This window comes from Dermacoccus barathri (assembly GCF_015070805.1).
Taxonomy (GTDB): domain Bacteria; phylum Actinomycetota; class Actinomycetes; order Actinomycetales; family Dermatophilaceae; genus Dermacoccus; species Dermacoccus abyssi.
This window is the reverse complement of record NZ_JADCTK010000007.1, coordinates 1-113,838: the sequence shown is the minus strand read 5'-3', so window position 1 is coordinate 113,838 and position 113,838 is coordinate 1. Positions and strand designations below refer to the sequence as shown.

At 68.7% G+C, this 113,838-nt stretch carries 108 protein-coding genes and 2 tRNA genes (1 of these 110 only partly in view); 69 read left to right on the top strand and 41 right to left on the bottom strand.

What is annotated here, in order from left to right; all coding sequences use genetic code 11:
- Positions 1–865: the 5' portion of a 2,3,4,5-tetrahydropyridine-2,6-dicarboxylate N-succinyltransferase gene (gene dapD, locus IM689_RS13150; protein WP_129662556.1), read on the bottom strand. The gene continues 65 nt to the left of window position 1, outside the view; only the first 865 of its 930 coding nucleotides appear in the window; it begins with the start codon at positions 863–865; its stop codon lies beyond the left edge, outside the window.
- 71 nt (positions 866–936) lie between these two features.
- Here dapD and dapE point away from each other — a divergent pair, with 71 nt between their 5' ends.
- The 5 genes from dapE to IM689_RS13125 all read left to right on the top strand — a co-directional run bounded on the left by dapE (position 937) and on the right by IM689_RS13125 (position 4,632).
- On the top strand, positions 937–2,007 hold the full coding sequence (gene dapE / locus IM689_RS13145) for a succinyl-diaminopimelate desuccinylase (protein ID WP_193644326.1): 1,071 nt from the start codon (positions 937–939) through the stop codon (positions 2,005–2,007).
- 23 nt (positions 2,008–2,030) lie between these two features.
- Positions 2,031–2,414: a YidH family protein gene (locus IM689_RS13140; RefSeq protein WP_240730072.1), complete on the top strand. Its 384-nt coding sequence runs from the start codon at positions 2,031–2,033 to the stop codon at positions 2,412–2,414.
- On the top strand, positions 2,411–2,770 hold the full coding sequence (locus IM689_RS13135) for a DUF202 domain-containing protein (RefSeq protein ID WP_193644325.1): 360 nt from the start codon (positions 2,411–2,413) through the stop codon (positions 2,768–2,770). The genes IM689_RS13140 and IM689_RS13135 overlap by 4 nt, the downstream gene beginning before the upstream one ends.
- A 214-nt stretch (positions 2,771–2,984) precedes the next feature.
- On the top strand, positions 2,985–4,004 hold the full coding sequence (locus IM689_RS13130) for a glutathione S-transferase C-terminal domain-containing protein (protein WP_319803890.1): 1,020 nt from the start codon (positions 2,985–2,987) through the stop codon (positions 4,002–4,004).
- A 70-nt stretch (positions 4,005–4,074) separates the two neighbouring features.
- Positions 4,075–4,632 (top strand): cysteine hydrolase family protein, encoded by a 558-nt coding sequence (locus IM689_RS13125; RefSeq protein WP_193644324.1) that lies wholly within the window; start codon positions 4,075–4,077, stop codon positions 4,630–4,632.
- An 89-nt stretch (positions 4,633–4,721) separates the two neighbouring features.
- On the opposite strand, the gene IM689_RS13120 is transcribed toward IM689_RS13125, so the two are convergent.
- Positions 4,722–5,351, bottom strand: a complete 630-nt coding sequence (locus IM689_RS13120; RefSeq protein ID WP_193644323.1) for a TetR family transcriptional regulator — start codon at positions 5,349–5,351, stop codon at positions 4,722–4,724.
- 213 nt (positions 5,352–5,564) lie between these two features.
- Here IM689_RS13120 and IM689_RS13115 point away from each other — a divergent pair, with 213 nt between their 5' ends.
- From IM689_RS13115 to IM689_RS13105, 3 genes are read left to right on the top strand one after another with little or no spacing between them, the layout of a single operon-like run.
- Positions 5,565–6,359, top strand: a complete 795-nt coding sequence (locus tag IM689_RS13115) for an LOG family protein (RefSeq protein WP_240730073.1) — start codon at positions 5,565–5,567, stop codon at positions 6,357–6,359.
- Complete coding sequence (locus IM689_RS13110) at positions 6,356–6,760, top strand: DivIVA domain-containing protein (protein WP_193644322.1); 405 nt, start codon at positions 6,356–6,358, stop codon at positions 6,758–6,760. Before IM689_RS13115 ends, IM689_RS13110 begins: the two co-directional genes overlap by 4 nt.
- Complete coding sequence (locus tag IM689_RS13105; protein WP_193644321.1) at positions 6,747–7,328, top strand: DNA-3-methyladenine glycosylase I; 582 nt, start codon at positions 6,747–6,749, stop codon at positions 7,326–7,328. Before IM689_RS13110 ends, IM689_RS13105 begins: the two co-directional genes overlap by 14 nt.
- Before the next feature lie 81 nt (positions 7,329–7,409).
- Here IM689_RS13105 and IM689_RS13100 read toward each other — a convergent pair whose 3' ends face one another.
- Positions 7,410–8,207 carry an enoyl-CoA hydratase/isomerase family protein gene (locus tag IM689_RS13100; protein ID WP_047310308.1) on the bottom strand — a complete coding sequence of 266 codons (798 nt, stop codon included), beginning with the start codon at positions 8,205–8,207 and terminating at the stop codon, positions 7,410–7,412.
- A 231-nt stretch (positions 8,208–8,438) separates the two neighbouring features.
- On the opposite strand from IM689_RS13100, the gene IM689_RS13095 reads away from it, so the two are divergent.
- A complete protein-coding gene (locus tag IM689_RS13095; protein ID WP_082128596.1) occupies positions 8,439–8,606 on the top strand; it encodes a DUF3117 domain-containing protein in 168 nt (55 codons plus the stop codon).
- An 89-nt stretch (positions 8,607–8,695) separates the two neighbouring features.
- On the opposite strand, the gene IM689_RS13090 is transcribed toward IM689_RS13095, so the two are convergent.
- Positions 8,696–9,328 (bottom strand): O-methyltransferase, encoded by a 633-nt coding sequence (locus IM689_RS13090; RefSeq protein WP_187035772.1) that lies wholly within the window; start codon positions 9,326–9,328, stop codon positions 8,696–8,698.
- Positions 9,329–9,532: 204 nt separating this feature from the next.
- On the opposite strand from IM689_RS13090, the gene sigE reads away from it, so the two are divergent.
- Genes sigE through IM689_RS13075 form a run of 3 tightly spaced genes read left to right on the top strand, consistent with a single transcriptional unit; the run spans position 9,533 to position 11,332 of the window.
- On the top strand, positions 9,533–10,225 hold the full coding sequence (sigE, locus tag IM689_RS13085) for an RNA polymerase sigma factor SigE (protein ID WP_082128595.1): 693 nt from the start codon (positions 9,533–9,535) through the stop codon (positions 10,223–10,225).
- The gene (locus tag IM689_RS13080) at positions 10,222–10,806 is read left to right on the top strand and encodes an anti-sigma factor (protein ID WP_193644320.1); all 585 of its coding nucleotides are present in this window, start codon (positions 10,222–10,224) and stop codon (positions 10,804–10,806) included. The genes sigE and IM689_RS13080 overlap by 4 nt, the downstream gene beginning before the upstream one ends.
- A gap of 31 nt (positions 10,807–10,837) precedes the next feature.
- Complete coding sequence (locus tag IM689_RS13075; protein WP_193644319.1) at positions 10,838–11,332, top strand: Sec-independent protein translocase family protein; 495 nt, start codon at positions 10,838–10,840, stop codon at positions 11,330–11,332.
- Between the two features lie 228 nt (positions 11,333–11,560).
- Here IM689_RS13075 and IM689_RS13070 read toward each other — a convergent pair whose 3' ends face one another.
- The 4 genes from IM689_RS13070 to IM689_RS13055 all read right to left on the bottom strand — a co-directional run bounded on the left by IM689_RS13070 (position 11,561) and on the right by IM689_RS13055 (position 15,422).
- A complete protein-coding gene (locus tag IM689_RS13070) occupies positions 11,561–12,694 on the bottom strand; it encodes an Mrp/NBP35 family ATP-binding protein (protein ID WP_193644318.1) in 1,134 nt (377 codons plus the stop codon).
- Positions 12,695–12,793: 99 nt separating this feature from the next.
- Positions 12,794–13,396 carry a DUF1003 domain-containing protein gene (locus IM689_RS13065; RefSeq protein WP_047311046.1) on the bottom strand — a complete coding sequence of 201 codons (603 nt, stop codon included), beginning with the start codon at positions 13,394–13,396 and terminating at the stop codon, positions 12,794–12,796.
- A 77-nt stretch (positions 13,397–13,473) separates the two neighbouring features.
- Positions 13,474–14,781, bottom strand: a complete 1,308-nt coding sequence (locus tag IM689_RS13060; protein ID WP_047310304.1) for a magnesium transporter MgtE N-terminal domain-containing protein — start codon at positions 14,779–14,781, stop codon at positions 13,474–13,476.
- The gene (locus IM689_RS13055) at positions 14,778–15,422 is read right to left on the bottom strand and encodes a hypothetical protein (RefSeq protein ID WP_193644317.1); all 645 of its coding nucleotides are present in this window, start codon (positions 15,420–15,422) and stop codon (positions 14,778–14,780) included. Before IM689_RS13055 ends, IM689_RS13060 begins: the two co-directional genes overlap by 4 nt.
- 258 nt (positions 15,423–15,680) lie before the next feature.
- On the opposite strand from IM689_RS13055, the gene IM689_RS13050 reads away from it, so the two are divergent.
- On the top strand, positions 15,681–16,382 hold the full coding sequence (locus IM689_RS13050; RefSeq protein ID WP_052946711.1) for a L,D-transpeptidase family protein: 702 nt from the start codon (positions 15,681–15,683) through the stop codon (positions 16,380–16,382).
- A gap of 79 nt (positions 16,383–16,461) precedes the next feature.
- On the opposite strand, the gene IM689_RS13045 is transcribed toward IM689_RS13050, so the two are convergent.
- On the bottom strand, positions 16,462–17,964 hold the full coding sequence (locus IM689_RS13045) for an aminopeptidase P family protein (RefSeq protein WP_227484846.1): 1,503 nt from the start codon (positions 17,962–17,964) through the stop codon (positions 16,462–16,464).
- Between the two features lie 215 nt (positions 17,965–18,179).
- On the opposite strand from IM689_RS13045, the gene IM689_RS13040 reads away from it, so the two are divergent.
- Positions 18,180–19,538, top strand: coding sequence for a threonine/serine exporter family protein (locus IM689_RS13040; RefSeq protein ID WP_193644315.1), 1,359 nt, complete (start codon positions 18,180–18,182; stop codon positions 19,536–19,538).
- Positions 19,539–19,544: 6 nt separating this feature from the next.
- On the opposite strand, the gene IM689_RS13035 is transcribed toward IM689_RS13040, so the two are convergent.
- Positions 19,545–20,366: a DcrB/PsbP domain-containing protein gene (locus IM689_RS13035; RefSeq protein ID WP_193644314.1), complete on the bottom strand. Its 822-nt coding sequence runs from the start codon at positions 20,364–20,366 to the stop codon at positions 19,545–19,547.
- Between the two features lie 23 nt (positions 20,367–20,389).
- Entirely contained in the window at positions 20,390–20,896 is a 507-nt protein-coding gene (locus IM689_RS13030; RefSeq protein ID WP_193644313.1) for a hypothetical protein, read from the bottom strand.
- 24 nt (positions 20,897–20,920) lie between these two features.
- Between IM689_RS13030 and IM689_RS13025 the strand changes: the two genes are divergently transcribed.
- Positions 20,921–21,772, top strand: a complete 852-nt coding sequence (locus IM689_RS13025) for a PHP domain-containing protein (RefSeq protein ID WP_193644312.1) — start codon at positions 20,921–20,923, stop codon at positions 21,770–21,772.
- A 96-nt stretch (positions 21,773–21,868) separates the two neighbouring features.
- On the opposite strand, the gene IM689_RS13020 is transcribed toward IM689_RS13025, so the two are convergent.
- From IM689_RS13020 to IM689_RS13010, 3 genes are all read right to left on the bottom strand, one after another.
- Entirely contained in the window at positions 21,869–23,686 is a 1,818-nt protein-coding gene (locus IM689_RS13020; RefSeq protein ID WP_193644364.1) for a BCCT family transporter, read from the bottom strand.
- 332 nt (positions 23,687–24,018) lie between these two features.
- Positions 24,019–25,527 carry an AI-2E family transporter gene (locus tag IM689_RS13015; protein ID WP_193644311.1) on the bottom strand — a complete coding sequence of 503 codons (1,509 nt, stop codon included), beginning with the start codon at positions 25,525–25,527 and terminating at the stop codon, positions 24,019–24,021.
- A 136-nt stretch (positions 25,528–25,663) separates the two neighbouring features.
- Positions 25,664–27,319 carry a DEAD/DEAH box helicase gene (locus IM689_RS13010; RefSeq protein ID WP_193644363.1) on the bottom strand — a complete coding sequence of 552 codons (1,656 nt, stop codon included), beginning with the start codon at positions 27,317–27,319 and terminating at the stop codon, positions 25,664–25,666.
- 202 nt (positions 27,320–27,521) lie between these two features.
- On the opposite strand from IM689_RS13010, the gene IM689_RS13005 reads away from it, so the two are divergent.
- Positions 27,522–28,235 (top strand): ferritin-like fold-containing protein, encoded by a 714-nt coding sequence (locus tag IM689_RS13005; RefSeq protein WP_047310299.1) that lies wholly within the window; start codon positions 27,522–27,524, stop codon positions 28,233–28,235.
- Between the two features lie 67 nt (positions 28,236–28,302).
- Here the strand turns inward: IM689_RS13005 and IM689_RS13000 are convergent, their stop codons facing one another.
- The 3 genes from IM689_RS13000 to IM689_RS12990 all read right to left on the bottom strand — a co-directional run bounded on the left by IM689_RS13000 (position 28,303) and on the right by IM689_RS12990 (position 29,787).
- Positions 28,303–28,581, bottom strand: a complete 279-nt coding sequence (locus tag IM689_RS13000; RefSeq protein ID WP_047310298.1) for a GlsB/YeaQ/YmgE family stress response membrane protein — start codon at positions 28,579–28,581, stop codon at positions 28,303–28,305.
- 241 nt (positions 28,582–28,822) lie between these two features.
- Entirely contained in the window at positions 28,823–29,044 is a 222-nt protein-coding gene (locus IM689_RS12995) for a DUF3107 domain-containing protein (protein WP_047310297.1), read from the bottom strand.
- Between the two features lie 107 nt (positions 29,045–29,151).
- Positions 29,152–29,787 (bottom strand): TetR/AcrR family transcriptional regulator, encoded by a 636-nt coding sequence (locus IM689_RS12990; RefSeq protein WP_227484845.1) that lies wholly within the window; start codon positions 29,785–29,787, stop codon positions 29,152–29,154.
- A 93-nt stretch (positions 29,788–29,880) separates the two neighbouring features.
- On the opposite strand from IM689_RS12990, the gene IM689_RS12985 reads away from it, so the two are divergent.
- The 4 genes from IM689_RS12985 to IM689_RS12970 are packed head-to-tail and all read left to right on the top strand — an operon-like array spanning position 29,881 to position 38,119.
- Positions 29,881–31,065, top strand: a complete 1,185-nt coding sequence (locus IM689_RS12985; RefSeq protein ID WP_193644310.1) for a ThiF family adenylyltransferase — start codon at positions 29,881–29,883, stop codon at positions 31,063–31,065.
- On the top strand, positions 31,062–31,409 hold the full coding sequence (locus IM689_RS12980) for an MGMT family protein (protein ID WP_319803889.1): 348 nt from the start codon (positions 31,062–31,064) through the stop codon (positions 31,407–31,409). The genes IM689_RS12985 and IM689_RS12980 overlap by 4 nt, the downstream gene beginning before the upstream one ends.
- 45 nt (positions 31,410–31,454) lie before the next feature.
- Positions 31,455–34,652 carry an ATP-dependent helicase gene (locus IM689_RS12975; protein ID WP_227484844.1) on the top strand — a complete coding sequence of 1,066 codons (3,198 nt, stop codon included), beginning with the start codon at positions 31,455–31,457 and terminating at the stop codon, positions 34,650–34,652.
- On the top strand, positions 34,649–38,119 hold the full coding sequence (locus IM689_RS12970; RefSeq protein ID WP_319803888.1) for an ATP-dependent helicase: 3,471 nt from the start codon (positions 34,649–34,651) through the stop codon (positions 38,117–38,119). The genes IM689_RS12975 and IM689_RS12970 overlap by 4 nt, the downstream gene beginning before the upstream one ends.
- A gap of 16 nt (positions 38,120–38,135) precedes the next feature.
- Here the strand turns inward: IM689_RS12970 and IM689_RS12965 are convergent, their stop codons facing one another.
- Positions 38,136–39,290: a phosphotransferase gene (locus IM689_RS12965; RefSeq protein WP_193644308.1), complete on the bottom strand. Its 1,155-nt coding sequence runs from the start codon at positions 39,288–39,290 to the stop codon at positions 38,136–38,138.
- Positions 39,291–39,331: 41 nt separating this feature from the next.
- Between IM689_RS12965 and nudC the strand changes: the two genes are divergently transcribed.
- From nudC to IM689_RS12945, 4 genes are all read left to right on the top strand, one after another.
- Positions 39,332–40,273, top strand: coding sequence for an NAD(+) diphosphatase (nudC, locus tag IM689_RS12960; protein WP_193644307.1), 942 nt, complete (start codon positions 39,332–39,334; stop codon positions 40,271–40,273).
- A gap of 20 nt (positions 40,274–40,293) precedes the next feature.
- Positions 40,294–42,414, top strand: a complete 2,121-nt coding sequence (locus IM689_RS12955; RefSeq protein WP_193644359.1) for an ATP-dependent DNA helicase UvrD2 — start codon at positions 40,294–40,296, stop codon at positions 42,412–42,414.
- A 160-nt stretch (positions 42,415–42,574) separates the two neighbouring features.
- Positions 42,575–42,823, top strand: coding sequence for a hypothetical protein (locus tag IM689_RS12950; RefSeq protein ID WP_193644306.1), 249 nt, complete (start codon positions 42,575–42,577; stop codon positions 42,821–42,823).
- 152 nt (positions 42,824–42,975) lie between these two features.
- Positions 42,976–43,251 carry a WhiB family transcriptional regulator gene (locus IM689_RS12945; protein ID WP_047310292.1) on the top strand — a complete coding sequence of 92 codons (276 nt, stop codon included), beginning with the start codon at positions 42,976–42,978 and terminating at the stop codon, positions 43,249–43,251.
- A gap of 41 nt (positions 43,252–43,292) precedes the next feature.
- Here IM689_RS12945 and IM689_RS12940 read toward each other — a convergent pair whose 3' ends face one another.
- On the bottom strand, positions 43,293–43,955 hold the full coding sequence (locus IM689_RS12940) for a hypothetical protein (RefSeq protein ID WP_047310291.1): 663 nt from the start codon (positions 43,953–43,955) through the stop codon (positions 43,293–43,295).
- Positions 43,956–44,110: 155 nt separating this feature from the next.
- Between IM689_RS12940 and IM689_RS12935 the strand changes: the two genes are divergently transcribed.
- Positions 44,111–44,758: a M48 metallopeptidase family protein gene (locus tag IM689_RS12935; protein ID WP_227484843.1), complete on the top strand. Its 648-nt coding sequence runs from the start codon at positions 44,111–44,113 to the stop codon at positions 44,756–44,758.
- Between the two features lie 141 nt (positions 44,759–44,899).
- Positions 44,900–45,886, top strand: coding sequence for an NAD(P)H-dependent flavin oxidoreductase (locus tag IM689_RS12930; protein WP_193644305.1), 987 nt, complete (start codon positions 44,900–44,902; stop codon positions 45,884–45,886).
- 64 nt (positions 45,887–45,950) lie between these two features.
- Here IM689_RS12930 and IM689_RS12925 read toward each other — a convergent pair whose 3' ends face one another.
- Both IM689_RS12925 and IM689_RS12920 read right to left on the bottom strand, forming a co-directional pair.
- Complete coding sequence (locus IM689_RS12925) at positions 45,951–46,541, bottom strand: NUDIX hydrolase (RefSeq protein ID WP_319803887.1); 591 nt, start codon at positions 46,539–46,541, stop codon at positions 45,951–45,953.
- Positions 46,538–48,211, bottom strand: a complete 1,674-nt coding sequence (locus IM689_RS12920) for a zinc-dependent metalloprotease (RefSeq protein WP_193644304.1) — start codon at positions 48,209–48,211, stop codon at positions 46,538–46,540. The genes IM689_RS12925 and IM689_RS12920 overlap by 4 nt, the downstream gene beginning before the upstream one ends.
- Before the next feature lie 189 nt (positions 48,212–48,400).
- On the opposite strand from IM689_RS12920, the gene IM689_RS12915 reads away from it, so the two are divergent.
- Entirely contained in the window at positions 48,401–49,447 is a 1,047-nt protein-coding gene (locus IM689_RS12915) for a YlbL family protein (protein WP_193644303.1), read from the top strand.
- 15 nt (positions 49,448–49,462) lie between these two features.
- Here the strand turns inward: IM689_RS12915 and IM689_RS12910 are convergent, their stop codons facing one another.
- Complete coding sequence (locus IM689_RS12910; protein ID WP_227484842.1) at positions 49,463–49,990, bottom strand: PPA1309 family protein; 528 nt, start codon at positions 49,988–49,990, stop codon at positions 49,463–49,465.
- 139 nt (positions 49,991–50,129) lie between these two features.
- Here IM689_RS12910 and IM689_RS12905 point away from each other — a divergent pair, with 139 nt between their 5' ends.
- The 5 genes from IM689_RS12905 (at position 50,130) to IM689_RS12885 (ending at position 56,080) form a co-directional block, all read left to right on the top strand.
- On the top strand, positions 50,130–53,114 hold the full coding sequence (locus tag IM689_RS12905; RefSeq protein WP_319803886.1) for a UPF0182 family membrane protein: 2,985 nt from the start codon (positions 50,130–50,132) through the stop codon (positions 53,112–53,114).
- Positions 53,115–53,200: 86 nt separating this feature from the next.
- Positions 53,201–53,274: transfer RNA gene (locus tag IM689_RS12900), tRNA-Met, on the top strand.
- A 180-nt stretch (positions 53,275–53,454) separates the two neighbouring features.
- Positions 53,455–54,522, top strand: coding sequence for a hypothetical protein (locus IM689_RS12895; RefSeq protein WP_193644302.1), 1,068 nt, complete (start codon positions 53,455–53,457; stop codon positions 54,520–54,522).
- A gap of 134 nt (positions 54,523–54,656) precedes the next feature.
- Entirely contained in the window at positions 54,657–55,043 is a 387-nt protein-coding gene (locus IM689_RS12890; protein ID WP_129662659.1) for an RNA-binding S4 domain-containing protein, read from the top strand.
- Positions 55,044–55,120: 77 nt separating this feature from the next.
- Positions 55,121–56,080, top strand: a complete 960-nt coding sequence (locus tag IM689_RS12885) for an endonuclease/exonuclease/phosphatase family protein (protein ID WP_193644301.1) — start codon at positions 55,121–55,123, stop codon at positions 56,078–56,080.
- A 16-nt stretch (positions 56,081–56,096) separates the two neighbouring features.
- Here IM689_RS12885 and IM689_RS12880 read toward each other — a convergent pair whose 3' ends face one another.
- On the bottom strand, positions 56,097–58,721 hold the full coding sequence (locus IM689_RS12880; RefSeq protein ID WP_231579485.1) for an FHA domain-containing protein: 2,625 nt from the start codon (positions 58,719–58,721) through the stop codon (positions 56,097–56,099).
- A gap of 77 nt (positions 58,722–58,798) precedes the next feature.
- Positions 58,799–59,881 carry an FHA domain-containing protein gene (locus tag IM689_RS12875; protein WP_193644300.1) on the bottom strand — a complete coding sequence of 361 codons (1,083 nt, stop codon included), beginning with the start codon at positions 59,879–59,881 and terminating at the stop codon, positions 58,799–58,801.
- A gap of 223 nt (positions 59,882–60,104) precedes the next feature.
- On the opposite strand from IM689_RS12875, the gene IM689_RS12870 reads away from it, so the two are divergent.
- Positions 60,105–61,544 carry an NAD(P)/FAD-dependent oxidoreductase gene (locus IM689_RS12870; protein WP_193644299.1) on the top strand — a complete coding sequence of 480 codons (1,440 nt, stop codon included), beginning with the start codon at positions 60,105–60,107 and terminating at the stop codon, positions 61,542–61,544.
- 74 nt (positions 61,545–61,618) lie between these two features.
- Here IM689_RS12870 and hisN read toward each other — a convergent pair whose 3' ends face one another.
- Genes hisN through IM689_RS12845 form a run of 5 tightly spaced genes read right to left on the bottom strand, consistent with a single transcriptional unit; the run spans position 61,619 to position 66,282 of the window.
- Positions 61,619–62,446 (bottom strand): histidinol-phosphatase, encoded by an 828-nt coding sequence (gene hisN, locus IM689_RS12865; RefSeq protein WP_193644355.1) that lies wholly within the window; start codon positions 62,444–62,446, stop codon positions 61,619–61,621.
- 60 nt (positions 62,447–62,506) lie between these two features.
- The gene (locus tag IM689_RS12860) at positions 62,507–63,340 is read right to left on the bottom strand and encodes a phosphatase PAP2 family protein (protein WP_193644298.1); all 834 of its coding nucleotides are present in this window, start codon (positions 63,338–63,340) and stop codon (positions 62,507–62,509) included.
- A complete protein-coding gene (gene rsgA / locus IM689_RS12855) occupies positions 63,337–64,410 on the bottom strand; it encodes a ribosome small subunit-dependent GTPase A (protein ID WP_129662671.1) in 1,074 nt (357 codons plus the stop codon). The genes IM689_RS12860 and rsgA overlap by 4 nt, the downstream gene beginning before the upstream one ends.
- A gap of 1 nt (position 64,411) precedes the next feature.
- Entirely contained in the window at positions 64,412–65,758 is a 1,347-nt protein-coding gene (aroA, locus tag IM689_RS12850; RefSeq protein WP_129662673.1) for a 3-phosphoshikimate 1-carboxyvinyltransferase, read from the bottom strand.
- Positions 65,755–66,282 carry a DoxX family membrane protein gene (locus IM689_RS12845; protein WP_129662676.1) on the bottom strand — a complete coding sequence of 176 codons (528 nt, stop codon included), beginning with the start codon at positions 66,280–66,282 and terminating at the stop codon, positions 65,755–65,757. Before IM689_RS12845 ends, aroA begins: the two co-directional genes overlap by 4 nt.
- A gap of 110 nt (positions 66,283–66,392) precedes the next feature.
- Between IM689_RS12845 and IM689_RS12840 the strand changes: the two genes are divergently transcribed.
- The 4 genes from IM689_RS12840 (at position 66,393) to rsrA (ending at position 69,058) form a co-directional block, all read left to right on the top strand.
- Positions 66,393–67,232: an SOS response-associated peptidase gene (locus IM689_RS12840; RefSeq protein WP_129662678.1), complete on the top strand. Its 840-nt coding sequence runs from the start codon at positions 66,393–66,395 to the stop codon at positions 67,230–67,232.
- A gap of 2 nt (positions 67,233–67,234) precedes the next feature.
- Positions 67,235–67,897, top strand: a complete 663-nt coding sequence (locus tag IM689_RS12835) for an alpha/beta hydrolase family protein (protein ID WP_227484841.1) — start codon at positions 67,235–67,237, stop codon at positions 67,895–67,897.
- 256 nt (positions 67,898–68,153) lie between these two features.
- Positions 68,154–68,807: a sigma-70 family RNA polymerase sigma factor gene (locus IM689_RS12830; RefSeq protein ID WP_193644296.1), complete on the top strand. Its 654-nt coding sequence runs from the start codon at positions 68,154–68,156 to the stop codon at positions 68,805–68,807.
- Positions 68,804–69,058, top strand: coding sequence for a mycothiol system anti-sigma-R factor (gene rsrA, locus IM689_RS12825; protein WP_047310275.1), 255 nt, complete (start codon positions 68,804–68,806; stop codon positions 69,056–69,058). Before IM689_RS12830 ends, rsrA begins: the two co-directional genes overlap by 4 nt.
- A 73-nt stretch (positions 69,059–69,131) precedes the next feature.
- Here rsrA and IM689_RS15160 read toward each other — a convergent pair whose 3' ends face one another.
- The 6 genes from IM689_RS15160 to IM689_RS12800 all read right to left on the bottom strand — a co-directional run bounded on the left by IM689_RS15160 (position 69,132) and on the right by IM689_RS12800 (position 72,966).
- The gene (locus IM689_RS15160; protein WP_369798754.1) at positions 69,132–69,206 is read right to left on the bottom strand and encodes a 50S ribosomal protein bL37; all 75 of its coding nucleotides are present in this window, start codon (positions 69,204–69,206) and stop codon (positions 69,132–69,134) included.
- Between the two features lie 179 nt (positions 69,207–69,385).
- The gene (gene sodN / locus IM689_RS12820; RefSeq protein WP_193644295.1) at positions 69,386–69,787 is read right to left on the bottom strand and encodes a superoxide dismutase, Ni; all 402 of its coding nucleotides are present in this window, start codon (positions 69,785–69,787) and stop codon (positions 69,386–69,388) included.
- 56 nt (positions 69,788–69,843) lie between these two features.
- Entirely contained in the window at positions 69,844–70,209 is a 366-nt protein-coding gene (locus tag IM689_RS12815) for a S26 family signal peptidase (protein ID WP_193644294.1), read from the bottom strand.
- A 50-nt stretch (positions 70,210–70,259) separates the two neighbouring features.
- Positions 70,260–71,069 (bottom strand): amino acid ABC transporter ATP-binding protein, encoded by an 810-nt coding sequence (locus IM689_RS12810; protein ID WP_129662687.1) that lies wholly within the window; start codon positions 71,067–71,069, stop codon positions 70,260–70,262.
- Between the two features lie 22 nt (positions 71,070–71,091).
- Positions 71,092–72,033 (bottom strand): amino acid ABC transporter permease, encoded by a 942-nt coding sequence (locus IM689_RS12805; protein WP_129662689.1) that lies wholly within the window; start codon positions 72,031–72,033, stop codon positions 71,092–71,094.
- 9 nt (positions 72,034–72,042) lie between these two features.
- Positions 72,043–72,966 (bottom strand): ABC transporter substrate-binding protein, encoded by a 924-nt coding sequence (locus tag IM689_RS12800; RefSeq protein WP_129662691.1) that lies wholly within the window; start codon positions 72,964–72,966, stop codon positions 72,043–72,045.
- 290 nt (positions 72,967–73,256) lie between these two features.
- Between IM689_RS12800 and IM689_RS12795 the strand changes: the two genes are divergently transcribed.
- The gene (locus tag IM689_RS12795; RefSeq protein ID WP_165357824.1) at positions 73,257–74,720 is read left to right on the top strand and encodes a sugar transferase; all 1,464 of its coding nucleotides are present in this window, start codon (positions 73,257–73,259) and stop codon (positions 74,718–74,720) included.
- Between the two features lie 389 nt (positions 74,721–75,109).
- Here IM689_RS12795 and IM689_RS12790 read toward each other — a convergent pair whose 3' ends face one another.
- The 3 genes from IM689_RS12790 to IM689_RS12780 all read right to left on the bottom strand — a co-directional run bounded on the left by IM689_RS12790 (position 75,110) and on the right by IM689_RS12780 (position 79,969).
- Positions 75,110–75,766 (bottom strand): GDSL-type esterase/lipase family protein, encoded by a 657-nt coding sequence (locus IM689_RS12790; RefSeq protein WP_187038073.1) that lies wholly within the window; start codon positions 75,764–75,766, stop codon positions 75,110–75,112.
- 17 nt (positions 75,767–75,783) lie between these two features.
- Positions 75,784–75,963, bottom strand: a complete 180-nt coding sequence (locus tag IM689_RS12785; RefSeq protein WP_047310269.1) for a DUF6104 family protein — start codon at positions 75,961–75,963, stop codon at positions 75,784–75,786.
- 118 nt (positions 75,964–76,081) lie between these two features.
- Positions 76,082–79,969 (bottom strand): multifunctional oxoglutarate decarboxylase/oxoglutarate dehydrogenase thiamine pyrophosphate-binding subunit/dihydrolipoyllysine-residue succinyltransferase subunit, encoded by a 3,888-nt coding sequence (locus tag IM689_RS12780; RefSeq protein WP_193644293.1) that lies wholly within the window; start codon positions 79,967–79,969, stop codon positions 76,082–76,084.
- A 178-nt stretch (positions 79,970–80,147) separates the two neighbouring features.
- Here IM689_RS12780 and IM689_RS12775 point away from each other — a divergent pair, with 178 nt between their 5' ends.
- The 27 genes from IM689_RS12775 (at position 80,148) to IM689_RS12645 (ending at position 107,878) form a co-directional block, all read left to right on the top strand.
- A complete protein-coding gene (locus IM689_RS12775; protein ID WP_118912124.1) occupies positions 80,148–81,512 on the top strand; it encodes a hemolysin family protein in 1,365 nt (454 codons plus the stop codon).
- Positions 81,509–82,618 carry a hemolysin family protein gene (locus tag IM689_RS12770; protein ID WP_187035708.1) on the top strand — a complete coding sequence of 370 codons (1,110 nt, stop codon included), beginning with the start codon at positions 81,509–81,511 and terminating at the stop codon, positions 82,616–82,618. The genes IM689_RS12775 and IM689_RS12770 overlap by 4 nt, the downstream gene beginning before the upstream one ends.
- 50 nt (positions 82,619–82,668) lie before the next feature.
- A tRNA-Arg gene (locus tag IM689_RS12765) sits at positions 82,669–82,740 on the top strand.
- Between the two features lie 214 nt (positions 82,741–82,954).
- On the top strand, positions 82,955–83,773 hold the full coding sequence (locus IM689_RS12760) for a hypothetical protein (RefSeq protein ID WP_193644292.1): 819 nt from the start codon (positions 82,955–82,957) through the stop codon (positions 83,771–83,773).
- A 65-nt stretch (positions 83,774–83,838) separates the two neighbouring features.
- Positions 83,839–85,206, top strand: coding sequence for a diaminopimelate decarboxylase (lysA, locus tag IM689_RS12755; RefSeq protein WP_193644291.1), 1,368 nt, complete (start codon positions 83,839–83,841; stop codon positions 85,204–85,206).
- Positions 85,207–85,208: 2 nt separating this feature from the next.
- Positions 85,209–86,522, top strand: a complete 1,314-nt coding sequence (locus tag IM689_RS12750) for a homoserine dehydrogenase (RefSeq protein WP_047310263.1) — start codon at positions 85,209–85,211, stop codon at positions 86,520–86,522.
- Between the two features lies 1 nt (position 86,523).
- Complete coding sequence (gene thrC, locus IM689_RS12745) at positions 86,524–87,627, top strand: threonine synthase (protein WP_193644289.1); 1,104 nt, start codon at positions 86,524–86,526, stop codon at positions 87,625–87,627.
- Positions 87,628–87,629: 2 nt separating this feature from the next.
- Positions 87,630–88,592, top strand: coding sequence for a homoserine kinase (gene thrB / locus IM689_RS12740; protein ID WP_193644288.1), 963 nt, complete (start codon positions 87,630–87,632; stop codon positions 88,590–88,592).
- 340 nt (positions 88,593–88,932) lie between these two features.
- Entirely contained in the window at positions 88,933–91,014 is a 2,082-nt protein-coding gene (gene rho / locus IM689_RS12735) for a transcription termination factor Rho (protein WP_227484852.1), read from the top strand.
- Between the two features lie 543 nt (positions 91,015–91,557).
- The gene (gene rpmE / locus IM689_RS12730; protein WP_047310260.1) at positions 91,558–91,773 is read left to right on the top strand and encodes a 50S ribosomal protein L31; all 216 of its coding nucleotides are present in this window, start codon (positions 91,558–91,560) and stop codon (positions 91,771–91,773) included.
- Between the two features lie 81 nt (positions 91,774–91,854).
- Entirely contained in the window at positions 91,855–92,937 is a 1,083-nt protein-coding gene (gene prfA, locus IM689_RS12725) for a peptide chain release factor 1 (protein ID WP_193644286.1), read from the top strand.
- 4 nt (positions 92,938–92,941) lie between these two features.
- Positions 92,942–94,357, top strand: a complete 1,416-nt coding sequence (gene prmC, locus IM689_RS12720; protein ID WP_193644285.1) for a peptide chain release factor N(5)-glutamine methyltransferase — start codon at positions 92,942–92,944, stop codon at positions 94,355–94,357.
- Positions 94,354–94,737 (top strand): DUF1304 domain-containing protein, encoded by a 384-nt coding sequence (locus tag IM689_RS12715; RefSeq protein WP_047310258.1) that lies wholly within the window; start codon positions 94,354–94,356, stop codon positions 94,735–94,737. The genes prmC and IM689_RS12715 overlap by 4 nt, the downstream gene beginning before the upstream one ends.
- Positions 94,738–94,840: 103 nt before the next feature.
- Positions 94,841–95,830, top strand: a complete 990-nt coding sequence (locus IM689_RS15085) for an L-threonylcarbamoyladenylate synthase (RefSeq protein ID WP_193644284.1) — start codon at positions 94,841–94,843, stop codon at positions 95,828–95,830.
- Between the two features lie 10 nt (positions 95,831–95,840).
- Positions 95,841–97,112: a serine hydroxymethyltransferase gene (locus IM689_RS12705; RefSeq protein WP_193644283.1), complete on the top strand. Its 1,272-nt coding sequence runs from the start codon at positions 95,841–95,843 to the stop codon at positions 97,110–97,112.
- Between the two features lie 15 nt (positions 97,113–97,127).
- Entirely contained in the window at positions 97,128–98,231 is a 1,104-nt protein-coding gene (locus tag IM689_RS12700; protein WP_193644282.1) for an MraY family glycosyltransferase, read from the top strand.
- Between the two features lie 141 nt (positions 98,232–98,372).
- Positions 98,373–98,771: a hypothetical protein gene (locus IM689_RS12695; RefSeq protein ID WP_187035686.1), complete on the top strand. Its 399-nt coding sequence runs from the start codon at positions 98,373–98,375 to the stop codon at positions 98,769–98,771.
- A 145-nt stretch (positions 98,772–98,916) separates the two neighbouring features.
- The gene (gene atpB / locus IM689_RS12690; RefSeq protein WP_187035685.1) at positions 98,917–99,732 is read left to right on the top strand and encodes a F0F1 ATP synthase subunit A; all 816 of its coding nucleotides are present in this window, start codon (positions 98,917–98,919) and stop codon (positions 99,730–99,732) included.
- A 76-nt stretch (positions 99,733–99,808) separates the two neighbouring features.
- Positions 99,809–100,027: an ATP synthase F0 subunit C gene (atpE, locus tag IM689_RS12685; protein WP_193644281.1), complete on the top strand. Its 219-nt coding sequence runs from the start codon at positions 99,809–99,811 to the stop codon at positions 100,025–100,027.
- Positions 100,028–100,075: 48 nt separating this feature from the next.
- On the top strand, positions 100,076–100,648 hold the full coding sequence (locus IM689_RS12680; RefSeq protein ID WP_319803884.1) for a F0F1 ATP synthase subunit B: 573 nt from the start codon (positions 100,076–100,078) through the stop codon (positions 100,646–100,648).
- Positions 100,648–101,460 carry a F0F1 ATP synthase subunit delta gene (locus IM689_RS12675; RefSeq protein ID WP_187035682.1) on the top strand — a complete coding sequence of 271 codons (813 nt, stop codon included), beginning with the start codon at positions 100,648–100,650 and terminating at the stop codon, positions 101,458–101,460. The genes IM689_RS12680 and IM689_RS12675 overlap by 1 nt, the downstream gene beginning before the upstream one ends.
- Before the next feature lie 80 nt (positions 101,461–101,540).
- Positions 101,541–103,175 carry a F0F1 ATP synthase subunit alpha gene (atpA, locus tag IM689_RS12670; protein ID WP_047311024.1) on the top strand — a complete coding sequence of 545 codons (1,635 nt, stop codon included), beginning with the start codon at positions 101,541–101,543 and terminating at the stop codon, positions 103,173–103,175.
- A 96-nt stretch (positions 103,176–103,271) separates the two neighbouring features.
- Positions 103,272–104,177, top strand: a complete 906-nt coding sequence (locus tag IM689_RS12665; RefSeq protein WP_193644280.1) for a F0F1 ATP synthase subunit gamma — start codon at positions 103,272–103,274, stop codon at positions 104,175–104,177.
- 24 nt (positions 104,178–104,201) lie between these two features.
- Positions 104,202–105,662, top strand: a complete 1,461-nt coding sequence (gene atpD / locus IM689_RS12660; protein WP_047310248.1) for a F0F1 ATP synthase subunit beta — start codon at positions 104,202–104,204, stop codon at positions 105,660–105,662.
- A 116-nt stretch (positions 105,663–105,778) separates the two neighbouring features.
- Positions 105,779–107,092, top strand: a complete 1,314-nt coding sequence (locus tag IM689_RS12655) for a uracil-xanthine permease family protein (protein WP_193644279.1) — start codon at positions 105,779–105,781, stop codon at positions 107,090–107,092.
- A gap of 64 nt (positions 107,093–107,156) precedes the next feature.
- The gene (locus tag IM689_RS12650; RefSeq protein WP_047310246.1) at positions 107,157–107,426 is read left to right on the top strand and encodes a F0F1 ATP synthase subunit epsilon; all 270 of its coding nucleotides are present in this window, start codon (positions 107,157–107,159) and stop codon (positions 107,424–107,426) included.
- 14 nt (positions 107,427–107,440) lie between these two features.
- Positions 107,441–107,878, top strand: coding sequence for a DUF2550 family protein (locus IM689_RS12645; RefSeq protein WP_193644278.1), 438 nt, complete (start codon positions 107,441–107,443; stop codon positions 107,876–107,878).
- Positions 107,879–107,957: 79 nt separating this feature from the next.
- Here IM689_RS12645 and IM689_RS12640 read toward each other — a convergent pair whose 3' ends face one another.
- Positions 107,958–108,599, bottom strand: a complete 642-nt coding sequence (locus IM689_RS12640) for a cob(I)yrinic acid a,c-diamide adenosyltransferase (RefSeq protein ID WP_193644277.1) — start codon at positions 108,597–108,599, stop codon at positions 107,958–107,960.
- Between the two features lie 230 nt (positions 108,600–108,829).
- Here IM689_RS12640 and IM689_RS12635 point away from each other — a divergent pair, with 230 nt between their 5' ends.
- Complete coding sequence (locus tag IM689_RS12635) at positions 108,830–109,216, top strand: STAS domain-containing protein (RefSeq protein ID WP_129662728.1); 387 nt, start codon at positions 108,830–108,832, stop codon at positions 109,214–109,216.
- 10 nt (positions 109,217–109,226) lie between these two features.
- On the opposite strand, the gene nucS is transcribed toward IM689_RS12635, so the two are convergent.
- Both nucS and IM689_RS12625 read right to left on the bottom strand, forming a co-directional pair.
- Positions 109,227–109,922, bottom strand: coding sequence for an endonuclease NucS (gene nucS / locus IM689_RS12630; RefSeq protein WP_193644276.1), 696 nt, complete (start codon positions 109,920–109,922; stop codon positions 109,227–109,229).
- Between the two features lie 11 nt (positions 109,923–109,933).
- On the bottom strand, positions 109,934–110,749 hold the full coding sequence (locus IM689_RS12625) for a hypothetical protein (protein WP_193644275.1): 816 nt from the start codon (positions 110,747–110,749) through the stop codon (positions 109,934–109,936).
- A 77-nt stretch (positions 110,750–110,826) separates the two neighbouring features.
- On the opposite strand from IM689_RS12625, the gene IM689_RS12620 reads away from it, so the two are divergent.
- Genes IM689_RS12620 through IM689_RS12610 form a run of 3 tightly spaced genes read left to right on the top strand, consistent with a single transcriptional unit; the run spans position 110,827 to position 113,586 of the window.
- Positions 110,827–112,509, top strand: a complete 1,683-nt coding sequence (locus tag IM689_RS12620) for a 3-hydroxybutyryl-CoA dehydrogenase (RefSeq protein WP_193644274.1) — start codon at positions 110,827–110,829, stop codon at positions 112,507–112,509.
- Positions 112,509–112,808 (top strand): hypothetical protein, encoded by a 300-nt coding sequence (locus tag IM689_RS12615; RefSeq protein ID WP_047310241.1) that lies wholly within the window; start codon positions 112,509–112,511, stop codon positions 112,806–112,808. Before IM689_RS12620 ends, IM689_RS12615 begins: the two co-directional genes overlap by 1 nt.
- A 22-nt stretch (positions 112,809–112,830) precedes the next feature.
- Complete coding sequence (locus tag IM689_RS12610; RefSeq protein ID WP_193644273.1) at positions 112,831–113,586, top strand: alpha/beta hydrolase; 756 nt, start codon at positions 112,831–112,833, stop codon at positions 113,584–113,586.
- Positions 113,587–113,838 lie beyond the last annotated feature (252 nt).

Here is a 113,838-nt window from a genome sequence, read left to right as displayed (position 1 = left end):
CGCCCGTGGCGGAGTTGCGGATGAACAGCATGTTGTTGCCGCCGGAGAGTTCGACGGCCTTCTTCACGCTGCCGTCGGGCATCGTCACCTTCGTGCCTGCGGTGATGTAGAGGCCCGCCTCGACGACGCAGTCGTCACCGAGCGCGATGCCGAGGCCGGCCTCCGCGCCGAGGAGGCAGCGCTCGCCGAGCGACACGCGCTGCGTGCCGCCGCCGGAGAGAGTGCCCATGATCGATGCTCCGCCGCCGATGTCGGACCCGTTGCCGACGACGACGCCCTGGCTGATGCGCCCCTCGACCATCGAGTGCCCGAGCGTGCCGGCGTTGAAGTTGACGAAGCCCTCGTGCATGACGGTGGTGCCCTCGGCCAGGTGCGCGCCCAGGCGTGCGCGGTCGGCGTCGGCGATGCGCACGCCGCTCGGGGTGACGTAGTCGGTCATGCGGGGGAACTTGTCGATGCCGTAGACCGAGACCTGCCCGCGCTGGCGCAGTCGGGCGCGCGTCATCTCGAAGCCCTCGACGGCGCAGGGGCCGAAGTTCGTCCAGACGACGTTGGCGAGGGCGCCGAAGAGGCCGTCGAGGTTGATCGTGTTCGGCGCGACGAGGCGGTGGCTGAGCAGGTGCAGGCGCAGGTAGGCGTCCGAGGCGTCGCGCGGGGAGGCGTCGAGGTCGACGACGGTGCGCACGACACGCAGGGTCACGCCGCGGTCGGCGTCCTTGCCCTCGAGGACGAGGAGCTCCGCCGGGGCGCCGGCGTCCTCGTCGGGTTCGCCCAGCGCTGGGGCGGGGTACCACGTGTCGAGGGTGGTGTCGTCATCGGTCACGGTGGCGAGGCCGAAGCCCCAGGCGGTACGTGCGTCAGTCATGCGCCCGAGCCTAGCGACCGGCCCCCGCTGCGGGCAGGTCGTTTCGTGAGCCGAGCACTTAGGGTGGGCGCATGGCTTCTCTCGATCTCACGCAGGACGTCGTCACGCTCACCGAATCGCTGTGCAACATCGAGTCGGTCTCGTTGAACGAAGCGGCACTCGCCGACGCCATCGAGGCGGAGCTCGCGAAGCTCGATCACCTCGAGGTCGTGCGGGACGGCAACTCGCTCGTGGCACGCACGAACCTGGGCCGTGACGAGCGCATCGTTCTGGCGGGGCACATCGACACCGTGCCGCTCACGAGCGAGCCGGCGAACCTGCCCGTCAAGCGCGTGAACGGCAAGCTGTGGGGTCGGGGCACGACCGACATGAAGGGCGGGGTCGCCGTCCAGCTCAAGCTCGCGCACGACCTCGTCGCACCGAACCGCGACGTCACCTTCGTGTTCTACGAGGGTGAGGAGATCGAAGACCAGTACAACGGTCTCGGGCGCATCGCGCGCACCCGTCCCGACCTGCTCGAGGGCGCGGCCTTCGCCGTCCTGCTCGAACCGACGAACGGCGGCATCGAGGGCGGCTGCAAGGGCACGCTGCGCGTCCACGTGCGCACCAAGGGCCTCGCTGCGCACTCGGCGCGCCCGTGGAAGGGTGACAACGCCATCCACAAAGCGGCCGGCATCCTGAACCGCCTGCGCGAGTACGAACCGCAGACGGTGAACGTCGACGGCCTCGACTACCACGAGGGCCTCAACGCGGTGAACATCTCCGGTGGCATCGCGGGCAACGTCATCCCGGACGCCTGCACCGTGACGGTCAACTACCGCTTCGCCCCGGACAGGAGCGCCGACGAGGCGCTCGCCTACGTCACCGCCTTCTTCGACGGCTTCGACCTCGAGTGCGACGACCTCGCCGGGGGAGCGCGCCCCGGACTCGACCGCCCCGCCGCGAAGGCCTTCGTCGAGGCGCTCGATCTGCCCGTCGTGGCCAAGGAGGGGTGGACCGACGTGGCCCGCTTCTCGGCCGTCGGCGTGCCCGCGGTCAACTTCGGCCCCGGCGACCCGAACGTCGCCCACATGGACGACGAATGGTGCCCCGAGGACCAGATCGTCGACGCCCTCGAGGCGCTCACCGGCTGGCTCGCCTGAGCGATCGGGTGCGGGAGGACGCTGTGAGCGAACCCGACGGACGGTCACCACTGGCGCGTCGTCTCCTGCCGGACGGTGAGGAACCCGACCCGCGCTTCACCCTGGCCAACGAGCGCACCTTCCTCGCGTGGATGCGCACCGCGCTCGCCTTCGTCGCGGGCGGCGTGGCTGTCGAGGCCTTCACGAACGACTTCATGCCCGAGGTGTGGCGACGCGTCGTTGCTGTGCTGGTCGTCCTCACCGGCCTCGTCATCTCCGTCATGGCGGGCGCTCGATGGCTGAGCGTCGAACGAAGCATGCGAACCGGGCGGCCCCTGCCGGTGCCGTTGCTCGTTCCGCTCCTGTGCGGCACGGGCGCTGTGGCGTCGATCGTGACCGTGCTCATGATCGCGACGCTGAACCGGTGACCGATCTGCACCCCGCGAGGCGTCGTCCCGGGTCCGCCGAGCGGCGGCACGCCGATCCGGGGCTGCAGCCCGAGCGCACCACCCTCGCCTGGGGACGAACGTGCCTCGCCCTGTTCGTGGCGGGGCTCTTCCAACTGCGCTTCGTCCCCGACTACGGCGTGGCCGCGCTCGTTCTGACGAGCTCCTGCGCGGCTGCGGCGCTCGTCCTGTCCGCGACGGCACGCCTGCGTCATCGCAACGCCACCCGGCGGCTGTTGGGCGAGCGGCGCGAGCCCGCGCTCAAGAGCGTCATCGGGCTGAGCGCCGTCGTCGTCGTGCTCGGCCTCGGAGAGATCGTTCTCCTCCTGCGCGGCTGAGGGGACTCCGACTCGGCGCCTGCAAATTCGTGGTTTTGCGCGACTGGTTCCGCGTGGCTAAATGTCCAACTAAATCGTTGGAATCAAATCCAGGAGACTACCTCATGTCTCAGGTGAGCCTGCTTCTGCGGCTGCGCCGCCTCGCCCGAACCGGCGCCTACGACACCGACTCGGACTGACCCCGCACATCTCATCGCCCCAAGGGAGACGCCCCGTGGACGTCGAAGACAAGGACAAGTCGACCGCCTACATCCAGGACCGCATCCTCGATGACCCCGAGGCGCAGTGGCCGGTCGAGGCCGGCCGATACCGTCTCGTCGCCGCGCGAGCGTGCCCCTGGGCCAACCGCTCGGTTATCGTGCGCCGCCTGCTCGGGCTCGAGGACGCCATCTCGCTGGCCCTTCCCGGGCCGAACCACCTCGAGAACTCCTGGACCTTCGATCTCGACCCCGGCGGCGTCGACCCGGTGCTCGGTATCCCGCGCCTCAAGGACGCGTTCGAGAAGCGCCACCCCGGCTATCCGCGCGGCATCACCGTGCCGACGATCGTCGACGTGCCGAGCGGCGAGGTCGTGACGAACAACTTCCCGCAGATCACCGAGGACTTCTTCTTCCAGTGGAGGGCGCACCACCGTGAGGGTGCACCGAACCTCTGGCCGGACGAGGTGCGCGACGAGATGGAGGAGGTCATGGAACGCGTCTTCCGCGGCCTCAACTCGGGCGTCTACCGCGTCGGTTTCGCCACGGATCAGAGCCGTTACGAGGCTGCTTATGCGCAGCTGTTCGAGACGATGGACTGGCTCGAGGAGCGTCTCGCCACGCGTCGCGACCTCGTGGGCGAGCACATCACCGAGGCCGATGTGCGCCTCTTCACGACCCTCGCGCGTTTCGACGCCGTCTACCACGGCCACTTCAAGTGCAACCGCACCAAGCTGACCGAGATGCCGGTGCTGTGGGCGTACGCGCGGGACCTATTCCGCACGCCCGGCTTCGGCGACACGATCAATTTCACGCAGATCAAGGAGTACTACTACGTCGTTCACACCGACATCAACCCGACGCAGATCGTGCCCGGCGGCCCCTCCCTGGAGAACTGGGCGCAGCCGCACGGGCGTGAGGAACTCGGGGGAAGCCCGTTCGGCGACGCGAGAGCTCCCGGTGCTCCCAGCGCCGCCGAGCGCATCACGCCGGCCGACAACCCGCTGCTGCATGACGAGGGGCTCGTCCGTCGTTGATCTCGGCAGGACGCTCCGCCCAGCGTGAGCGTCGGCGCTCACTCATATCCGTACGGAAGGAAGAACACTCGTGCTACCTCTCGATTCCCGCACCGCCCTCGTCGTCGTCGACGTCCAGAAGGGCATCCTCGCGATGCCGCCCAAGGAGGTCGCCGATCAGCTCGTCGAGGCGAACGTAACGATCGCCGACGCCTTCCACGCGGCGGGGCTGCCCGTCGTCTGGGTGCACGCCACCGGCCTGCCGCCGGGGCGCGTCGAGCGCCCGATTCCCGAGGACGACGAACTGCCCGAGTGGTTCGCCGACCTCGATGGGCGGCTGCCTGCCCGCGAGGGTGACCTTCACATCGACAAGCCGCGCACCATCAGTGCCTTCTCCCGCACCGACCTCGCGGAGAAGCTGCGCGCCGAGGGCGTGACGCAGGTCGTGTTCAGCGGCATCGCCATGGGCGCGGGCGTCGAGGCGAGCGCGCGCAGCGCGTTCGACGAGGGCTTCACCGTCACGGTCGTCTCCGACGCCGTCGTCGACGGTGACCCCGAACGTCAGCGTGCCTCGCTCGACCACGACATCCCCTCGATCGGTGGCGTCGCGACCGTTGCCGAGGTGGTGGCGGACCTCGCGAAGCGCTGACCACGCGAGTGAGCTCACCCGAACGACGAAGGGCGAGGTCGAACCTTTGGCGGTTCGATCTCGCCCGTGCGCGTGTTCGACCGGCCGCGTCAGAAGCCGTGTGAGTCCACATCGCCGCGGGCGCCCGCGACGTCGCACTGACCGAGCAGGTTCTTGGCCGCCTCGATGACGTTGCGTCGGCGGGTGTCGAGGTCGACGCCGTCCGGGTCGGCGCTCATCATGTGCGCGATCTGCGGAACGGACGACCACCAGCCGGCCAACGACAGCAGGAGGAACGCGAGGACGTCGGCGTCGACGTTCGTGGCGATCTCACCGTTCTCCTGCCCGGAACGCACCGCCGAGACGCGCGCGGCGTAGTACGCGCGCCGGCGCGACTCGTCGAGGATGGTTCCGCTGTAGGTCAACCCCTCCCACAGGACGAGACGGTTGAGGTGCGGATGCTCGCGGTGATAGTCGAACAGGCCGCCGATGTAGGCGTCGATGTCGAGTCGCCCCGTGGCTGAGACGGGCACGGCCTCGGAGATCGTGCGCAGTTCCCCGTCGAGCACGACGCCGAACAGGGCCTGCTTGTTGCCGAAGTAGTGGTAGATCCGCTCCTTGTTCACGCCGGAGCGCCGGGCGACGTTGTCGATCGTCGTGCCGGCCGGACCCTTCTCGGAGAACTCGAGCAGGGCTGCTTCGAGGATGCGACTCTTCGTCTTTTCGGTGTCCCACGCCATGCTCGTGCCCTGTGCCTTCCCACCCCTGGGCGTCGCACGGTGGTGCGCCGCAACATTCTTCGCAGCAACGTAACAGTTGGACCTGCACTGCGGGTTGTGGCGAACGCGAGGCGACGACGTCGCCCCACCCTGTGGCGGGGGCGCGGCACGCCGTACGTCCTCGGTGAGGGGCAGGACGTGCCCGGCCCCATCGTTTCTGAGAAGCTGTCTTCCGTGAGCGCACCAGAGCGGCAGCAAGCCGACGTCGACCTGCTCGACGACAATCCCTACACGCGGGTGACGCGCGCCGATCGGGGACTCTTCGGTTGGCGCGAGCTCGTCGCCACGCGCTGGCGAGCCATGCGCATCCAGTCGGAGTTCATCCGCGGTTTCTCGGCGCTCGCCGAACTCGGCCCGGCCATCAGCGTCTTCGGTTCTGCGCGTGTGGCCACCGACGATCCCGCCTACCAGGTCGGAGTCGACGTGGGTCGCGCCCTCGTCGAGGAGGGCTTCGCCGTCGTCACGGGCGGCGGTCCGGGTGCGATGGAGGCGGCGAACAAGGGTGCCCGGGAGGCGGGCGGTGTCTCCGTCGGGCTCGGCATCGAGCTGCCGTTCGAGACCGGCCTCAACCCGTACGTCACGACCGGCATGAACTTCCGCTACTTCTTCGTGCGCAAGACGGTATTCGTCAAGTACACGCAGGGCGCGGTCGTGCTGCCCGGCGGCGTGGGCACGCTCGACGAGATGTTCGAGGCGCTCACCCTCGTGCAGACACAGAAGGTCAACCACTACCCGATCGTGCTCGTCGGCGCCGACTTCTGGGAGCCTCTGCGCGGCTGGATGCGCGAGACGCTTCTTTCGCGCGGCATGATCGCTGCTGCCGACGTCGAGCGTCTGCGCATCGTCGACAGGGCTGACGAGGCGCTCGCCTTCATCCGTGAAGCGCACGCAGCTGCTCTGGAAGCCGACCCGGAGGACGTCGCGAAGGTTCGCGCCCAGCAGTCGAACGACCAGGAGGCCACCTCATGATGATCTTGCTCATCGTCGTGCTCGTACTCGTCATCGGTGGCGTGGTCGCCGTCGTCGTCGGACGCGTGGGGGCCGACACCATGAGTTCGCCCACGGAGACGTCGGCATTCGACCTGCCGAAGGGCAAGCTCGGCTCGGCGGGAGTCGATGCCGTGCGCCTCGACCAGTCGCTGCGCGGCTACAACATGGCGCAGGTCGACGCCGTGCTCGACCGGCTCTTCGACGAGATCCACGACCTGGAGGCCCGGTTGGAGCGGAGCGAGCACGACGAACCGCGCAGCGAGAGGGGGCCGGTGTCGCGTTTCGGCGCCGGACGCGTCGAGCCGGAGCGCGCTGACCGCGCCGCGGACGTCGTGCAGTTCCGTCGCCGCCGCGGCGAAGGCGACGATGCTGACGCATGAGCCCGATGGCATCGCACGATGCGGTTGGGTGACGAGTGCGCCCGACTACCTGCGCTATCACGACAGCGAGTGGGGCCGACGGGTGCGCGGTGAGCGCGAGCTGTTCGAACGCCTCATGCTCGAGGCTTTCCAGTCCGGGCTGTCCTGGCTGACGATCCTTCGCAAGCGCGAGGCGTTCCGGGCGGCCTTTCGTGACTTCGACCCGGACACCGTTGCCGGCTTCGGTGACGCCGATGTCGCACGGCTCATGGGCGATGCCGCCATCGTCCGTAATCGGCGCAAGATCGATGCGACCCTGACGAACGCGCGTGCCGTCGTGCGGCTGCGTGACGCGGTTGGCCTCGAACGGCTCATCGAGGAACACGCGCCCGTCGAACACTCGCGTCCCGGCACGCCGGACGAGGTCGTGGGGTTCTCGAGCGAGTCCACCGCCCTGTCGAAAGCGCTCAAGCGTCACGGCTTCGCGCACGTGGGCCCGACGACCTGCTATTCGCTCTTCCAGGCCTGCGGGTTCGTCAACGACCACGCGGTCGGCTGTGCTGCGGGCGACGAGATCGCGGGGGAGTGAACGCCCTAGCCCTTCCGAGAGAGCCGGGGTGGTCAGGGCGTTCCTCGCCACCCCGGCTCGTCACCGTTCGGCGACGTTGCGTCATCGGCCCTCGAAGGTCGGCTTCTCCTTGGCCAGAAACGAGGTCACGGCGCGGCTGTGGTCCTCGGTGGCACCCGTCGCCATCATGCGCGGCTCCTCGAAGTCGAGCGACTCGTCGAGGGAGTGGGTCGAGGCGAACATGAGCGCTTCGCGCATCGCGGCGTAGGCCGCCGTCGGGCCTGCCGCGAGACGGGCGACGAGAGCATCAACCGTCGCGTCCAACTGGTCGTCGGCCACCACCGTGTTGACGAGGCCCAGCTCAAGGGCGCGATCGGCCTTGATGGGTGTTGCATCGAAGAGGAGCTCACGGGCGTGCGCAGGGCCGACGAGGCGTTGCAGGGACCAGCTCGCACCCGTGTCACAGCTCAACCCGATGCCGGCGAAGGCCGTGGTGAAAGTGGCTGATTCCACGGCGACGCGGAAGTCGGCCAGCATGGCGATCGACAGGCCGGCCCCAGCGGTGACGCCGTTGAGCCGGGCGACGACCGGCTTCGGCATCCGTGCGATCTCCCGCGCGATCGGGTTGTAGTGCTCGGCAACGGTCGACAGGGTGCTCCCGCTGCCCCCACTGGCGAGTTGTTCGGCGTGTTCGCGTAGATCCTGTCCGACGCAGAAGCCGCGCCCCTCGCCGGTGAGGACGACGACGCGCGCCGACTCGTCGGAGGCGGCTCGACGCAGCGCGTCGAGCAGTTCGACGCGCGCCTCCGTGGTGAGCGAATTCAGTGCCTTGGGGCGGTTCAGGGTGATGGTTGCGACCGAATTCGAGACGTCGTAGAGGACGGGAGCTTCAGAAGTCATGCCCCCAATTCAATCGCATCCACCCCGACGAATGGTGACGCGCGCCACTCCGCGATTTCGTCTGGCCGAAAAAGCGCGTCATACTAGTAGCAACAAGCCCCGTCGCGCACGCGCGACACGGCCCGTCACACCCGGTGGGCCCGTCGGTGATCCCTCGTGGAACACCCGGTGGACGGCGGAGCGCGATCGAGAACGGCACGCGCCCGCGCGTGCACCTGAAAGGGGTCATCCATGGCAGCCATGAAGCCTCGGACCGGCGACGGTCCGCTCGAGGTCACCAAGGAGGGTCGCAGCATCCTGCTGCGTATGCCTCTCGAGGGCGGCGGCCGTCTCGTCGTCGAAATGAACGCTGACGAGGCGAAGGCCCTCGGTGACGCGATCAAGGGCTGCGTCGGCTGACGCACGCTGATCGCGAACCACGAAGAAGGCGCTCACCCCGCGACGGGGCGAGCGCCTTCTTCGTGTGTTCGAGCTGAGTCGTCGGCTGATCAGCGCCTGACGCACACGAGGAGGCCGTCGCCCACAGGCAGCAGCGTCGTCATGAGGTCGTCGTCCTCACGGAGCGTCTTGGCCAGCGCGCGCAGGGTCATCGTCGTCTCGTCGCGTACCGCGGGGTCTGCCACGCGGTCGTGCCACAGCATGTTGTCGAGCACGACCACGCCCCCCGGGCGTACGAGGCGCAACGCCTGTTCGACGTAGGCCGGGTACTCGTCCTTCTCCCCGTCGACGAGCACGAGGTCGTACGCGCGATCGGCCAGACGTGGCAGCACCGTGAGCGCACTACCCGAGATGATGCGGGTGCGCTGCGGGGCGTGACCCGCGCGCTGGTAGGCCGCGCGGGCTGCGCGCTGGTGTTCGAGACTCACGTCGATCGTCGTGAGGACCCCGTCGCTCGGCATGCCTTCGAGCAGCCACAGCCCCGAGCAGCCGGCGCCCGTGCCCACCTCGACGACGGTGCGTGCGCCCGTCGTCGCAGCGAGCATGCGAAGGGCCGCTCCCGCGGCGGGGCTCACCGGCGTCGCGCCGAGGTGCTCGCCCTGTTGGCGCGCAGCCTCGATGTGGGCCGGTTCGTACGCGAAGTCCTCGGCATACGCCCAGCTGGCCGGTTTGAAGCTCGTCATGACGTTGATTCTATTTGGAAGCAAGTCTCGCCCGCGAACCGTCGGAGCACATCGATCGGCTGCGGAGGGAACGAACGGGTAGCCGTTCGCGTTGAAACCGTCGAAGAGGGGCCTGGGCGACGCTCAGGCCACGCACAGACGGCCCGGTCAGGATGAGTACAGAAACCATGCGGTGTCGACTCGTTCGACCGGGGAGGACATGAGATGAGAAGCCAGGTGCCGGACACGGTCAGCGACCCGGTTCACCCAGTCAACACCCGCTCGCGCGTCGTCGTGCCCGAACGGGCACCCGAAGGCTGGGCTCCGCCGACGTGGGAGGAGATCGTCACCGAGCACAGCCCGCGCGTCTACCGCCTGGCCTACCGCCTCACGGGCAATGTTCACGACGCCGAGGACCTCACGCACGACGTCTTCGTCCGCGTGTTCAACTCCCTGAGCTCCTACCGGCCGGGAACCTTCGAGGGCTGGCTGCACCGCATCACGACGAACCTCTTCCTCGACCGCATGCGTCGAAAGCAGCGCATCCGCTTCGACGCGCTCGCCGACGATGCCGACACGCGCCTGCCCTCCACGGCCCGAGGCCCCGAGCAGGTCGTACTCGACGCCGAGTTCGACGACGACGTGCAGCGCGCGCTCGACGCCCTCGCGCCCGACTTTCGTGCCGCTGTCGTCCTGTGCGACATCGAGGGGCTCTCCTACGAGGAGATCGCGGCCACCCTCGGACTCAAGCTCGGCACCGTGCGCTCCCGCATCCACCGCGGGCGCGCCGCACTGCGTGAATCGCTCGCGCACCGTTCGCCTGCGGCCCGCGAGGAGCGCCGACGCGCCGGAGATGTCGTCGTGCGCGCAGCCACCGACGGGCTCGGAGGGCCCCGCACAGCCCTGGGGATGTCGTGACGCGCCGCTACAGGGAGGGCCACCTCGGAGAGTTCGTCGACGCCTACGTCGACGGCCAACTCGATGAGACGAGCTCCCACCTCGCCGCACGGCACATCATCAGCTGCGAGAGCTGCCGCCAGAGCGTCGAAGCCGAACGTGCCATCGTCCTGCAGGTGCGCCGAGTGCCCCTCGACCCCGGACGTCACGCTCGCCTCGTCGCAGGGCTCGTTGCGCTCGACACACGTGATCCGTCGTACGACACACCTCGTGGCGAGGCCGCCGTGCATTCCCCGGCGAAAGAGGAGCGGGTCCACCTCCTCTCCCCGGACGCCCCCGCGCAGTACAACCGATCTTCCCGACGCCCGGTTCTCGGCATGGTCGCGCTCGCGGCAGCCTGCGGCGCCATCGTCATGAGCAGCGCCGCCCACCCGCGCAGCACGGCACCCGGCGCCCCCACCATGGCGTCCAACGCCCAGACCACCGACCACTTCGACGCGCCCGAGGTGCGCGGCGAAGGCCCACGATCGGTTGCCCGCAGCGCCTGGTCCGTCGTCCTGATTCAGGCGAACGACGAGCGATCAGGCAGAATGGCACCATGATCGAGATCGACTTCGCAGGGGTGACGCGCGCGTGAACATCCCGTTCATCGACATCAACTCCGGCGAGTTCATTCTCATCGTCATCATCGCTCTCGCGCTCATCGGCCCGAAGCGCCTGCCGGAATACATCGCGAAGTTGCGCACCTTTATCCGCACCGCACGCGACATGGCCGAAGGTGCCAAGACCCAACTCAAATCCGAGATGGGCCCCGAATACCAGGACATCGACTGGCGTCAGTACGACCCGCGTCAGTACGACCCGCGCCGCATCGTTCGCGAAGCCCTCTTCGACGACCCCGACGCCGATATCGCCGCCGAAGTCGGCCTCACCGAACGTCGAGCCAACGGCTCCACCGCGGCCGGCGCCGTCGGCCCCGACCACGCTGCGTCCGGCGTCGGCGCCGAAACCCACAGTGCAGGCGTCGGCGGCGAGGACACCCAAGCGATCCCCAGCGCCCCGCGCTCCCACATCACCGCCGAATACTACCCCGACCGCACCACGCCGTTCGACACCGACGCGACGTAGGCGCTCCCTTGCCCTATCTTCCGGTGATCTGACCTCGCAAGCTCGGTCAGATCCCACGGTGCGACAGGCCTTCGGGGCGAGTCGGCTCCCAGCGCGGTCCGGTTGGTCTGCGCTGCTCACCTTTCGCGGCACATCCTCACTCTTCAGCGGGCGACGTGCGTGCTTCCGCTACATGACGAAGCGCCTCGGCTGGACCTTTCGGTCCGGCCGAGGCGCTTCGTGTTCGCTTTACTTGCGGTTCGGGGTGAGGCCCAGGCTGCGGCCCGCCAGGCCGCGCGCACGCGTGCCGAGGCCCTTCGCGATACCGCGCAGCGCCACCGCGGCGGGGGAGTCGGGGTTGCCCACGACGACCGGCGTACCCGCGTCAGCGCCCTCACGCAACGTCGTGTCGAGCGGAATCTGGCCCAACAGCTCGACCTTCGCGCCGATGGCCTGCGTCAGCGAGTCGGCGACCGTCTGGCCGCCACCCGCACCGAAGATCTCCTGACGCGTGCCGTCCGGCAGCTCCAGCCACGACATGTTCTCGATGACGCCGGCCACGCGCTGCTTCGTCTGCAACGCGATCGCGCCGGCGCGCTCCGCGACCTCCGCGGCAGCCTGCTGCGGCGTCGTCACGACGAGGATCTCCGCCGTCGGGATGAGCTGCGCCACCGAGATGGCGATGTCACCCGTGCCGGGCGGCAGGTCGAGCAGGAGGACGTCGAGGTCGCCCCAGAACACGTCCGCGAGGAACTGCTGCAGCGCGCGGTGCAGCATCGGGCCTCGCCACACGACGGGCTGGTTACCGGGCACGAACATGCCGATGGAGATGACCTTCACGCCGTGGCTGTCCGGCGGCAGGATCATGTCGTCAACCTGCGTCGGGCGCTGCTCGACGCCGAGCATGCGCGGCACGGAGAAGCCGTAGATGTCAGCGTCCACGACACCGACCTTGAGGCCCTGCTCCGCCATCGCGGCAGCGAGGTTCGTCGTGACGGACGACTTGCCGACGCCACCCTTGCCGGAGGCGACGGCGTAGACGCGCGTCATCGAACCCGGCTGCGCGAAGGGCACCTCGCGCTCGGCCTGACCGCCACGCAGCTGCTCACGCAGATCCTTGCGCTGCTCGTCGGTCATGACATCGAGCGTCACGTTGACGCCGGTGACGCCCTCGACGCCCATGACGGCCTTCGTGGTGTCTTCGGTGAGCTTCGACTTCAGCGGGCAGCCCGCGATCGTCAGAAGGATCGTGACGGCGACGTGGCCGCTCTCGGAGACGTCGACCGAGTCGACCATGCCCAGTTCGGTGATGGGCTTCTTGATTTCAGGATCTTCGACCGTCGCGAGGGCAGCGCCGATGGCATCGAGAGTGGGAGTGGACATGCCATCCATCGTACGACCCAGTACGAAGTGCTCATGCCGGGGCGACGTGGTGTTGCACACGTCCGCCTTGCCGCCCGGAGACGGCGGGAAGGGCGCCGATCAGGCGCCGCTCGAGACGTCCTTGCGCCGCGGCTTGCGCTCGTTCTTCGAACGCTCCGCGCGACCGCCCGCCTCCTCCTCGTCGTCCTCCGGTGAGGCAAGCATGCCGCGCTCCTCCATCTCCTCCAGGAGCGAGCGCAGCTCGGAACGGACGAAGTCACGCGTCGCGGTCTCACGCATCGCGAGACGGAGCGAGGCCACCTCGCGGGTGAGGAACTCGGTGTCGGCGAGATTGCGCTCGTCGCGTGCCCGGTCCTGTTCGAGACCGACACGGTCACGGTCGTCCTGACGGTTCTGCGCGAGCAGGATGAGCGGCGCCGCGTAGCTGGCCTGCAGCGACAGGATGAGCGTGAGCAGCGTGTAGTTGAGCGCACGAGGGTCGAACTGGGCCGATTCGGGCATGAAGGTGTTCCACGCCAGCCAGATGGCGACGAACAGCGTCATCCAGATGAGGAACGTCGCCGTGCCCATGAAGCGCGCGAACTTCTCGCTCGCGACACCGAAGTTCTCGGAGTCCATCGAGAAGCGCGGCAGCACACTCGCGCGCTTCTCCTGGGGCTGATCGAGGCGCCCCGTGCTCTCGCCGCGTTCGTCGCCGCGCATCTCGCGGCGCGCTTCCTTGAGAGCGTCGCGGCGCATCTCCTCGCGGTTGTCGCGACGTTCGTCCTTGCCGCTACGGCTCATGCGTCCACCCCCGGCAGCTTGCGGTCGTGGTGAAGGTCGTGGCGCTCCTCACGCCAGTCCTCGGGAAGGATGTGGTCGAGCACGTCGTCGACCGTGACGGCGCCGAGCAGGCGCCCGTTGTCGTCGACGACGGGCAGCGAGACGAGGTTGTACTGCGCCAGCGTGCGCGTCACCTCACCGAGAGGAGCCTCGACGTTCAGCGGGTCGATGGTCGAGTCGACGACGTTGCCGACCGACGTGTGCGGCGGCTCGCGCAGCAGACGCTGCGTGTGCACCATCCCGAGGAAGCGTCCCGTGGGCACCTCGAGCGGCGGGCGCGCGATGAAGACGGCCGACGCGAGGGCCGGGTCGAGCTCCTCACGGCGCACGACGGCGAGTGCCTCCGCGATCGTGGCCTCCGGGCCGAGGATGGCGGGCTCGGTGGTCATGAGACCACCGGCGGTGTTCTCGTCGTAGGAGAGGAGGCGTCGCAGCGGCGCGGCGTCCTCGGGCTCCATCCGCTTGAGCAGGTCCTCGGCCGTCTCGGGCGGCAGGTCACCGAGGAGGTCGGCGGCGTCGTCCGGTTCCATGGCCTCGAGGACGTCGGCGGCACGGTCGGTGCCGAGCGCGGCGATGATCTCGACCTGGTCGTCCTCGGGGAGCTCCTCGAGGACATCGGCGAGCTTGCCGTCGTCGAGGGCCGCGGCCACCTCGGCGCGCCGCTTCGGTGTGAGGTCGTGGATGACCTCGGCGAGGTCCTCCACGCGCAGGTCGTCGTACGCCTCGAGGAGTCGCTCGGCCGACTGCTCCTGGTGCTCGCGGTGCAGACCGAAGACATCGCGGATGTCGTGCAGGCTCGTCTTGCCCGCGCGTCGACGCGCCAGCCGGTTCATAGCCCGCGACGCGCTCGAGGCGCTGCCCGACTCACGCACGAAGACCTTCGTGATGTTCCAGTCGCGGCGCTGGTTCTGCTCCATCGACATGTCTTCGACCGTGCCGACGAACTCCTCGGCCTCGGGGTCGCGCACGGTGACCTGGCGGTCGAAGAGCTCGGCGCACACGAGGGTCTCGTTGTGGCGCTGCTCGAAGCGGCGCATGTTGACGAGACCGGTGGTAATGACCTTGCCCGCGTCGATGGAGGTGACGCGCGTCAGCGGCAGGAACACGCGGCGGCGCTGGACGACCTCGACGACGAGGCCGATGACGCGCGGGCTCGGGTTCTTGCCGAAGACGACGACGACGTCACGAACTCGCCCCACACGGTCTCCGAGCGGATCGAAGACGGTGAGGCCGACGAGGCGGGCGACGAAGACGCGGGTACTCACGGGCTCACCTTAGCCGCGCCGCCGTCGTCACCCGACCCGGCTTCCGGCGAGGGAGGACCGCTTTCGTTCGTCGCCTGTTCGTCGGCGCGTTGCGCGGCACGGTTCGCGCGCTCGGCGGCGGCCCGTGCGGAGCGGGTGGGCCCGGATGCCGGACGCCGGCCGTCATCGGGACGGTCACCGGGCGTCTGCTGCGCCGGGGTGGGTGTGTCGGATGTCGAGCCACTCTCCGCGGCTGGCGGCGGCAGCTTCTGTCCGCGCAGCACGACCGTGGTGAGGTCGGGAACGAGCCGCAGAACCGTGGCCTCCTCACGCCACCGAGCCACGATGTCGCCTCCGGGAGCGTTGAGTCGCCCCGCCTTGAGAGCGCCCGTGGCGGCTTCCCAGTCGTCGTCCTCGGGCGAGACGACGGAGGCCTCCGCGTCGAACGCGACGAGGCGAGCGCGAGACTCCTTGGCCCGAGCGACGACGCTCGTACGCCCCACGTGGACGGGGCTGTACTGCTCACCCGGGCCCGTGACGACGTACGCGACACCATCGACGACCACGTGCCAACACGGTGCAGACCCGGCCGCGGAGGTGAGCCACAGCAACCCCGACTTCGCGAGGGCTTCGGCGACGAGACGGTCGGTGGGTGCACTCATGCACGCAGTATTTCATTGCGATTTCGTTGCAGGTGCTCGCTACACGGCTCCGGCGGCGGAGCCGCATCGGGTTTCTCTGGCATGATGGATGTTGGTTTGGATGGAACGACGTACGAGCACTGCGGGCGCGGTGTCGTCGACGGTTCGACGAACATCGACCTCTTGGGGAACCGGACGCCTCGCAGTTGCGTCATAGGTACGCGGGAGGGAAACCGCAGCGGCCGAGTGGTCGCCCGTTCCACGAGAAGGAGACGTGTCATGGAACACAACGAAATCAGCCGCCGCGGTGTCGTCGCGGGTGCTGCCGCCATGGGCGCACTGGCCGCCGTGGGTACCGGCGTGGCCACCAGCGCCTCCGCAGCCAACCCGGTTCTCAAGGCCGGTAGCCGCGGTTCGTCCGTCACCGCGCTTCAGAAGCGCCTCAACTCGCTCGGCTACTGGTGTGGCACGCCCGACGGTGTCTTCGGTGCGCTGACGGTGCAGGCCGTCCTCGCCATCCAGAAGGTCGCCGGTCTCGGCCGCGACGGGGTCGTGGGTGCCAAGACGTGGGGCGCCGTCAACCGCGGAACCCGCCCGGGCAGCCGTCGCGGTGGTAACCGCATGGAGGTCGACAAGCGTCGCCAGATCGTCATGGTCGTGCGCGGTGGTTCGGTGAAGTACATCTTCAACACCTCCACCGGCAACGGTGAGCTGTTCACCTACTACGGCCGCAAGATCCGCGCGACCACGCCGTCCGGCGAGTTCCGCATCAACCGTCGCGGATCGAACGGCTGGGACTACGGCGCACTCGGTGGCCTGTGGCGCCCGTTCTACTTCAACGGTGGCATCGCCTTCCACGGCTCCGCGTCCATCCCGGCCTACCCGGCCTCGCACGGTTGCTGCCGCCTGTCCGTGTCGGCGCAGAACTTCCTCATCGCGAACCGCCTGCTCTACATCGGCGAGCCGGTCAGCGTCTACTGATCGCGGACGCTCCCACGATCGAAGACGGCCCGTCACCTCCTCTCGGAAGTGACGGGCCGTCGCTCGTCCGGGCAGAACGTCAGCGGCTCCAGACGTCCTTGATCCAGGCCTCGACCTCGTCAGGCTCACGGGGAAGGGCCTTCGACAGGTTCTCGTTGCCGTCGGCCGTGATGAGCACGTCGTCCTCGATGCGCACACCGATGCCGCGGAAGCGCTCGGGGGCGAGCTCGTCGTCCGCCTTGAAGTACAGGCCCGGCTCAATCGTGATGATCATGCCCTCGCTGAGTTCGGCGTCCATGTACTCCTCCTTGCGGGCCAGGGCGCAGTCATGGACGTCGAGGCCGAGGTGGTGGCTCGTACCGTGCACCATCCAGCGACGGTGGTACTGGCCGTTCTCCGGGTCGAGCGTCGCCTCGACGTCGACACCCTCGGGAAGAAGGCCCCACCCGTGCAGGCGCTCGGCGATGACGCGGATGGCCGCGGCGTGGACGTCGGAGAACTTCGCACCGGGTTTCGCGGCCGCGAAACCGGCGTTCTGTGCGTCGAGGACGGCCTGGTAGATCTCGCGCTGGGCAGGGGAGAAGGTTCCCGAGACCGGCAGCGTACGCGTCACGTCGGCGGTGAACAGCGAGTCGACCTCGACTCCGGCATCGATGAGGAGGAGGTCGCCGGAGCGGATCTCGCCGGTGTTCTTGATCCAGTGCAGCGTGTTGGCGTGGTCGCCGCTCGCGCAGATGGAGTCGTAGCCGACGCCGTTGCCGGCGTGACGCGCGTGGAGTCCGAAGACGCCCTCGACCCAACGCTCACCGCGACCGCGGTGTACCGCTTCCGGAAGGTCGGCGACGACGGCCTCGAAGCCACGTGCCGTGGCGTCGCAGGCCTCGCGCATCTGGCCAACCTCCCACGCGTCCTTCGTCAGGCGCGCGGTGGACAGGAAGCGTGCCAGCTCGGCGTCCTTGGCCTGGACGGCCTCGGTGGCCGCCTCGTCGAGGTGGGAACGCACCTGCTCGATCTGGGCGGTGACGTCGGCGTCGGCGTCGCGCACGACGAGGACGTCGACGGCGCCGGCGTCCTTCGCGACGGCGTCACCGAACTCGTCGATGTGGCGGGCCGTCACGCCCAGCTCGTTCGACATGTCATCGAGTGTGGGCCGGGCGCCGACCCAGAACTCTCCGTAGCGGCTGTCACCGAAGAACTCCTCGGTGTCGCGGCCTGCGAGGGGCTTGAAGAACATCTGGGCTTCGTGGCCACCCTCGGGGCGCGGCTCGAGGACGAAGACGGCGTCCGGTTCACGATCGGCGCCCAGGCCCGTCACCCAGGCAAAGGCCGAGTGGGGACGGAACTGGTAGTCGCAGTCGTTGCTGCGGACCTTGAGTCCGCCTGCGGGGATGACGAGCCGTGCTTCGGGAAACTCCCGCGAGAGGGCCTCGCGGCGGGCCGGCGTGAAGTCCGCGACGGCCGCACGGGCCGTCGGCGTCGTGTCGCGCGGCGCCCAGCCGGAGGCCACGAACTCGCGGAACTGCGCGCCGCCGGGGCGGCTTCGGTGCTCTGCTTGCTGCTGCTTCTCACTCACACCTCCCATTGTGCCTCCTCGCGCCGACACTGCGCCGGGTGGGCGGCTTGCCGACCCAGTGTGGGTATGCCGCACAATGACGGGTGGCTGATGGTGGATGCGACAAGGTGGTGAAAATGCCCGAGGGCAACATGCGTGGACGGCCCCAACGATCGACGCCGGGCGGTTCGACACGCGTGCGAGGACGAGCTCGATCGGTGCTGCGTCCGAGCGGTCCTCCGACGATGCCCATCGCGGTTCGGGGCGGGAGTGACTACGTCTCGGAGTGGCACACCCGCGCCGTCATCGACTTCTGCCTGCGTCTGGGTGAGGCCATGCTCGTGACCGGGGCCTCCGTCGCCGACACGACAGCTGCCCTGTTGCGGGTCTGCCGCGCCTACGGCCTCTCGAGCGTCCACGTCGACATCACCTACACCTCCGTGACGCTCAGCATGCACCGCGGCGTGCACCGCGACCCCATCACCGTCATGCGCATCGTCAGTTCGATGGGTACGGACTACTCGCGCCTCGAGGCACTCCACTCCCTCGTGCGCGAGATCGGTGCCAGCGGCGGCGAGCCCGTCGACATCGAGGACAACCTCGGTGAGCTCGAACGCATCCTCGAGATGCCGCACTCCTACCGTCGCGGCGTCGTGACGGCAGCGTGGGGTCTCATGGGTGCCGGTGTTGCCATGCTTCTCGGTGGCGGTCTCATGATGATCCTCATCTCCGGGATCGCCACCGCGCTCATCGACTACGTCCAGGTGCGGTTCGCGCGGATGGGGCTGTCGACCTTCTTCGGACAGGTCATCGGGGCGACCATCGCAGCCGGCATCGCGGTGGCATTGATCGTCATCCGCGATCACACCGGCGGCATCTGGTGGCTCGCACAAGTGCGCCCGAGCATCGTCGTGGCCTCGAGCATCGTGGTGCTGCTGGCCGGTATGTCCGTCGTCACCGCTGCGCAGGACACCCTGGACGGCTTCTACCTCACCGCCGGTGCGCGCACGTACGAGGTCATGCTGCTGACCGGCGGCGTCGTGGCCGGGGTTCTGCTCGTGCTGAGTCTCGCGCGTCGCATCGGGGTGAACCTGTACGTCATTCCCTCGGACGGGTTGGCGCAGAACGTCGTCGTCCAGATCCTCGCCGGAGCGCTGCTCGGCGGCGCCTTCGCCGTCTCGGCCTACTGCGCGCCCCGGGCGGTCCTCGTCTCGATCGTCACGGGTGGGGTCTCGTGGCTCCTCTTTGCCACGTTCAACATCCTGGGGGGCACCTCGCAGCCCGTTGCCTCCGGAATCGCGACCTTCCTCATCGGGTGTGCGGCACCGACGGTGGCGCGGCGACTGCACGTGCCGAGCATCGCAGTGACCGCCGCGAGCATTGTTCCCTTGCTGCCCGGTCTCGCGGTCTACAAGGGCATCATGTACTTCGTCACGGACAACGAGGACAACAACTGGGTCGACTCGTTCCTGCTGGCGATGCTCGTGGGGCTTGCGCTGTCGGTCGGCGTCTCCCTCGGGACGCTGCTCGGCCGTCAGATTTCCGCAGGCGCGGACTCACTCACCTCGAAGGTGTTGCGTCGCACCGTCCAGCAGACCGACTGACGCGCGTCACTTCGACGTCGACGACGCCGTGGGCTTCGTGGACGTGCTGCTCGAGGGTTTCGCCGAGCCGGTTGCCTTGCCGGACGAGGAGGGCGCCTTCGAGGACGAACTCGACGAGGAAGCTGTGCTCGAGGAACTGGAGCTCGGCTTCGGCGGGTTGGACGTCGAGGTGGGAACGGGGGCCGGTGTCGTGCCGCTGGCGATCGAACCCTTGTCGCCCTTCTTCGTCCACGTCAGGCCGGCGAGGAACGACGTGAGGGTGGCCTCGTCACGCTTCGCGTCGGCCTGGGCACTCGTCAGCGTGATGACGTAGAGGGCTTTGTCGTGCGCCACCATCGTGTAGGTCCGCTGCAGTTCGACGTTCTTCTCCGTCGACTTGGCCGTGAAGGCCACCGACTTCTCACCCCCGACGGTGCGCTCGGGAAGCCGCTCCACGCTCGCGCCGTCCTGGCGAGCCTGCATCATCGCCATCTGGACGGTCTGGTCGAGAGCCGGCGCGGGGGAGACCTTCGAGCGGGTGATCGCGATCGTGGGGGCGACGTTGTGAGCGACGGTGGCCGAGGAGAGGTAGGCGACGGCCTGGGCCTTCTTCGACAGGTTCCATCCGCTGGGCACCACGAAGTTGAAGACCTTGTCGGAACTCACGACGGCGCCGGGGCTCGGCGACGTCACCGGGTTCGGGTTGGGCGCAGCCGTCGTCGGCGACTGGGCACCGTTCGTGAACGTCGACGACGTCGGTGTGACGTCCTTCGGGTCGGCGCCCGAACTACAGGCCGTCAACGAGACGAGGGCTGCAGCGGTGAGGGCGGCGACGACGTGGCGAGGCATGAAATCCAGCCTATCGACGTGGCTCACGCGCCCTGGGAGCGACGCGCGGCGCACCGCGCGAGCCACGGCGTGACCGGCCTGCGCCACAGCAGATAGACGGCCGAGACACCGACGACGACGGTGACGAGACCCAGAAACGCTCCCGGGCCGAAGGAACGCACCGCGGAGAAGGCGAACGTGAAGGTGTAGACGGTGGCGAAGAGCGTCGCGAGAGGCCGTCCGCTGGTGCGACCGATGGCGCACAGCCGAGCGACCACGAGCCAGAGCGCCACGAACGTCACGCCGGTGCCGACACCGAACCAGTACGCCTGATCGGTGGCTCGCTCGAGCGCCTTGCCGTCGAGGGAGCGGTCGAACTCGTCGGCGAGGCGGGCCGTCTGGGCGCGGATACCCTCCCGATCGAGTGCCGTCGTGAGGGTCGACAACGCCTGGACGAGCGCGCCCGCAAGCATGAGCCACACCGCGTACCGCACGGGTTGGGGCACGGCCTCGCCGGTGGTCGTGTCGTCGTCGGAGCGGAAGGATTCCACGACGAGCAAGGCTAACGTGTGAACGTGCGTATCGACCTTCACACCCACTCCACCTGTAGCGACGGCACGAGGACGCCGGCTGAGGTGGTCGCAGAAGCGGCTCGCTCCGGCCTCGACGTCGTCGCCCTCACCGATCACGACACGACGCGTGGTTGGGACGAGGCAGCGGCTGCCGCCCGTGAGCACGGCATCGACCTCGTGCCCGGCATCGAGGTCTCGTGCAAGCATGAGGGGATCAGCATCCATCTGCTTGCCTACCTCCCGCCCACGGACGGCGAACTGTTCGCCGAGCTCGAGAAGGCCCGCTCGTCGCGCCTCACGCGAGCGCAGCGCATGGTGGAGCGCTTGGGTGAGGACGTCGAGATCACGTACGAGCAGGTGCTCTCCGTCGCCGGTGCCGATGCGACCATCGGGCGGCCGCACATGGCGGACGCTCTCGTCGCGAACGGCGTCGTCGCGAATCGCTCCGAAGCGTTCGAGCGCTACCTCTACAACGGCAGCCCGTACCACGTCGGCCATTACGCGCTCGATCCCGTGCGCGCCGTGGAGTTGGTGCGCGCGGGCGGTGGAGTGCCTGTCATGGCGCACCCCTTCGCCGAATCGCGCGGGCGCATTGTCGACGAGGACGTCGTGCGTGCCATGGCTGACGCCGGCCTCGTCGGCATCGAGGCGCACCACCGCGACCACGATGCCTCACAGGTCGAGCGGTCGCTCGCGATCGCCCGGGAGCGTGACCTCGTCGTCACGGGCTCCAGCGACTTCCACGGAGCCGGCAAGCCCAACCTATTGGGGGAGAACACGACTGCTCCCGACCAGTACGAACGGCTGCTCGCCGCGGCTTCCGGCGGTACCGAGGTCGTGCGGGCCCGCCACTGAGCCGTGTGATCGCGTCGTGAAGTGAAGCACGAACGCCGTCGGCCCGGGAACCACGTGGTTCCCGGGCCGACGGCGTTGCTCGAGTCTCGAGGCCGATCAGACGTCGTGACGCGGCGGCTGCCCCTTCGGGCGAACACGCGGACGTCGGGGCGTCTCACCGGGCGCACGCGTGGCAGCGCTGTCACCCGTGGCGACCTCGGTGGCGAGCGTCGAAACCCTCTCGGCGTGCTCGGACGGCACGGCGACGAGGCTGATGTCGTCACCGCCGTGCGTCTTGACGCCGCTGATGACGGCCTTCTCGATGAGGTCGCGTCCCTTCTGGGCGCGCAGCATCATCGGGTCGGAGTGCAGCTCCCGCACGAGCGCGACGCACATGAGCACCATGACGATGACGAACGGCAGCGAGCTGACGATCGTGATGTTCTGCAGGCTCGTGAGAGCGGCCGACGAATCTCCTTCGGCCAGGCCGGCGAGAAGCATGACGGCGGCCACGGCGCCGGTGGCGGCACCCCAGAAGATGACGACCCAGCGGCTCGGCTCAATGCGGCCACGCTCGCTCAGCGTGCCCATGACGATCGAGGCCGCGTCGGCGCCCGAGACGAAGAACACGGCGACGAGCACCATGACGACGACCGTGGTCACACCCGCGAGCGGGAAGTGGTCGAGGACGTCGAACAGGGCCGCGTTCGAGTCGACGGTGAAGACACCCTCGACCTTCTTCGCGATGTCGTGGGTCTCACGCTGCACGTCGATCGCCGTGCCACCGAAGATGGCGAACCACACGAGCGAGACGAGCGACGGCACGAGGAGAACGCCGGTGATGAACTGGCGGATCGTACGGCCACGCGAGATGCGCGCGATGAACATGCCGACGAACGGGGTCCAGCTGATCCACCAGGCCCAGTAGAAGACTGTCCAGCTCGCGAGCCAGTCGTGCATCGGCTGCAGGCCGGTGGCCTGGCTGCGCGACGCCATGAAGGGCAGCTGGTCCATGTAGTCGCCGAGGCCGGTCGGCAGCAGGTTGAGGATGAAGGCCGTCGGGCCGACGACGAACAGGAACACGGCGAGCACGAGGGCGAGCACCATGTTGAAGTTCGACAGGTACTGGATGCCCTTCTCGACGCCGGAGACGGCCGAGAAGATGAAGCAGATCGTCAGGATGACGATGATCGACACGAGTGCCGTGCCGCCGACCTTGTTGACCCAGCCGTTCTTCTCGAGGCCCGCGGCGATCTGCAGGGCACCGAGGCCCAGCGATGCGGCCGAACCGAACAAGGTCGCGAAGATCGCGAGACCGTCGATGACCTTGCCGACGGGTCCTTCGGCGCGGCGTCGTCCGGTGAGCGGAACGAACGTCGAGCTGATGAGCTGGCTGCGCCCCTTGCGGAACGTTCCGTACGCGATGGCGACACCGACGACGGCGTAGATCGCCCACGGGTGAAGCGCCCAGTGGAACATCGTCGTCGCCATGGCGACCTGGAGGGCCTCGGGGCTCTCCGCGCCGGCACCGCTACGCGGCGGCGGGGTGACGAAGTGCGTGAGCGGCTCGGCGACGCCGTAGAACATGAGGCCGATGCCCATGCCAGCGCTGAACATCATCGCGATCCACGAGGTCGTCTTGAACTCGGGCTTCTCGTTGTCGTGACCGAGCGGAATGTTGCCGTAACGGCTCGCCGCCAGCCAGATGGCGAAGATGACGAAGCACGTGGCGAACAGGATGAACGCCCAGCCCATCGAGTCCATGACCCACCCGAGGGCGGTCGAGGAGCCCGACGACATCGTCTTGGGCGAGAGAAGACCCCACGCGACGAACGCGATGGCGAAGGTAGCCGTCACGCCGAAGATGATCTTGTCGAGAGTGCCCTTGTGGACGGCCTCGTGCTGGGGAATGGGCTCGTCGACGCCGACGAGCATTTCGTGGGACGAGTGCGCGGTCGACGAATCCGACGACGTGCCCTCGTCCGAGGCTGTGTGCTGCTGCGAAACGCTGTCAGGTTCCGCTGGTGGTGTCGTGTCGGACACGCGGAACCTCCCGTATCGGCCCCTTGCGGGTGCCTACTTTGCGTACTCGGACAACCGCTTTCCCCCGAAGGGAGGGAGACCGGTAACCATGTGAGCCTACCGGGGCCCGTGACGCATAGCGAATGAAATCAGTTAAGCCGCCCCGTCAGACGGGTCACGTCCGAGCACGAAACGCCCCCGCCGTCGGAAGCGAGACCGAGGACGGGGGCGTGACTGACATGCGTTCAGCGCCGGAAGCGGCGGCGCAGTCCGCCGACGACGGACCGGGCGCGGTCGGCGGGTGCGGAGCCGTGCGCAATGACCTGCGACAGCGTGCTCTTCTCCCCGTCGTCCGCAGCTATCGCGGCACGTGATTCGGCGCCGATGCTGGTCTCCTCACCCCGCGCCTTCCGGTCGGCGAGGCGCCGAAGACGCTCCGTGCGCAGGGCCGCGGTGCGCCCCCGGTCGGTGCGGTACTCGAGATCGTCGGCACTGATCGTGCCCGCACGCAGGTCGATCTGCTCGCCCACATAGCGGAAGAGCACGGCGATGGTGGCGACGACCGGAACGGCGAGGAAGCCACCGACGACGCCGTGGCCCTCGGAGCCCGCCGCGATACCGAGCAGGACGAGCACGGGGTGCAGCGACATCGAGCGGCTCTGCAGCATCGGCTGGAGCACGTGGCCCTCGATCTGCTGCACGGCCACGATGATGCCGAGCACGATGAGCGCCGTCGTCGGACCCTGCGTCACGAGGGCGACGAGCACCGCGAGAGCACCCGCGACGAACGCACCCACGATCGGGATGAAGCCACCGAGGAAGGTGATGACACACAGGGGCAGGGCCAGGGGCACGTCGAGGATGACGAGACCGATGCCGATGAAGATCGAGTCGATGAGGGACACGATCGCCTGGGTGCGGATGAAGCCCGAGAGCGTGTGCCACGCGCGGGTGAAGACCTCGGTGAGGTGCGCGCCGGTGCGCTCACCCGTGACCAGACGCACCCACGGCAGGAATCGGTCACCGTCCTTGATGAAGAAGAAGGACAGGATGAGGCTCAGCACGAGCGTCACGAGGACACTGCCGACCGTCGTCACACCGGAGAACACTCCGGACGCGATGACGTCACCGGACTTGGTGATCTTGTCGTTGATCGTGCCGACCGCGTTGTCGATCTGCTGTTGCGGAACGTTGAACGGCGGGCCCTGGACCCACTCCTGAACCTGTGAGACGCCCTGGGTCGAGCGGGTCGCGAGTTCCGGAGCCTGGTTCGCGACCGAGGGCACGATGGCGGAGATGACACCGCCGAGGATGCCGAGGGCGCCGAGGATCGAGATGACAGCCGCCAACGCCGGGGCGCAGCCGCGTCGACGAAGCCACGCCGTCGGCGGCCACAGGACCGTGGCGATGATGAGGCCGAGGATGAGCGGCAGGATGATGACCCAGAACGGCGCGAGCGCGCGTCCGAGCAGGTAGAGCGTGACGATGACGACGCTGATACGTAGTGCCCAACGCGACATCGAGGCAAAGCCCGACGCGAGGATCTGCGAGCGATCGGCCATGGGGCCGTTCTCCGGCTCGTTCTCGTCCTGACTCTCACGGCGCGCATCGAGGTTGCGCTCGTCGAAGTTCTGGTCGCCGGTGTTGCGGCTGTCGTCCTGCTGGGGCGGAACGTCGGCGTCGGCGTCGAGTGGCCTGGAATCGTCCGGGCCAGCAGCCGGAATCTCGTCGTCCTGGCGCTTGGCTGGCGTCATAGGTGGGCGACCTTTCGTGGCAGTGTCTTTGGGCCCACAGTAATGGGCGTGAGGTGCCGCCCGCGAGGTGGCGGCGCGGGGCGTCGCACGATGCGAAACAGGGCGCACCCCAAAGGATGCACCCTGTTTCGACCGATCAGTTCTGGTCGGACGGCGGCGTGTTCGCGCCGCCCGAACCACCACGCGTGCGGCGACGACGTCGGCGCGGCTGGCCGTCGCCGGAAGCCTTGGAGGAGTCGGCTCCGTTGCTCTCACGGCTCGGACGGCCGCCGCCTCGGGGGCGATCGCCGTTCGAGCGGGAGGTGCCTCGGCCACCTTGGCCGCGGCCACCGGAACGGTTGCCGCGACCGCCACGACCACCGGAACGCTCGCTCGAGCGCTCACCGCCGGAGCGGCCCGTCTCGCCGAGGTCCTCGACGCGCTCGGCTCCGAGGCCTTCGCGGGTGCGAGCCGACTTCGGCAGCTTTCCCGTGGCGTTCGTCGGGATGTCGAGATCCGTGAAGAGGTGCTCGGAGCTCGAGTACGTCTCCTGCGGGTCCGGGATACCGAGGTCGAGCGCCTTGTTGATGAGCGTCCACCGGTGCAGGTCGTCCCAGTCGACGAGCGTGATGGCGATACCGGTGTTGCCCGCGCGACCGGTGCGGCCGATGCGGTGCACGTAGGTCTTCTCGTCCTCGGGGCACTGGTAGTTGACCACGTGCGTGACGTTCTCGACGTCGATGCCGCGCGCGGCGACATCGGTGGCGACGAGGACGTCGACCTTGCCCGCACGGAAGGCGCGCAGGGCCTGCTCACGAGCGCCCTGGCCCAGGTCACCGTGCAGCGGCGCTGCCGCGAAACCGCGCGCGTTCAGCTCGTCGGAGACCTTGGCGGCGGTGCGCTTCGTGCGGCTGAAGATGATGGTGAGGCCACGGTCCTTGGCCTGCAGGACACGGGCGAGGAGCTCGACCTTGTCCATGGCGTGCGCGCGGTAGACGATCTGCTCGATGGCAGCCACCGTCTCGGCCTCGCTCGCGTCGTCCTGCATGGCGCGGATGTGCGTGGGCTGCGTCATGTAGCGGCGCGCCAGCGCAACCACGGCGCCGGGCATCGTCGCGGAGAAGAGCATGGTCTGGCGGGCGGCCGGCGTCATCGCGAGGATCTTCTCGACGTCAGGCAGGAAGCCGAGGTCGAGCATCTCGTCTGCCTCGTCGAGCACGAGCCCACCGACGTACGACAGGTCGAGGTGTCCGCGGGAGGCGAGGTCGATTAGGCGACCGGGCGTACCGACGACGACCTCGACGCCACGCTCGAGGGCTTCGATCTGCGGCTCGAACGCGCGGCCACCGTAGATCTGGACGATACGGATACCGCGGCGCTTGGCAGCAGCCTCGAGGTCGGAGGCGACCTGGACGGCGAGCTCACGGGTCGGCACGACGACCATGGCCTGCGGCTTGCCCTCGGGTGCCGGGACGGGGGAGTTCGACGTTTCGCCCTTCACGGTGACGCGGGCGAGGAGCGGGACACCGAAACCGAGCGTCTTTCCGGTGCCGGTACGGGCCTGGCCGATGATGTCGTGGCCCGAAAGAGCCACGGGCAGCGTCATCGCCTGGATGGGGAAGGGGTGGACGATGCCCTTGTCGGCCAGGGCCGCGACGATGTCGGGGTGGACGCCGAAGTCGGCGAACGTCTGGGTGGAGATGGGCTCGGCGGGGGCCTCGGCCTCGATGGAGGTGATGCCGGCCGAATCGAGTTCGGCCGCGCTCGGCTGGGTCTGGGTCACGATCGTGCTTCCTGTCGGGCCCCGGGGCATGGTTGCCACGCCGGAGCGAAGGAGGGCCGATCGGAGGTCTTCTCGTTCACTGCGCTCACGCGGGGAACGACCTTGGGTGGACCTTGGGGGCGGCGGAGGGCCGACCTCGGTCGCGGCATCGTGGCCGACCGGGCACCTGCTGTCCGTTTCAGTGTACTCGCCGCGCGACGAAGCAGTGGCTGCGGGCGATAGCATCGCCTTCATGAGCGACTCCGTGACGCCCGCGCCCGCCACTGCCGTCCTGCGCACCCTCGACGACCCGGACTACCGGGCCGGGGTCGTGGATCTTCTGAGCGTCATCGCCTACGGCGAACTCTCCGGAGCCTTCGCCACCGTCGACGACGCCTCGCGTGCGCCGCGCCTCGACCACAAGCTGGCTCTCGCCCGCATGGCGCGGATGGACTTCGACCACTACGAGGAGCTCGCTGCTCGGCTGCGCGAGATCGGCGCCGAGCCCGAATCCTCGATGGAGCCGTTCACAGCCGCCATCGACGAGTGGCACCGCCGCACTCCTCCGGCCGACTGGTACGAGGGCCTCATGAAGGCCTATGCAGGCAGCGCTATCGCGAACGACTTCTACGCAGAGATCGCCCGCTACGTCGACCCCGAGACCCGCGCACTCGTCGAGCGCGCGGTCGGCGCTGACGAGCAGGATGCCTTCGTCAAGCAGGTGCTCGCCGAGGCGATCGCCCAGGATCCGCGCCTCGGCTCGCGTCTTGCGCTCTGGGGGCGCCGACTCGTCGGCGAGGCGCTCAGCCAGGCCCAGCGTGTGGCCGCCTCCCACGACGCCCTCACGGCCCTACTCGTTGACGACGGCTCGGGCGTCGGCGCCGACCTCGCCGAACTGACGCGCATGTTCGAGCGGCTCACGACGAACCACTCCGAGCGAATGCAGGCGCTCGGCCTCACGGCCTGAGGCCCCCGCCCGAGACGCAAAAATCCCCCGCAACCAACCGGTTGCGGGGGATTTTCGTGCGCGAGGATCAGACGCGCGTGGTGTTCTTGCGACCCGTGATCGACAGGTAGACCGTGATGAGGATCGCGGCGATGATGACGCCGAGGATGAGGGCGATCCAGTCGATGCCCTTCGTGTCGCTCTTGCCGGAGATCGCGGTGTAGATCGAGGAACCCGCGACCGAACCGATGATGCCGAGCACGATCGTCATGAGGATCGAGATGTTCTGCTTGCCCGGCATGACGAGACGCGCGAGCGCGCCGATGATGAGGCCGGCAATGATGGCGCCGATGATCGTACCGATCATGATGAACTCCTAACAGTGATGGCCGGGGCGTGTGTGCCCCAACGCTTCTGCTCTCACCTAAGCGAATTTTCAGGTCACTTTCAACTATCCACCCATGTGGGTGTGTTATCAGCGCCTTCGGGGCGAGGCCGAATTTCCGAGGTGAATAGGGCATCCGCGCTGGTCGGAGAGAGCTTGTAAAGACCGAGGCGCCGCCGCCCCGAAGTCGGGACGGCGGCGCCTCGAGGACGGCTCGGGGCGCTCAGCCGCCGAAGCCGACGCGACCCTTCTGCTCGGCCGCGATGTCGACATAGGCGAGCGCCGACGTCGGAACGGTGACCGACTGGCCCTTCTCGTCCATGAGCGTGAGCGGCGTGCCGCTGCTCAGGGCCTCGCCGACGGCCGCGCGCACGGCCTCGGGCGACTCGTTCGATTCGATGACGATCTCTCGGGCGACGTTCTGAACGCCGATACGGACCTCCATGGCCCCTCCTCTTGTCTCGGTGAAGTCTTGGTCAATGGTGACGGGTGCGGTTGTCTCTACCCGCTTCCGCGGGCGCCAGTCACCGTGGGCCTGTTGAGGTCAACGCCTCAGCCTGCGATTTCATCCCCGCCGGTCTTCGGGAATCCGGTCAGTCCCCTCCAACCGAGGATGCCGACGATGCGTGCGGCCTCCTCGCGGGGAATCGGCGCACCCTGGGCCACCCAGTAGCGCGCGACGACCTGCGACATGCCGACCAGGGCGACGGCGACGAGCCGGGCCTGCTCCTCGGGCAGGCCGGTGTCTTCACGCACGACCTGCGACACGATGTCGGCGGTGTCGTCGAGGCTGCGCTCGACGCGCTCGGCGACAGCGGGCTCGTTCGTCAGGTCGGACTCGAAGACGAGGCGGAAGCCTGCGTCCTCACGCTCGACGAACTCGAAGAAGGCCCCGACGGCGGCGGCGACACGTTCGTTGTTGTCGGTGGTCGACCCGACGGCCTTGCGCACCAGTTCGGGGAACTCGCGGGTGTGCTGGTCGAGCAGCGCGAGGTAGAGGTCGAGCTTGCCGGGAAAGTGCTGGTAGAGCACGGGCTTGCTGACGTGCGCCCGCTCCGCGATCTCGTCCATCGCGGCGCTGTGGAACCCCGACTCGACGAACACCGACTGCGCGGCCTCCATCAACTGGGCTCGCCGGGCCGAGCGGGGCAGACGTCCGCGCTTGGTGGGGTCGTCCGTGCCGGTCATCGGGTGAACTCCTTCGTCGGCGGTCATAGGCTGGGTGTGACTTTAGCGCCCCGCCCCGCCAGAGCGGGCGGCAGCTACCGGGAAGGAACATCTGTGGCATCGTCGCGACCACTCGACCCGGGCGAGCGCCTGCGTTACGCGCGCCACCTGACGCTGCCCGGTGTGGGCGAGGCGGGTCAGCGCGCGCTGCGTGACGCACGGGTCCTCGTCGTCGGCGCCGGAGGTCTGGGGGCGCCCGTCGTCTCGTACCTCAGCGCGGCCGGGGTCGGGGTCATCGGTGTCGTCGACGACGACGTGGTGGAGCGTTCGAACCTGCAGCGGCAGGTCATCCACACCGAAGCCGGGGTGGGCGAGGCCAAGGTTTCCTCCGCGGCACGGTTCGCGTCGCAGCTCAACAGCGGAGTGACGATCGTGGAGCACCGGGTCCGCCTCGACGCCCGGACTGCGCTCGAGATTCTTCCCGAGTACGACGTCGTCGTCGACGGGAGCGACAACTTCTCGACGCGTTACGTCCTCAACGACGCGTGTGTCGCGTTGCGCCTTCCCTTGGTGTGGGCGTCGATCTCGCAGTTCTCGGGCCAGTTCGGGGTGGTCGTTCCGGGCGTCGGCCCGTGTTATCGCTGTTTGTTCCCGCGCCCGCTCGCGGACGGCGAGGTGCCGGACTGCGCCGTCGGCGGCGTGCTCGGCGTGTTGCCGGGTGTAGTCGGCACGATGGAAGCGGTCGAGGTGATCAAGCTCGTCACCGGCGTCGGGGAGACGGCCCGCGACGGGGTCTGGCTCTACGACGCGCTCTCGACGAGCCTGACGCGGTTGCCGCTCGCGCGTGACGCGCAGTGCGTCGTGTGCGGTGACGGGGACCAGCGTCTGTTCGAGGGGCTCGACGAAGCCGGGCGGGGGAGTGACGTCGGGGCCAGTGGGGCCGAGGTGGGCGAGGTGTCCGAAATCGATGCTGCGGAGCTGGCTGCGCTCGGTGACCCGTTCGTCGTCGATGTTCGGGAGCAGACGGAAGTGGACGCATCGCCCGTTCCCGCAGGGTGGGGTGAGGTCGTGGTCCGGCCGCTCAGCGCGTGGGAGTCGTCGACGGGCCGCGAGCTCCTCACCGCGGCACAGGGCCGTGACGTCGTCACGGTCTGCGCGGCGGGCGCACGTTCGGCCCGGGCCGCGCGGGTGCTGCTCGATGAGAGTCGCGAGCAGACGGGACCGCGCGTCATGTCGCTCGCCGGTGGCCTGGCCGCATGGAAGGAACAGGCGGAGCCGAGGGCTCGTGAGCTCGAGTGAGCGCAGCAGGCGGGACATCTCGATCAGAACCTCGTCCGCACGAGAGGGCGCGTGAGGAACTGCGCGAGCGCGTCGTCGAGGTCGTCCACGACGTGCCCGAGGGCGCCGTGACCACCTACGGCGACATCGCCGCGGTCGTCGGAACCGGCGCCCGGCAGGTCGGCCGCATCATGAGCGAGGGCGATGCGGCCTGGCCGTGGTGGCGCGTCACGAACGCCGCGGGTCGCCTTCCGGAGCACCTGCAGGTGGAGGCGCTCGCGGCCTATCGCGAGGAAGGAACACCGATCCGCGGTGATCACGCCGATCTGCGTCGCGCGCGATGGCGCCCCGGGTTCGACGAATGACGCGGCGTTGCGCGGTTGTCGGTGGCAGGTGATGGGATGACGCACATGTCGACGCCACCGCTCCAGCTCCGCTCGATGCCGCGCGCCACACCCGGCGGCGACCCCGCGGCCGCGATGCTGTTCGATGCGACACAGCAGGCGGTGCTCGACGCGGACGACCGAGTGCTGCACGTCGTGGGCGCGCCGGGTACGGGCAAGTCGACGCTCGCGGTGGAACTCGTGGCTCAGGCAGTCCGCGACGGCCTGGCCCCGGACGCCTGCGTTCTGCTCTCGCCCACGCGCACGCTCGCCGGCGAGCTGCGGGCCAGGGTGACCACGCGCGTCGGAGGTACATCGAGCGAACCGATCGCCCGAACGCCGCAGGCGCTCGCCTTCGGCATCCTGCGCGCCCGCGCCGCTCTTGAGGGGCTTCCCGCGCCGCGGCTGCTCGCCGGGCCGGAGCAGGACGTGGTGATCAAGGAGTTGCTCGCGGGACACCGCGCCGGGCTGGGCCGTGTGCCGAACTGGCCCGCCGATCTGAGCGAGGCACTGCCCACCCGCGGCCTGCGCAACGAACTGCGTGACCTGCTCATGCGTGCCGTGGAGTGGGGCCTTTCGTCGGACGAGCTGGTGGCACTGGGCCACGAGCACGGCCGACCCGAGTGGTGTGCCGCGGCGAGCGTCCTCGACGAGTACGACGACGTCACGGCGCTGTCGCGCCCCGGGGCGTTCGACCCGGCGTGGATCCTCGGCGCGGCCGCCGAGGCGCTCCGCTCGAACGACGACCTGCTCGCCCAGTACCGCTCGCAGTTCTCGCTCGTCGTCGTCGACGATGCGCAGGAGCTCACCCGCGCAGGCGTCGTCTTCCTTCGAACGCTCGTCGGGGCAACGCAACGACTCGTGCTCATCGGAGACCCGGACGTCACGGTGCAGGGCTTCCGGGGAGCCGACCCGCGCTACATGGCCGAGGTCGCCGAGGATCACGGCGCCACGCGGCGTCTCACGCTCGGCGTGGGGCATCGCGCGCCGCGCGCCCTGGCGGCCGTCCGCGAACGCGTCAGCGCCCGTATCGGTGCGGTCGACGGTGCGGCGCACCGCAGCGTCACCACGCGACCGGGCGGTCAGGTCCACGTCGCATTGCTGCGTAGCGCCTCGCAGGAGGCAGCGCACATCGCCGGTACGTTGCGCCGCTCCCACCTCGTCGACGGGGTGGCCTGGCGCGACATGGCGGTCATCGTGCGCGGCTCCGGCATGACCACGGCGCTGCGTCGGGCGCTCAATGCCGCCAAGGTTCCCGTCGCCATCCCGCCCGCCTCACTCGCGCTGCGGGACGAACCGGCGGTACGTCCTTTCCTGGCCGCCCTCGACCTCGTCACAGCGGGGGAAGAGACGGTGCCCGGTGACCTCGCGCTCGATCTGCTCACCTCCCCGCTCGGCGGGGCGGATCCGGTCGTCCTGCGGCGGCTGCGGCGTGCGCTGCGGCGCGAGGAACTGGCACTCGGTGGCGCTCGCACCTCCGACGAACTACTCGGTGCTGCGCTGTTCGAGCCCGTCCTGCTCGCGTCGCTCGGCCCGGAGGGCACCCCGGCTCGTCGGGTGGCGCGTGTCCTCGACGCCGGACGAGCCGCGTTCGCCCAATCCGGTGAGTCCGGCGACGCGGAGCACGTGCTGTGGGCCATGTGGCAGGCCAGTGGTCTCGCCGAGCCGTGGGAGGCGAACGCCCTCAGCGGTGGCGTGGCCGGCACTCGAGCCGACCGTGACCTCGACGCCGTCGTCGCGCTCTTCGGGGCAGCGGCCACATACGCCGACCGGTTGCCCGGCGCCGCGGTACGCGACTTCCTCGACCACGTGCGCGGCCAGGACGTTCCCGGTGACCGCCTCGTCGCGGCGGCGCCGGACGACGACGCCGTCGCGCTGCTCACGCCGGCCGGCGCGGCCGGACGCGAGTGGCACACCGTCGTCGTCGCCGGGGTTCAGGAGGGCGTCTGGCCGGACCTTCGGCTGCGTGGTTCGGTCCTCGGCTCGGAGGAACTCGTCGACATCCTCGCGGGCCGTGGCCGTTCGCTGGCCGCGCGTCAGGCCGCTGTGCGGTACGACGAGACACGGCAGTTCGCCATGGCGGTCAGCCGCGCGCGCGAGAACCTTCTCGTCACAGCGGTTCGTGACGACGACGAACAGCCGAGCGTCTACCTCGACATCGTCGACCCGCTCACCACGTCGGCCGGAGCGGACGCCTTGCGCGAGTTCACCTCGGTGGCACGCCCCATGACGTTGGCGGGTGTCGTGGCGGAGGCGCGCCGGATGCTCGCCTCCACCGACGAGATCGAACGGGACGAAGCCTCCCGGCGCCTCGCCCGCCTCGCCGCAGCCGGTGTTCCGGGCGCTGACCCGAGCAGTTGGTGGGCCCTCGTCGCCCAGTCCGACGACCGACCGGTGCGCGCCCCTGAGAGCGTCGTGCGGGTGAGCCCGTCCAAGGTGGAGAGCTTCCACCGCTGTTCGCTCAACTGGCTGCTCACGACGAACGGTGCCTTCGGCCCTTCGATCGGAGCAAGCACCATCGGCACCCTCGTCCACGAGATCGCGCAGGAGTTCGCCGACACCGATCCCACCGCGATGCAGGCCGCGCTCGATGAACGCTGGCCACGTCTCGGGCTCGGCCAAACCTGGCTGGCGAGGGTCGCCAAGGAACGAACGAGTGGCATGATCGGCCGGCTCGAGGGCTATCTCGCCGACGCGAAGGCAGACGGTTGGTCCGGCGCCGGAGTCGAGCGGCCCTTCAGTGCCGTCATCGGCCGGGCCAAGATCTCCGGCATGGTCGACCGGCTGGAGAGCCACGACGGCCGCGGCCTGCGCATCATCGACTACAAGACGGGCGGGTCCAAGCCCAACGATGCCGAGGTGGCGGCGCACCCGCAGCTGGCCGCCTACCAGGCCGCGCTCGAAGCGGGAGCCTTCGGTCCGGGCGTGACGAGCGGCGGCGCCGCACTCGTTCAGCTCGGCAAAGCCGCCGGCGACAGCAGCCGAAGTCCCGCCAAGCTCCAGGTGCAACCGCCCCTCGTGGCCGACGAATCCCGCCAGGATCCGGACGGGGACGAGGCTTCGACCGAAGCCTCCGTCGGAACGAGCGCCTGGGCGCGCGACCTCATGGAACGCACCGCCGACGGGATGGGCGCGGCTACGTTCCGCGCCGCCATCAACCCGGGATGCACGATCTGCCCGGTCAAGAGTTCCTGCCCTCTCCAGCCGGAAGGACGCACGCTGTGAGCGACATCCCCACCGAGCCCGCCACGGCTGCGTCGAACGGTCGGCGGTACGTCAGCGCGGACGAGATCGCGGACGCCTTGGGGCGCTACCGGCACACGCCGGAGCAGAAGGCCGTCATCGAGGCTCCGCTCGAGCCGCTGCTCGTCGTGGCAGGTGCGGGCTCGGGCAAGACCGACACGATGGCCTCACGGGTCGTGTGGCTCGTGGCGAACGACATCGTGCATCCTGCGCAGATTCTCGGGCTCACCTTCACGCGCAAGGCAGCGGGTGAGCTCGCCGAGCGCATCGGGCAGCGCCTGCGCCTGCTCGAGGCGAGCGGGCTATGGAAGCCACAGGCGGACGAGGACGGCACCGAAGGCCTCGGCGAGGCGCCCACCGTTTCCACCTACAACGCCTACGCCGGGCGCATCGTGAGCGAACACGGGCTGCGCCTCGGCATCGAACCCGACTCCCGGATGCTCTCCGAGTCGGCATCCTGGCAGTTCGCCCATGAGGTCGTGGCCTCGTGGGACGGCGACATGTCCGACATCACGGTGGGTGAAGCGAGCGTCAGCGCGGGGGTTCTCGCCACGAGCGGCGAACTCAAGGAACACCAGCGCGACGTCGACGATCTGCGCGCCTACTACGAGGGCCTGCTCGCCGGCCTCGAAACGATCCCGTACGCACCCCGCAAGCGCAGCCTGGGAGACGCTGGAAAGGCGCTGCGGATCAAGGCCAAGGGACATCTTCAACTGCTTCCGCTCGTCGAGGGTTATACGCGGCTGAAGGCCGAACGCTCGGCCCTCGACTTCTCCGACCAGATCGCCTTCGCGGCGCGATTGGCGGAGCGCTTCGAGCAGATCGGGGAGGGGGAGCGTCTGCGTTACCGCGCGGTTCTGCTCGACGAGTTCCAAGACACGAGTGCCGCGCAGATCAGTTTCCTCGCCTCGGTCTTCGCGCGCGGTGAGCAGCGTCCCGGCGTCATCGCCGTCGGTGACCCGCACCAGTCGATCTTCGGTTGGCGTGGCGCGAGTGCCACGACGCTCGCCTCGTTCCGTCAGGAGTTCGCTCTGCCGGGTGAGGACGTGACGCCGGTGGCGTCGCTGTCGACGTCGTGGCGCAACGACCAGGCCGTCCTCGATGTGGCCAACGTCGTGGCGGCGCCCCTCACCCTGGCTTCCCGTGTTCCGGTCGAGCCGCTGCGTGCGCGTCCTGACGCCGGGCCGGGCACCGTGCAGGCGGCCCGCCTCGAGACGGATGTCGAGGAGGCGCGCTACGTCGCGCGGTGGATCGCGGAACGACGTGCCGTCGTCACTGCCGACGGGCACGAGCGAACAGCAGCCGTCCTGTGCCGCAAGCGCTCTCAGTTCGTCCCGGTTCTCGAAGCCCTCGACGCCGAGGGTATCCCGGCCGAAGCCGTCGGCCTGGGCGGCTTGTTGCAGACCCCCGAGGTCGTCGATCTCGTCTCGATGCTCTGGGTCGTCGACGATCCGGGTCGAGGTGATCACCTCATGCGGCTGCTCACCGGTCCGGCCATGCGCCTGGGCCCGGCCGACCTCGACGCCCTCGGCACGTGGGCCCGTGAACTGCACGAGCGTCAGCGCGAGGAGGCCGCTGCAGCGCTCGCGCGTGCCGCCGAATCCGCCGGCAGCGCAGGGGAGGGCCAGTCCCCGGGCCGTTCGGAGGGCGAGGTGTCACCGGGTCTGCTCGCGCCGGTGGCGCGCCGGGAGGCAGATCTCGCCGAAGGCACCCGCGACGACATCAGCCTCGTGGAAGCCATCGGTGAACTGCCAGACGAATCGTGGCGTGGGCGGGACGACGAGCGCTTCTCGCCGGAGGCGTTGGCTCGGCTGGCGGGCTTTCATACCTCCTTGAACCGACTTCGTCTGCTCACCGGTTTGCCGCTGGCCGACTTCGTGGGTGAGGCCGAGCGAGTGCTCGGACTCGACATCGAGGTGCTCGCGCGGCCGGGGCACGATCCGTCGACGGCGCGCGCTCACCTCGACGCGTTCGCCGACGTCGCCGGTACCTTCTCGGCGCAGGCGGAGCGTCCCACGCTCGGAGGGTTCCTCGACTGGCTCGATGCTGCACGTGAGGAGGAACGTGGCCTGGAAATGCCGGCCATCGAGGTGAACCCCCGGGCCGTTCAGGTGCTCACCGTGCACGCGGCCAAGGGCCTCGAGTGGGATGTCGTCGCCGTGCCCGGCCTCGTCGAGGGTTCCTTCCCCGGGCTCGACGGGCGAACGCAGGCGGCCGGCGACGAGTGGGCCTTCTCGCAGCACAAGGTCAAGGGTTGGCTCTCGGGCCTCGCGAGCATCCCGTACGACCTGCGCGGCGACCGAGGCGGCCTTCCCGCGTTCGGCTGGCGAACCGCCGCTGACTCGGACGACCTCAACGACCGTTACGGCGTCTACCGGGAGGCGGGCCAGGCTCACGAGCGTGTCGAGGAACGGCGCCTGGCGTACGTTGCGTTCACCCGCGCTCGCTCGGAGATGCTCCTCACCACTGCGCCGTGGACGAGCGGGAGCAAGTCGCCGCGGTTGGCGTCGAGCTTCCTCGAGGAGGTGATCGCCGCCGACCTGGCCGAGGTGCTGCAGTGGTCGCCGATGCCGCCCACGCTCGTCGACGGAGAACCTCCGACGAACCCCCTCGAGGAGAACGCGCACGAGGTCATCTGGCCCGTCGACGCGATGGCCGATCACCGCGCAGCCATGACGCCTGGTGCCCGCCTCGTCGAGCAGGCGCGCGAACGTCTCGCCGAGGGCGAGGACCTCGAAGCACCGGGTCAGGCCGGCCTGCCGCTCGAAGGCACCCCGGAGGACCGCGACCTCGAGGTCGAACTCCTTCTCGCAGAGCGCGCTCGTGAGCGTCGGCGTGAGGATCGCTCGGTCGTGCTTCCCTCCCACCTGTCGGCCTCGGCCGTCGTCGCGCTCGCGAGCGATCCGGCCACGTTCGCGCGGCGCCTGCGTCGACCCATGCCGAGCGAGCCGGCGGTCGCCGCGCGCCGCGGTACGGCGTTCCACGCCTGGGTCGAGCAGCACTACGGCTCGGCTGCGCTCGTCGATGTCGACGAGCTGCCCGGATTCTTCGACGAGGAACCAGCCACCGATGACGCCCTGCCGCGCCTGAAGGAGAACTTCCTCGCGAGCGAATGGGCCGCGCGCACCCCGCTCGATCTCGAGGTCTCCGTCGAAACGGTCGTGGCGGGCTACGCCATTCGCGGTCGCATAGACGCCGTCTTCGCGCGCGCCGACGGTGGCGTCACCGTCGTCGACTGGAAGACAGGCGCCCGCCCGGACGCCGCGACGTTGCGCCATCGCAGCCTTCAACTCGCCACGTACGCCCTCGCGTACGCGCGCCTCAAGGGGCTCGACCCGGCCATGGTCGACGGGGCGTTCTTCTACGCCGCGAGCGGAGAGACGTACCGCCCGCCGATGCAGACCCAGCGTGAGATCGAGGAGTTGCTCGTCACCGCCACCGAGGGGTGACGGAAGCCGAGCGAGCTCAGCTTTCGCGTTGTGGCAGGCGGGTCTTCGGGGTGTCGGCGTCCACGCGGGTGGCACCCGTGGAGGTGGCTCCGTCCTCGGCCGGGGCGTCGCCCTCGGCGCGGGCCACCCGCACCGGAATCTCCACGGTGAGATCGTCGTCCGGGGCGAGGTCGCCCTCGCCGACCGACTCGATGTCGGCGGGGTCGAGGGGAGCTTCGAGGTCGATCGGCTCGACGCCTGCACGGCGCGGCGGCGGAACGAGGCTCGTGTCGTCCTCCATGTCGAAAGCGAGCTCTTCGAGAGCTTCCGCGTGGTACTCGACCAGTTCCTCTTCGCCCATCGTGCGGCTCGCGAGCAGTGCGTAGGCGAGTTCCATCTCGCCCATGAGGCGGATGCGTCGTTCGAGGTAGCTGTCGGGACGGTCGGAGCGCTCGGCGGCGTACGCCTCGAATGCGGTGTCGAACGCCTGTTGCGGGGCGTGTGTCCACAGGAGGGAGAAGTCTCGGGCCGGGTCCGCGACGCCGGCGTGCTCCCACCCGGTGATCGCGCTGACCTCACCCTCGTCGACGAGAACGTCCTCACCGCGCAGCGGGCCGTGCGTCACGCACGTGGAGAAACGCCAGAGCTCGGGCGCCTCGAGGGCCTCTTCCCAGCGGGAAAGCAGCGCAGACGGTACGCGTTTGGTGTCGGCCGCGCGATCGAGATCGGCCAGCAGGCGCTGGCGGTAGGTCTCGGCGTCGTAGCTCGGAAGCCCGGCTTCCTCGACAACACGCGGATCGACGTCGTGAAGCTTCGCGAGGGCGACACCCACGGCGCGCGCCGCCGCGGTGCGTCCCTGCAGGTCGTTCCACTCCAGGGCGTTACCGCGCGGCTGGGCGTAGACGGCGACCGCGGGCCCTTCCTTGGGGCGGGCCGAGCCCTCGACCCGCGGAAGGTCGAACGCAAGGCGGCGGTCGAGGAGCTGGACGAGCGCGTCCGAGGCAGCGAGTTCGGCACCCGCGGCACCCGTCAGGGCCGAGCGCACCACCCAGACACGGCCGTCCTGGCCGGTGACGTGGGCGCTCTGGTAGACCGCGCCGGCAGGCACGGCGAGACCTTCGACCTTGACGGGGCGGATGCCGGGCACGGCAGCGTCGGCGAGGGCAGCGAGAAGGACGGGGGAGCGCAACACCCCTTCACCGTATGTCGGACCCGCCGCCTACGCTGGGAGGCATGCCCGACGCCACGCCTTCTTTGCCGAATCTCCTGCTTGCGTCGTCGGAGATCGACCGTGACGCAGCGGCCCGCGCCGGGCACGGTTTCGTCCGTGGGCTGCTGCAGGACGCCTCGACGAAGGTGCTCGAGGTCTTCGGTGATCGCACGGCGCTGGACGGGCGTGCGCTCGGGTGGCGGGCGCCCTCCGCAGCCGACCTCGACTGGTACGAGAACGAGGGTGTCGTGCTCTACCTGGGGCGCGCGGGTGAGTCTGTTCGCCTCGCGCTTCTGCGTCCGGCCGACGACTCCCGCGAGGATCTGCTCACGCTTCGTCATGTGGCCCTCGACCTCGACCACGACGACCTGGCGGCCCTGACGACGGCCGTTGCGCTCTCGCACTGGCACGCCACGCACGGGCACTGCCCGCGTTGCGGTGGCGCCACGCTGCCGCGTCAGGCGGGATGGGTGCGCTACTGCCCGAACGACGGGTCGTCGCACTTCCCGCGCACCGATCCCGCCGTCATCATGGCCGTCGTCCACCCCGGTGAGGGCCGGGACGACGAGCGCATCCTGCTCGCCCGGGGGCCGCGCTGGAAGGGCCCGCACCGCTCGGTGCTCGCGGGCTTCGTCGAGCCCGGCGAATCGTTCGAGGCCGCCGTCGCACGGGAGACCTTCGAGGAGTCCGGCGTCGTCGTCGACGACGTGCGCTATCTCGGTAACCAGCCGTGGCCGTTCCCGGCCTCGCTCATGGTCGGTTTCGTCGCCACGGCTCGCACGACAGCGCTGACCCCGGAGGACGGCGAGATCGAGGAAATCGGCTGGTATTCGCGCGCCGACGTCGATCGCGGCCTCGCCGAGGGCACGCTGCGGTTGCCGGGGCGCATCTCGATCGCCCGCTCCCTCATCGAGCACTGGTACGGCGCCGAGCTGCCCGACGGCGTCGAAGGGGGCAGCGCGTGAGCTCCGTCTCCCCAGGGACGATGGATGCCGACGCGGTGCTCGAAGGGCTCGACCCGGGGCAGCGCGAGGTGGCCGCGAACCCGCTCGGCCCCATGGTCGTGCTCGCGGGTGCGGGCACCGGCAAGACCCGCGCCATCACACACCGCATCGCCTACGGTGTCCACTCCGGTGCGCTCGTCGGCCAGCGCACCCTGGCGGTCACGTTCACGGCCCGCGCGGCCGGTGAGATGCGCACGCGACTGCGCGATCTCGGCGTCCCGCAGGTCGTGGCCCGCACCTTTCACTCGGCGGCACTCAAGCAACTGCAGTACTTCTGGCCCCAGGCCATCGGTGGAGGAGCCCCCGAGGTGATCAAGACGAAGGGCAGCATCGTCGGCGAGGCGGCCGGGCGCCTGCGCCTGCAGATGGACCGCACTGCACTGCGTGACGTGGCCTCCGAGATCGAGTGGGCCAAGGTCTCGATGCTCACTCCGGAGACCTACCCCGTCGCGGCTCGACGAGCCGGCCGTCAGCCGGCCGACCTCGACCTGACGGCCATGGCGCGGCTCCTCGACGCGTACGAGGACGTGAAGTCCGCGCGCAACGTCATCGACTTCGAGGACGTGCTGCTGCTCATGACCGGCATCCTCGCCGAGCGCGAGGACATCGCCCGCACCGTGCGCGATCAGTATCGCCACTTCATCGTCGACGAGTACCAGGACGTCAACGCCGTCCAGCAGCACCTGCTGTCGCTGTGGCTCGGCGAGCGCAAGGACCTGTGCGTCGTGGGCGACCCGGCCCAGACGATCTACTCGTTCACCGGCGCATCGCCCAGTCATCTGCGCACGTTCGCGTCGAAGTTCGAGGGCGCGAAGCGCGTCGAACTCGTGCGCAACTATCGCTCGACGCCGCAGATCGTCACGCTCGCCAACGAGGTGATGAAGAAGGCCGACCGCGCGTTCGGCAGCGTGACGCTCCAAGCCCAGCGCGGGTCCGGCACGACGCCGCGCCTCGTCACCTACCCCGACGATGCGGCCGAGGCGCGCGGCGTCGTGGAGGACATCCGCGCCCTCCTCAAGGCAGGGGAGAAGCCGAGCACCATCGCCATCCTCTTCCGCACCAACGCCCAGTCCGAGGCCTTCGAGACGGCGCTCGCGGATGCCGACGTGCCGTACCAGATCCGCGGGGGCGAGCGGTACTTCAACCGTGAGGAGGTCCGTCGGGGCATCCTCCTGCTGCGCGGTGCAGCGCGTAGCGACGACGGCTCCAAGCCCCTGCCCGACACCGTCGCCGACGTCCTCATGGGCGCCGGGTGGTCGCCACATCCGCCAGCTGCCGGGGCCACCCGCGAGCGGTGGGAATCGCTGCAGTCGCTCGTGGAACTGAGCAAGGACGTCGCGCGCACCGTGCCCGGCGCCCAGGTGCGTCAGTTCGTCGCCGAACTCGACCGCCGGGCCGCGGAACAACACGCACCGAAGGTCGAGGGCATCACGCTCGCCTCCCTGCACTCGGCCAAGGGGCTGGAGTGGGATTCGGTCTTCTTCGCCGGTGCGAGCGACGGGCTGCTGCCGATCATGATGGCCACGACACCCGAGGCGATCGAGGAGGAACGACGCCTCATGTACGTCGGCATCACGCGAGCACGCAAGAACCTCTCCCTGAGCTTCGCGCTGGCCCGTCACGAGGGCGGACGGGCCACCCGCTCGCCGTCCCGTTTCCTCGACGGCACCGGTTCGGTACTGGAAGGAGCGGCCGCTGCGCGCCGTCCGGGCGCTCGCAGCACCCGGACGAGCAAGCCCGTCAAGGCGGCGAAGTGCCGCACCTGTGGCCGCGATCTCGACACGGCCGCCGAGCGCAAGATCGGGCGCTGCTCCGAATGCCCGGCCACCTACGATGAGGGGCAGTTCGAGGCCCTCAAGACGTGGCGACGTGGCGCCGCGCAGCGCGACAAGGTGCCGGCCTTCGTCATCTTCACCGATGCGACGCTCGTCGCCATCGCCGAGACGCGTCCGACGACGCCGGCGGGGCTGCGTGCCATCTCCGGTGTGGGCACCTCGAAGGTGACGAAATACGGCGCGTCCGTGCTCGCAGTCCTCGCCGGCGCCGACCCGGAGGCAGAGGTCGAATCGCCGAGCGCCTTCGGAGAGTTCGACCCGGCCTGACGCGGATTTCGGGGCCGCGAGAAATCTCACCGTTAATTCGGTTGCCCGCTTCTCGATAGCCCGACTACTGTGTTCTCACATCACGGCGGATGCCTTGCATTCGCGTGAGTAGAACCGAGAAAGCTCCGCTCGCCGAGCGGACCGACCAGGGAGGTGCCTCATGGACATCATCACCACGATGACGACGTCCGCCTCCCTGCGCGCTGCCCGCGCGGCCTGCGGCACGGGTTTCACCTTCGATCTTTCGGGGTACCCGTCTGCCCTGGGTCACGCCGGCGCTGAGCGCACCGGCGCCGTCCTCGCCGCCGCACAGAAGCCGAGTATCGCTTCGGCCGGTGCCCGCGGCTTCGGCAAGCGTCGTCCCCACCTTTCTCGGTTCTCCCCGCATCCGCTCGGGGGTCTGGTGTAGTCACACATCAGCCTTCGAAGCGAAGCCGCGAGATCCGAAACCCGGGTCCGCGGCTTCTTTCGTGTCGATGAGATGTCGACACGTCGAGCCGGTGGACCCGCCCGAGACACATCGCCCGATGAGCGGGCGTCATCCGTGAAGCGAGGAACACCATGACCGCATTGTTCGAAGACCTCATACCCGTGGCGGTGGCCCAGGTAGAGACTCCCTGCGCCACCGCCGACCCGGAACTGTGGTTCGCGCAGCAGCCTGCCGACGTCGAGTTCGCCAAGGCCCTGTGCAGCACCTGCCCCGTCGTCCGGGCGTGCCTGGCCGGTGCCAAGGAGCGCGAGGAGCCGTGGGGCGTCTGGGGCGGTGAACTGTTCGAGCGCGGCGTCGTCGTGCCGCGCAAGCGTCCCCGCGGCCGCCCCCGCAAGAACGCGGCGTGATGCCGTCACCGGTCACCGCGGCGGTCTGCGCCCGACGGGGCTCAGGCCGCCCGGCGGCACGAGGCGGTGCACGACCAGAGGCGGTGCTCCACCTGGGGCGCCGCGATGTCGAAGGTCAGGCTCATCGAGAGGGCGTTGACGTTCGACGCCGTGAACGAGCGAACGAACAGGCCGGCGGCCCCGGCAGCGAAGGCGTGAAGCGCCGGAGCGACCGGGGTCTCCGGCCTGACCGTTGCCGCGGCGAAGGCCGGGTGGACGCAGTCGGGACACGGCCCCCCGGCGCCCGCGACGGGGCCGACCGTGACGGTGCGTGAGGTGAAGGCCAGAGGAAGGACGGCCGGTCGAGGTCCGATCAACGGCCCCGGCAGATCGGGCACGTCCCCGATCGCTTCGTAGCGCCACGGCAGAGCGCCGATGAGCAGGTCGGGGGCGGGCACGGGACGGCGTCCGTCCCATTCGCCGACGGCGTCGACGAGGCCGGCCACGACGGAGACGACGGGGCGCACGAGAGCATCCGGGCCGGTGACGAGAACGCGGCACGGTCGCCGGACGGGAGCGGCCAGTGATTCGGCGAACTCGTGCCACGCGCGGACCGCCGCGTCTGGCGCTCGCCTCGAGCGCTCGGGGTCCTCGGGCACGAGGTGGCGCAGGGCTCGCCGTTCGGCGACGTGCGGGGTGGGGGTCGTGCCGCTGGGCTGGGACATGCTCGCTCCTCGTGCCTGGCCACCGTCTCCTGGACGTGGCTTAGTCGACTCAGCGTGCCTCGCGTGTCGGGAAGCGAGTCCGCCGTTGTCCACAGCCGTCGCGGTTGTGGACAGGCGCCGGAGCGTTGTCAGCACTCTCCACTAGCGTTCACGTCATGACCAGCTCGAGCGATCGGCGCCCCACCCACCTCACGATCGACGACCAGCCCGTGGAGATTCGCCGTAGCAGCCGCCGTAAGCGCACCATTCAGGCGCGCTTCGAGGACGGTGTCGTCGTCGTGTTGGCGCCCGCTTCGATGTCGGCGCGAGAGGAGCGGCGCGCCGTCGAGGATCTCGTTCGGCGAGTGACGCGCAAGAGCCGCTCGGCGCGCAACGACGACGCCCTCATGGAGCGGGCGAGGCAGCTCAGCCGCACGTACGTTCCCGGTGCGCCGGTCCCGTCGTCGGTGCGGTGGGTGTCGAACATGACGAGCCGCTGGGCCTCCTGCTCACCCGCCGACGGTTCGATCCGCCTGTCCGACGCCATGGTGGGTATGCCCGCCTACGTCGTCGACGCCGTGCTCCTGCACGAGGTGGCGCACCTCGTGGAACGCGGTCACGGTGCGCCGTTCCAGGCCATCGTCCGGGCCGACCCGAAACACGACGTCGCGCAGGCCTATCTCGCGGGGGCGTCATTCGGAGCACGCCGCACCGCCGATGCGCTGCCTCAGCACGGCCTCGGCGACGACAACAGTGAGCGAGCCGCGACCGATGCCCACGCGGCGTCGTCGCCCGGTGACGACGCGCCCTCGGTCGTGCGCTGACCACTTCCTCCCGGGGCTCAGAGCTCGTTCGGGGCATCTCGGGTCGTGGGCAGCGTCGACCAAACCGTCCGGCTTCACCCTCGTGGGTCGGGGGTTTCCGGCACGCTGGAGGCACGTACCCGACGAAAGGAATTCCCAGGCATGCGTACACGGTTCACGGAACTTCTGGGCATCGAGCACCCGGTGGTTCAGGGCGGCATGATGTTCGTCGGACGGGCACCCCTCGCAGCTGCCGTCTCCGAGGCCGGTGGCCTCGGCATCATCACCGCCCTCACCCAGCCGACGCCGGCCGAGCTCGTCCGGGAGATCGAGGCCGCGCGAGAACTCACGGACAAGCCGTTCGGCGTCAACCTCACGATCCTGCCGAGCATCAACCCGCCGCCGTACGAGGAGTACCTCGACGCGATCATCGAATCCGGCGTGACGATCCTCGAGACGGCCGGCGCCAACCCCGAGCCGTTCATGCCCAAGCTGAAGGACGCCGGCATTCGCGTCGTTCACAAGTGCACGAGCGTGCGGCACGCGCTCAAGGCGGAGCGCATCGGTGTCGACGCGGTGAGCATCGACGGCTTCGAGTGTGCGGGCCACCCCGGCGAGGACGACGTGACGGGGCTCGTGCTCGTACCCGCGACCGCCGACGCGCTCAGCATTCCGTTTATCGCCTCGGGCGGTTTCGCCGACGGACGCGGGCTCGCGGCGGCGCTCTCCCTCGGCGCGCACGGCGTCAACATGGGCACCCGGTTCATGTGCACGACCGAGTCGCCCATCGCCGACGGCGTTAAGAAGGCGATCGTCGACGCCACGGAGCGCGACACCGAACTCATCTTCCGCCCGCTGCGCAACACGGCCCGTGTGGCGAGCAACAGCATCAGTCGCGAGGTCGTCCAGATCCTCGCGGACGGAGGCGAATTCGCCGACGTTCGCGATCTCGTTGCCGGTTCGCGCGGCAAGAAGGTCTACGAGGACGGCGACCTCGAGGCCGGTATCTGGACGGCGGGCATGGTGCAGGGCCTCATCCACGACATCGTCCCCGCCGGCGAGATCGTGACGCGTACGGTCGCCGAAGCGGAGAACATTCTGCGCCGGCTCACGGCGACCTTCTCTCTCGACGCCGAGGCGCACAGCTGACGCCCCGAACGCATCAGCCCGCCACCTCCGCGTGAGGTGGCGGGCTGAGCTTCGTGTCGGCGAATCAGGTTCGGGCGGAGAGGTTCTCGCGCGCCAGGTGGATCGCTTCGACGAGGGAGTCCTCGGTACCCGCGGGCAACGTGTAGACCGGCCACCACCGCACGTCGTCCGACTCGTCACTCATGACGAGGTCGCCGCTCCGGGCGATCGCGGCGTAGCGCAGGTCGAGGTGTTCACGGCACCAGTCGAAGACGGGCGGCAACGCGTGCGCGTCGACCTGGACGAGGTCGGTACTCACGAGGAGATCCCCGAGACCTGACTCCTCACGCCCCTCGCGGGCCGCCGCGTCGCGGACGCTCGCGTCGCCTGCTTCGAGGTGCCCGCCGAACTGGAACCACCGCTTCGCCTTGCCGTGCAGCGTCAACGCCACGTGCTCGAGTGACTCGTCGAGCACGACGAGTGAGGCTGTGAAGTGCGTTCGCACGCCGTGGCGCCACATGCACTGCGGCTCGGCCTCGAGGACGTCGAGCATCCGCGCTCGCGTCGCCTCCAAGGCGTCAGTCGGCGCCTGCCACGCCGTGAGCGCAGCGCGGGCGTCGTCGCGCAGGAGCACGAACCCCTCCGGCATGGGCTCTGCCTGGTGGGCGGGGCTCACTTCTCGGAGTCGGACGGACCCGAAGGCGCGTCGTCTCCGTCGTCGTCCTTGTCTTCGTCACCCTCGGAGCGGTTCTCTGCCGCACCGTGACGCGGGTCCGAGGCGTCGCCGCTCGGCCGCGCGTCGGGGTCGCCGGCCTTCGCGTCGCCGGAGTCCGGCGTGTCGGAGGTCGCGCCGGCGGTAGACGCGCCAGGAGCGTCATCGGCGCGGTCGGCGTCCCACTCGGCGCGCCCCTGCGTGAGCAGCGCTTCGAGCTCGTCGTCCATGGCGTCGCGTTCGGGCTGGGCCACCTCGGCGCCGGTGCGCTTGGCGATGTAGCCCTCCGGGTCGGCGATGTCGTCCGCGGTCGGAATGAAGTCGGGGTGACCCCACGCCTCGTCACGCGTGGCCGCGTCGGACGCCTCGGCGAGCTTGCGCCACAGGTCGGCGGCCTCGCGCATCTGGCGCGGACGCAGTTCGAGCCCGACGAGTGAGCTGAACGTCTTCTCGGCCGGGCCGGCCGACGCGCGACGGCGGCGCACGGCCTCGGAGAGGGCCGCTGCGTTGGGCAGGTGGCCGCGCACGGCCTCGTCGGTGACGACGTCGACCCAGCCCTCGACGAGCGCGAGCAGCGTCTCGAGGTGGGCAAGGGCGCGCTTCTGCTCCGGCGACGGCTCGGGGGAGAACAGGTTGCCGGCGAGGGCCTCCTGCATCGCCTCGGCGTCGGAGGGGTCGATGTCGCGCACCTTCTCCTCGATGGCCTCGGTGTCGATGCGGATGTCGCCGGCGTAGCTCTGCACGGCTGCGATGAGGGCGGCGCCCAACCACGGCACACGCTCGTAGAGGCGGACGCGGGCTGCTTCGCGCACGGCGAGGTAGAGGTGCACCTCACCGGCGTCGACCCCGAGGCCGTCGGCGAACGACGCGACGTTGCCGGGCAGGATCATCACGGCGTTCGGCGTGACGAGCGGCAGGCCAACCTCGGTGCCGGTGACTGATTCCCCGGCCAGAGCGCCGATGGCCTGGCCGACCTGCATGCCGAACATCGAACTGCTCATCTGCTTGAGCATCGGCGTCATCTGCGACGACAGGCTCGAGATGTCGAAGCCCGCGGGCAGCATGCCCTCGGGGATGCCGAGCTGGGAGAGGTCGCCGGCGTCCATCTGACCGAGCTGTTTCATCATCGCGTCGGAGACGGCGTTGCCGACGCCGGTGGCCACCGGCTCGACGACCTTGCGCCACGTGGGCATCGTCGCTTCGATCCACTCGCTGCGTGACAGAGCGCGGGGGCGGGCGCTCGGCGCGGCGAAGTCTGTGACGGCGTCGAGCCACAGGTTGGCGACCTGCGCCACCTGGGCGACATCGCTCTGCGTCGAGGCGGGGACGCTCGGGTCACCTTCAGCGGCGACGACGCGGCGGGCCACGTCACCGGCCATGCGCTCGTTGAAAGCAGAACCGGTGTCGCCGCTCATCATGGCCTGGAACTGGGCCTGCATCATGCCGAGCTGAGCAGGGTCGATGTTGCCCAGACCCATCTGGCGCAGGGCGTCGACCATGCCGGCGTCGGGGGCGCCGCCCATGAGATTGCGCAGCATGTCCTCGAGACCGTCACCGTTGTTCCGGTTCTCGTCGCGGTCGTCGTCGTCGTCGCGGCCCCCGTAGGGGTTCATCGGGTTGGGAACGTCGGGCATGGAAACCTCCGCACTGGGCGTCGTCGCTTTGCGACCGACACTACCGCTCGCACCAACTCGAACTCCTCGGCGTTCTTGCAGCCGCGGGTGAGAGGATGAGCGGCGGTCGGCACCTCGCCCCGTACAACATCGAAAGGTCGCTATGAGTTCCCGCGCCTCCTTCGTCACGATCAGTCGGGCCCACTCGTGATGGCCCTGCAGCGTCGAACGAAGATCGTCCTCGGCGTCTTCCTGCTGCTCGTGGCTGCCCTCATCGCCTCCGTCGCGATCAAGGTGCCGTACGTCATCCTGCGTCCCGGGCCGGCTCCGGACACGCTCGGTTCGCTCGACGGCAAGCGCATCCTCCAGGTCAGCGGCACGAAGACCTATCCGACGACGGGTTCGCTGCGCTTCACGACGGTCTCGATGTACGGAGGCCCGGGCAACCGTCCGAGCGCCCTCGAGTACGCCTTTGCGCTCACCGACTCGCACGCGGAGATCTACAAGGAGTCCGATCTCTTCGCTCCGGAGACGACGAGGGAGCAGGTCGAGCAGCAAAACGCCGCGGAGATGACGGGTTCGCAGAGTGCCGCCGAGGTGGTCGCGGCCCGCAAGGCCGGATTCACCGTGCCGGAGACGATCGAGATCGCCGCCGTCTCCGAGAAGGCCGCCGCGAAGAAGCTCCTGCGTACCAAGGACGTCATCACGAGCGTCAACGGCGTGGCGGTGAAGGATTCGCCGACCCTGCAGCGGGAGATGAAGAAGGTGAAGCCGGGGGAGAAGGTGAAGCTCGGCATCACTCGCGCCGGCAAGCCGATGACGCTCGAGGTGCCGACACAGGAGGTCGACGGGCGTGCCGTCATGGGAGTGGCCCTCAACCCCAAGGCCTCCCTGCCCTTCACGGTGAAGCTCGCCGTCGGCGACGTGGGCGGCCCCAGCGCGGGCCTCATGTTCACGCTCGCGATCTACGACACGGTGACGCCGGGCCCGCTCACCGGTGGCAAGCACATCGCCGGTACCGGCACGATGAATTCCGTCGGCGAGGTCGGGCCGATCGGCGGGGTCAAGGAAAAGGTCGTCGGGGCTCGTGAAGAGGGTGCTACGGCGTTCCTCGCACCGGCCGACAACTGCGCCGAACTCAAGGGCAATGTGCCGGACGGGCTGAGCGTCTACCGCGTGGCGACGATCGACGAGGCCGTCAAGGCCGTCGAAGGCATTGCGAAGAACGACACGAAGGGCCTCGCCCGCTGCGGTTGAGGCGCCGAGAGGTCGTCAGCCTGCGAGAGTGGCCTTCAGCGCATCGACGAGACCGGGGGCGATGTTCGTTCCGATGGCAACCTTGTCGTCGCTGTCCTCGGCCTTGCGCCGTACGAGGGTGATGATCTCGCCGCCACGCAGTGCAGCGACGAGGAGGCGGACGTCCTCGCGCTCCGCGTGAGAGGCGAGACGCTCCGTCGTGGAGCCTCGTGTGCCGAAGGTGTCGGTCTGCGCGCTCGGCGGCACGATGATGCGCTCCACCGCGAGTGCCACGCCTTCGACGTCATCGGGCCACGCCGTGTGGCCGAGGGCCTTCTCGAGGTCGTCGCCGACGATGGCGTCCTCCTGCTCGATGGCGGAGTACTCGTGGGGATCAATGTCCCCGAGCACGGCTGCGAGCGCGGGCTGGGCGCGCAACAGTTCGCCGTTGCGGGCGAGTGCGAAGAGCCGGGGCGCCTGGCCCCACCCTTCGGAGGCGACATGCACCTCGGTCTCGAGCGCACAGCGGGTCAGGGGTGACAGGACGGGCTTGACGGCACTCATGGATCCCATCGTAGGCGGCCCGGGGACCCCGCCCGCACGCGTGAGGTGGGCCACGGGTTAGGTTGAGGCAGAACGCTGGAACGAGTCTGCGCGCTGAGCGCGAACGAACGCGCGCTGCGCGGGTGAAGGGGTGGGGCCGGTGCCTGCAGATCGGGTGCCCGAAGGCGGCGAGCAGCAGGTTGCTCTCGACCCCCGTTCGGTCAAGCGTGCGAGGCGCCTCGGGCTCGTCGTCGGTGGGCTCATCGCAGCGATCTTCCTCGTTCGGCTCGTCGCCGGCGCGTGGACGCAGTGGGCCTGGTTCGACTCCGTCGGCTTCGTCGGCGTGCTGCGAACCCAGTGGATCACCCAGGGCGTGCTGTTCGTCATCGGGGCGCTCCTCACCGGCGGCGCGGTCTGGACGTCCCTCGCCGTGGCGCACCGGGCACGGCCCGTCATCGTGCCGGAATCCGACGATGAGCTCGTCATGGAGCGCTACCGCGGCGCCTTCGAGCCGATCCGTCGCCGAGTGTGGATGGCCGTCCCGGCGCTCGTCGGCTTCTTCGGTGGCGCGACAGCGGCCTCGCAGTGGAAGCTCGCCCTCCTGTGGTTGAACCGTGTTCCGTTCGGCACGAAGGACGCCCACTTCAACAAGGACATCGGCTTCTTCGTCTTCACCGTGCCGTGGCTGAGCTTTCTCGTCGGCTTCCTCACGATGGTGCTCATGCTCGCCCTCCTGGCGGCGCTGCTCGCGCACTACCTCTACGGCGGCCTCAACTTCCGCGGTGCCGGGGGAGGCGCTCATTCCCGCAGCCCCCGTACGTCGGCCGCGGCTCGCGTGCACCTGTGCGTCCTCGCGGCTGCGCTCCTGCTCGTGCGCGCCGGTTCCTTCTGGCTGTCGCGCTACGAGAGCACGACGGCTGCGGGATCGCGCATCACCGGCGTCACGTACACGGTCGATCACGCGATCATTCCGACGCGCGGCGTCCTCGCCCTCGCGGCGCTGTGCTGCGCGGCCATGTTCATCGCGACCATCGTGACGGGCACCTGGCGCGTACCGCTCGTCGGCGTCGCCATGATGACGGCGGTGGCGGTGCTCGTCGGTCAGGTGTATCCGGCGTTCGTCCAGCGCTTCCAGGTCAAGCCCTCGGAGGCGAGCAAGGAGACCCCGTACATCAAGGACGCGATGGCGGCCACGATGAGGGCCTACGGGCTCGGCGACATCGATCGGCGCAGCTACAGCGCGACGACCGACGCATCCGGTGGGCAGCTGCGTGGTGACACCGCGACGATGCGCGGTATCCGCCTGCTCGACCCCACCGTCGTCGGCGCCACGTTCCAGCAGCTGCAGGGGCGCGTGAACTACTACCGCTTCCCGGCCAGCCTCGACGTCGACCGTTACACGACGAACGGCGAGAAGCGCGACACCGTCGTTGCGGTACGCGGCCTCAACCTCGCTGGTGTGCCCGCCTCGCAGCGCAACTGGGTCAACGACCACACCGTGTACACGCACGGCTACGGCGTCGTTGCGGCCGACGGCGGAAAGCTCACGTCCGAGGGTGCGCCCGTCTTCGTCGAGAAGGACATGCCGACGAGCGGGGTGCTCGGCAAGTACGAACCGCGTATCTACTTCGGCGAGGACATGCCCGGCTTCTCCATCGTCGGCGGCCAGGGCGCTCGCGAACTCGACCACCCCGACGCCTCCGGTGAGCAGAAGCGCACGCGCTACGCCGGCAAGGGCGGCGTGGCGCTGTCGAACCCGATGAGCCGTCTCGCGTACGCCGTGACGTACGGCGACAAGAACATCCTGTTGTCCGACGCGGTGAGCGACGGCAGCCGCATCATCGACAACCGCGACCCGTCCGAGCGCGTCAAGGCCGTGGCGCCGTGGCTCACCACGGACGGCGACGTCTACCCGAGCGTCGTCGACGGGCGCGTGCAGTGGATCGTCGACGGGTACACGACGAGCGACAACTACCCGGGCGCGGCGAAGTCGAACCTTTCCGGTGCGACCTCGGACTCGACGACGGCGACCTCGCGCAACGTCCGTGCGCTGCGTGACGGCCAGGTCAACTACATCCGCAACTCGGTCAAGGCCACGGTCGACGCCTACAGCGGCGAGGTGAAGCTCTACGCGTGGGAGCCGAACGACCCGATGCTCAAGGCTTGGACGAAGGCGTTCGGCGGTTCGGTGAAGCCGATGTCGCAGATGAGCGCCGACCTCGTCTCTCACGTCCGTTACCCCTCGGATCTGTTCAAGGTGCAGCGAACGGTGCTCGAGACCTACCACCAGAACGATGCGGGTGAGTTCTTCAACGCGAGCGACCAGTGGCAGGTGCCGGACGACCCGACGGCCGGTGAGAACGCCAAGGGCCAGCCTCAGCCGCCGTACTACCTCACGCTCGCGATGCCGGGGCAGAAGGCGCCGAGTTACTCGCTCACGTCCACCTACATTCCGGTCGGTTCGCGACAGAACCTCACCGGCTACCTGTCGGTCGACTCCGACGCGGGCTCCGAGGCGGGTAAGAAGGCCTCGAGCTACGGGCGGGTACGCCTGCTCGAGATGCCCGGTTCGACCTCGGTCACTGGTCCGGCGCAGTTCCAGAACGACCTCGACTCGACGACGCGCACCTCCGCCGACGGCAGCGTGCCCCTCACGCAGTTCCTCAGCCAGGCGCGACAGTCCGGTTCGACGGTGGCGCGCGGCAACCTGCTCACGCTGCCCGTCGGGGGCGGCTTCCTCTACGTCGAGCCGATCTACGTCCAGGCCCGTGGTGCCACGTCCTACCCGCTGCAGCGCGCCGTCGTCGTCGGGTTCGGCAACAAGCTCGCATGGGCGCCGACCCTCGAGGCGGCACTCGACGATCTGTTCGCAGGAGACTCCGGAGCGGACGGGGCGCCGCAGCCGTCCCAGGACGACGCGAATTCGGGCAAGGACTCCGGGAAGGATTCGACGACGAAGCCGTCGACCTCGTCCAACGCAACGCTCGACAAGGCCCTGAAGGATCTGCAGAAGGCGTACGACGACGGGCAGGCCGCCATGAAGAAGGGCGACTGGAAGGCCTACGGCGAGGCGCAGCAGCGTCTGCAGAAGGCTCTCGACTCGGCCACGTCGGCCGCGCCGTCGGGCTCGGTCACGGCGAAGTGAGGCGCGTCGGTGGCGGCGTGAGGCACCTCACGCCGCCACCGATTTGCGTATTCCGTTCACCTGCTCTTAAAGTTGAGGCATACCGACGCGGGGTGGAGCAGCTCGGTAGCTCGCCGGGCTCATAACCCGGAGGTCGCAGGTTCAAATCCTGTCCCCGCTACTGCGGTCCCACGTCGGACCACAGAAGGCCCGGAACCTCACAAGATGTTCCGGGCCTTTTGCGTGCTCACGCAACAAGTTGGTCACAATGTCAGCTGGGTGTCCTCTCCGGGCCGAGCGCGTGGGACGATTCGTCTTGCGACGTCGTCGCGCCTTCTTCTGCGCTTTCCCCGGAGTCTTCGTGCCCTCTTCCCTCCTGCGTACGCGTCTGCGTCGCACCGCCGTCACTTCGGCGTTCTTCCCCGCACTCGTTCTCGGCGGGCTCGCCATCGCCCCCAGTGCAGCGGCCGCCGATGTCACGCCCCCGGTCGTGCTGACGGCCGACGACGCGGCGAAGGTGGCTCCGGCAACGACGGGCCAGCAGGAGGCTGCGGAGGAGACCGACGCGGCGAGGGCGACGCGAGCCCCTCAGACTGTGCCCGCAGCAACCGTCCCGTCCGCGGGCCCGGCCGCCGCCACAACGCTCGAGCGGTCCGCGACGGTGACACCTGCGCCGAAGCCCGCAGCCAGGATGCCGGTCAAGACGCCAGCGGGAGAGCCCACGTCGAAGCCCTCCGGCGCCGTGCCGGAGAAGGTCTTCGGTATGAAGGCGCCGAAGCACCCCGAGGACGCGACGAACGACGACGAGATCCTCGCCTGGACGATCAAGAACGCCTCGGTGGCCGAGCGTCACCAGATCGCGGAGGAAATGGGTATCCGCTATCCCGCGGCGGTCGAGATTCTCGGCTCCGTGTGCGACAAGGGCCAAGGCTACATCGGCGTCTGGGCGATCAACCTTGCGGCGACCGAAGCGCGTTGGAACGTCACCCTCGACGGTCGCGGGTACGCCGGCGCCCGAGTGCTGCCGCAGAGCCACGACTACGGAGCCATCGGTGTGCCGAACGGCCGCCACGCGGTCGCCTTCGTCAACCCGGCCACGGGTGCCGTCGGCGCCCGCACCTCGACGTCGCTGCGCTGCGGCGTCGTGGCCCCGAAGCCCGTCTCGAAGCCGATGACGCCGAAGGCCCCGGTCGCCACGCCGCGTGCAGTCGCCCCGCGCCCCGCGTCGCCCGTGGTGGCCCGTCCGGCTGCCGTGCCGGCAGCAGCGCCGCAGGCTCAGGCCCCTGCGGCCGTCGGACCGACTGTGCAGACCGACTACGAGGCGCCGGCGCACACGGCGGCGAGTTCTCGCGTGAGGCTGACGGGCCTGGCCGTTGCGGGGGTGCTCGCCGCAGGTGCGGTTCTCCTACGCCGGCGGTTCATGCACTGATCGCTCAGCCCTTCGACGTCCGTTCCTCGCTCCGGCGAGGAGCGGACGTCGTCTTTGCGTCTCCTCGAGGCTCCAGGGGCGTTCTCGGAGCGAACATGCAGTCGGGCCGCAGCCTGCCTGCCTAGGCTGAGCGGGTGAGCACTCCTGTAAAGCGAGGCAGCGTCCGCGTCGACGTGTGGCTGTGGTCCGTGCGCGTCTACAAGACACGCTCGGCCGCGACGAGCGGCTGCAAGGCCGGTCACGTGAGAATCAACGGTGTGAGCGCGAAACCCGCCACGAACGTCTCCGTCGGTGACGAGGTGCGCGTTCGTCAGCACGGCTTCGATCGGATCCTCGGGGTCGTGGACCTCATCAGCAAGCGCGTCGGCGCCCCCGTCGCGGCACGCTGCTACGACGACCGCACCCCGGAGCGCCCCCGCGAGGTCATCCCGCAGGTGCCCGTACGCGACCGCGGTGCCGGGCGTCCGACGAAGAAGGACCGTCGGGAGATGGACCGACTGCGACAGGTCTTGCGCGGATGAGCGGGTCCGGCCCCGCTGATTTCACGGCGTCGGCTCAGCGGCAGAGTGTCGGTCCGAGCGGTCGTGGAGTTCCGCCATTGCGGCGTACCGCCGGCCGGTTCGTGGCGGCCGCGTCGCTCGGGGTGGCGTTGCTCGCTTCCCTCATGTGGGTTGATGTTCTCGCCGGCAACGTCGTGCCGGTCCTTCAGGCCCTCACACCGGGGTGGATCATCGCTGCGTTCGGTTGCCTCGCCCTCACGCTCGTCGTGCGAACACGAGCGAGCTTCGTCGCGCTGGTGCCGCTCGTGGTGAGCACACTCGCTGCCGGCGTCGCGCTGAGCAGTCACCCGGACGTGCCAGGCGAGGTCGCAGCCAGGGCCGGCGATCACCATCTTCGTGTGCTCTCCCTCAACAGCGAATTGGGACAAGCGGAAACGGCCGCCGTCATGGAGGCGGTTCGCGAGACGAATCCGGACGTCGTCGTCTTCGTCGAGATGACGACGGCGCGTCTGCGCTCCCTCGACGACGCAGGCCTCGCCCAGCGCTTTCCGCACCGCTCACGCGGCATGATCGACGACGGCTCACGCGGGACCGTGATCCTGTCGAGGTTCCCGACCGAGACGCTGGACGCCGACACCGAGCTCGGCCCGTGGGATCTCCAGTCGCCTGTCGTACGCGTGCACGCACCGGGTGCACAGATCGTCGTCAAGGGCGTTCACACCTACCCGCCGCTTCGCGACGGTGTCGCGCAGTGGCGTCCCCAGCTACGGGCGGAGGGGGAGTGGCAGCGTGAGCGGACAGCCGAGCACGTCGTCATGGCGGGGGACTTCAACGCCTCGAGAGCCCACCCCGCGTTCCGACAGTTGTCCCGCGGGATGGTGGACGCCTATCCGCACGTCCACGGTGCTTGGCGCCCCACGTGGCCGATGGGCGGCTCGATCCCGGCCTTCAGCCAGATCGACCACATCCTGACCCGCGGCTTCGTGCCGGAGCAGGCGGGCATCGTCACCGTGGAGGGCACGGACCACGCGGGCGTCTGGAGCGACCTGCGCTACTGAGGCGCCCGCGCAGCCGTCACATGCTCTTGCGGCGGCGCGTGCTCACGAGGGCCACGAGGAAGGCCACGACGAACTGCACGATGAGGATGGCAGCGCCGAGAGCCCACTTGCTGCTGTCGCGCAGCCAGAACGGATCCCACTCACGCTCGCGCCCGGGGATGGTGAGGCTCTGGTGCACGTCGGCGGTCTGTGCGCCGAGCGCGAGACCCCAGCGGCTCGGGAAGATACTGCCCATGGCGCGCATGGCCGCCGAGTTGAGGTCGAACAGTCCGCCGGAGAACACCAGGGCGCCCATGATGACGATGACGAGCATCGGCATGACCTGCTCGTTCGTCTTCGCGAAGCTCGAGAGCGCGAGGCCGATACCGACAGCCGCGAGACCGGTGAGGAACGCGATGAGGTAGGTCTCGAGAATCGGGCTGCCGAGGGTGACCGCTGCGTCCGGAGCACCCTTGCCGAGGATGACGAGGGCCACCATGACGCCGCACTGCACGGCGATGAGCAGACCGTACGTGACGGCCTTGCTCCCGATGTAGGCGAACGGGGAGAGGCCGACAGCCTTCTCCCGAAGGAAGATCGGTCGCTCGGCGACGAGTTCTCGGATCGTCGCGGCGAGGCCCATGAACACCGAACCCATGACGATGAGCGTCATGATCTGACTCGATTCGGGGGTCAGCGTGACCTTGCTCGGATCACCCCCTGCGGCCGCGACTTCCTTCTCGAAGAAGACGGTGTGCAGCCCGTGGCTGCCCGGCACGAGCATGGCGAGGCCCGCCAGCGCGATGGGCAGCAGGAGCATGAATCCGACAAAGCCCCGGTCGGCCGCAATGACGCGGAACTGACGGCGGATGAGCGTCGACAGCTGGCGTCCGATCGTCTGCTGGCGCGGAGCCTTGTCCTCGGTCGTCGATGCCGGTGAGCGAGGTGCACTGAGCGGCGCGGAGACGTGGCTGTCCATGAGCGCAGAGCGGCGGAACGTGTCCTGCGAGCGCTCCGGGTCGTCGGTCACGGTGTTGAACACGTCGGCGTGGTCAGACGCGGAGAAGAACGGCAGCATCTCCTCGGGCGGGCCGAAGAAGGCCACCTTGCCTCCCGGAGCGAGCATGAGCACGCGGTCACACACGCCGAGGCTCGCCACGTTGTGGGTGATGACGACGACGGTGCGGCCGCCGTCGGCGAGGCCGCGCAGGGTGAGCATGACACGCTTGTCGAGGCCCGGGTCGAGGCCCGAGGTCGGCTCGTCGAGGAAGAGCAGCGACGGGCGGGTGAGCAGCTCCAGAGCCACCGAGGTGCGCTTGCGCTGACCACCGGACAGGCGCGCCACCTGGGTGTCGGCGTGCGCCGTGAGGCCGAGTTCGTCGATGACCTCCTCGACGCGCTCCTCTCGCGGCTCCTTGTCGAGGTCGTCCGGGAACCGGAGCTCGGCGGCGTAGCGCAGGGCCTGGCGGACCGTCAGCTCCGGGTGGACGACGTCGTCCTGGGGCACGACACCGATGCGGTGGCGCAGATCCTCGTAGTTGTCGTAGAGGTCACGGCCGTCGTAGTAGACCTCGCCCTCGGTGGCCTTCTGCGCACCGATGAGGGCCTTGAGCAGCGTCGACTTTCCGGCGCCGGAGGGGCCGATGACGGCGACGAGACTCGAACCTTCGAGGCCGAAGCTGACATCGTCGAGCAGCTTCTTGCCGTCGGGCAGGACGAACGAGAGGTGGTTGGCGACGAAGCTGACGTCACCTTCGTCCTCACTCGCGACGAGTCGGCCCTGCTTGAGCGTGAAGCGTGTGCGGCCGACGGCGAGCAGGTCGTCCTCGCGCAGGGTTCCGCGGTGAATGCGAGCACCGTTGATGTAGGTGCCGTTGCGGCTGCCGAGATCCTCGACGGCGAACGAGTCGCCCTGGGGGACGAGACGTACGTGCTGGCGGCTGGCGAGCAGGTCCTTGATGACGATCTCGTTCTCGAGACCGCGGCCGATGGTGATGGTGCCGGTCGGCGCGTTCATGGCCTGTGGAGCCGCACCCTGGACGGTCATGCGGCCGGTCGGCTGCGGTTCGACCTGCCCACTCCAGCCCTGGAAGACGTCGCCCGTCGCGCGGCGCTGTTCGGGGGCCCGTGGCGGGCGGGGGAGACGGATGGGCCCGGTCGTCGTGACGCCGGAACCGTCCTGGTTGGCCGGAGCAGCGGCCCTGGGGAGCGGGCCGCTCGCCGCCGTGGGGCCACCCGTGTGCGTGGCCTGAGTGTCACCGGAGGAGGTCTTGGCGCGCGGCATGGGTGCGGAAACGGGACCGGTGCCGGCGTGCTCGGTGGCGCTCGTGTTCGAGCCCGTGCGTTCTGCGGGGGCCGCCGAGATTCCGACCCGGAACGGGACGCCGCGTTCACCGCCGAGGCGAACACTCTCGCCGCCACGGAGTGCGACATATCCGCGCACCCGGTGTCCGCCGACCCACGTGCCGTTCGAGCTGTCGAGGTCGCGAAGCTGCCACGAGCCGTTCTCATGACGGATCTCTGCGTGACGGCGGGAGACGTCGGCGTTCGCGAGGGGCACGTCCGCGGCCCGATCACGCCCCAACGTCAACCTCTGACCTGGGGACAGCCGGATGCGGCGCCCCTCCACCTCGATGTGCAGCTCCTGCTGAGCGTCGTTCACGCTCGTCCTTCCCCTTTGGTACGTGCTCGAACGAAGCTGACCACCGGCGTGCACGCCCGCCGGCGGTCGCGTGGCGATCAGACCGAGACGAGCCAGCCGTCGCGCACCTCGAACGTCGAGGCGCCGATGCCGATGCGGTCGCCCTCGTGCAGGTGCGTCTGTTCGACGCGGCGGCCGTTGACGAAGGTGCCGTTGCGCGAGCCGAGGTCGCGCAGGAGGAGTCCTTCCTCGTCGGCGGTGATGACGACGTGACGACGCGAGACGAGCATGTCGTCGAGGACGATGCTGTTACTGCGGCTGCGTCCGATCGTCAGGGAGTCGTCCGGCAGGTCGTCGTTCTGACCGATGACCTGCGGCGGGTTCGACTCGTACTCCTGCGGCGTGGCGGCCGAGCTGGCCGAGCTGTCGGCGCCGGTCTGGCCGAGGTTCGGCGCCGAGGCGTAGCTGGCCGGCGCCGCGCTCGCGGACGAGGATCCCTCGTTCCGCTCGGGCCGGGAGCCGCCGGTGTCGCCACCGTCACGCGGCTGCTGGGGCGGTGCGCTCTCGTAGGAGCGAGCAGATTCGGCCTGGGGCGGTGCGCTCTCGTAGCGCGACTCATTCCCGTACGCACCGTGTGAGGCGGAATCCGACGAGGGGTCGCTCGCGCGTGGCGCGTGGTCACTGCGATCCGGGGCGTCGAAGCGCGATGCGCCTGATACACCCGACCAGCCGTATCCGGCGTTGTCGGGGTGGGAGCTCGAGATCTCCTCGGCGGTGGAGCCGCTGCCCGCCGCACCGGCCCAGCCAGGAGCGGATGCGGACTGGGCATCGGACGGGAAGGAGCGCGAGGCTCCGGCGTCCGAACCCGCATTCGGCTCGAAGCCCCACGGGTTACCAAGGGGCGCCGATGCTTCTTCGCCGTGCCCCGCCTCGTCGCGGCGGGGCACGCGTGCGCCCTCCTGCCCACCCTGCTGGTTCGGGTGAGACGCCTCGGACGAATAACCCCAGTTGCCCTGGGCGCCGAGGCCGGGCGCCGCCTCGCTCTGCGGGGGCGTCGGTTCGGGGGCCTTCGCTGCGGGGGCGTCGGGGCTCGGGCCCTGCCACGCCGGTTCGGCGCCGCCGGGCTGCGGGGCACTCCACTGGATGGCGTGGGGCTGCCTCTGGTTGTGCTCGCCGTTCATCGCACACTCCGTCGTCTCGTGTCGCGTGGCGCGACCGAATCGTCTGACTCGTCCTGGCCTCGTGCGCACGGGTCGAATCTCGTCCCGGCACACCTGTTTCAGGGCTACCCTACCGGCCGGTGCGCCCCACGACCCGCCCGCGCGGGTGAGTAAGCTTGGCGGCAGTGCGTGAGTGCGTGCTCGGGCCAGGCGAGACGCGCCGCGAGAGATGTGCGAGGAATTCATGGAGATTGAGAAGAAGTCCACGGGACGCCACCGCGTCGTCATCGTCGGCTCCGGCTTCGGCGGCCTCTTCGCCGCGACGAAGTTCAAGGACGAGGACGTCGACGTCGTGCTCGTCTCGTCGACGACGCACCACCTCTTCCAGCCGCTGCTCTACCAGGTCGCCACCGGCATCCTCAGCGAGGGTGTCATCGCCCCGAGCACGCGTGAGGTGCTCAAGAAGCAGAAGAACGTCGAGATCTTCATCGGCACGGTCACGGACATCAACGTCGATGCCAAGCGCGTCACGGCCGAACTGCTCGACTCCACTCAGGTCTACGACTACGACTCGCTCATCGTCGCCGCGGGCGCCGGCCAGTCGTACTTCGGCAACGACCACTTCGCCCAGTTCGCGCCGGGCATGAAGAGCATCGACGACGCACTCGAGCTTCGCGGACGCATCTTCGGCGCCTTCGAGACGGCCGAGCTCGCGGCGGCCGCCGGCCAGTGGGACGACGTGCGCTCTTTGCTGACGTTCGTCGTCGTCGGTGCCGGTCCGACGGGCGTCGAGATGGCAGGTCAGATCAGCGAACTCGCCAACCGCACGCTCGCCGACGACTTCCGGCACATCAACCCCAAGGACGCCCGCGTCGTCCTCGTCGATGCCGCACCGCAGGTGCTGCCGCCGTTCGGGGCGAACCTCGGCAAGAAGGCCCAGGGGCAGCTCGAGAGCATGGGCGTCGAGGTGCTCCTCGGCCAGATGGTGACGAACGTCGATGCCACGGGCATCGAGATGAAGACCGAGGACGGCACCGTCACGCGCATCGACTCGGTGTGCAAGGTGTGGGCCGCCGGCGTCGCGGCCAGCCCGCTGGGCAAGTTGCTCGGCGAGAAGACGGGTGCCGAGGTCGACCGCTCGGGTCGTATCGCAGTGCAGCCCGACCTGTCGCTGCCGGGCCACCCGGAGATCTACGTCGTCGGCGACATGATGAGCCTCAACAAGCTGCCCGGCGTGGCGCAGGTAGCCATCCAGGGCGGCCGTTACGCCGCGACGTCGATCCTCGCGCGTGTCAAGGGCCAGCCGTCCCCGGGCCCGTTCAAGTACTTCGACAAGGGTTCGATGGCCACCATCTCGCGCTTCTCCGCCGTGACGAAGGTCGGTCGCCTCGAGACCGAGGGCTTCATCGCCTGGCTCATGTGGCTCGGCGTGCACCTGTTCTACATCATCGGTTTCAAGTCGCGTCTGACGACAATGATCAGTTGGGCCTTGGCCTTCCTCGGCGACAACCGTGACGAGCGCACGGCCACCGAGCAGCAGGTTCACGCGCGCCTCGCAATCGACGAACTGGGCGACAAGTACCGCCCGAGCGTCGAGGTGCCGGGCCTGCTGGCCGAGTCCAAGACCAACCACGCCATCGAGGCCAAGGACGAGCCGGCGCAGATCGAGACGCCGAAGAACTGATCTGCGTCCCAGCGACACGACGAAGGCCCCCGCCGGAAACGGCTGGGGCCTTCGTCGTGTCGGAGGATGCTGTGTCACTCGCTCGGGATGTGGGAGGGCGCCGGGGAATTGTCCCCGAGGCGCGCGAGAACCTCGGCGTGGAGCAGGCCGTTCGTCGAGACGCCGTTGCCGCTCCAGCAGCCGTCGCGTCCGTCGAGACCGCTGAAGCGCCCGCCGGCTTCGGTGACGATGGGCACGAGTGCCGCCATGTCGTAGTCCTCGAGCTCCGGCTCGGGCGCGATGTCGACGCTTCCCTGCGCGACGAGCATGTGGGAGAAGAAGTCGCCGTACGCCCGTGAGCGCCATACCTCCTTGCTCAGGCGGAACAGGTCCATGTCCTTGCCCCGCTCGGCCCAGCCGTTGAAGGAGGAGTAGCTGAGGGACGCGTCGGCCAGCGAGTCGACCTTGGAGACATGGATCTGCGTCGCGCTCGTGAGGTTACGGCCGGTCCAGGCGCCGGCGTCCTTGGCCGCCCACCACCGTCGGTGCAGCGCGGGCGCCGCGACGAGGCCCACCACGGGTTCGTCGCCGTCGACGAGCGCGATGAGGGTGGCCCAGACCGGCACGCCGCGGACGTAGTTCTTCGTGCCGTCGATCGGGTCGATGATCCATCGACGCGGGCCCTTGCCCGTTTCGCCGAACTCCTCGCCCTTGACGGCGTCGCGGGGGCGAGCGCGCTTGAGGTTCTCCCGAACGACGCGCTCGGCCTCACGGTCGGCCTCCGTGACGGGGGTGAGGTCCGGCTTCGTCTCGATGCTCAGGTCGGGCGCGCCGAAGCGTCCCATCGTGATCTCCTCGACGGAGTCGGCGAGCACGTGGGCGAGCCGCAGATCGTCGTGGTACGGGCTGGCTTCTCGAAGAATGGGGGTCACCCCGTCACGCTACCCGGTCGGCGCGGGTGCCCCCTCTCGCCGCGTGCTCCGTCAGCCGGCGACAGGCGTGTCGCCGGCGTCGTCGAGGCGGCGGTGGCGGGTGCGCAGCAGGAGCCGTGCCGTGTTGACGACGATCACGAGTGCGCCCCACGCGACACCGAGGCACCAGCCGGCCATGACGTCGGTGAGCCAGTGGTGGCCGAGGAAGACGCGCGAGAGTCCCATGAGCAGGGCCCACAGCGAGCACAGCACGACGGCGACCGTGCGCACCCGTCGTGAGCGGGCGGTGAGGAACACGAGATAGGCGAAGAGCACCGCCGTCACGGTGGCGGTGACGGTGTGGCCGCTCGGGAACGATGGCGAGGACTCGTAGGGCGGCACCGCGAGGGCACGCGGCGGTCGAGAGCGCGCTGTGATGTCCTTGCCCGCTGCAGTGAAGACCAGAGCCGAGCCGAGCCCGAGCGCCAGGACGAGGAAGGGGGACGCGGTGCGCCGCAGCCATGTGAACACCGCGAGGAGAACCACGAGGATGATCGGGAAATAGACCGGCCCGCCGAGATGCGTGAAGGCGGTGACGGCCGAGTCGAGCCCGCCGCTGCGGTGGCTCACGGCCCAGTCGAGAACGGGCTCGTCGAAGCGGGCGAGATCGCCGCGTTCACGCACGCCCTCGTAGACCTCAGCGCCACCGGCGAGGCCGACGAAGAGCACGACGGCGCACACGAGGAGCACGAGCAGCGGGACGACGTCCGCACCGACGAGTCCGAGGCGGTGGGCCGCCGGCTGGAGCAGGCGGGCGAGAGCCTCGCCGAGCGTGCGCACGCCGCCGGCGACGCGACTTGCCTCTTCGGCAACTCGGGTGCGTCGTTGCTCCGTCGGCGGCGTCATCGCCGTTCCATGTGCTCGTCCTTGTCGGGGACGTCCCGGGAGCGCAGGAGACGCCGCAACGACTCCAACCGCTGTTGCCCGCTCTCACCGGCCCCACCTTCGGCCACGAAGGTATCGAGGGCACAGTCCGGCTCGTCGTGCGTGCAACCGCGTGGACAGTTCGCGGTGCCCGGCGCGAGATCGGGGAAGTGTTCGACGATCGTCGTCGGGTCGACGTGCGCGAGGCCGAACGAGCGGATGCCCGGGGTGTCGATAACCCAACCGCCGCCGGGCAACTCGAGGGCAACAGCGGACGTCGACGTGTGGCGACCGCGACCGGTGACGTCGTTGACGTGCCCGGTCGTGCGCGCCGCGTCGGGCACGAGCGCGTTGACGAGTGTTGACTTGCCGACGCCGGAGTGGCCGACGAGCACGCTGACGCGACCGGCGAGCCGTTCGCGCAGTTCGTCCAGCCCGTCGAGACGACGGGGCACTCGGCCACTGGAGGCGATGAGCTCCTCGCGCTGGTCGTCGCTCAGTTCCTGCGCCGACGTCACCGTGTACGGCACGTCGAGCGCGGCGTAGTTCGCGAGGAAGGCGGCCGGGTCGACGAGGTCGGCCTTCGTCAGCGCGAGCAGCGGGTCGAGCCCCGCGTCGTACGCGGCGACGAGGCACCGATCGATGAGGCCGGTGCGCGGTTCCGGGTTGGCGAGCGCCGTCACCATGACGAGCTGATCGGCGTTGGCGACGATGACGCGCTCGTACGGGTCGGTGTCGTCGGCCGTTCGCCGCAGGACACTCGTGCGTTCTTCGACGCGCACGATGCGCGCGAGCGTGCCGGCGTTGCCGCTCGTGTCTCCGACGAGGGCGACGCGGTCACCGACGACGACGGGCGTGCGGGACAGCTCGCGTGCCCGCATCGCCGTGATGCGCCGACCGTCGAGCAGCACCGACCAGCGGCCACGGTCGACACCGATGACCATGCCGACGACGGCGTCCTCGTGCTTCGGACGATCCTTCGTGCGCGGGCGCGAATTCCTGCGGCCCGGGCGTACCCGAACGTCGGCCTCGCTCCAGTTGCGACCTGCCACGTCAGTGGGCTTCGGCGCTCGCGGAGACGAGTGCGCTCCAGCGTCGGTCGAACTCCGGCAGGGTCTTGCCGGTCGTCGCGATGTTCTCGATGACGACGCCCGGAACCCGCAGGCCGACCACGGCGGCGGCCATGGCCATCCGGTGGTCGTCGTAGGTGCGGAACAAGCCGCCACGCAACTGGTCGGCAGGGCGCGGGCGGATGACGAGGCCGTCCTCGGTCTCGGACACGTCGACTCCGAGGGCGCCGAACTCGGCCGCGAGCGCGGCGAGGCGGTCGGTCTCGTGGCCGCGGATGTGGGCGACGCCGCGGATGCGCGACTCACCGTCGGCCAACGCGCAAAGCGCGACGACGACGGGCGTCAGTTCCGAGGCCTCCGCGAGATCGACGTCGATGCCGCGCAGCTGCTGCGGGCCGGTGACGCGCAGACCCTCACGGTCGAGGGTGCACGTGGCGCCCATGCGCTCGAGCACGTCACGGATCTGGTCGCCCGGTTGCGTCGTGTACGTGGGCCAGTCCGCCATGGACACCTCACCGCCGGTGACGGCAGCAGCCGCGAGGAAGGGCGCGGCGTTCGACAGGTCGGGCTCGACCATGACGTCGAGGGAACGGATGTCGCTCGGCTCGACGGTCCAGCTCCAGGCGCCGTCGTTCTCGTCGACCTCGATGACGACGCCCGCGTCGCGCAGCACCTCGACGGTCATGTCGATGTGCGGGATGCTCGGCAGCGCCTCGCCGGTGTGAACGACCGTGACGCCCTCGCTGAAGCGCGCGCCCGCGAGGAGGAGTGCGGAGACGAACTGGGAACTCGTGGAGGCGTCGACCTCGACGCGGCCACCGTCCACGCGGCCCTGGCCGCGCACTGTGAACGGCAGGGCGCTCGCGGGGCCACCGTCGGCGTCCTCGACAGGTACGCCCAGCTCGATGAGGGCCTTGAGCACGGGGCCCATGGGGCGCTTGCGGGCGTGCGGGTCGCCATCGAAGGTGACCGGGCCGTCGGCGAGCGCGGCGACCGGCGGCAGGAACCGCATCACGGTGCCGGCGAGGCCGCAGTCGACGTTCGCAGGCCCCCGCAGGTCACCGGGCACGACGTGCCAGTCGGCGCCTTCGGGGGAGTCGCCCTCGACGTCGTCGACGCGGACACCGAGGCTGCGCAGGGCCTCGGCCATGAGCAGCGTGTCGCGGGAGCGCAGTGGCGCTCGCAGGAGCGATTCGTCGTCGGCGAGCGCTGCGAGGACGAGGTAGCGGTTGGTGAGGGATTTGGAACCGGGGACGCTGAACGTGCCGACGACCGACCGGCGCGCCACGGGGGCGGGCCAGTCGGTCGTCACGGGACTACCAGGGGTCATGAGGGAAGCGCGTTTCCTGCCTGGGCGGCGAGGAGCTTCGCCTCGCGACGGGCAGTCTTGGCCGCACGGGCGGCCTCACGGCGCGAGGTCTTCACGCCGTGCGAGGCGCGCCAGGCGAGGCCCGGCTTGCCCGCGGTGTCGGCGGCCGCGAGCAGCACTCCGCCCACGATCGCGACGGTGCGGAAGAAGTTCGACTGTTTGCGGCCGCGAGCGGCCGGGTCCTTCTCGGCCCAGAAGGCGTCGTGCATGTAGGCGTTCGCACCGACGGTCGGCGTCAGCAGCGCCGCCGAAAGGCGCGGGAACTTGCCGAGCGCGAGCGCGGCACCGGCGCCACCCATGAGGGCGCCCTGGGCCTTGACGACGAGCTCGGGGTCGTTCGGCACCTTCTTGCCGCTCTCGCGGCTGACGAACTCGACGAACGGCGCGGCCTCCTCGGCCTGCGACTGGGTGTTCTTGAACGCCTTGGCAGCCTCGTTGAGGAAGTAGCTGGCGAGAGCCGCGCGGGCGATACGACGAATGGGCATCGTGTCCTCCTTGGTCGAATGATCTCTACCTCCAACTTAGTCGGCGTCGTGCGACGTCGCGACCTCCCGGGCCGGAACGTTTTCCGGACGATGCCCCTACGCTGGGACTCATGTGTGGCAGGTATGCGGCCAGCGCCGGGGCGGGTGAGCTCGTCGAGGAGTTCGAGGTGGACGTCGACGCGAGTGGGGAAGCGACGCGTTCGCTCCTCGTTTCGGCGCAGGAACCGCCGGTGGGGGCGCCCGACTACAACATGGCGCCGACAAAGCAGGCGCCCGTCGTGCTCACGCGTGCGAGCAAGCTCGACGACGGCAGCCGCGGCGAGCCCACCCGGCAGCTGCGCCACCTCACGTGGGGTCTCGTGCCGTCGTGGTCGAAGGACACGAAGGTCGGGTTGCGGATGATCAACGCGCGCGCCGAGACCTTGCTGGACAAGGCCTCGTTCGCGAAGGCCGCGAAGGCGCGCCGCTGCCTCGTGCCGGCCGCCGGCTGGTACGAGTGGCAGGTCTCGCCGGTGGCGCACGACGCCAAGGGCAAGCCGCGCAAGCAGCCGTTCTACATGCACCGCACCGACGGTCACGACACCGCGTTCGCCGGCATCTACGAGTTCTGGCGTGACCGGACGCTGCCCGAGGGCGACCCGGACGCGTGGGTCGTCTCCTTCTCGATCATCACGACGAGCGCGGGCGAGGGGCTGGACCGCATCCACGACCGTCAGCCGCTCAGCCTCGAGCGGGAGCAGTGGGACGACTGGCTCGACCCGTCGCTCACCGACGAGGCCGACGTGGCGGCCTTCCTGCGCCCGGGGGACAGTTCACCCTTCGAGGCGTATCCCATCTCCAGCGCGGTGAGCGCGACGCGCAACAACGGCCCCGGTCTGCTCACCCCGCTGCCGAGCGACCAGCTCGTCGGGGTCCTCGATCCCGTCACCGGCGAGATCATCGGAGGCTGATGATGGCGACGTCCGTTCCGCCGACCCGCGCCCACCGCAGGCTCGACGTCGAGACACTCCGCGGCACCGCCCGCGTCTACGTCGTCGACCCCAACGGCGCCGCTGACGGCACGCTCGTCCTCGGCCACGGAGCCGGCAAGGGCACGAACACCCCCGATCTCGACGGACTCACGGCGCTGGCCGACGACGGCAGGCGCGTCGTGCTCGTCGACCAGCCGTGGGTCGTCGCCGGACGGCGCCTCGCCACCCCACCCAAGACCCTCGACGAAGCGTGGCTCGCCGTGATCGAGCACCTACGCGCGGCGGGGGAGATCGAGGGCCGGTTCGTGCAGGGCGGACGCTCGGCCGGGGCCCGTGTCGCCTGTCGCACGGCGGCGCAGTGCGGCGCGGACGCCGTCGTGGCACTCGCGTTCCCCCTCATGCCGCCGGGCAAGCTCGACGTGCCCGAGAAGTGGCGCACGAGTGAAGCACAGAGCGTCGTCGAGGCCGAGATCCCGCTCCTTGTCGTGCAGGGCGCGACGGACACGTTCGGCGGACCCGACGCGGTGCGCGACGCCGTTCCAGGTGCGCAGGTCGTCGGCGTCCAGGGGCCGCACGGTTTCAGCAAGAACCCGACCGATGTCGTCGACGCGGTTCGAGGCTGGCTGACGAACCTCTCTGAGTGAGGGTGCGTCCGATTGAGTGACACGAGCCTGTCCTCGGCCGAATTCCCTTTCGGGAATGACGTTCATCCACCTCCTGTTGACGTGAGCGAACAGCAAGCCCGCCCGCGGGCTTTCGAGGAACCGAAAGTGAATCAGGATGCTTGTCACACCTGTGGTGCCGGTGGAGCCGTCCGGCCTGAGCCTTGGGGTCGGCTTCGCGGCCACGCCCCCGCAACGCGCTCGTGCCGCGTCGCGACCCGCGCTAGGGTTGAAGGCGATGAGTGAGAACACCACGGTCGACGCCGAGAGCTCCACGGACTCCGCCGCCACCGACCCGAGCACGGAGACCCCGGCGGAGCGCGCCGCGCGTTTCGAGCGCGATGCCATGCCGTACCTCGACCAGCTCTACAGCGCCGCCCTGCGCACAACGCGCAATCCCAGCGACGCCGAGGACCTCGTCCAGGAGACGTTCGCGAAGGCCTTCGCGGCCTTCCACCAGTACAAGCCGGGCACGAACCTCAAGGCGTGGCTGTACCGCATCCAGACCAACACCTACATCAACAGTTACCGCAAGAAGCAGCGTCAGCCGCTCGAGTCGGATGCTGCCGAGGTGGAGGACTACCAGCTGGCCCGCGCCGAGGCGCACTCGAGCACCGGGTTGAAGTCGGCCGAGAACGAAGCTCTCGACCATCTGCCCGACAACGACATCAAGCGCGCTCTGCAGAACCTTCCGGAGGACGTCCGCCTGGCGGTGTACTACGCCGACGTCGAGGGGTTCCCGTACAAGGAGATCGCCGAGATCATGGACACGCCCATCGGCACCGTGATGTCGCGCCTGCACCGCGGACGCAAGCTCCTGCGTGAGCAGCTCGAGGACTACGCGCGTGAGCGCGGCTTCCTCAAGGAGTCGAAGGGGGAGACGAAGGAATGAGCGACAAATGCCCCGACTACGTCGCCAACCTCTACTCCTACATCGACGGTGAACTCTCCGCGGAGGAGTACGAGGAGCTGCGTCAGCACCTGCTCGACTGCCCGCCGTGCCTGACGGAGTACGAGCGCGACATGCTGCTCAAGAAGCTCGTCAAGCGAGCGTGTGGCCGTGAGCAGGCGCCGGAGCAGCTCCGGTCCGTGATCATGACGCAGATCAGCTACAGCTACACCCAGGTGCGCTACGAGAACTGACGCCCCGAAGCCATGACGAAGGCCCGCTCACCCCGAATGGGGAGCGGGCCTTCGTGACTCACTGCATCAACGCTCAGGCGTTGGGCTTCTTACCGTGGTTCGCGCCCTTGCCCTTGCGCGAGCGACGCTTGCGTGCGCGCTTGCTCATCGTGAACTCCCTGTGTCGGGGTTAATTCCCCCCGAAAGTCGGGGGCCAACCTGTCCATTCTGTCACATGCGAGGCCGGCGACCACATCGCCGGATTCCTGCCAAGACGCCGAACGGCCCCGACCTGCCACGCAGGCAGTGTCGGGGCCGTTCGTTGCGCAGTACGCGAGCGGCGAAGGGTCAGCCCTTCTTCGTCTCGGCGAAGATCTCCGCGATGCGGTCGATCTTGGCGAGGAGCTCGTCGGCCTTGCCGGCGTCGAACTCACCCTTGGTGCCCGTGGCACCGGCGAGCTTCGTGGCCTCGTTGATGAGGGTGTGGAGCTCGGGGAACTTCTCGAAGTGCGGCGGCTTGAAGTAGTCCGTCCACAGCACCCACAGGTGCTCCTTGACGAGCTGGCTGCGCTGCTCCTTGATGACGACGGCGCGCGTGCGGAAATCGGGGTCGTTGTTGTCAGCGACCTTGGCGATGATGGCCTTGACCGACTCGGCCTCGATACGGGCCTGGGCGGGGTCGTAGACGCCGCAGGGCAGGTCGCAGTGGGCCGAGACCTCGGTGGTGGGCGCGAAGAAACGCTTCAGCATGGGGAACTCCTTCTGCTGGTGGTGGACAGTTGCCGAACAGCAACTCTGGTTCCAACCTATCGCTTTTCTCGCTTCTTCCGAAAGGTGGCAACCAAGGTGCGACAGCGTCGCATTGCCGCGACATGGCGCGGTTTTCGCGGCCACAGCACCCGTGCCAGCACCGCGTCGTTGGCGAGCGCACCGACCAGCCAGGAATCCACACCCTCACGGGTGCTGTCGCGTTCGACCCACCAGCCGTCGGAGCCGCGTGAGGTGACGCGCTTGACGGCGATGGGGCGCGGCCCGTCCGGCCCGTCCGGCAGCCGCACGATGTGAGGATCGCCGACCCGCGGGGGCGCGCCGTAGGCGGCGAGCAGCACGTCGCCGTCGACGTACGTGGGTTCCATCGATCGACCCCTGACGACGACGAAGCCCAGCTGCATGACCCCAGGGTAGGGGAGCAGCCGGGCTTCGCGCTGAGCGCCGTCTCGGGTCAGACGGCCTCGTCGGCCACGAGCGCCGCGACGGCTTCGTGCTCGGAGCGCATGCGGGCGAGGAACGACTTCGTCCGCTCGTGCTGGGGGTTGTTGATGACCTCCAGCGGCGGGCCCGTCTCCACGACGACCCCGGCGTCCATGAAGACGACCCGGTCGGCCACGTCACGGGCGAAACCCATCTCGTGAGTGACGACCACCATCGTCATGCCCTCGCGAGCGAGTTCCTTCATGACCGACAGGACTTCGCCGACGAGCTCGGGGTCCAGGGCCGACGTCGGCTCGTCGAACAGCATGAGCTTCGGCTTCATCGCAAGAGCGCGCGCAATGGCGACACGCTGCTGCTGACCGCCGGAGAGCTGGCTCGGGTAGTGCCCGGTCTTCTCACCGAGACCGACCCGCTCGAGCAGGTCGACGGCCTGCGACTTCGCTTCCGCCTTGGAAACCCCCTTGACCTGCACAGGCGCCTCCATGACGTTCTCGAGCGCCGTCATGTGCGGGAAGAGGTTGAAGCGCTGGAACACCATGCCGATCTCGCGACGCTGGGCCGCGATCTCGGAATCCTTGAGGCGGTACAGCTGCCCTTCCTTGTCGCGGTATCCCATGAGATCGTCGTCGACCCAGATGCGGCCGGCGTCGATCGTCTCGAGCTGGTTGATGCAGCGCAGGAACGTCGTCTTGCCCGAGCCTGAGGGGCCGAGCAGGACGACGACCTCACCGGGGTGGACGTCGAGGTCGATGCCCTTGAGCACCTCGTTCTTGCCGAACGACTTGCCGACGTTGACGGCGTGGACCAGTGGCTTGTTCATGTTGCCTTCCATGTTCACCCCGTCACCCGAAGCTCAGTGACTTGACCTTGGTCATGAGACCGCCGTCCGTCGCCGCGCCGCCGAAGCCGCGTCCGTACTTCCGCTCGAGGCGGGCCTGCACGAGCATGAGCACCGAGCAGATGATGAGGTACCACAGCAGCGCGGCGAAGTAGCTCGGCATGATCTTGTACGTGTTGTTCGCGACGACCTGCGCCTGGTAGAAGAGCTCGGCCGACACAGGGACGGCGACGAGCAGCGAGGTGTCCTTGACCATGGAGATGGCCTCGTTGCCGGTGGGCGGCACGATAACGCGCATGGCCTGCGGCAGGACGATGCGGCGCATCGTCTTCGAGCTGTCCATGCCGAGCGCTTCGGCTGCCTCACGCTGACCCCTGTCGACCGACAGGATGCCCGCGCGGGCGATCTCCGCCATGTACGCGGCCTCGGACAGGCCGAGACCGATGATGCCGACGGTGATGCCCGAGCTGATCGTCTTGACGTCGAGCGAGTAGAACGTCAGGCCGAAGTCCTTCATGAACGGCACACCGATGTCGAGCGTCGGGTACAGGTACAGCACGCCGAGGCCGAGGATGACCATGAGGACGTAACGCGGCACCGCGCGGAAGAACCAGGTGTAGACGAACGAGACGCCGCGCAGGACGGGGTTGTCCGAAAGGCGCATGATCGCGAGGAGGATGCCCAGGGTGACGCCGATGATCATCGACGCGACAGTGACGATGATGGTGCCCTTGGCCAGGCCCTCGAGCACCGGCGAGTAGTTCATCACCTTGAAGACGAACGGCCAGTCCCACTTCGGGTTGGTGACGAACGAACTGATCATCATCGCGATGACGATCGCGATGACGGCGACGGCAACCCAGCGCCCCGGGTGTCGCACCGGCTTGGCGTCGATGACGCCGGGCCGCTGCTCGCCCGGGGCGGGGGTCGGGGTGGAACCAGACATGGGGTGTGATCAGGCCTTCGGGTTCACCGGGAACTCGTTGACGGCGCCGTCACCGTTGTTCCACTGCTCGAGGATCTTCTTGTAGGTGCCGTCCTTCTCGAGAGACTCGAGAGCCTTCGAAAGGGCCTCGGCGAACTTCGTCTGGTCCTTCGCGACGACGATGCCGTACGGGGCGGCCTCGTAGACGGAGCCGACCTTTTCGAGCTTGTCCTCGTTCTTCGCGACAGCCCACGCCGTGATGGGGGAGTCGGCGGCGAACGCATCGACCTTGCCCGCGATGAGGTCGGCGGTGACCTTCGACTGCTCGGCCTCGACGACGAGCTTGTTGGCCTTCTTGCCCTCGGCAACGCACTTCTTGTTACGGGCCGGCAGGTCGTCGTCGGCCTGGACCGTGCCCTTCTGGACGCCGATCGTGAGACCGCAGGCCTTGTCGGCGTCGACCTTCTTCGGGTTGCCCTTGGCGGTGGCCCACGACGTGCCGGCGTTGAAGTACTGGACCATCGAGACCTGCTGCATGCGCTTCTCGTTGATGGTGAAGGAGCTGATGGCGAGCGGGTACTTGTTCGACGTGACACCGCCGATGAGCGAGTCGAAGCCGCCGTTCTGGAAGGTGAGCTTCAGGCCGAGCTTCGCGGCGACGGCCTTGAGCAGGTCGATGTCCATGCCCTGGATCGTCTTGCCGTCCGCGGCCGTGAACTCGTTGGGGGCGTAGGAGGCGTCGGTGCCGACCGTGAGCGTTCCCATCTTCGCGATGTCGGCGGGAACAAGCTTGGCGAGCGCATCGTCCTTCTTGACGGCCGGGGCCGCACTCGAGGACGAGGACGAACCCCCCGAACCGGAGTCCTTCGAGTCATCGAGCGAGTCCGAGCCACAGCCGGAGAGCAGGAGTGCGGCGGCGCCGAAAGCGGCGACGGCCGAAGTGGTGGTACGCATGGAGGATCCTTCCGCGGACGGGACGAGTCGCTCGTCCCAGTTGTGGGTTAAGAGTGCCACCCGGTTTGGCGCCGTGGAAGAACTACGCGCATTTGTGTTCCCGATCGTGACCTTTTTGGGCTGGACGCCGCCCCAGCCTGCGTTGGACGCCGGTTCAGGTCGTATTTGCGACCCCGTCAAGGCGTTCGCCGTGGCTCGAAGTCAGGAATAGGTCGAGTCGCATAGTGAGCGCTAAGATGCTTCGTGCCCCACCACTTCTCCCAGGCAGACCGAGGAATCCTGACACCACCATGACGACACCGACCGCGAAGCAGGGAGCTTCCCCGCGAAGCGACTGGCGACGCAAGATCGTGCTCGTCCTGTTCGTTCTCGACCTCGCCGTCGTGACGTTCAGTGTGGTGGCAGCCTTCTTCGCACGATTCTGGACGGCCGAGACGTCCCTCGAAGCGGTCGACGGTCAGTTCAAGCTGTATGTCGCCGTCGTTGTCAGCCTCGTCGTGGGATGGGTCGCGGCGCTCCAGTGGAACCAGGCCTACCACGTCGACGCCCTGGCCATCGGCTCCGACGAGTACCGAGGCATCGTCCGAGCGACGTTCGGTACGTTCGGCGCGCTCGCCATCGTCAGTGAGTTACTTCGTCTCCAGGTGGCGCGAGGCTTCCTCGCCATCGCACTCCCACTCGGGCTCGTGCTGCTCCTCATCGAGCGTGCGCTCGTCCGGCGCTGGATCGTCAATCGCCGCCGTCGTTTCCGGCTCGTCGACGGCGTCATCGTCGTCGGCTCGCCGCAAGAGGTTCGCTACGTCGCCGAGGGTATCACCCGTAACCCCGAAGCCGGCCTCGTCGTGCGCGGGGTGGCCACCGAGACTCACGATGTTCCGACCTTCGAGTTGGCCAACGGACTGGTGGTGCCGCAGATCGGTGGGCTGGCCGATGTTGTGCCGGCCGTGCACAGCCACCACGCGTCGATGGTCATCGTCGCGGGTCACAACCGCGTCAACCGCAAGCAGCTTCGCGAACTCGGGTGGCAACTCGAGGACACCGACATTCGTCTGGCGCTCGCGAGCCGTATGACGGATGTCGCGGGCCCGCGCATCCACTGGCGTCCGATCGAGGGCCTGCCGCTCATGAGCGTCGAGATGCCGCGCTACAGCGGCCTCAAGTACTCGCTCAAGCGACTCTTCGACGTCGTCGTCGCCATTGGCATGCTGCTCCTGCTCTCGCCGCTGCTCCTGCTCATCGCTCTGGCCGTGCGCCTCGACAGCCCGGGGCCCATCTTCTTCCGTCAGACACGCGTCGGCGTCAACGGCTCCCCGTTCAAGATGACGAAGTTCCGTTCCATGGTGCTGGACGCCGAAGCGCGCCTCGCCGCACTGCAAGCCCAGAACGAGGGCTCCGGCCTGCTGTTCAAGATGAAGGACGACCCACGCATCACCCGCGTCGGCAACGTCCTGCGCCGCTACAGCCTCGACGAACTGCCCCAGCTGTTCGACGTCGTCGCCGGTTCCATGTCTCTCGTCGGGCCGCGCCCGCCACTGCCGCAAGAGGTCGACGGGTACGAGACGCACGTCCACCGCCGCCTCAACGTGAAGCCGGGTATCACCGGCCCCTGGCAGGTCGGCGGACGATCCAACCTCTCCTGGGAAGAATCGGTCCGCAAGGACCTCTACTACGTCGAGAACTGGTCGCTCTCCGGCGACCTCGTCATTCTCTTCAAGACCGTTTGCGCAGTGCTCGCGAGGGACGGCGCGTACTGACCCTCCTTCCGGCCGTCTTCCGGCCAGGCCCCGAGGGGGCCTGACTCGGTGCGACAGCCGTTCAGGCACGCTCGCGCCCCTGGAGTTCGCCGGGCCCATTCCGATGTTGAGCGGGCATGTGGGCACAGGTGCCTCGTTTTGAAGGCAACATCGGATGGTCATGCGGATTCCGTGTCCCATGCGGGTTCGTGAGGGCACCACGGACCCGGTGCCCTGCGCACGGCCGACGCGACCACGCTGGGAGGGGACGCGCCCGAACGCGAACGCGCCCCATGCGACGACCGAGCTTGCGAGGTCGTCACGCAGAGCGCGTGAAGCGTGAGGCCCGAAGGCCTGTCGCACCGAGCGAGGCTACCGAGCTTGCGAGGTAGGCGCGCCGGAAGACAGGACTAGGGAAGGCTCAGCCAGTCCTGCCACCCCGCGTGGAGGACGAGCCAAGCCATGAGGCCGTAGCCCGCCTGGCCGGGGTGGTATCCGTCGCTCGCGGCGAGGTCGGACTGCCACTGGTCGTGCCCCAGCAGTGGGCGGAAGCAGTCGACGTAGGTGACGCCGCGGCGCGCGCAGACGTCGGCGTGGGCGTCGACGAGCAGTTCGAGCTTCGCGTTGAGCTCGGGGTCGCTCGTGGGCGGCGGGCCGACGACGAACGTCGCGATGCCGTTCGTCGACGCGTCGTCGAGGATGTTGGCGAGGTTGAGGCGCGAGCGGGCCGTCGTCATGCCCTGCGCGACGTCGTTCGTGCCGAAGCCGATGACGAGGCGTCGCTCGTTGCAGTTCTTCCACCGCAGGGCCGTTTCGCTGCGCCAGCGGGCGAGGACGTCGGAGGAGCTCTCGCCGCGCACACCGAGGTTGTACGTCGTCAGCGCCGAGCCGTCGTGCGGGGTGCGCGCCACGACGCGCGAGACCCACCCGAGGGCCTTGGGGTCGCCGTAGCCGTTGACGTAGCTGTCCCCGACGAAGCACAGGCCGATCCGCCGATCGCCCTCGGTGACCTGGAAGTCGGCGCTCGGCCGGAACTGCGGTTCGCTGCCTTCGTGTGGGTATGCCACGGTGTCTTCGCCTTCACTCATTCGTCGTCGTCATCGTCGAGGCGCGCCAGCCACGTGGCCAGGCGCTCGACCGGGATCTCGAACTCGGGGTTGAGGTCGACGAACGTTCGCAGCTGGTCGGCCAGCCACTCGAACGTCACCTCTTCTTCGCCGCGCCGATGGGCGAGTTCCTCGATGCCTCGATCCGTGAAATACACGTGGGCAGCTTATCGTCACGCCCTTCCCGCTGTCGCCCGGCGCGCTGGCTGCACGTCCGCGGACGACGAGAGCGGCGTCGCCCCGAAGGGCGACGCCGCTCTCGTCAGTGCTGAGCGATCAGCGGGTGAAGGCCTGCTCGACGAGCTCGGCCTGCTGCGCCGCGTGACGCTTGCTGTTACCCGTGGCGGGCGACGCGGACGCCGGACGCGACACGACGCGCAGACGACGAGTCTCGCCCTGCTCCTCGAGCATGTCGGGCAGGTTGAAGAACATGAACGGCCAGGCGCCCTGGTTCTTCGGCTCGTCCTGCACCCACACGATCTCGGCGTTCGGGTACTCCTTGATCGCCTCCGCGATCTCCTTGGCCGGGATCGGTGCGAGCTGCTCGACGCGCACGATGGCGGTCGTCTCGTCGCCGCGCTTCTCGCGCTCCGCCTCGAGGTCGTAGACCACGCGGCTCGAGGCGAGCAGCACGCGCTCGACCTTGGACGGGTCGAGCTGCTTTGCGTCCTTCAGCACCGGCTCGAACTGGCCGGTCGTGAAGTCCTCCGGCGAGCTCGTGGCGGCCTTGACGCGCAGCAGCTGCTTCGGCGTGAAGACGATGAGCGGCTTGCGCGGACGGGCGTACGCCTGACGACGCAGGAGGTGGAAGTACGACGCCGGCGTCGAGGGGTAGGCGATCGTCATGTTGTCCTCGGCGAACAGCTGCAGGAAGCGCTCGATGCGCGCCGAGCTGTGGTCGGGACCCTGACCCTCGTAGCCGTGCGGCAGGAGCAGGACGACGGAGCTGCGCTGCGCCCACTTCTGCTCCGAGCTCGAGATGAACTCGTCGATGATCGTCTGCGCGCCGTCGACGAAGTCGCCGAACTGCGCTTCCCAGAGCACGAGCGCGTCGGGACGCTCGACCGAGTAGCCGTACTCGAAGCCCATCGCCGCGTACTCCGACAGGAGCGAGTCGTAGATCCACAGCCACGCCTGCTCGTCGGTGAGGTAGCGAAGCGGCGTCCACTCGTTGCCGTTCTGCTTGTCGATGAGGACGGCGTGGCGCTGCACGAACGTGCCGCGACGGCTGTCCTGACCCGACAGACGCACCGGGGTGCCGTCCATGAGGAGCGAACCGAAGGCGATGAGCTCGCCCATGGCCCAGTCGATGCCGCCGTCGGCGACCATCTTGGTGCGGCGCTCGAGCAGCTGCTTGAGCTTGGGGTGCAGGGTAAAGCCCTCGGGAGGGTTAGTCCACACGTCACCGATCCGCTGGAGGGCGGCCTCGGTGATGGCCGACGAACGACCGGAGGAGTAGGCGCTCTTCGCGTCGTCCTCGATCTGGGCGGACGGGCGCTCGAGACCACCATGGCCCTCGGCGTCGGTGCCCTGACTCGAGTCGGCCGCCGGGGCGTCCTGGCTCGACTGCTTCGTGGCTTCCTTCGTTTCGACGAAGACTCGCTCCAACTGCTGCTGGTAGTCCTTGAGCAGCAGCTCTGCGCGCTCGTCGTCCATGTCGCCACGCCCGACGAGAGCCTGGGCGTACAGACGACGCACGCTCTTCTTGGCCTCGATGAGCTTGTACATGAGCGGCTGCGTCATCGAGGGGTCGTCGCCCTCGTTGTGACCGCGACGGCGGTAGCAGACCATGTCGATGACGACGTCCTTGTTGAACGTCTGGCGGTACTCGAACGCCAACTCGGCCACGCGGACGCAGGCCTCGGGGTCGTCACCGTTGACGTGGAAGATCGGCGCCTGAACCATGCGCGCGACGTCCGTGGAGTAGGTCGAGCTGCGCGACGCGCTGGGCGCCGTGGTGAAGCCGACCTGGTTGTTGATGACGACGTGGATCGTGCCGCCTGTGCGGTAGCCGCGAAGCTGCGACAGGTTGAGCGTCTCCGCGACAACACCCTGGCCGGCGAACGCCGCGTCACCGTGCAGCAGGACCGGCAGCACCGTGAACGCCGTGCCGGCGAGGTTGATGCGGTCCTGCTTGGCGCGGGCGATGCCTTCGAGGACAGGGTTGACGGCCTCGAGGTGGCTCGGGTTGGCGGCGAGGTAGACCTTCGTCTTGGCGCCGCTGTCGGCGACGAACTCGCCCTCGGTGCCGAGGTGGTACTTGACGTCACCGGAGCCCTGGACCGAGTTGGGGGCCTGCGTGCCCTCGAACTCGCGGAAGATCTGGCCATAGGACTTGCCGGCGATGTTCGCGAGCACGTTGAGGCGGCCGCGGTGCGGCATACCGATCGCGACCTCGTCCAGCTCGTTTTCGGCCGCTTCGCTCAGGATGCGGTCGAGGATGGCGATGACGGACTCGCCGCCTTCGAGGCTGAAGCGCTTCTGGCCGACGAACTTCGTCTGCAGGAACGTCTCGAAGGCCTCGGCCTGGTTGAGCTTCTTGAGGATGCGCTCCTGCTCGTCCTGTGTCGGCTTCGCGTAGGCGAGCTCGACCTTGGACTGCATCCAGGCCCGCTCCTCGGGGTTCTGGATGTGCATGTACTCGATGCCGACGGTGCGGCAGTACGAGTCACGCAGGATGCCGAGGATCTTGCGCAGCTTGAGGAAGTTCTGACCGCCGAAACCGCCCGTGGGGAAGGTGCGGTCGAGATCCCACAGCGTCAGGCCGTGGCTCGTGATGTCGAGGTCCGGGTGACGACGCTGCTTGTACTCCAGCGGGTCGGTGTCGGCCATGAGGTGGCCGCGCACGCGGTAGGCGTGGATGAGCTCCTGGACGCGGGCGACCTTGTTGATGTCGTCGTCGTGGTTAGCCGAGATGTCCTGAACCCAACGCACCGGCTCGTAGGGGATGCGCAGCGACTCGAAGATCTCGTCGTAGAAGCCCTGCTCGCCGAGCAGCAGCTGGTGGATCTGACGAAGGAACTCACCCGACGTCGCACCCTGGATGATGCGGTGGTCGTAGGTCGAGGTGAGCGTCAGGATCTTGCTGACGGCGTTGCGGTTGAGCGTGTCGTTGCTCGCGCCCTGCCACTCGGCCGGGTAATCGAGCGCGCCGACACCGATGATCGTGCCCGCACCCTTCATGAGGCGCGGCACCGAGTGCACGGTGCCGATGCCGCCCGGGTTGGTCAGCGAGATCGTCGTGCCGGCGTAGTCGTCGAGCGTCAGCTTGTTGTTGCGGGCCTTCTTGACCATGTCCTCGTAGGCGGCCATGAACTGAGCGAAGTTCATGCGCTCGGCGCCCTTGATCGAGGGCACGACGAGGGTGCGCGAGCCGTCCGGCTTCTGCAGGTCGATGGCGAGGCCGAAGTTGACGTGGCCCGGCTGGTGAAGCTGCGGCTTGCCCTTCTCGTCGACCGAGAGGGAGGCGTTCATCTCCGGCATGACGCGCAGCGCCTTGACGATGGCGTAGCCGATGATGTGGGTGAAGCTCACCTTGCCGCCGCGGCCGCGGGCGAGGTTCGAGTTGATGACAATGCGGTTGTCGATGAGGGCCTTGGCCGGCACCGCGCGCACGGACGTTGCCGTCGGGACCTCGATCGACGCCTCCATGTTCTGCACGATCTTGGCCGCGACACCGCGCAGCGGGGTGTCGACGTCCTCAGCCTCCGGCAGGTCGCCCACCGAGGCGTCGCCGTGGTCACGCGGCGTCGGCTGGGGCGTGAAGCCCTCCGCCTGCTTGGGGTCGAGCTTCTGCTGGGAACCCTGGTTGTCGTCCGCGCCCTGGTCGGAGGTGTCCTTCGTGGGCTCGGCCGCCTGCTGCGACTCGGCGCGCTGCTGGTCGCGCGGCGCCTCGGCTGCTGCGGGCTTCTCCGTCTTCTCCTTGACGGAGTCGGACTTCGTGGACGTCGAGGACTTCGCATCGGTGGAGCCCGCGTCGGAAGCCGCTGACTTGGAGGTGCCGGCACCCGAGCCGCCCTGGCCGGGGCGGTAGTTCGCGAAGAACTCCTGCCACGCGGCGTCCACTGAGTTCTTGTCCTGGCGGTACTGCTCGTAAAGCTCTTCGACGAGCCACTCGTTCGGTCCGAAGGCCTCGAGGTCAGAGCTCTGGGACTGGGATGACACGCAGATGCGCCTCTTTCATGTGCGTCGTTCGGTTGGGCCTGATGGCCGCTGCCGCAGGTGGATGCACGGCATACGACGGCCAGCCTATCCCGCAGCGCCACTTCGGGCGAGAGGGCGCTACGAGGTTCGGGTCAGGAAGACGAGAACACGATGAGCCCCGTGATAATTTCAAGCCCTGATGACGCAGTGGATATTGATTCTCCTCGGAGTCTTGCTCACCCTCGGAACGGCACTGTTCGTCGCCACCGAGTTCTCGCTCGTCGCTCTCGACCGTCACGCCGTCCAGCGCGCCATCGACGAAGGTGACGAAGGCGCTCGCCCCGTTCTCGCCGCGTTGCGCAAGCTCTCCACTCAGCTGTCCGCCGCTCAGGTCGGTATCACCCTCACGACGCTGTTGCTCGGTTACCTCGTGGAGCCGTCGCTGGGTCACCTGTTGGAGACGCCCCTCGAGGCGCTCGGGGTGAGTGGGGGAGCGGCCGTCGCGTTGTCGACCGCGCTGGCCATGATTCTGGCCGCTCTGTTCTCGATGATCTTCGGCGAGCTCGTGCCGCAGTTCCTCGGTATCTCGGCGCCGCTTCGGGTGGCCAAGGTCGTCGCCAGACCCGTGCAGATCTTCGCCGTCGTCTTCAAACCGCTCATCGCGCTGCTCAACGGCTCGGCCAATCTCCTGCTGCGCAAGATGGGCATCGAACCGCAGGAGGAACTCTCCGCGGCACGTACCCCGCAGGAGCTGTCGTCGATGGTTCGTCGCTCCGCCGAGGCGGGAACGATCGAGGAGGGCACGGCCGATTTGCTCACGCGTTCGCTCAACTTCGGGGAGCGTACGGCGTCGGACATCATGAGCCCGCGGGTGCGTTGCGAGTCCGTCGATCGCTCGGCTACCGCTGAGGACGTCGTGAATCTCGCGCGCTCCACGGGGCACTCCCGCTTCCCGGTGCTCGGCGACGGGTGGGACGACGTCGACGGCGTCGTCCACGTGAAGAAGGCCATCGCCGTTCCGGTCGAGCGCCGCGGTGACGTGCCCGTCACCGCCCTCATGGTCAAGGCGACGTTCGTGCCCGAGACGGTGACGCTCGAGCCGCTCCTCGTGCTGCTGCGCGGGGCCGGCCTGCAACTCGCCGTCGTCGTCGACGAGTACTCGGGCACCTCGGGTGTCGTGACGCTCGAGGACGTCATCGAGGAGATCGTCGGCGAGGTGAGTGACGAGCACGACAAGCTGCAGGACGCGAGCCGTCACCTGCCCGACGGATCGTGGACCGTGCCAGGGCTGTGGCGTCCGGACGAGGTCGCCGACCGCATCGGTGCGCCCGTTCCCGACGATCGTGCCTACGAGACGCTGGGCGGCTACGTCATGCAGCAGGTCGGACGGATTCCGCGCGCCGGGGACGAGCTGTCGATGCCCGGCTGGCGTCTGCGCGTCATGTCGATGGACGGTCGCCGCGTCAACCGGGTGCGCTTCACGCCGATGTCGGACGCGACCACCGACGCTGGTGTCGGTGATGTCGTCGGCGGTTCGACGCGCGTGGACGGAGACGCCCGATGATGCTCTGGATCTCGCTGTTGCTGCTCGCCGGCAACGCCTATTTCGTGGGGGCCGAGTTCGCCGTCATGGCGGCGCGGCGCTCGCAGCTCGAACCGCTCGCGGAGCAGGGCTCGAAACGGGCCGCTCGCTCACTCGAGGCGCTGGAGAACGTCGCGTCCCTGCTCGCGTGCTCGCAGTTGGGCATCACGGTGTGCTCGGTGCTCCTGGGTGCGGTGGCCGAGGACGCCATTCACCATCTCATCGCGGGACCGCTCGAGGCGACCGGGCTGCCGTCCGGGCTGACGCACGTCGTCAGCCTGCTGCTCGCGCTGTTCGTCGTCGTGTACTTCCACGTCGTGCTCGGCGAGATGGTGCCGAAGAACCTCGCCATCGCCGGCCCGGACCGCGCGGCTCTGTTGCTCGCGCCGTCGCTGCTGCGCATCACGAAGGCGCTGCGTCCGCTCATTCGCGTACTCGAGTCGGTTTCGAAGGGCATCGTGCGCAAGATGGGCATCGAGCCGCAGGACGAGGTCGCCTCGACGTTCTCGACCGAGGAGGTCGAGATGATCGTCGAGGAGTCACACCGTGAGGGCCTGCTCGAAACGGAGCAGGAGCGACGCGTTCGCGATGCGCTCGAGTTCACGGACAAGCTGGCCCAGGACGTGGCCGTTCCTCTCGGCGACCTCGTGACGTTGCGTCTCGGCTCGACGCCTGCGGACGTCGACGCCCTCGTCGCCAAGCACGGTTTCTCGCGATTCCCGGTGACGAGCGTGCGCGGTGACCTCGGCGGCTACATCCACCTCAAGGACGTGCTGTACGCGCAGGACGAGGCGTACACCGAGCCGATCCCGCCGCGGCGGGTGCGACCGCTCGCGACGGTGCGGCCCAAGGACGAGGTGGAGGACGTCCTCGTCACGATGCAGCACTCCGGTGCCCACCTCGCGCGGGTCGTCGGTGACGACGGCGAGACGAGCGGCGTCGTCTTCCTCGAGGACGTGCTCGAGGAGCTCGTCGGCGAGGTGGCTGATGCGACCCAGCGTCCGGCCGTGCGCGCGGGACTGCGTGGGGCGACGCGCGAGGATGCTGCTCGCTCGGTCGCGGGGTCACTCGGGAACGACCGTTCGTGAGGCTCCCTGCACGCTGCTAAAGTGTGCAGTCGCGCCTCAGGGCGCACGCCGCCCCCTTAGCTCAGGGGATAGAGCACCGCCCTCCGGAGGCGGGAGCGCAGGTTCGAATCCTGCAGGGGGCACTTGTTGAGGAAGGCCGTCACGCCGAAGCGCTAGCGCAGGTGTGGCGGCCTTCCTGAATACCTGAATAACGCGAGGATTCGGGAGGAGCCCCGAGCTTGCGAGGGGCGACGGTTCCTGCAGGGGGCACGTGTTCCCTGATTCTCTACGCGGGAACGATCAAGCTGCGGCGCACCAGCGGTAAGCGACTTTGTCTCACTCGCTACGCTCATGCCCATGTTCGACGCGGTCACGACCTCGGCGCTGGGGGAGCGCCTCGGCGTGGCCTGGCGGTGGGCTCCGTCGAAGGAACCCGGCGTCGTCACGAACAACGCGGCGCACGTCATGGTCGAACGGGGACGCGCCAGTTCCGTCGAGGCGGCGCACGCGGCGATTCGGCAGGCGTTGGGCGAGACGACCCCCGGAGCGCTTGAGCTTGCGGCCTTCGACGAGGGGCTACTGAGCGTCGACGTGGCTGTGCGTCCTGAGTGGTGCACGCACCTGCGGGCTGACTTCGCCCCTCTCAACGCGGCGACGACGAGGTGGCAATCAGTGCAGCCTGACGTTCACATCGACGGGGCAGCCATGACGTTCGCGGCGGCCGCGGAACGCATCGGCCTCGATGCCTTGACCTGGGCGCTTCTCGACGCCGCCCATCCGAAACGGATTCCGGTACCTCTCGCAGCACCTGAATCCGTCCTCGCCTCGCGCCGTGACGCGAACACTCTGGCTCTGGTGCGACGCGCACACTCGGTCGCGTCCCTCGCCGTCGGGGCCGGCGAGGAGGCGGGAACCGCCGCGGGCACGAGTGCGGATGGCGCCGGGCGGCGACTCCTCGCGGCGCTCGCCCTCGTCCCGCAAGCGGCAGAGGACGCCGTACGCACCGGCCGCACCCGTCCGTTGCTCACCCAGATCGTCATCCTCGCGGAGCGCACCACGCAGTTCGCCGAACACTCGCCCGCCACGCGGACGGATCTGCCGGTGTTCGACGCCGCCCGTAGAGTCCTCGAAGGGGCGCTGACGGAGGCCCGCCTGGCCGCCCCCGTACCCTATTGATCGGCTCATCGGCTTGCCCGACGAGCACGACCGGCAGCGATTTCGACACCGCAGGAGACAGCGACGTGAGTTCCGTACCGAACGCGCCGACCGGCCCCCTCGAGGAGATCGTCTGGCCACGCACGGCCCGCCGCGGGGATGACGGCGTCATCAGCATCGCCGGTATTGCCGCCACCGAACTGGCCGACCGCTTCGGCACCCCCGCCTACGTCATCGACGAGGACGACGTGCGCCGGCGCGCCCGCGCCTACCGCGAGGCGTTCTCGCAGGCGTTCGGCGACATCGGCACGGTGGCCGACGTCTACTACGCGGGCAAGGCGTTCCTCACGTCGCACATCGCGCGCTGGGTCGTCGAGGAGGGCCTGCGTCTCGACGTCTGCTCCGGCGGCGAACTCGCCATCGCCCGTAAGGCCGAGGTGCCCGGTGAGGCCATCGGCATGCACGGCAACAACAAGAGCGTCGAGGAGATCGACGCGGCGCTCGCGTACGGCGTGGGGCGCATCGTCGTCGACTCGTTCGAGGAGATCGAACGCGTCGCCGCGGCAGCCGCCAAGCACGACCTGCGCGCGCCCGTCATGCTGCGCGTCAAGCTCGGCGTCGAGGCCCACACCCACGAGTTCATCGCGACGGCCCACGAGGACCAGAAGTTCGGTTTCTCCCTCGCGGACGGTCAGGTCGCCGACGCCGTGGGCCGGGTGCTCGCCCACCCCGAGCTCGAACTGCTCGGCTTCCACAGCCACATCGGCTCGCAGATCTTCGAATCGGACGGGTTCGAGGAGGCCGCGACGCGCCTCGTCGCCCTCCAGCTCGACGTCGCGCGAACGCACGGCGTCGAGTTGCCCGAACTCGACCTCGGCGGAGGGTTCGGCATCGCCTACCTGCCCAGCGACACCCCGCTCGAGCCGGCGGATATGGCGCAGCAGCTCGCGCGCATCGTCAAGACGGCCTGCGACGACGCCGGTGTCGCCGTTCCGCGCGTCTCGATCGAGCCGGGCCGCAGCATCATCGGCCCCGGCGGCGTGACGCTCTACCGGGTCGGCACGGTCAAGCCCGTGCAGGCCACGGACGACCTCGTGCGTTCCTACGTCAGCGTCGACGGCGGCATGAGCGACAACGCCCGCCCCGCTCTCTACGCCGCTGACTACCACGCGGCGCTCGCGAACCGCGGTGGCGCGGACGACCTCGTGCCCACCCGCATCGTCGGCAAGCACTGCGAGAGCGGCGACATCGTCGTGCGCGACATCAACTTCCCCGCCGACGTCGCGGACGGTGACCTCGTCGCCGTCGCCGCGACCGGCGCCTACTGCCGCGCGCTCGCGTCGCAGTACAACCACGTCCCGCGCCCGCCCGTCGTCGCCGTCAAAGACGGCGACGCGCGCGTCCTGCTGCGCCGGGAGACCATCGACGACCTGTTCGCCCTGGAAGAGGAATGACCATGACGACCAAGCCCATCACGGTGGCGCTGCTCGGCAGCGGCGTCGTCGGCACCGCCGTCGCGCGTGAACTCACCCGCAACGCAGCCGATTTCGAAGCCCGGGTCGGGGCCCCGGTCCAGATCGTCGGCGCGCTCGTTCGGGATGCGTCGAAGGACCGTTCCGAGACGGGCCTGCCCGCCGACGTGTTCACTACCGACGCCGAAGGCCTCGTCGAGCGCGCCGACATCGTCGTCGAGCTCATGGGCGGCACGGAGCCTGCGAAGTCGCTCATCACGAAGGCCCTCGAGAACGGCGCGAGCGTCGTCACGGCCAACAAGGCCCTGCTCGGCGAAGCCGGCCCCGAGCTCTACCAGCTCGCGATGGAGCACGGCGTCGACCTGTCCTACGAGGCAGCCGTCGCGGGCGCCATTCCGCTCATCCGTCCGCTGCGCGAGTCGCTCGCCGGCGACGAGGTGACGAAGGTGCTCGGCATCGTCAACGGCACGACGAACTTCATCCTCGACAAGATGGACCGCACCGGCGCAAACCTCGAGGACGTGCTCGCCGAGGCGCAGAGCCTCGGGTACGCAGAGGCCGACCCGACCGCCGACGTCGAGGGCCACGACGCCCAGGCCAAGGCTGCGATCCTCGCCTCCTTGGCGTTCCACACCCGGGTGCGCACGAGTGACGTGCACTGCGAGGGCATCATGGGCCTGACGGCGGAGGACATCAAGGCCGCTCGCCGCGCCGGTTGCGTCATCAAGTTGCTCGCCATCGCCGAGAAGGTCGAGCGCGACGGGGCCGACGGTGGCCCTGGCGTCAACGTCCGGGTGCACCCTGTGCTTCTGGCCCGCTCGCACCCGCTCGCCACGGTGCGCGAGGCGTTCAACGCCGTCTTCGTCGAGACGAAGCTCGCCGGCGAGCTCATGTTCTACGGGCGTGGCGCCGGCGGCGACCCCACGGCATCTGCCGTGCTGGGCGACATCGTCCACGCCGCCCGGCACCGCGTCAGCGGCTCGCACGGCGCGGGGGAGTCGGCGTACGCCAACCTGCCGATCCTGCCGATCGGTGAATCGCTCACCCGCTACGTCGTGCGCGTCGAGGTGGCCGACGAGCCCGGCGTGCTCGGTCGCGTGACGAGCGCCTTCGGCGATCAGGGCGTCTCGATCGAGAGCATGCGCCAAGGCGTGCGCCGCTCCGAGGACGGGCTCGCCTCGCTTACGTTCATGACCCACGAGGCCCCCGAATCGGCCCTCGCGACCACGGTCGACACCATTAAGAAGCTGCCCGACGTCACGAGCGTGACGTCGGTGCTGCGCGCGGAAGGAATCTGACATGGCCCACCTGTGGCGCGGCGTCATCACCGAGTACGCCGAGCGTCTGCCGATGCTCGACGGAGCCCCCGTCGTCACCCTCGGCGAGGGCGGCACGCCCCTCATCGAGGCCGAGAAGCTGAGCAAGCGCGTCGGTGCACGCGTCTTCGTCAAGTACGAGGGCCTCAACCCCACGGGCTCGTTCAAGGACCGCGGCATGACGACGGCGATGTCGATGGCCGCGAAGAACGGCGCCAAGGCCGTCATCTGTGCGTCGACGGGCAACACGTCCGCCTCTGCGGCCGCCTACGCGACGAAGGCCGGCATGACGTGTGCGGTGCTCGTGCCGGACGGCAAGATCGCCATGGGCAAGTTGAGTCAGGCCATCGCGCACGGCGCGCAGCTGCTCCAGGTCGACGGCAACTTCGACGACTGCCTCACGGTGGCGCGCAAGCTCGCCGAGAACTACCCGGTCGAGCTCGTCAACTCCGTCAACCCGGCCCGCATCGAGGGGCAGAAGACGGCAAGCTTCGAGATCGTCGACGCCCTCGGTGACGCCCCGGACATCCACGTGCTGCCGGTCGGCAACGCGGGCAACATCACCGGCTACTGGCGCGGCTACCGCGAGTACGCGGCGCCGTTCACCACCGCCGACGGGCGCGAACTGGCGGCCGTCTCCACGAAGACGCCGAAGATGTGGGGCTTCCAGGCCGAGGGTGCCTCGCCCATCGTCGCCGGGCACCCGTTCGACGAGCCCGAGACCATCGCCACCGCAATCCGTATCGGCAACCCGGCGTCGTGGAAGCAGGCCGAGGAGGCCCGCGACGACTCCGGCGGCCTCATCGACTCGGTGAGCGACGACGAGATCCTCGACGCCCACCGCTACCTCTCGAGCGAGGAGGGCATCTTCGTCGAGCCCGCCTCGGCCGCGTCGATCGCCGGCCTGCTCAAAAAGCACGCCGCCGGTCAGGTGCCTGCGGGCGCCACAATCGTCTGCACGGTCACGGGCCACGGCCTCAAGGACCCGCAGTGGGCGCTGCGCAACGCGGACGGTGACGACATCCAGCCCGAGCGCGTCGACGTCGACGCGTACTCGGTGGCGCGGGCGCTCGGCCTCGACTCCTGACGATGGCGCACCGTGTGAAGAGCGCCGAACCGCTGCGTGACGGGGCCGCCGTCGCCGCCGGTGCCCGCGCTCGAGTGCGCGTGCCTGCGAGCACGGCCAACCTCGGGCCGGGCTTCGACTCCATCGGCATGGCGCTCGGCGTCTGGGACGAGGCCGAGGCGATCGTCGAGGGCGACTCGCTCGTCGTCGAGGCCACCGGTTTCGGTGAGGGGGAGGTGCCGCTGGACGAGTCGCACCTGGCCTACCGGGCCATGGTGGCCGCCTGGCAGGCGCTCGGTCTGGACGCTCCGCAGGGCCTGAGGCTGAGCTACCGGGGTGCCGTTCCGCACTCGCGCGGGATGGGCTCTTCGGCCAGTGCCGCGGTCACCGGTGTTGCGCTCGGGACGGCCCTGGCGGGCCTCGACCTCGCGGACGACGCCGTCCTGCGCTTCGTCAGCGACATCGCCTCGAGCATCGAGGGCCACCCGGACAACGCATCCGCGTCCGTGTACGGCAACGTCACGGTGAGCTGGGCCGACGGTGGTGACGCAGGCGACTGGCGAAGCGCTGTCCTCGCGCCGCACCCCGACCTCGTGCCGGTACTCGTCGTGCCGCAGCGACGTCTGTCGACGGCCACCGCGCGTGCCGCGCTGCCCACCGCCATTGCGCTCGCCGTCGCCGCTCGCAACTCGGGGCGCACGGCGCTGCTTGCGCACGCCCTCACCGCCGACCCGACCCTCCTCATGCCGGCCACCCAGGACTACCTTCACCAGGAAGCCCGTCGTCCCGCCTACCCCGAGTCGATGGCCCTCGTCGACGCCCTGCGCGACGCCGGCATCCCTGCCGTCATCTCGGGCGCCGGGCCCACCGTGCTCGCCCTGACGAGCGGGCAGGGAGAGGAAGCCGTGCGTGCGGTGGCCGGCGACGTGGAGATCATTTCGCCCGGCACGACAAGCCGTGGGGTGCACGCGGTTTCGTCCTCGTGAGGTCGGGGGTGTACCGTCAAGGTGCACCCGGGTGAAATTCCCAGGGCGCTCGAGCCGTCACCGTTTCACGGTCGCGGCAGCGGAGGCCTCGATTTTCTTTCGACGTCCCAAGAACGCCTACCTGCCTCGCAGGTGATCCACCCGCGCTTTCGTGCATCGCCGAATCCACCGTCCGTCCCCGGACGAGGTCGGCACGGGTTCGTTTCTGTTCGAACCCGGCTCCACTCACATCCCGTCCGCGTATCTGACACGCGGGCCGAACGAGGGGGAAGGATCCTTCGTGTCTGAACAAACGCCTGCCGCACCGGCGCAGTCCAGCCCGCGCGGCGCGCTGTCCGCGATGCGCCTCGACGAGCTCAAGCAGCTCGCGCAGAGCATGGGTATCGGTGGCATCTCCAAGATGCGCAAGGTCGACCTCGTCGCTGCCATTCGCGCCGCGCGCGCAGAGGCCAACGGTGTGAGCGGCAGCCGCTCGCAGGCCGGCGAGCTCACCTCGACCGCGCCGAGCGCGCGTCGTGCCGTGCGTGAGGAGCAGGCCGCCGAAGCGCCCACCGAGAAGCCGCAGCGCGCCCAGAGTGACGGTGACTCCACGAACACGAACGCCGCCGGAGCACCGGCAGGTGACGCGTCGGACAACGGTGACGAGCAGGGGCAGGGACGCCCGCGTACCCGTCGCGGTCGCCGCGGCGGTGAGGAGCGTCCGAAGCGTGACGGCCAGAACGACGGCGCGAACGCTCAGAACGAGTCCGGCCAGAACGACGCGTCGAACAACGCCAAGAACGACGGCCGTGGCCAGCGCGACGAGCGCCGTGACGGTGGCAAGCGTGACGGCAACGACTCCGGTTCGAACCGCGGAACCTCCGACCAGTCGGGTGCCGACAAGGGCAACTCCGACAAGGGCCACGACAAGAACAGCAACGAGCGCTCGGAGAAGCACGACGGCTCCGACAAGCGCGAGCGTGGCCAGGGCAACCAGAACGAGCGTCGTGACGGTGAGCGCGGCGACAAGCGGGAGAACCGCGAGAACCGCGAGAACCGAGACAACAACGACCGTTCGGACAAGCGCGATGACCGTTCCGACAAGAACGAGCGTGACGGTGGCCAGCGTGGCGGGCGCAACGAGCGCAACAACAACGGCAACAACAACGATGACGACGAGCGCGGCGGACGCCGCCGTCGTCAGCGCGGCCGTGACCGTGACCGTTCCGGCCGCCGCGGTGGCCGTGGGCGTGACTTCGAGGACGAGGCACCCGAGATCCGCGAGGACGACGTCCTCGTGCCGGTCGCCGGCATCGTCGACGTCCTCGACAACTACGCCTTTGTGCGCACCACCGGCTACCTCTCGGGCCCGACGGACGTTTACGTCCCGATGAACCTCGTCAAGAAGAACGCGCTGCGCAAGGGTGACGCCGTCACCGGTGCCGTGCGGGCCCTGCGCGAGGGTGAGCAGCTGCCGGCACGCCAGAAGTTCAACGCGCTCGTGCGCCTCGACACCGTCAACGGCATGACGGTCGACGCCGCCAAGAAGCGCGTCGAGTTCGGCAAGCTGACGCCGCTCTACCCGCAGGAGCGCCTGCGCCTCGAGACGACGCCGAACGTCCTCACGACTCGCATCATCGACCTCGTCGCCCCCATCGGTAAGGGCCAGCGCGGCCTCATCGTCGCGCCCGCCAAGGCCGGTAAGACGATGGTCATGCAGTCGATCGCGAACGCCATCACGACGAACAACCCCGAGTGCCACCTCATGGTCGTCCTCGTCGACGAGCGTCCCGAGGAAGTCACCGACATGCAGCGCGCGGTCAAGGGTGAGGTCATCGCCTCCACCTTCGACCGTCCCGCCACGGACCACACGACGGTCGCCGAGCTCGCCATCGAGCGCGCCAAGCGCCTCGTCGAGATGGGTCACGACGTCGTCGTCCTCCTCGACTCGATCACCAAGCTCGGACGCGCCTATAACCTCGCCGCCCCGGCGAGCGGTCGCATCCTCTCCGGTGGTGTCGACTCGGCCGCGCTCTACCCGCCGAAGAAGTTCTTCGGTGCCGCGCGCAACATCGAGAACGGCGGATCGTTGACGATCCTCGCCACGGCGCTCGTCGAAACCGGCTCGCGCATGGACGAGGTCATCTTCGAAGAGTTCAAGGGCACCGGCAACATGGAGCTCAAGCTCGACCGAGGCCTCGCCAACCGCCGCATCTTCCCGGCCGTCGACATCAACGCCTCCGGTACTCGACGCGAGGAGATCCTCCTGTCGGCCGAAGAGCTGAAGATCATGTGGAAGCTGCGTCGCGTGCTCGCCGCACTCGACCAGCAGCAGGGCATCGAGCTGCTCATCGACCGCCTCAAGAAGACGAAGCACAACGTCGAGTTCCTCATGCAGGTTCAGCAGACCTCCAACATCAAGCTGGACGACGACGAGGACTGATCCTGTTCAGCAGTGAGGCCGGTGCGAGCGAGCTCGCACCGGTCTCACTGCTTCCAGGGTCCTCGCCGTCGTCCAGGCGCGTCTTGCGGCCAGGCCCTGGCGGGCCTGTCTCGCTGCGACACGCGGCGGGTCGGCTTCCAGCGGTCTGCGCCGTCGCCTGCCTGGGGCTCGCAACAGGGACTCTGATCCGATGACGTGTCGCACCCTCTTCTCCGATGACGTGTCGCACTCTTTTCGTGGTACCCGCGTACACGCAAATAGGGATGGTCTCTTCCCTTCTTGTGTCTTCGGAGGCGTTTCTGGACGCAAGTAGGGAAGGTTTCTTCCCCAGTCGCGCCTACGCGCGCCGAGGTGCCAGCTGCGTCCACGTCCTGCGTCTGGCTCGGTCCCGCGTCGGCAGCCGACGGCCCGGGAATAGGTTCCGGGCTTCGTCTGTTTTGGAAGGTGTCCAGCTCGTCTGGCAAACTTCATTGTTGGCTTCCGGTTCACGTCGCTCGCCCGAGCAGACGACCCGGCGGCATCCTCAACAGCTAGGAGAACCCCGTGAAGAAGAACCTTCACCCCGAATACGTCGCCACGACGGTGTCCTGCACCTGCGGCAACACGTTCGAGACCCGCAGCACCGCGACGTCCGGCAAGATCAACGTTGAAGTGTGCTCCAACTGCCACCCCTTCTACACGGGTAAGCAGAAGCTCATGGACACCGGTGGCCGAGTCGCTCGCTTCCAGGCGCGCTACGGCAAGAAGGACGCCAAGTAGTCTTCGCACACGCCGACCCCAGCAACTCTGCTGGGGTCGGCGTTTTGCATTCCCACGTCCTTCCCACGCCCAGGAGCCCCCGTGCTTGAATCCGCAGCCACGATCGTCGCCGAGTACGACGACCTCGAGAAGCAGCTCGCCGACCCCGCGACGCACGCCGACCCGACGCTCATGCGCCGGCTCAACAAGCGGTACGCGCAGCTCGCCCCGACGGTCGCCGCGTACCACGCGTGGAAGAGCGCCACCGAGGACGTGAGCGCCGCCGAAGAGCTCGCTGCAGAAGACCCTGCCTTCGGCGAGGAACTGCCCGCACTGCGCACGCACCGCGACGAGACCGCCGACGTTCTGCGCAAGCTCCTGCTCCCGCGCGACGAGGACGACGATCGTGACGTCGTCCTCGAGGTCAAGGCCGGCGAGGGCGGCGCCGAATCGGCCCTGTTCGCCGGTGACCTCGTGCGCATGTACCTGCGCTTCGCCGAGCGCAGCGGTTGGAAGGCGGAGATCTCCGACGCCACCGACGCCGACCTCGGCGGCTACAAGGACGTCCGCCTCACGGTGCGCGCCAAGGGCACCCCCGAGCCGGGGCAGGCGCCGTGGGCGCGTCTCAAGTACGAAGGCGGAGTGCACCGCGTCCAGCGTGTCCCCGTCACCGAGAGCCAGGGCCGCATCCACACGAGCGCCGCCGGCGTGCTCGTCATGCCCGACATCGAGGAGGAGGACGAGGTCGAGTTCGGCCCGAACGACCTCAAGATCGACGTCTACCGCAGCTCCGGACCGGGCGGCCAGAGCGTCAACACGACCGACTCGGCCGTGCGTATCACCCACCTGCCGAGCGGCGTCGTCGTCTCCTGCCAGAACGAGAAGTCGCAGCTGCAGAACAAGGAGTCGGCGCTTCGCGTGCTCAAGGCCCGCCTGCGTCAGATCGAACTCGAGCGGCGCGAGGCCGAGGCCAGTGCGGCCCGCAAGTCGCAGGTGCGCACCGTGGACCGCAGCGAGCGCATCCGCACCTACAACTTCCCCGAGAACCGCATCGCCGATCACCGCACCGGCTACAAGTCCTACAACCTCGACACCGTGCTCGACGGCGACCTGGACGCCGTGGTCCAGTCCGCAGTTGACGCCGACGAGGCCGCGCGGCTGGCCGCCGTCGGCCAGGAGGACTGAACCGGTGGCAGCATCGCTGCGCGACGTGATCCGGAACGCGCGTCAGCGCCTGTACGACGCCGGCGTCGAATCCGCTGCCCACGACGCCGCCGCCCTCATGGCGCACGCTCTCGGTGTGACCCTGGGGGAGGTGCGACGCCTCGAGATCCTCGGGCGTGACCTCGACGACGCCGAGGCTGAGCGCTTCGCCGGCCTCGTGGACGAGCGTGCGGCCCGAGTACCCCTGCAGCATCTCACCGGCAAGGCGCCCTTCCGCCACCTCGAGCTCAGTGTCGGGCCGGGCGTTTTCGTGCCCCGCCCGGAGACGGAGATGCTCGTCGACGAGACGATCCGCCTGGCCCCGCACGGCGGTCGCGTTGTCGACCTGTGCACGGGTTCAGGTGCCATCGCGCTGGCCGTCAAGCACGAGCGCCCGGATCTCGATGTCTGCGCAGTTGAGCTCGACGAGGCCGCAGCGGCCTGGACGGCCCACAACATCGCCGCGACGAGCCTCGACGTCCACTTGAGCGTTGAGGATGCGCGTGAGGCTCTAGCGGGGCTTGAGGGCCGTTTCGACGTCGTCGTGAGCAACCCGCCCTACATCCCTGTCGGCATGGTGCCGGTCGACTCGGAAGTGGCCGATCACGATCCCTCGATCGCGCTGTACGGCGGCAGCGACGACGGCTTGAGGTTCCCGGTGCAGATCGCCGAGCGGGCGGCCGCACTGCTCAAGCCGGGTGGGCACCTCGTCATGGAGCACGCCGACGTCCAGGGCGAGACGCTGCCCGCAGCTCTCCTCGCGAGCCGTGGGTTCGATCAGGCCCACGACGTGCGCGACGCCGCCGACAAGCCGCGCATGACGATCGCCCGCCGCGAGGGTGGGGGCGCGTTCGAAGCGGTCGCGCCCCACGAGCGTCCCTCGCGAACTCGTGAGGCGGTGCGCCTCGTCGTCCTCGACGAGAGCGACGCCGTTCTGCTCTACGTCGACTCCGACCAGGGCCTCGACCCGGTCTTCACCTGGTGGGCCACCCCGGGCGGCGGCGTCGATCCGGGGGAGGGTGCCCGAACCGCAGCCGTGCGGGAGCTGTGGGAAGAAACGGGTTTACGCATCGCCGAGGCCGACGTCGTGGGCCCTGTCGCCTCGCGGACCGTCTCTCACGGATTCTCCGACCAGATCACCTACCAACACGAGACCTTCTTCGTCGTCCGATGCCCTCGCTTCGACGTCGAACCCGCAGCCCTCACTCCGGAAGAGCAGATGACGATGCAGGAGTGGCGGTGGTGGTCGCTCGACGATCTCGACGCCGCGGCTCACCCCGTCTGGCCGACGGACCTCGTCCGGCTGGCCCGTGATGTCATCGCGGGCCGCCCCACCCATCTCCCCGACGTCGAGGAATCCTCTGTTCCACTCGACGCCCATCACGCCCAGGAGCGTTCATGAGCCAGATCCTCGTCGCGGTGCCCGCCGCGCTGGCTGCTCTTGTCCACGTCTACATCTTCGTGCTCGAGTCGCTGCGCATCACCGACCCCGCGACGATGAAGGTCTTCGGTATCGCGAGCCGCGAAGAGGCCGAGATCATGCGCCCCTGGGCGTACAACCAGGGCTGGTACAACCTTCTGCTCGCGCTCCAGGTCGCCGTGGGCGTTGTCTGCCTGTGGGCAGCACCGACCGTCGGTTCGACCCTCTTAGTCACCGGGTGCGCCTTCATGGTGGCGGCGGCGCTCGTTCTCGTGACGAGCGATCGCGCCAAGCTGCGTGCCGCGACGGTCCAGGGAGCCCTGCCGCTGCTCGCTCTGCTCGCGTGGGCTCTCACGCGATGACGCGGCGGGCTCCGTCGCGGCGTGGCACGGGTTCGACGTGCGAGCGCCGGTGGGGGAGACTTGCGGAAGCAACAAGGGCGGATTCGACCTGGAGGAGTGTGGCGTGAGCCCGGTATTTGACGTCTCGACCAGCGGGGATCGCGCTGCGGCGATCGAGGCCGCCACGGTGGCGATCGGCGAGGGCAAGCTCGTCGTCCTGCCCACCGACACCGTCTACGGAGTTGGCGCCGACCCGTTCAACCCCGACGGAGTCGCAGGCCTGCTGGCCGCCAAGGGACGTGGCCGTGAGAAGCCGCCCGCCGTTCTCGTGCCCAGTGCCGAGACCGTCGACGGTCTCGCGATGAACGTGCCCTCCTACGCGCGACGCCTCATGGAGCGCTTCTGGCCCGGTGGCCTGACGCTCATCTTCCGCGCCCAGCCTTCGCTGATGTGGGATCTCGGTGACACGAACGGCACTGTCGGCCTGCGCGTGCCGGACGACGAGATCGCTCTCGAGCTGCTGCGCTCGAGTGGGCCGATGGCGGTCAGCTCCGCGAACCGCACCGGTGAGGAGACCGCCCGCACCGTCACGGAGGCGGGTTTCGCCTTCGGTCCCAGCGTGGAGGTCTACCTCGACGGCGGTGAGCGTTCAGGTGCCCTCGCGAGCACGATCATCGACTGCACGAAGGCCGACCCGGTGCTTCTGCGCCGCGGTGGCATCACGCCCGAGCAGCTGCGTGAGGTGCTCGGCCCGATCGATCTGCTCGACTCCACCGGCGCTCCGGTCTCCGAGACGCCCCGGGCCGACGAGGAAGCCGCCGCCGAGGCCGACGCCTCGACGAGCGACGAGAGCGACGCCACCCACGCCGCACAGAGTTCCACCGACTCCCGCGACGAGAGTGCCGCCGACGAGAGCGCGGCGGCCGCCGCCACGCGGGCCGAGCGGCGCACGCGTGCCGTCCCGGTGACGCCCGGCGCGGGCGCTGACGTCGACCGCTCGAGCGACGCCACCCAGGCCATGCCTGCGGGCGGCGTGGGCGCAGAGCCGCCCTTCGAGCGTGAGCCCGTACGAAGTGCCGAACTGCCCGGTCGTCCCGGGCGTCCCACCGACTAAGGTTGAACCCATGACGACGTTCTACGGCTCCGACTACGCCGCCCTCGAGTCCTTCGATCCCGACATCGCCGGTGTGCTGATTTCCGAACTCGATCGTCTGCGCGGCGGTCTGCAGCTCATCGCGAGCGAGAACATGTCGAGCCCGGCCGTCCTCACGGCGCTCGGTTCGACGTTGTCGAACAAGTACGCCGAGGGCTACCCGGGCCGCCGCTACTACGGCGGTTGCTCGGAGGTCGACAAGGCCGAGGAGATCGCCATCGAGCGCGCCAAGGCACTGTTCGGCGCCGATCACGCGAACGTGCAGCCGCACTCGGGTGCCTCCGCGAACCAGGCTGTCTACGGCGCCTTCATGCAGCCGGGCGAGACCATCCTCGCCATGAGCCTGCCCATGGGCGGGCACCTCACGCACGGCACCAAGGTTTCGTTCTCGGGTAAGTGGTTCAACGCGGTCGGCTACGGCGTCGACAAGGAGACCGAGGACATCGACTACGACGAGGTCGAGCGCCTCGCCAAGGAGCACAAGCCGAAGGTCATCCTCGCCGGCGGCTCCGCCATCCCGCGTCTCATCGACTTCGAGCGCTTCCGCGCCATCGCCGACGAGGTCGGTGCCATCTTCTGGGTCGATGCAGCGCATTTCATCGGTCTCGTGGCTGGCAAGGCCATCCCGTCGCCGGTGCCCTACGCCGACGTCGTCTCCTTCACCACGCACAAGGTGCTGCGCGGCCCGCGCTCGGGCGCCATCGTCTGCAAGGAAGAGCACGCCAAGGCCATCGACAAGGCCGTCTTCCCGATGATGCAGGGTGGCCCGCAGATGCACACGATCGCGGCGAAGGCGGTCAACTTCAAGGAGTGCGCGACGCCGGAGTACCAGAAGTACGCGAAGGACGTCATCGCCAACTCCCAGCGTCTCGCCGAAGGCCTCGCGGCCAAGGGCATCCGTCCGACCACCGGTGGCACGGACACGCACCTGTCGCTGCTCGACCTGCAGGGCGTCGGTGTCACCGGCGCTGACGCCGAACTGCGCTGCGACGCCGCAGGCATCACGCTTAACAAGAACGCCATCCCGTTCGACCCGCAGAAGCCGAACGTGGCCTCGGGTATCCGTGTCGGCACGCCGTCGGTGACGACGCAGGGTATGGGTCTCGAGGAGATGGACGTCATCGCCGACGTCATTCACCGTGCCGTCACCGAAACCGACGGCTCGGCCGACAACGCCGTCGCCAAGGAGATCCGCGAGCAGGTCACCGACCTCGTCACGCGTTTCCCCGCCTACCCCCGCTGAGGTCGGCGCCGGCCCGTGCGTGAGTACTTCCTCATCAGCGTCGTCGCGGCGGTCTTCACGTTCGTCGCGACGCCGCTCGCACGATGGGCGGCCGTCCGTTTCGGCGCGGTGACCCAGGTGCGGGCCAGGGACGTGCATGCCGTCCCGATCCCGCGCCTGGGCGGCACGGCTCTGTTCATCGGTTTCGCCGCCGCGACGCTCGTCTCGTCGCAACTGCCGTATCTGTCCCAGATCTTCGGCACGCGTGAAGCCGTCGGCACACTCATCGCGGCCGGCATGATGTGTGCCCTCGGCGCGTGGGACGACTTCGCCGAGCTCAACTGGGCCATCAAGTTCGGCGGCCAGGCGCTCGCGGCCTGCGTCCTCGTCGTCTCCGGTGTCCAGTTCCTCATGCTGCCGCTGGGGGAGCAGACCGTCCTACCGACGCCGTTCCTCGTCGTCCTGTCGGTCTTCGTCATCCTCGTCATCGTCAACGCGGTGAACTGGGTGGACGGCCTCGACGGTCTGGCGGCCGGCATGGTCGCCATCGCGTCGGCGTCGTTCTTCTTCTACGCCTACCAGCAGGCCTCCGCGTCAGGGGATCGGGTCTTCTCGACCTCGGCCTTCATCTCCGCGGCAACGGTGGGTGCCTGCGTCGGCTTCCTGCCGCACAACTTCCATCCGGCTCGGCTCTTCATGGGTGACGCCGGTTCTCTCCTGCTCGGCACTCTCATGGCGTCGGCCACGATCTCGTTCGCGGGAAACCTCGACCCGGCCGTCGTCTCGAGCACCGGGGACGCGTCCGTCGCCTTCATGCTCCCGCTGCTCGTGCCGCTGGCCATCCTGGCGGTGCCGCTGTGGGACTTCGCTGCCTCGATCGTGCGACGGTTGCGTTCGGGGCAGAAGCCCTGGGAGGCCGACGGACGGCACCTGCATCACCGGATGCTCGAGATCGGTCACACCCACCGGGCCGCAGTGCTCATCCTCTACCTGTGGTCGATCGGCATTGCCTTGGGGCTCGTCTCGATGGCGTACTGGCCGGTGGAGCGTTCGCTGACCGTCCTCGTCGGGCTCACCGTGCTCGCCTTCGCCCTCACCTGGGGCTTGCCTCGTTGGCGACGTCGAAGGGCCTTGTGTTAGTTTTCACAAGCGCCCCGGACTTCTGAAACCGGCCGCTACGCCCGACGTGAAACCGCACGCCAGAGCAGATTGAGAGCCCTCGAGTTGGACTCCCACGACACCGCACCACGCGGAGTGACCTCCGAGTCACCCTTTGCCGCCATGCTGCGTTCGTCGTTCCTGCCCAGCGCAATCGTCGGGCTCGTGTGTGCCGCCGTTTTCCTTGCGGTGCGTGGCGTCGCAGGCGGCCTCTCCGCACTCTTCGGTGCGGCGCTGGCGTTGGGCTTCTTCGCGAGCGGTCTGCTCGTCCTGCGCACGCTGCGCAATCTCAACCCGATGGCCATCATGGCCGCTGCGATGGCCGTCTTCTTCGGCCAGATCATCGTGCTCGGCCTGATCCTCGTGGCTGCGCGCCGCGTCGACTCGCTCGACGGGCCGGCCACCGGCATCACGGTGGCTGTGGTGGTCGTGGCCTGGCAGATCTTCCAGGTGCGCAGTTTCATGCGAACCCGCCAGCTCGTCTACGACCCAGAAGCGGGTGGCGACGGGGTGGGAACGTGAACGTGAACCGTGCCACGACGTCGGGTAGAATGCCTACTGTCTCCGGCGTGCACGAACGATCAGGCCCCCGCCGAGGGCGGCAGGGCCGATCCGATTGCAACAGACACTGTGACTTTTCTTGCTGGATGCTGACTGAGGAGAATTTGTGAGCTTCATCGCGGGCGCTGCCCTGGTTGCGGAGGGCGACTCCTTCCAGACCCCCGGCGTCAAGAACTTCTGGTGGCCGCTCATCAACGGTGGCGGTGACGGAACGTGGGCCATCACGCGTCCGGCCATCGTGTTCCTCATCTCGGCTCTGCTCATCGGGTGGTTCTTCGTCTCGGTCACGGGCAAGAAGCTCGCCGTGGTGCCGAGCAAGCGCCAGTTCATGGCCGAGGGTGCCTACAACTTCGTGCGCAACACGATCGGTCGCGACATTATCGGCTCGAAGGACTTCATCCGCTTCGTTCCGCTTCTGCTGACGTGTTTCACGCTCATCCTGTTCAACAACGTCGCGGGCATCATTCCGTTCATCCAGTTCCCGAGCACGGGCCGCATCGCGTTCCCGATCGTGCTCACGGTCATCGTGTACATCACCTACCACGTGGTGGCGGTGAAGTCTAAGGGTGGCTTCGGCAAGTACATGGGCTCGCTCATCCCGCCGGGCCTGCCCGGTTGGCTCAAGCCGATCATGTTCGTGCTCGAGTTCCTCACGTACTTCCTCATCCGCCCGCTGACGCTCGCCCTGCGACTCTTCGGCAACATGATGGCCGGCCACCTCATGCTCCTGGTGTTCATCCTCGGTGGTGAGTACCTCCTGCTCCACGGCGGCAACATCGGCCTCCAGGGCGCGGGTGTGCTCTCCTTCGCCTTCTCCATCGTGATGACGTTCTTCGAGCTCCTCATCGAGTTCCTCCAGGCGTTCATCTTCACCATGCTTGCCGCGCTGTACATCGCGGACGCGGCGTCCGAGCACCACTGATTCGGACAATCCCCTACCCCCTGAACCTCAGCGACATCGGGAAACAAGTCCCGGTGCCTCTCGAAAGGAAATCCACATGAACGGCGTCTCCGGCAACATCGCATTCCTCGGCTACGGTCTCGCTGCCATCGGCCCCGGCATCGGTATCGGCCTCATCTTCGCTGCCTACATCCAGGGTGTGGCCCGTCAGCCCGAGGCTCGCAACATGCTGCAGACCATCGCCTTCACCGGCATGGCCCTCACCGAGGCCCTCGCCATCCTCGGTCTGGTCTTCGCGTTCGTCTTCCAGGGCTGATCCAGCTCTTCGAACCTGACCAGACCCGACAACAGATAGGAAGCCAAGGTGTTCCTCGCATCTGAAGAGGTCGGCTACCCGAGCGGCATGCCGCTCCTGCCGCACCCGGTGGAGATCATCATCGGGCTCATCGCCTTCGCGATCCTCTACTGGCTGTTCAAGACGAAGGTCGTTCCCAACATGGAGCGCATGTACGCGGAGCGTACGGCGGCCATCGAGGGCGGCATCGCCAAGGCGGAGGAGGCCCAGAAGGAGGCCGCAGCCGCCAAGCAGCAGTACGAGTCGCAGCTCGCCGACGCGCGTGCTGAGGCCGCGAAGATCCGCGAGGACGCCCGTGCCCAGGGCGCGGCCATCATCGCGGAGAGCCGCGAGCAGGCCACGGCCGAGGCAACGCGCATCAACGAGAATGCGACGAAGCAGATCGCGGCCGAGCGTCAGCAGGCCACGGTTCAGCTCCGCAGCGAGGTGGGCGGTCTGTCCACCGAGCTCGCGAGCCGCATCGTCGGTGAGTCCCTGCACGACGAAGCGCGTCAGAAGGGCATCATCGACCGCTTCCTCGCCGAGCTCGAGTCCGGCGACATCCGTCCGGAAGCCTCCGGCAGTTCGCGAGTGGATGCCTGATGCAGGGCTCTTCGCGTACGGCTCTCACCTCGACCCGTCGGGTGCTCAACGGCACGCTGTCGGGCCTGAGTGACCCGAAGGCCACGGCGCGTGACCTGTTCGCGGTCATCGACGTCATGGACACGAATGCCACGCTCCGTCGTGCGTTCGCCGACTCGTCGCGTGACGCCGACGCCAAGCGCGGGCTCGCCCAGCGCCTGTTCGGCGGCAAGGTCGGCAACGAGGCCAGCGAGGTGCTCACCGCAGCGGTGGGCGAGCGTTGGTCCTCGGAACGCGACCTGTCCGACGCACTCGAGCAGCTCGCTGTCGAAGCCCTCACCGCCTCGGCGGAGAAGGCCGAACGCGCCGACTCGTTCGAGAACGAGATGTTCCGCTTCGAGCGCACGGTTGCCTCCGATGCCGGTCTGCGCGACGCGCTGGCCGACCGCGGTCGTAGCGGCGCGGACAAGCGCGGCCTCGTCTCCCGTCTGCTCGAGGGCAAGGTGAGTGAGGAGACTCTCTTCCTGGCCGGTCGCGCAGCGGGCAACCCCCGCGGACGACGCTTCGACCGGACGATGGAGGAATTCCTCGCCGGTATCGCAAGCCGTCGTGGTCAGTCGCAGGCACTCGTCACGAGCGCCGTCGAACTGACGGGCGAGCAGTCGGAGCGACTGCGCGCCGCGTTGTCCAAGATGTACGGCAAGCCCGTGCAGACGAACGTCGTCATCGACCCCGAGGTCGTCGGCGGCATCAAGGTTCAGGTGGGTGACGACGTCATCGACGGCACGATCTCGCGCCGTCTCGACGAGGCACGCGCCCACCTGTCCGGCTGACACGACGCCATCCCGGGCCGCTACCGCGGCCCAGCTAAAACAGCTCGGCGCCCGAAGCGGGCCCATGACAAGGAGTGATGATGACGGAGCTTTCGATCCGTCCGGAGGAGATCCGGGAAGCGCTGAACGGTTACGTTCAGTCCTACGAGCCCGGCGCGGCCTCCCGCGAAGAGGTCGGCCGCGTTGCCGATGCCGCTGACGGCATCGCGCACGTCGAGGGTCTGCCCTCGGCCATGACCAACGAACTGCTGCAGTTCGAAGACGGCACGCTCGGTATCGCGCTGAACCTCGACGTTCACGAGATCGGTGTCGTCGTCCTCGGCGAGTTCGCCGGCATCGAAGAGGGCCAGCCCGTCAAGCGCACGGGCGAGGTGCTCTCGGTTCCGGTCGGCGACGGCTTCATGGGCCGCGTCGTCAACCCGCTCGGTCAGCCGATCGACGGTCTCGGTGACATCGAGGCCGAGGGCCGCCGCGCCCTCGAGCTCCAGGCGCCCACCGTCGTTCAGCGTAAGTCGGTCCACGAGCCGCTCATGACCGGTATCAAGGCCATCGACTCGATGACGCCGATCGGTCGCGGTCAGCGTCAGCTGATCATCGGTGACCGCAAGACGGGCAAGACGACGATCGCCACCGACACGATCATCAACCAGAAGCAGAACTGGGAGACGGGCGACCCGGACAAGCAGGTTCGCTGCATCTACGTCGCCATCGGTCAGAAGAACTCGACCGTCGCCGAGGTTCGCGCCACGCTCGAAGAGGCAGGCGCCCTGGAGTACACGACGATCGTCAACGCTCCGGCGGGTGACGCGGCGGGCTTCAAGTACCTGGCTCCGTTCACGGGTTCGGCCATCGGCCAGCACTGGATGTACCAGGGCAAGCACGTCCTCATCGTCTTCGACGACCTCAGCAAGCAGGCCGAGGCCTACCGCGCCATGTCGCTGCTGCTGCGCCGCCCGCCGGGCCGTGAGGCCTACCCGGGTGACGTCTTCTACCTGCACTCGCGTCTGCTCGAGCGTTGCGCGAAACTCTCCGACGACCTGGGCCACGGCTCCATGACGGGTCTTCCGATCATCGAGACGAAGGCCGGTGACGTCTCGGCGTACATCCCGACCAACGTCATCTCGATCACCGACGGTCAGATCTTCCTCCAGTCCGACCTGTTCAACTCGAACCAGCGCCCGGCCGTCGACGTGGGTATCTCCGTGTCGCGAGTCGGTGGTGCCGCCATGACGAAGGCCATGAAGGCCGTGACCGGTTCGATCAAGGTCGACCTCGCTCAGTTCCGCGAGATGCAGGCGTTCGCCATGTTCGCCTCCGACCTCGACGCCGCTTCGCGTCGTCAGCTCGCTCGCGGTGAGCGCCTCATGGAGATGTTCAAGCAGCCGCAGAACAACCCGTTCCCGGTCGAGAACCAGGTCGCGTCGCTGTGGGCCGGTACCACCGGTCAGTTCGACGACGTCAAGACCGAGGACGTGCAGCGCTTCGAGGCCGAGTGGATCGAGTACATGAACCGTGAGAACGGTGACTTCATGCGCGCGATCCGCGAGAGCGGCAAGCTGGCCGACGACGGCAAGGACGTCTTCGCCAAGAACATGGAAGCGTTCAAGAAGCAGTTCCAGGCTTCGTCCGACCGCAGTGGTGAGGGTTCCGAGCAGTTCGACGAGATCGACGAGGACCACATCAACCAGGAGAAGATCACCAAGCGCAAGCAGTGATCCTCCTCGTACCGGCCCCGGCGGGGTCTCCCACGGGGCCGGTACGAAGGTCATCCCCACCACCACGTCAGAACCAGTACAGAGAGGCGGAAAGCTATGGGAGCGCAGCAGCGGGTCTACCGCCAGCGCATCCGGTCCGTCCAGGCGACCAAGAAGATCACGCGCGCGATGGAGCTCATCGCTGCCTCGCGCGTGGTCAAGGCTCGTGAGGCCGTCGCGAAGTCGACGCCCTACGCGGTCGCCCTGACGCGAGCGGTCTCCTCGGTCGCGTCGTCCACGTCGGACATCGACCACGCACTGACCACCGAACGCGAGCACGTCAAGCGCGCGGGTGTCCTCATCGTCACTGCCGACCGCGGCCTCGCCGGCTCGTACTCGGTGAACGCGATGAAGGAAGCCCAGGAGCTCATCAGGCGCCTAGAGAACGACGGCAAGGAGGTCGTTCCCTACATCGTCGGACGTAAGGGCGTGGGCTACTACAAGTTCCGTCGCCGTCCGTACGAGGCCGAGTGGACGGGCTTCACCGACAGCCCCAAGTTCGAGAACGCCGAGGAGATCGGTGATCGCCTCACCGAGGACTTCATCAAGGGGTCGGACGAGGGCGGTGTCGACGAGCTTCACGTCGTGTACACCCAGTTCAAGAGCATGGTGACGCAGCAGTCCCGCGTCATCCGCCTCCTGCCCCTGGGCGTGGAGGAGCGCGAGGCCGAAGCGGACGACGCCGAGGGCCCCATGCCGCTGTACGAGTTCGAGCCGAACCCCGAGGGCGTGCTCGACGCGCTGCTCCCGCGGTACGTCAACGCTCGTATCTTCAACGCGCTGCTGCAGTCGGCTGCTTCCGAGCTCGCCGCACGTCAGCGCGCCATGAAGTCCGCGACGGACAACGCCACGGAACTCGTCAAGACTTACACCCGACTGGCCAACCAGGCCCGTCAGGCCGAGATCACGCAAGAGATCAGCGAAATCGTGGGTGGCGCCAGCGCCCTCGCGGACGCCAGTTGAGCGCCTCAACGCAAAGGAATCACCATGACTGCCACCATTAACGAAAGCCAGTCGGCGGCTCCCGCCGCGGCCGGCGTTGGCCGCGTCTCGCGCGTCATCGGCCCGGTCGTCGACGTCGAGTTCTCCGCCGACACCATGCCGGAGGTCTACAACCTCCTCAAGCTCGACGTCACGCTGAACGGCGAGACGAAGAACATCAACCTCGAGGTCGCCCAGCACATCGGTGATTCGATGGTGCGAGCCATCTCCCTGCAGCCGACGGACGGCATCGTCCGTGGCTCCGAGGTGCGCGACACCGGCGCCCCCATCTCGGTGCCCGTCGGCGACGTGACGCTCGGCAAGGTCTTCAACGCGACGGGTGATTGCCTCAACCTCGAAGAGGGCGAGACGCTCGAGGTCAACGAGCGCTGGGGCATCCACCGCACTGCTCCGGCCTTCGATCAGCTCGAGTCAAAGACGCAGATGTTCGAGACCGGCATCAAGGTCATCGACCTTCTCACCCCGTACGTGCAGGGTGGAAAGATCGGTCTGTTCGGTGGTGCCGGTGTCGGTAAGACCGTTCTGATCCAGGAGATGATCGCTCGAGTCGCTCGCGACCACGGCGGTGTGTCCGTGTTCGCCGGTGTCGGTGAGCGTACCCGTGAGGGTAACGACCTCATGGTCGAGATGGAGGAGGCCGGCGTTCTCGGTCAGACCTCGCTCGTCTTCGGCCAGATGGACGAGCCGCCGGGCACGCGTCTTCGCGTCGCTCTGTCGGCCCTGACGATGGCGGAGTACTTCCGTGACGTCCAGAAGCAGGACGTGCTTCTGTTCATCGACAACATCTTCCGCTTCACGCAGGCCGGTTCCGAGGTCTCCACGCTGCTCGGCCGTATGCCGTCCGCCGTGGGTTACCAGCCGACGCTGGCCGACGAGATGGGTGTTCTCCAGGAGCGCATCACCTCGACGCGTGGTCACTCGATCACGTCGATGCAGGCCATTTACGTGCCGGCCGACGACTACACCGACCCGGCTCCGGCAACGACGTTCGCCCACCTCGACGCCACCACCGAGCTCTCGCGTGACATCGCGTCGATGGGTATCTACCCGGCCGTGGACCCGCTGACGTCGACGTCGCGAATCCTCGACCCGCGTTACATCTCGCGTGAGCACTACGACACCGCGGTGCGCATCAAGGGAATCCTGCAGCGCAACAAGGAGCTCCAGGACATCATCGCGATCCTCGGTATCGACGAGCTCTCGGAAGAGGACAAGATCCTCGTCAACCGCGCTCGCCGCATCCAGCGCTTCCTGTCGCAGAACACCTACGTTGCCAAGCAGTTCACGGGCATCGAGGGCTCGACGGTTCCGCTGAGCGACTCGATCGAGGCGTTCACGAAGATCGCCGACGGCGACTACGACCACGTGCCGGAGCAGGCCTTCTTCATGTGCGGTGGCCTCGACGACGTCGAGCGTCAGGCCGCGGAGATCGCCAAGCAGGACTGATCTCGGTGAGCCGGACGCCGCTGGTGTCGGGCAACCCGTGATGATTCGGACGAGGGGCCGGGGGCGAGAAGCCTCCGGCCCTTCGTCCGTCATGTGACGAACGAACGAAGGACGACGTGATGGATCTCGGGCTCAAGTGGCGGCCGCACAACGGCGACCTGACGCGGGCCGGTGCCGTGGTGGCGCCGGACGAGCGGCTCGCGTGGCCGAAGACGATCGGCATCGGTATGCAGCACGTCGTCGCCATGTTCGGCGCCACGTTCCTCGTGCCGTTGCTGACGGGCTTCCCGCCCTCGGCGACGCTGTTCTTCTCGGGCATCGGAACGATGCTCTTCCTGCTGCTCACGGCCGGTCGTGTACCGAGCTACCTCGGGTCGTCGTTCGCCTTCATCGCGCCGCTCACCGCAGCCACGAAGTCGCATGACATGGCCACCGCGCTCGGCGGCGTCGTCATGGCCGGCCTGGCGTTGTTCCTCGTCGGTCTGCTCGTGCAGGTCGTGGGTGACGGCTGGTTGCGAGCCCTCATGCCGCCTGTGGTCACAGGAGCCATCGTCGCGCTGATCGGCCTCAACCTCGCCCCGGCCGCGAAGCAGAACTTCATCAAGTCGCCGGTGACGGCTCTCGTGACGCTTCTCGTCGTCCTCGCCGTCACGGTGCTGGCTAAGGGCCTGCTCGGGCGTCTCAGCATTCTGCTGGGTGTCGTGGCGGGTTACGTCGTCGCGTGTTTCCGCGGGGAAGTCGACTTCAAGGCGCTCGGCGCTGCCGATTGGCTTGGCCTGCCGGACTTCCACTCGCCGTCCTTCGACCTGAGCGTCATGGGATTGTTCGTGCCGGTCGTGCTCGTGCTCGTCGCGGAGAACATCGGGCACGTGAAGTCGGTCGCGCAGATGACGGACCGCAACCTCGACGACGTGTCGGGCCGCGCGCTCATGGGTGACGGTCTCGCCACGACGCTGGCCGGTTTCGGTGGTGGCTCCGGTACGACGACCTATGCCGAGAACATCGGCGTCATGGCCGCGACGAAGGTCTACTCGACCGCGGCCTACTGGGTCGCCGCCGTCACGGCCGTGCTCCTGTCGTTCTGTCCCAAGGTCGGCGCGGCCATCGCAACGATTCCGCCGGGTGTTCTCGGGGGAGTGGCCACCGTTCTCTACGGCATGATCGGCATGCTCGGCGTGCGGATCTGGATGGAGAACAAGGTCGACTGCGCCAACCCGGTCAACCTCATGACGGCCGCAGTGGCCCTCATCATCGGTATAGCCGATTACACCTGGAAGGTCGGCGACTTCACGTTCGCCGGCATCGCGCTCGGCACGTTCGCCGCCGTCGCCCTCTTCCACACCATGCGTTTCGCGGCGCGCACGAGCGGCGCCGTGCCCGACCCACTCGCCGAGGCCGACGACGTCGAACGTCGCGAGCCGAAGGCCTGAGACGAAGCCCACGTTTCCCCGGTTATCATGGGGGAACTCACCGACTCGAAGAGGAATCGCCCTGATGAGCAACCTGAACGTCAAGTTCGTCGCCGCCGACCGTGAGGTCTGGGAAGGCGAAGCGAGCCGTCTGATCGCCCGCACCACCGAAGGTGAGATCGGCATCCTGCCCGGTCACCAGCCCCTGCTTTCCGTGCTCATCGAGGGCGACGTCGTCGTCGTCCCGACCTCGGGCGAGCGTCGCACGGTCCAGATCGACGGTGGCTTCCTCTCCGTCGACAAGAACGTCGTCACGGTCGTCGCGCAGCACGTCGAGATGGCCGACGCCTCCTGAGGCAACGACGCACGATGTCTGACGCACTGACGGCCGGCGAGATCGTTCTCGCGCTGGCCGTCATTGCGTTGCTCGTGGGGCTCGGCGCGATGGTGTATCGCACCCGCAGCCTCTCGCGCGAGGGAAACCTCGCTGTCATGGCTACCCGTTACCCGAACGGCTCGTGGCGCACCGGCATGGTGCGCTACCGGCCGGATCGGCTCGAGTGGTTCACCTTCCGCACCCTGCGGTTCACGCCCGAGCGCATCTGGGAACGTGGCGAGTTCGTACTCGGCTCGCGCAACGCGCTCGACTCGAGCGAGTTGCCGCGGGCGATGACGGGGGATGCGGTCGCGGTCGATGTCGAGTGCGGTGTCGAGCGCTTCTCGATCGCCATGGCGCCTGCCGACTACACGGCCTTGCGATCCTGGAGCGAGTCGGCTCCGCCGGGCCTGCGCTCGCAGGGCTACTGAGTCACCCGCGCGCACAGGAGGGCCCCCGACAGCTCGGTGTCGGGGGCCCTCCTGCGCTCGCGGGTGTGCGTTGCGGGCGTCAGGTTGTGGAATCGCTCTCTTCGCGGCCACCGCCGGGCTGCCACATCACATCCCCAGGGCCCTCGGCGTTGGCGTAACGCGCGAAGACGAAGAGCGCATCCGACAGCCGATTGAGGTACTTCGCCGTGAGGACGTTGACGCCGCCGGGGCGTTCGGCGTTCTTGCCGTCGCCGGGCGCCGGCTCGTCCCCGTGTGCGTCGAGGGCAGCCCAGGCTGCCCTCTCCGCACGCCGGACGACGGTGCGCGCGAGGTGGAGGTAGGCCGCTGCCTGCGTCCCACCTGCGAGGACGAAGGAGCGCAGCGTCGGTAGCTCGGCGCCGAACTCGTCGCACTGTTGCTCCAACTCGTCGATCCACTCCTCGCGCACGCGAAGAGGCGGGTGCGCCGGTGACTCGACGAGAGGCGTCGAGAGATCGGCTCCGACGTCGAAGAGGTCGTTCTGGATGCGCAGGAGGACGGGGCGCAGGGCGTCGGGAAGGTCCGGGGCGCAGGTGAGTGCGAGGCCGATCGTGGCGCCTACCTCATCGGTGTCGGCGTAGGCCGCGAGCCTTGGATCGTTCTTCGAGGTGCGCGAGAAATCGCCGAGGCCGGTGGAACCGTCGTCGCCGGTGCGGGTGTAGATGGTGCTGAGTACGACCATGGCTCCACCCTGCCAGACGACGAGCCGCCGTGTCGGCGCAGGCGTGTGGTCGTCCCCGTCGTCAGCTGGGCGTGAGAGCGGCGCGTTACAGCCGTTTCACAGTCGTTACGTTTTCGTTACCGAAATGGACGAACCTCACGTGGGGGTCGCGCGTCAGAGTAGAGGTAAGCGAAGCAAAGCGGCGCCCGCCGCCGCCCCGAGCCCGTCCTGAACGCACGAAAGGGAACGACATGTCCCAGCCGGTTGCAGACAAGACCGATGCACGTACGCGCGAGCGCACCGCCGAGGTGCGCCACATCGTCGACGGGGCCGAACTCGGTGTTGTGGGGTCGATCTGTGCCAGCACGAGCAGTGAGGTGCGCAGCGAGCTCACCCAGGCGATCGGCGCGGGCGAGGGCGACCTCGTCGTTCACCTCTCGGAGGCCGAGGTGTGGGACGCCACGGGCCTCGGCGTCATCGTCGGCGCTCACCGCCGCGCTGCTGCAGAAGGACGGCGACTGGTCGTGGCCGACGCCTCGCCGCGACTGCGCCGCCTGATGTGTGCGACGAAGCTCGACCGTCACCTCGAGGTCGAGCGGGAGCTGACGCAGTTCGTCCCGCTCGCCGCCACCGCCTGAGCGAACCGGCTCAGAACAGGCGTGTCTCGGAGTCGTCGATTCCCTTGAGGGCGTCGTAGTCGAGCACGACGCAGCGGATGCCGCGGTCTGCGGCGAGCGTTCGGGCCTGGGGCTTGATCGTCTGGGCAGCGAAGACACCCGACACGGGGGCGAGGTGCGGGTCGCGGTTGAGCAGTTCGAGATAGCGCGTCAGCTGTTCGACGCCTTCGATCGTGCCGTGCCGCTTGAGTTCCACGGCCACCGTGGCCCCGGTGGCGTCCTTGCACATGATGTCGACGGGCCCGATGGCCGTCATGTACTCGCGGCGCATGAGCGTGTAGCCCGAACCGAGGGTCTCGATGTGCTGAGCGAGCAGCTTCTGCAACTGCGCCTCCACACCGTCCTTGACAAGGCCAGGGTCGACGCCGAGCTCGTGGGCGCCGTCGTGGTGGATGTCGTACAGCTTGATCCGCAGCCGGTCGTCGGACTTGGCGTGCTGCACGAGCCACACGGAGCTGACGCCCTCTACCGTCTCGACCTCGTCGGGCTCGATCTCGGCCATGGCGCACGGCGGTGCCATCCAGTTGAGGGGCTTGTACGATCCTCCGTCGGAGTGCACGAGCACGGAGCCGTCGGCCTTGACCATGAGAAGCCGCTTGGCCAGGGGGAGGTGGGCCTGCAGGCGGCCCTCGTAGTCGACGCTGCAGTCGGCAATCACGATTCGCACGAGGAGTAAGCCTACGCTTCCGCCTCGCTGCGTCCGGCCAGGGCGATACAGGCACCGAGGGTGAGGACGAAGCCCGCGACGGCCAGGATTTGCGTGTTCGGCCGCACCCCGTCGCCGAGCAGGGCGAGTCCGACGAGGGATGGTGCCACCGTTTCCAGGGCGAAGGTGATGGCCGCGACGGACGTCGTTTCGCCGGCGTCGAGGGCAAACCCGTAGGCAACGGTCGCGATGACGGCGTGCAGAACGAGCGCCCACAGTGCCCAGGTCGCGAGGGCGTCGCCCAGGCTGCCTTTCCACGGCAGGATACGGGCGCCGACGGCGAGACCGCCGTACCCGAGCCCAGCGACCACAGCCAGCACGGAGCTGGCGCGACGACGCGCTGCAAGGACCCCGACGGCTACAAGCAGGACCGCCACGGCGACGAGGGCCGGCGCCAGCCACGACGGCGGATCGTGCGGCGGCGTGTCCCGGGCGGTGGCGGCCAGGCAGACGAGCCCGAGGGCGACCACCGCCAGAGCGGCGACCTCACGCCGCGTCAGTTTGGCGCCCAGCACGATGACGGCGAGGACCGCCGTCACGGCGACCGACGATGCAATGACCGACTGGACGAGAAAGAGGGGGAGCGCGCGCAGCGCGCCCACGGAGGCGGCGAACGCCACGACGTCGAGTCCCAGGCCCGCGGCGTACAACCACCCGGCTCGCGCCCGCTGCAGGAGGGTGCTGCCGGCCGGGGCCGCCCGGAGTCCACGCACGCCGAGTGCCTGGAGGATCGTGGCGCTTCCGTACGCCAGCGCGGCGAGCAGGGCGCCGAGGAGTCCGAGGAGCATGCGCTGACTGTGTCACCTTCCTCGCAGCATCGGGAGCCTCGGCCCGTGGCGCCGACACATCTGAAAGACTGGCGACCATGATCAACACAGTGGGTGTCATCGGGCTCGGCACGATGGGTGCGGGCATCGTCGAGGTCTTTGCGAAGGCCGGTTTGAGCGTCATCGCCGTCGACGGTTCGGCCGAGTTGGCCGAGCGCGGCAAGGGCTTCCTCGAGAAGTCGCTCGGTCGTGCGGTGAGCAAGGGCAAGCTCGACGAGGCGGCGCGCGACGAGATCGTCGGCCGCGTCTCGTTCGGCGACGACCTCGCCGCCATGAAGGACGCCGACCTCGTCATCGAGGCGGTTCCGGAGCGTCTCGAGATCAAGGAATCGATCTTCACGACGCTCGACGGCATCGTCCGGGAGGACTGCGTGCTCGCGACGAACACCTCGTCGCTGTCGATCACCGAGATCGCGCGGGCCACGAAGGTGCCGTCGCGGGTCATCGGTATGCACTTCTTCAATCCGGCGCCGGTTCAGCCGCTCGTCGAGGTCATCCGTTCCGTCATGAGCGACGAGACGCTTGTCGAGCAGGTCCGCGAGCTGGCCGAGCGCCTCGGCAAGAAGCCGGTCGTTGTCGGCGACCGCGCCGGCTTCGTCGCCAACGCTCTGCTCGTCTCCTACCTCGCGCGGTCCATCCGCGCCTACGAGTCCGGCCTCGCCTCACGCTCCGACATCGATGCGGCCATGGCCGCCGGCGTCGGTCTGCCGATGGGCCCGCTCACGCTGTGCGACCTCGTCGGCCTCGACGTCATCCACGAGGTGTGCGGCGTGCTCTACAACGCCACGGGTGACCCGAGCGTCGCCTCGCCGTCGATCCTGCGCCAGTTGGTGACGGCCGGTCGCCTCGGCCGCAAGAGCGGTCACGGCTTCTACACCTACGACGGTGTCGGTTCCGGCACGGTGGTCGACGACGCTGCCACGACGGCACCCGCCAAGCCCCTCGAAGGCAAGGTCGGTCTCGTCGGCGAGGGTGACCTCGTCGACGCCCTCGGCTCGGAGCTGAGCGACGCCGGCGTCGAGGTCGTCCGGGTTGTCTCGGCGGACGACGCAGCCTCGGTCAAGGGCGTGGCCGTCACGCTCGCCGTGGACGCGGTCGAGCTCGACGGCGACTGCTGCGGCGGCGGATGCTGCGGTGGAGACGACGCCTCGCACGGCGACGTCGAGAGCGGCCTCGAGATCGGGGCGAAGCCGGTGCTGCGCGCTGTGCGTGACGCCATCGGTGACGCAGGCGTCATCGCTGCGCTCGGCGAGGGATCCGTCGAGACCGCGTCCACGGGCGACCCGACGATCGACGCCACCGTCGTGCCCGTCGTCCTGCACGAGAAGCAGAGGGCCGGCCAGGTGCTCGAGATCGGCCGTTCGGTCGCCATCAGCGACGAGGCCGTCGAGACGGTGCGTTCGCTCGCCGTCGCGGCCGGTTGGACGCCGGTCGTCGGCAAGGACCGCGCGGGCCTCGTCGTCGATGCCCTGCTCTACCCGCACCTCAACGACGCCGCCAAGATGCTCGACTCCGGCTACGCCACGGTCGAGGACATCGAGACGGCGATGAAGGCGGGCTGCGGTTACCCGCAGGGCCTGTTCGAACTGCTCGACGAGGCCGGCCCCGACGACGTCCACGGTGTCCTCTCGGAAATGCACTTCGAAACCGGGGAACAGCACCTCGTGCCGTCGCCGCTGCTCACCGAGCACATCCTCGCGGATCGTCCCTTCCGGAACTGATGCCTCGGCGGAACCGACCTCGCCGGGACGAGACGCGCGGCGACGTCAGCGCTGCGTTCCGTCCCGTCGATGTCGTCCAGAGCTACGCCGGCGGACGCTGGACGGTGCGGGTGCTGCGGGGCAATAGCGAGGGCAAGGTCTACACATGCCCCGGCTGCCAGCAGCAACTTGCGTCGTCGTTGCCGCACGTCGTCGTCTGGCCGATGGACCGGCTCGGTGACGTGACCGATCGACGCCACTGGCACACGAGTTGCTGGCAGGCTCGTGACCGGCGTCCACCGCAGGGCTCGTGGCGCTGAATCACCGAACGAGGGAATCGACATGACGATGCAGGAGATCCGCTCCAACACCGTGCTCGCCGCGCGGCGTGAGGAGATCGAATTGCACACCGCCGACGGGCTGACGCTCGTGGGCGAGCTCGCGCTGCCGCCCTCGAACGACCCGGTGGCGACGCTCGTCACCTTGCACCCGCTGCCCACGCACGGCGGATTCATGGACAGCCACGTCTACAAGAAGGCTGCGAACCGCCTGCCGGCGCTCGCCGACATCGCCGTTCTGCGGTTCAACACCCGCGGTACCAGTTCTCCGCGCGGCACATCCGAAGGTGCCTTCGATTCGGCTGACGGTGAGCGCTTCGACGTCGCGGCCGCCATCGAGTTCGCCGAGTTCCACGAATCACCGGAACTGGTCAATCGTTGGCTCGTGGGCTGGAGTTTCGGCACCGACCTCGCCCTCATGCACGGGTTGGATCCCTCGATCGAGGGGACGATCCTGCTGTCGCCGCCGTTGCGCTGGTCGCAGCCCGAGCACCTGCGCGCCTGGGCCGACTCGGGTAAGCCCGTCACCGCGCTCGTGCCGGAGTTCGACGACAACCTGCGCCCCGACGAGGCGCGCGAGCGGTTCGGCGCCATTCCTCAGGCGCGCGTCATCGGCGTCGACGACGCCAAGCACCTGTGGGTGGGGGAGAAGTTCGTGCGGCGCGTGCTCGACGAGATCGTGCGCATCGTCGCGCCGTCGAAGCTGCCCGAGGGTGGCCTGCCAACCGAGGTCGACGCTTCGCTCGTGGTCGAGGGCTGAGTTGACACGCAAGTGGTGGGCGCCTCTGTGAGCCCGGGGACCCTTGGTGGCTGTCTCGGACCGGTTGTCGACACTGACGTTCGGCGCCGCGAGGTTCTGCACGTCGTTCTGCTACCCCCTGACCGGGGCATAACCACGTGCAGAGCCACCCCAGCTTGGGTTGTGCAGAAACGACGGCGAGTTCAACCGGTCAACGCACCACCACCGATAGGGGATCGTGGGTGTCATGGCCGGGTTGTCGAACGAGCAGCA

Excerpts from the sequence above, each read along its gene's own strand:
- dapE (WP_193644326.1), top strand. The coding sequence starts at position 937 with ATGGCTTCTCTCGATCTCACGCAGGACGTCGTCACGCTCACCGAATCG.
- IM689_RS13120 (WP_193644323.1), bottom strand. The coding sequence starts at position 5,351 with ATGGCGTGGGACACCGAAAAGACGAAGAGTCGCATCCTCGAAGCAGCC.
- IM689_RS13110 (WP_193644322.1), top strand. The coding sequence starts at position 6,356 with ATGATGATCTTGCTCATCGTCGTGCTCGTACTCGTCATCGGTGGCGTG.
- IM689_RS13105 (WP_193644321.1), top strand. The coding sequence starts at position 6,747 with ATGCTGACGCATGAGCCCGATGGCATCGCACGATGCGGTTGGGTGACG.
- IM689_RS13100 (WP_047310308.1), bottom strand. The coding sequence starts at position 8,207 with ATGACTTCTGAAGCTCCCGTCCTCTACGACGTCTCGAATTCGGTCGCA.
- IM689_RS13095 (WP_082128596.1), top strand. The coding sequence starts at position 8,439 with ATGGCAGCCATGAAGCCTCGGACCGGCGACGGTCCGCTCGAGGTCACC.
- IM689_RS13090 (WP_187035772.1), bottom strand. The coding sequence starts at position 9,328 with ATGACGAGCTTCAAACCGGCCAGCTGGGCGTATGCCGAGGACTTCGCG.
- sigE (WP_082128595.1), top strand. The coding sequence starts at position 9,533 with ATGAGAAGCCAGGTGCCGGACACGGTCAGCGACCCGGTTCACCCAGTC.
- IM689_RS13070 (WP_193644318.1), bottom strand. The coding sequence starts at position 12,694 with ATGTCCACTCCCACTCTCGATGCCATCGGCGCTGCCCTCGCGACGGTC.
- IM689_RS13065 (WP_047311046.1), bottom strand. The coding sequence starts at position 13,396 with ATGCGCGGCGACGAACGCGGCGAGAGCACGGGGCGCCTCGATCAGCCC.
- IM689_RS13055 (WP_193644317.1), bottom strand. The coding sequence starts at position 15,422 with ATGAGTGCACCCACCGACCGTCTCGTCGCCGAAGCCCTCGCGAAGTCG.
- IM689_RS13050 (WP_052946711.1), top strand. The coding sequence starts at position 15,681 with ATGGAACACAACGAAATCAGCCGCCGCGGTGTCGTCGCGGGTGCTGCC.
- IM689_RS13045 (WP_227484846.1), bottom strand. The coding sequence starts at position 17,964 with ATGGGAGGTGTGAGTGAGAAGCAGCAGCAAGCAGAGCACCGAAGCCGC.
- IM689_RS13040 (WP_193644315.1), top strand. The coding sequence starts at position 18,180 with ATGCCCATCGCGGTTCGGGGCGGGAGTGACTACGTCTCGGAGTGGCAC.
- IM689_RS13035 (WP_193644314.1), bottom strand. The coding sequence starts at position 20,366 with ATGCCTCGCCACGTCGTCGCCGCCCTCACCGCTGCAGCCCTCGTCTCG.
- IM689_RS13020 (WP_193644364.1), bottom strand. The coding sequence starts at position 23,686 with ATGCTCGTCGGCGTCGACGAGCCCATTCCCCAGCACGAGGCCGTCCAC.
- IM689_RS13015 (WP_193644311.1), bottom strand. The coding sequence starts at position 25,527 with ATGACGCCAGCCAAGCGCCAGGACGACGAGATTCCGGCTGCTGGCCCG.
- IM689_RS13010 (WP_193644363.1), bottom strand. The coding sequence starts at position 27,319 with ATGCCCCGGGGCCCGACAGGAAGCACGATCGTGACCCAGACCCAGCCG.
- IM689_RS13005 (WP_047310299.1), top strand. The coding sequence starts at position 27,522 with ATGAGCGACTCCGTGACGCCCGCGCCCGCCACTGCCGTCCTGCGCACC.
- IM689_RS13000 (WP_047310298.1), bottom strand. The coding sequence starts at position 28,581 with ATGATCGGTACGATCATCGGCGCCATCATTGCCGGCCTCATCATCGGC.
- IM689_RS12995 (WP_047310297.1), bottom strand. The coding sequence starts at position 29,044 with ATGGAGGTCCGTATCGGCGTTCAGAACGTCGCCCGAGAGATCGTCATC.
- IM689_RS12990 (WP_227484845.1), bottom strand. The coding sequence starts at position 29,787 with ATGACCGGCACGGACGACCCCACCAAGCGCGGACGTCTGCCCCGCTCG.
- IM689_RS12975 (WP_227484844.1), top strand. The coding sequence starts at position 31,455 with ATGTCGACGCCACCGCTCCAGCTCCGCTCGATGCCGCGCGCCACACCC.
- nudC (WP_193644307.1), top strand. The coding sequence starts at position 39,332 with ATGCCCGACGCCACGCCTTCTTTGCCGAATCTCCTGCTTGCGTCGTCG.
- IM689_RS12955 (WP_193644359.1), top strand. The coding sequence starts at position 40,294 with ATGGATGCCGACGCGGTGCTCGAAGGGCTCGACCCGGGGCAGCGCGAG.
- IM689_RS12950 (WP_193644306.1), top strand. The coding sequence starts at position 42,575 with ATGGACATCATCACCACGATGACGACGTCCGCCTCCCTGCGCGCTGCC.
- IM689_RS12945 (WP_047310292.1), top strand. The coding sequence starts at position 42,976 with ATGACCGCATTGTTCGAAGACCTCATACCCGTGGCGGTGGCCCAGGTA.
- IM689_RS12940 (WP_047310291.1), bottom strand. The coding sequence starts at position 43,955 with ATGTCCCAGCCCAGCGGCACGACCCCCACCCCGCACGTCGCCGAACGG.
- IM689_RS12935 (WP_227484843.1), top strand. The coding sequence starts at position 44,111 with ATGACCAGCTCGAGCGATCGGCGCCCCACCCACCTCACGATCGACGAC.
- IM689_RS12930 (WP_193644305.1), top strand. The coding sequence starts at position 44,900 with ATGCGTACACGGTTCACGGAACTTCTGGGCATCGAGCACCCGGTGGTT.
- IM689_RS12920 (WP_193644304.1), bottom strand. The coding sequence starts at position 48,211 with ATGCCCGACGTTCCCAACCCGATGAACCCCTACGGGGGCCGCGACGAC.
- IM689_RS12915 (WP_193644303.1), top strand. The coding sequence starts at position 48,401 with ATGGCCCTGCAGCGTCGAACGAAGATCGTCCTCGGCGTCTTCCTGCTG.
- IM689_RS12910 (WP_227484842.1), bottom strand. The coding sequence starts at position 49,990 with ATGAGTGCCGTCAAGCCCGTCCTGTCACCCCTGACCCGCTGTGCGCTC.
- IM689_RS12875 (WP_193644300.1), bottom strand. The coding sequence starts at position 59,881 with ATGAACGGCGAGCACAACCAGAGGCAGCCCCACGCCATCCAGTGGAGT.
- IM689_RS12870 (WP_193644299.1), top strand. The coding sequence starts at position 60,105 with ATGGAGATTGAGAAGAAGTCCACGGGACGCCACCGCGTCGTCATCGTC.
- IM689_RS12860 (WP_193644298.1), bottom strand. The coding sequence starts at position 63,340 with ATGACGCCGCCGACGGAGCAACGACGCACCCGAGTTGCCGAAGAGGCA.
- aroA (WP_129662673.1), bottom strand. The coding sequence starts at position 65,758 with ATGACCCCTGGTAGTCCCGTGACGACCGACTGGCCCGCCCCCGTGGCG.
- IM689_RS12845 (WP_129662676.1), bottom strand. The coding sequence starts at position 66,282 with ATGCCCATTCGTCGTATCGCCCGCGCGGCTCTCGCCAGCTACTTCCTC.
- IM689_RS12840 (WP_129662678.1), top strand. The coding sequence starts at position 66,393 with ATGTGTGGCAGGTATGCGGCCAGCGCCGGGGCGGGTGAGCTCGTCGAG.
- IM689_RS12835 (WP_227484841.1), top strand. The coding sequence starts at position 67,235 with ATGGCGACGTCCGTTCCGCCGACCCGCGCCCACCGCAGGCTCGACGTC.
- IM689_RS12830 (WP_193644296.1), top strand. The coding sequence starts at position 68,154 with ATGAGTGAGAACACCACGGTCGACGCCGAGAGCTCCACGGACTCCGCC.
- rsrA (WP_047310275.1), top strand. The coding sequence starts at position 68,804 with ATGAGCGACAAATGCCCCGACTACGTCGCCAACCTCTACTCCTACATC.
- sodN (WP_193644295.1), bottom strand. The coding sequence starts at position 69,787 with ATGCTGAAGCGTTTCTTCGCGCCCACCACCGAGGTCTCGGCCCACTGC.
- IM689_RS12815 (WP_193644294.1), bottom strand. The coding sequence starts at position 70,209 with ATGCAGCTGGGCTTCGTCGTCGTCAGGGGTCGATCGATGGAACCCACG.
- IM689_RS12810 (WP_129662687.1), bottom strand. The coding sequence starts at position 71,069 with ATGAACAAGCCACTGGTCCACGCCGTCAACGTCGGCAAGTCGTTCGGC.
- IM689_RS12805 (WP_129662689.1), bottom strand. The coding sequence starts at position 72,033 with ATGTCTGGTTCCACCCCGACCCCCGCCCCGGGCGAGCAGCGGCCCGGC.
- IM689_RS12800 (WP_129662691.1), bottom strand. The coding sequence starts at position 72,966 with ATGCGTACCACCACTTCGGCCGTCGCCGCTTTCGGCGCCGCCGCACTC.
- IM689_RS12795 (WP_165357824.1), top strand. The coding sequence starts at position 73,257 with ATGACGACACCGACCGCGAAGCAGGGAGCTTCCCCGCGAAGCGACTGG.
- IM689_RS12775 (WP_118912124.1), top strand. The coding sequence starts at position 80,148 with ATGACGCAGTGGATATTGATTCTCCTCGGAGTCTTGCTCACCCTCGGA.
- IM689_RS12770 (WP_187035708.1), top strand. The coding sequence starts at position 81,509 with ATGATGCTCTGGATCTCGCTGTTGCTGCTCGCCGGCAACGCCTATTTC.
- IM689_RS12760 (WP_193644292.1), top strand. The coding sequence starts at position 82,955 with ATGTTCGACGCGGTCACGACCTCGGCGCTGGGGGAGCGCCTCGGCGTG.
- IM689_RS12750 (WP_047310263.1), top strand. The coding sequence starts at position 85,209 with ATGACGACCAAGCCCATCACGGTGGCGCTGCTCGGCAGCGGCGTCGTC.
- thrC (WP_193644289.1), top strand. The coding sequence starts at position 86,524 with ATGGCCCACCTGTGGCGCGGCGTCATCACCGAGTACGCCGAGCGTCTG.
- thrB (WP_193644288.1), top strand. The coding sequence starts at position 87,630 with ATGGCGCACCGTGTGAAGAGCGCCGAACCGCTGCGTGACGGGGCCGCC.
- rho (WP_227484852.1), top strand. The coding sequence starts at position 88,933 with ATGCGCCTCGACGAGCTCAAGCAGCTCGCGCAGAGCATGGGTATCGGT.
- IM689_RS12715 (WP_047310258.1), top strand. The coding sequence starts at position 94,354 with ATGAGCCAGATCCTCGTCGCGGTGCCCGCCGCGCTGGCTGCTCTTGTC.
- IM689_RS12705 (WP_193644283.1), top strand. The coding sequence starts at position 95,841 with ATGACGACGTTCTACGGCTCCGACTACGCCGCCCTCGAGTCCTTCGAT.
- IM689_RS12695 (WP_187035686.1), top strand. The coding sequence starts at position 98,373 with ATGCTGCGTTCGTCGTTCCTGCCCAGCGCAATCGTCGGGCTCGTGTGT.
- atpE (WP_193644281.1), top strand. The coding sequence starts at position 99,809 with ATGAACGGCGTCTCCGGCAACATCGCATTCCTCGGCTACGGTCTCGCT.
- IM689_RS12675 (WP_187035682.1), top strand. The coding sequence starts at position 100,648 with ATGCAGGGCTCTTCGCGTACGGCTCTCACCTCGACCCGTCGGGTGCTC.
- atpA (WP_047311024.1), top strand. The coding sequence starts at position 101,541 with ATGACGGAGCTTTCGATCCGTCCGGAGGAGATCCGGGAAGCGCTGAAC.
- IM689_RS12665 (WP_193644280.1), top strand. The coding sequence starts at position 103,272 with ATGGGAGCGCAGCAGCGGGTCTACCGCCAGCGCATCCGGTCCGTCCAG.
- atpD (WP_047310248.1), top strand. The coding sequence starts at position 104,202 with ATGACTGCCACCATTAACGAAAGCCAGTCGGCGGCTCCCGCCGCGGCC.
- IM689_RS12650 (WP_047310246.1), top strand. The coding sequence starts at position 107,157 with ATGAGCAACCTGAACGTCAAGTTCGTCGCCGCCGACCGTGAGGTCTGG.
- IM689_RS12645 (WP_193644278.1), top strand. The coding sequence starts at position 107,441 with ATGTCTGACGCACTGACGGCCGGCGAGATCGTTCTCGCGCTGGCCGTC.
- IM689_RS12640 (WP_193644277.1), bottom strand. The coding sequence starts at position 108,599 with ATGGTCGTACTCAGCACCATCTACACCCGCACCGGCGACGACGGTTCC.
- IM689_RS12635 (WP_129662728.1), top strand. The coding sequence starts at position 108,830 with ATGTCCCAGCCGGTTGCAGACAAGACCGATGCACGTACGCGCGAGCGC.
- IM689_RS12625 (WP_193644275.1), bottom strand. The coding sequence starts at position 110,749 with ATGCTCCTCGGACTCCTCGGCGCCCTGCTCGCCGCGCTGGCGTACGGA.
- IM689_RS12620 (WP_193644274.1), top strand. The coding sequence starts at position 110,827 with ATGATCAACACAGTGGGTGTCATCGGGCTCGGCACGATGGGTGCGGGC.
- IM689_RS12615 (WP_047310241.1), top strand. The coding sequence starts at position 112,509 with ATGCCTCGGCGGAACCGACCTCGCCGGGACGAGACGCGCGGCGACGTC.
- IM689_RS12610 (WP_193644273.1), top strand. The coding sequence starts at position 112,831 with ATGACGATGCAGGAGATCCGCTCCAACACCGTGCTCGCCGCGCGGCGT.